Here is a 106,722-nt window from a genome sequence, read left to right on the forward strand (position 1 = left end):
TTATTGCAATCGTAACACTCGTTAAGGCTATATAAATGCTAAAAAGTAAAGACTTCCAAAATGGCTCTGTGGTAAAAATTGTTCTCCAAACTTCCGTAGAAAAACCATCATTTAAAATTCCTATAAGTCCTAAACTATAAAATATAGCATATAGCAAGCCTGAAAATACGGGCAGTAAAACAATACCTAAAAAAAATAGTTTGCTTATATGATTACTGGTTATCTTCAATAAATTACTTATTAATTATTTCTTTTCTAAAATCCTCTGCCAATCTAATCATATATTCGGGAGCAAGTTCCATATTCGCTCGATTTTGAATTTCACTTCTATCTGGAGCATGTTCTCTAGATGGAATATTCATAAATTTCTGTTTACTATCTTTCGGCAGCTTTTCTAAATCTAAAACAGTGCCATCTCCCCATACTGAAGGCTTCATTTTCTCTAACTGAGCCTCAGGAGAGCTTAAAAAATTTGCTGCTACTAATGCTGCTGCTTTATTTCCTGATAATTTTGGGATCCCCAGATAATGTGAATTTTGAATAGTCCCAAATGCAGGAACATAAGCTCTTGTTGTTTCAGGAAACAGTCCTTCCATTGTCTTACTATCTACCTCAGCATCATTATTACTCATTGTAAAAAGTAACTCTCCATTGGCAAAAAGTTGATGCATTTGTGCCACTCCCTCAGGAAAAACTTCTCCTTTACGCCATAAATAAGGCTTTAATTCATTTATATAACTCCAAAGTTGAGAACTATATTTTTTATACTTAACTTCATTAAATGCTCCAGATAAAGATTCGTCTCCACCAGCAATATCAATCAATAAAGATTTTAAAAAAGTAAGTCCTGTAAAATGGTTATCGAAAGTGAAAGTCCCTGGGTGTTCTTTTACAAAATTAAGTAAAGATGCTCGTGTCATCGGAGGATTCTCAACCTTAGCACTGTCATAAATCAATGTCATTTGTACATTTCCCCAAGGAAGTTCGAATCCTTCTATTGGTTGCTGAAAATCCATTCCTATAAAAGGATTTTCAAAATCTATATATTCAGCATTTGGAATTTTAGTAGTCCACGGTCCATATAAAGCTTTTATTTCTCGCAATTGAAAAAAGGTCTCTCCATTGATCCAAACTAAATCTACATCACTCCTATTCTTCGATGCTTGAATTTCTGTCATTAATAGCTGAACAATTTTTGCTCCTTGCCCGCTTACAATTTCAAAATCGATGTTATACTTTTCCTTTAAATTAGGCGCAACATAAGATTTCATATACCTATTTATCTTAGTATCGCCATTCCACATCATCATAGTAAGAGTAGTTCCATTCGCTTTGCTTAAAACTTCTTCCCAGGATGCATTAGTTATATCTTCTTCTGCCTCTTTCTTTGTTGTATTACAGGAAAGGAAACAAAAAAGTAATGTTATATATATTATATTTTTCATTGTCTATACTATTTATAGCTACTTAAGTGGTTACCCCCATTAATCAAAACAAATATCGTACTCCAAACTGGAACTGTCTAGGAGGCCCTGCATTTTTTTGCACAAATCTCCTTGAAGAAGCTGGCCCTACTTGAATCTGATTACTTTGTGTTGCATTATTACTATATCCGCTTAAGTTTTCCACATTAAAAACATTAAAAACATCTGCTCTTAATTCCAATTTATTACTTCCTAATTTAAATTGATGTTGCAATCCTAGATCGAAATTAAAAGACCAAGGCAATCTATCATCATTTCGAGCTTCCCCCGGTGAACGGTCGCTATTACCAACATAAGAATCACCAAAAGCAGAACCATCACCATTTAAATCTGTAGTCCCATAAATTAAAGCATCTGGAATTCTGTTTATTGGTTGTCCGCTTTGTAACAATGAAGCCAATGTAATTGTACTTCCTTTAAATGGATAGAAATTAAAAATTCCGTTGATATTATGACGTCTATCATTAATGGAAGGCCCCCATTCCGCTCCATAATTATTTGCATCTTGTGGACGGAAATTAATATCCTCAGTATTATTTTCTAGAGAAGATAGAGTGTAGTTAATACGGTAAGAATAATTATCTTCTCCTCTTACCTTTTGAAGGTTTAAACTCATCGCATAATAACGAGATTTCCCTTTGCTTTCTGTCATTACTACATTTCTTGCAACACCACTAACAGATTGTCCATTAATAATCCCTTCCCCATCAATAATTGGTACTGGTCTTGTAGCATCTGCCTCTGCAGGGGTTCTAACATCTTCTACTGTAAAATTTTCGTCTATTGGAAACTCTTCAGCAGCATTTAAATTTTTAATTCTGAATAGATCTACTCCTCGATTATGGAACAAATCAACAAAAAACAACTTATCATCGGCTACTTGTAATTGATATCCTAAAGAAATCTGGTGTGAATATGGGTTATCATATCCGTTAGGGTTTAAGATCCTACGCTCATTAGAAAACGCAGTTTCACGCTGCCCTTCCAGTTCTGAAGCTGGTGGTCCTTGCAAATAATCTACACCTGTAATATTAGCACTTAAATTTCCATCATATGTAACGGCATTAATATCTGTATCTGCTGGAAGAATCCCTTGATCTATAAAAGCTTGTATTTGCTGTTTATAAGCATCAGAAGTAGTGTTCTGTTGAAGCGCATCACTATAAATTGCATAATTTATCTTATCATAGGCAATAGCATATCCTCCACGGATGATACTATTTGATGTTAATTCATAATTAAAATTAAAACGAGGAGCTAGATTGTTATAATCCCCTTTATTACCACCCCCTTTAGAAAGGTTATCATAGTCGTAACGCAGTCCAAAAGTAAAGTTCAATTTTTCTGAAACCGACCATAAGTCTTCCATATAAAAACTTGTGATATTCTGAGTTTCTCCGAAAGAATTAGGGCGTAATTCAACACTGTAATTAACGACCTCAACATCATTCGGGATATCATTTATATCAAGACTTCCTCCAACTCCACTCGCTGCAAGATTATTAATTTGACTTTGGGTTAAATCTACCACGTAATTCCCAACAGGGTTTCCGCCACCAAACAATTTATGATCGCCACTAATAAAATTAACTCCAGCTTTTATGGTATGGTTGTCTATATAGTATTTAAACTTCTGTTGAAACTGAAATGTGTTCTCAATCTCATTAAACGTACCTCCTGGATTCCCTATAATACCAATAGTTTCATCGGAAGGATTTCTCAAAGTTACTTGTGATTGGTTTGGGTTTTTAGCATCCGAATAATCCCATCTAAAACGACTATATTGAAAATTGGTTTCTGCACTAATTCCTCCAAATTTATAGGCGTTCTTAAGTGCCAAATTCAAGCTGTTTCTTACCTGTTTGAATCCCGCTGACGGAAAAGTAACTCCTCCTTCTAATCCACCTCCTTGACTTTCTATGCCAACAACTCCTACATTCGCACGAAGAGAACTTCTAAAATTGCGACTCCATAATTGATCTAGTTTTACAGAGAAATAATCGAAGTTATTATTACCTCGAATAGTTTCATTTACTCCAAGATCATCTACATTTAATAAATTGTCTTTTATATCTGTGGTATGTTCAAAATTAAAATAATAGAACGTTTTGTCTTTTACAATAGCCCCACCTATTCCAACTCCCGTTTGATAACGAGCAAAACCATTTTTCACTTGATTCCCAGAAAGGTCTCTTTGCGCATATGGACTTTCACCATCAATAACAGGCCCTGGACGGGTTACAAAAAAAACTTCCCCTGCTAAATCATTGCTTCCAGATTTAGTAGTAATATCTATAACTCCATTTCCAGTAAGACCATATTCCGCAGAATAATTACTTGTAAAAACAGAAACATCTTTTACGAAACCCGCGGGAATATTAAAACGTTGACCTCCTAGAAAGCGCTCATTATTATCCATCCCATCTATAGTGTAAGAAGTAAATAAGGGATTTGCCCCATTAATACTAACATTAGGAGCTTCAGGATAGAAACCAGTTGCTTGTGTTACATTTGGTAATCGATATAAAACTCTAGTAATATCTCGCCCTTCGACAGGAATTTCTGTAATTTCTTCTGCTTTTAACTCAAAAGAAACTTCTGCATCTCTACGGTTAATTTTTGCAGACGTACTATTATAAAGCACTACCTCATCTAACTGCTGCTCATTTGCTATACTTGTATCTAACGGCAACAATAAATTTGCATTCTGGTTGGACCTAATATCTATATTATCTATGCTTGCACCTGCATAATCTCCATTCCCTGTAAAGTATACCTGATAATCGTTAAGCGATGGAATTCCTCTGAAAACTACTTTTCCTTGTGTGTTGCTTAGATCTTTTAATGTGATTCCTTGACTTTGATTACTTAAAACTACTTCTACCCCAGAAACTGGAATGTTACTTTGAATATCTATCACAGAGACTGTGATGTCTTGTTGAGAAAATGCTGATATAGTTATAAATAGCATTCCCCAGAACAATAAATTTTTCATATAAAATTTAAGTTGTTGGCTATAATATTTCTTAAGATTGATTTCTACTATGATTTTTAAATCACTAATTATAAAGTGATTAAATCATAATAATATATGTAAGTATTATGCCAACAAAGGAGATCCCTTATTAAAGTAGCGTTGTGATTTTCTGTTCTCGAAAAACTGAAGGGATTGATAAAAAACGATGGTGCTCTCTGAAAGAATAGCGAGAATAATAAGATGTAAAACTCTAGAAATTTTACGATGAAAACTGTGGATTCTCTTTATATCTAATTCCTTATCAATATCAATAAGAGTTTCTAGTTTAAATATACTCTCTTTGGATTTTTTTATAAGTGTTTCTACTTCTTTTAAAACCTTATTAGAGTTCCATGATATATTTAAAAACTCTTTTTTATTGAAAAGTTCCTTCTGAATTCCCATAAGGTAAAATCCACCGTCCGAAGAAGGACCTAAAACAGTTTCTCCTCTCTCTAACCTTTTTGCTGTAGCTAGAAGATGCTTCGTTTTTAACTGAGGGGAATCATTCCCAATAGTTATTACATTCTTATAATCATTATTAAAAACTGTTTGGATTGCATTTGTAAAGCGCTCTCCAAAAGAATTACCTACTTGTTCTTTATCAGTAATTAAAAAATAGGGAATGTTAGAGTTCTTAACTATTTTAAGAACATATTTATTGAGCTCGTTGAATAAAATTTCACTTTTACGTATCGACTTATTGGCTTTTTCAGCACTTCCAGAATTAGCAAAAATTAATATCGCAGTATCTTTGAACATTCGCTCGTAAAATGAATTTTTCTTGTAGTCTCAAAAATATCAAATTCATTACAGAGTTGTTAACTTTTTTGGGAAATAAAAAAGTTCTATATAATAATATCCTACTATGAATTGATTCTTAAAGCCTTATATGATGAGCGAGATGTAAATACATATTTTGAAAGTTTCCTAAATCTATCAAACCATGTATTTCTTCATGCTCTTCTACTGTATTATTTTTTAGTAGCATTACTGGGCCGTCATTTAAAGTATTTTGCAAATCAGCAAAAGAAATATTTTTAGCTTGAATTTTATAAGTAGGTTTAGAATTACAAGTATTTGGCACTATAAGAATAGGAAGCTTATTAATGTTTTTAATAATCGTTTTAGTATTTCGACCTAAAATTTTATTCTTTTTATTTGAATCCCCTTTAGCTGCAATTAAAATTTCATCTATATCTAATTGAGAAATTAGCTTTTGAGTTGCATTTAATAAGCTTCCTGATTTAGCTATCATAAAATACTCATGCGCTGCATCAGTATCAAAGAAAGCTAGCTTATTGAGTAATTGCTCTAACTTTTCGTTAGAATTATTTGCTGATGAATTATGGAATGCTTCATAAGGATCTAAATAGTTTAAAGAATCAAGACCATGCTTTTCTTCTGAAAAAGAGTTTAAAATATAAAATTTACATGGGATATTCTCATATAACGATATGGTATATTTTAAAGCGTTCCATGCATTTTCGGAAAAATCAGTTAAAAATAAAATATTTTTCATCGTTATATATTTTAGGTTTGTTTTAAATCACTTATAAGCTCTTTACATTATTATCAATTTATTACAGTCGTGTATAGATCAACATTTTTGAATAGAAAGTAAGCTTAAACGTCTTTACACGCTCTATAAAATCGAGATATACCTTTCTACATTTCTCATGATTCCCCAGATAAAATGTGTCACAATCTACCGTATCACACTCTATACTCATCCCTAAACTTACATCATATCGATACAAATCTTTAAGTACAATTGCGTTACTCCTTCTTAACTCCTTTAAAGCATTACTTATGTTTATATCTTTAATTAATTGCTCCTCTATTTTTATGAAATAGTTTAATTCTGAATTGATAAATTCTAAATGATCTGTCCAGTTCCCTACTTCTTCTTTATCCTTCTTCTTCATTATAAAGGAGTCGTCTTCGTGATTATAAAAAAGTTGTTCTCTCATTGTTAGCTATTAATGTTTGATAATTCTTGTTGCGCAACGTATGTTACTGTAATTTCTTTCTTTCCAGAAGGGAGTTCCCAATAAAAAACATCACCTAAAGCATGTCCCATTACAGCGGTTCCCATTGGAGATAAAACGGAAAGTTTATTGTTCTTTAAGTCGGCTTTATTAGCTACTACCAGTTGAAACTCTTTTGTCCATCCTCCTTCTAAAGAAACCCTTACTATAGAATTAAATCTAACTACATCATCAGGTAAATCCGTTTCATTACTAATTATGGCAGTCTCTAATTCATCCATTAATTGCTTAATAGATTTTTTAAATATTACATCTTGATAATAATTGGAAAGGCTAAGCATCTGCTTTAAAAGCACATATTCCTTTTTTTCTATGATTAACTGTTTATACTTCATTTTTATACGCTTTATAGGAAAAGCAAACTGCTAAAACACCATGAACGCTCGGTGTAATAGCAAATGCTTTTCTTCAGTCTAAAACTTTATATCTAAATCCTATGGGAAAATTCCTCTTTGAATATATGCCTGCTCCAATCTTTCTATTGCTATAATAAAAGCAGCTGTTCTTCTATCTACTCCTCTTTTTTCTGAAACATTTATTACTTTAGTAAAAGACTCCTTTAACTTTTTCTCAAGCTTTTCCATTACTTCCTCTAAAGACCAAATCTCTCCATTTCTATTCTGTAACCACTCAAAGTAGCTTCCTATAACTCCCCCTGAATTACATAAAATATCTGGAAGAATATCTACACCCCTAGCAAGCAACATCTGTTCTGCCTCTACATCTGTAGGTCCATTTGCTCCCTCTGCAATAACGGAAGCTTTAATACTTGATGCATTCTCTACCGTTATCTGATTTCCTAGTGCAGCAGGAATACATATATCACAATCCAATGCAAAGAAATCTTCTGATGGAAGGCTACTGCTATCTTTAAATCCTACAATGTTTCCTTGACTCTTATTATAAGCAAATAGAGACTCAACATCTATTCCTTCTGAATTTGAAATACTTCCAAAAGCATCTTGAACTCCTACCATTTTTGCTCCTTCATTCTCTAAAAAGTGAGCTGCCCAATAGCCTACATTCCCAAAACCTTGAACTATAAATTTCTTTCCGCTTAAATCCACTTTGTTGTGAGCCGCCCAGAATTTAATACATAAAAACACTCCATATCCTGTTGCACGATCCCTCCCTTCAGAACCACCAGCTCCAATAGGTTTTCCTGTAACAACATGCATATTTGTAGAACGTTCATTTGGAGATTTTGTAGACATAAACGTATCTAAAATCCATGCCATTGTCTGCGGATTCGTATTTACATCTGGCGCAGGAATATCTAATTCCGGACCAATATTATCTCCTAGCGCATAGGTAAATCTTCTTGTAATTCTCTCTAATTCTGATGTAGAATATTTAGAAGGGTCTAATTGTATCCCTCCTTTTGCTCCTCCATAAGGTAATCCTGCAAGCGATGTTTTCCAGGTCATCCACATTGCTAATGCTCTTGCGGCATCAATATCTACTGTTGGATGATATCTTAGTCCCCCTTTATAAGGCCCTAATGCGTTGTTGTGTTGCACACGATATCCTGTAAATACCTCTACATCTCCATTATCCATTTTTACTGGAAAATGAACAACCAACTCATTATTTGTAATACTTAATATCTTGCGGATATTTTTATTAAGATCAATAATATCTGACGCGTGGTTGAATTGTCGCATCACATTATTTAACATCCCTTGTTTCTGAGGTGCTTTCTTATTTATTTCTTTTGTAACCATTTTGTTGTATTTCTATTTTTAATAAAGGCTGTAAGCTTTCTTAATTAGTTTAAAAATTAACTTGCCAAGACTGTTCTATAATCGTTCTTGTTTTCATGTTCACTACATGTTATAACAAATTGCTTATTCAATGTAAGCACGCAATTGTTTAAAAATTTACATGTAGAGCATATACTTTTGCTATAGTTTTCCATTGTTATAAATATTTCTACAATACACTTGGCAACAGCTGTGCCAATAATAACAAAAGACTTTAACTTAAAAATTAAAGTATTGAAATACAAAACGTTATGTTGTTTTTATAAATGAATGTAAAAAAGTGTATTGGGGAAGGAATCCCCAAGTGGGAACGAATGCCCCAGGGTATTTTCTGACGTTAAATTGAAGAGGTACTATTGCACTTCTTATAAACTGAAAAATTAGAGATTATTAGTCTAATTTATTACGAAGTGTTTTTCGATCGATTCCTAGAATCTCTGCCGCCTTCGTTTTATTATTAGCAACAGAATCAAGTACTCTTTTAATGTACCTTTTTTCCATCTCTGCAAGGGTGACTAATTCTTCTTCAGGAAAATCTATTTTATACTTTAAAGTATCTGGCACATGTGATAATTCTATACTTTTATCACACATAATTACGGCTCTTTGGATACAGTTTTCTAGTTCACGTATATTCCCAGGCCAAGAATATCTTAAAAACAAATCTATTACATTCGGACTTATCGTAACATATCTGTCTTTATACTCCAAACCATATTTCCTAACAAATTTGTCTACCAATAATGGAATATCACTTTTACGATCTCGCAATGGTGGAGATTTTATATCGACAACTGCTAATCTATAATATAAGTCCTCACGGAACTTTTCTTGACGAACAAGCTCCATTAAATTACTATTTGTTGCTGCAATTACCCGCACATCTATCTCTTGAGGCTTTTGAGATCCTACTCTAATGATTTCCTTTTCTTGTAAAACTCTCAATAAACTATTTTGAACCTTTGGAGAAGCGTTTCCTATTTCATCTAAAAAAATAGTCCCACCATTTGCAGCTTGAAAAAAACCATTTCTCGATTCATTAGCGCCTGTAAAAGCTCCCTTTTCATAACCAAAAAGTTCTGCTTCCAAAAGATTCTCCGGGATTGCTCCACAGTTTACAGCTATAAAAGGAGCTCTTGCATACTTTCCATGATAATGAATCGCTCTAGCAATAACCTCTTTTCCTGTTCCACTTTCTCCCTGTACAAGTACTGTTGCCTTTATATCTTTTACACGCCCTATGATATCTTTTATTACATTAAAAGCTTCAGACTGCCCTATGAGTTCATCATACTTTGGAGCTGTTTTAGAATCAATTTTTTCTTTTCTAACAAGCTTGGTATTCACTAACGATTTATCGATAGCATTTTTAAGCTCCTCTTTTGTAAAAGGCTTCACTAAATAATCTACCACTCCAGATTTCCCCATTTCCAAAGAACCTTTAGCAGAAATATATCCTGAAACTACTAAAACAGGCATCTTAGGATAATGTTCAGACACATATTTTATAAGCTGAAAACCATCTACTTCTGGCATCTGTAAATCTGTTACCAATAAATCGATTGTATTTCCTTTTAGAATTGTTACAGCTTCCTTTACTGAAACTGCTTTGAAAATATAGAAATTTAAAGCGTTTAGTTGACGCTGAAGCAATTCTAAAATATGAATATCGTCATCTACGATTAATATGTTCTCTTTTTGGTATGACATGATTTAACTTTCAGGGAAATTTATAGTAAAAATAGTTCCTTTTGGAGTATTTGGAGAGTGTTTTATAGTTCCTTTATGACTATTTATTATTCCATGAACAACACTTAGCCCCAGTCCTGATCCATCTCCTGTAGGTTTAGTTGTAAAAAAAGGCTCATATACTTTGTCTTCAATCCCTTCAGGAATTCCAGACCCTTCATCGATAATCTCTATTTGAACTCCAGAATTAACCCTTTTAATAATAATATCGATTGTACTCTCTTCCGGAGAAGCATAAATAGCATTCATTATAAGATTAAATAATACCTGAGTGAGTTGAATCTCATCTGCACCAACTTCTATTTCTGAAGGTTCAATAACAAGTGTGCGTTGGATATTTTTATTTTTAAAAGATGGCTTTAATAAATTTAAAACATTCTCAACAATAGGTTTTAAAGCTACTTTCTCCATTTGCTGAGGAACTTCACAAGCAAAAAACATAAGCTTCTTTACTATTTCTCGAGAGAAAATAGCACTCTCTTTAATCCTTCCTAAATCCTGCAAATGCTGTTCATTCTTTATCTCATCTTCCAAAAGCTCCGTAAAACCTAATATATTAGTAAGCGGTGTATTTAATTCATGGGCTATTCCTGCTGTAATTTCACCCAAAATATTCAACCGATCGGTACGCTCCATCTGCTTTTTCATGAGGGTTTCACTATCCCTTATCTGTTTCCTTTCAAGGAGATTTCCTATTTCAAGACTTATATTATTAAGGAGTTGCTTCTCTTCTTCTAAAAAATCTTGCTCAGAAAATTTTTCAGAAGGATACCCTATTACAATTTCTCCTTCAACTTCATTAAAAACCTTTATTGTTGCTTTAAGATAAACAGCATTTTTAACGGAATCGCCTTCTTTCAAGAAATGATCGGCAGTTTTAATCCAAACAAAGCTATCATTTTCATATTGAACAGCACGCTTTAAACAATGCGTAATTGCCTGTAGAGAGATCTCTAACTGGCTATAATCACAATTTACTATAATGGAAGTTACCTCATATAAACATGTGAGTTCCTTTATCCTCTCCCGTAATTTATCTTCAACTGTATTCATAAGAATATATGGTAATTAGCATGTTTTAAAATTCATCATTTAACATTACAAACAATGAATCTATCCTAAATATAGTTATTGAATTATTCCTAAAAAATGTATTCCAATAATAAACAATTATTAATTTATCGCCTATAAAAAAACTACTTATAAAGTATTTTTATACTTTTGAAAGTACTAAATACTAACTATTTTACGCAATTATTATGAAATCAAACCTATTTATGGGTGCTTTCAAAGCATTCACAGTCGCTTCTGCGGCATTATTAATGTCCTGCCAAAGTGGTGGAGACAAATTTGGAGGATTAGCACTCTATACCCTTAGAGATGATATGGGAAAAAATACAGAAGCTACGTTAGATTCTGTTGCCAAAGCTGGTTATAAAAACATTGAAGCCGCTGGATATAGCGATGGAAAGTTTTATAACATGACTCCTGAAGACTTTAAAAACCTTTTAGATGAAAAAGGACTTAAAGGAATTAGTACACACCAAGGAAGTGCTACATTAGACAACATCGATGAAGAAATTGCTGCAGTAAAGGCTGCTGGCTTTACCTATTTCGTTATTCCAGTTCCTCCAATGGGACATTTTAAATATGATGAAAAAACGAAGACACTGGGAATGGATCCAGACTTAGATTTCATGATTAATTTCTTAAATACTGTTGGAAAAAAATGTGCTGATGCAGGATTGCAACTCCTTTACCATAATCATGATTTCGAATTTAAGAAGGATGTAAATGGAATCGTTCCTATTGAATATTTCTTAGAAAAAACGGATCCTAAATACGTTAATTTCCAAATGGATTTATATTGGGTTACCAAAGCGGGAGCAGATCCTCTTTCTTATTTCGAAAAGTATCCTGGGCGTTTTAAATTATGGCATGTAAAAGACATGAGTAAAGACGGTAAATTTGCTCCTGTAGGTGAAGGAACAATTGATTTTCAAAGAATTTGGGAGAAAAGAGACCTTTCTGGGATGAAATATTATATGGTAGAACAAGACCAGACTTTTCATCACACACCACTTGAAGCTATTAAAGTAAGCCATGAAGGACTTAAAACATTTGGTTTTAAATAGTCCTTTTTAATGTCTTTTAATTAACAATCGGCTATCTAAAAGATTTTCTAATCTGTATTTTTATTCAAGATTAGTCTCTATAAACTTTTAGATAGCCGATCATTAATTTTTTATTTTTTACAAACCCAAGAACTTACTCTGAATAACTATAGAAACTACTAATAAAAAAAACTCTCCGTTTGCTACGCTTACTCTCATTTATACAGCATTAATATTTGGACAAATAGTCTTCCTCGGAATTGCCTTCTATAATATTCAAAGTATAAAAATTGATATTTCAGATACTAGCGATCCCTTTTTATACATAGTTCCTAGTGTAGGAATACTTGCTATTTTCTTATCTAACTTAACATATAATAGGTTAATTCTCAGGATAGACAACAAAGATCTTCCCTTTCAGCAAAAGTTTGGAAATTATCAATCTGCTTGTATAGCGAGGTATGCTTGGGTTGAAGCAGCTACTTTATTTGCCATCGTTAGCTATTTTATATCACTAAACTTTGTTTTTCTAATCTTTGCTACCATTCTAATTTTATATTTTATAACACTAAAACCTAATAAAAATAAAATAATAGCAGCATTAAAATTAAATCCCACAGACCAATCACTACTATAATCATACTATTTGACTCAATCAGATCCGATTATATTATAACATATACTCTAGTTGACTAACATTAAGAGCCAAAAAATGAGCCAAAAAAAATTTTATTTCTTATCTCTCTATTTACAATTTCATACGTCCTATTTTTACAATCTACGGAAGTTGCTTTAATAATTTAAGTTATATTTATAGAAAATAACTCATACATTATGGCGTATATAATAAATATTCTTATTGCAATCATTGCATTACTACACTGCTATATCATGTGGTTTGAAATGTTTGCTTGGGAAACTAAAGGAAGAAAAGTATTTAAAAGCTTTCCCAATGATTTATTCCCAAGAACAAAAGCTATGGCTGCTAACCAAGGACTTTATAATGGTTTTTTAGCTGCAGGACTTATTTGGACATTCTTTATTAATAATGCTGAATGGAGAGTTAATATTGCTTTGTTTTTTTTAGCTTGTGTTGCTATTGCTGGGATCTACGGTGCTCTTACTGCGAGTAAAAAAATATTATTCGTACAAACAGTGCCAGCAGTAATTAATATTATTCTATTACTAGCTAAATCCTATTTTTAAATAGGAAGAATATAAATCCACACTGAATTAAAAAGGCTAAAAAGGATATCCAAAAGCAAAATTCAAGATAGGGTCTTTTAAATCAAAATTGTAGCGATCTTCATAAGGTTTATGAATTGGAGCTGCAAAATCAAAACGAATTACAAAGCTCTGAATATCAACACGCAGTCCTGCTCCCACACCCACTCCAAGCTCTTTCATAAAACCAGATGAGAATTCTCCTCCTGGAATTGCATCATTTGTATTAAGTAACCACACATTTCCTGCATCTGCAAACAATGCTCCCTTTAAAAAAGAAACAATAGGAAAGCGATATTCCAAATTTGCTTCCAGTCGGATATCTCCAGTTTGATCTAAATAAGAACTACTTTCTTCATCTGTTAATTGGTAAGTACCAGGCCCCAAAGATCTAATTCTAAAAGCCCTTACACTAAAAGGACCCCCAGAATAATACTGCTTAGAATAAGGCAAACTAACAGAGTTACCGTATGCATAACCAATCCCCCCGAATAAACGAGCCACCAAAGCTTGCTCATTTCCTAAGGAATATCGATATCTAAAATCTACATCTGTTTTTGCAAATTGAGCATATTCTAACCCTAATACCTTTTTTACGCCATCTTCATTTGGTTCTCCACTAATTAAATCTAAAATATTACCTGCTATCTCAAAATTAGCAGCAAAGTAAATAGGGTTCTTCTTTTCAGTATCTGAAGTCTCATTATAAATAAAACTATAGGTAAGTCCTGCAATAAATTTTTGCTCAAAGCTATTCGCCAAGAACTCGTTATCAGCTAAAAGTTCATCAAACTCTTCAGAAGTATTAGACAAGCTACTGTAATTAAAACTTATTGGAGACAATTCATGATAAACATATTTATTGGCATTCCATGTATACCCAAAAGATGTTAGCAGTGATGTAGAAGTATATAAATCTTGTCTATCAAGGTATTCTATCCCCGCACTAATTTTTGTTTTTGGAACTTCATATCTAAATCCTAAATCAATTTTAAATGGAAATAAAATCCTCGGAAAAATCAAATCGCCTTTTAATCCCAGCTGTGTACTTGTAGCTCCAGTATTATCATCTCCTCCCCCAATTTGTTTCTCATAACCTAACTTTGCAGAGACATTAAAGATTTCTCCTCCATTAAAAAAATTCCTGTTAGTATAGGTTAGTGCTAAAGCGGGACCAACGTAGTTATTAGACTTTGAATTGGCTTGTATTTCTGCCCTTACCGATTGCTTATTCATAGGAGATAGATAGATTTTTGCATCTAAAAGCCCTATAGAATCTCCCTCTTGAAAGGGTTTTGTTTTATCAAAACGTATCGTTGTATACTTATAGGTTCCTATTTTTGACAATCGGTTACTAGTAAACTTAGACCACTTAGGATTATAATATTGTCCTTTTTTAAATAAAATAAAAGGGGCTAAACGCTTTGCCTTAAAAAAATCGGTGCTTTGAATATAATCAATACCATTATAACTAATTGTATCTTTGGGAACACTATCGTTTTCTATTGAATAGTCTGAATACACAGAAATCGAATTCAATTTATAAGGAATCTTAGATTTTTCTGGAGTCTCTGTTTTTAATCGCAGGAAAAGATCATATTTTTTTTCTTCATATTGATTGGTATCCGCCTCAAAAATTAAAAAGTCTTCATTAAAATTATAATAACCACGTGCTTTTAAATAATCATCAATACGAGACCTTTCTTCTTTAAAACTCGCTAGATCGAAACGCGTATCATTATCTAAGAAAGTTTCTGATAATGACTTCTGAATAGAGTCGTATATTTTTAAACTGTCTTTATCAAGTTCATATGTTTCTAGTCGGTATGGCTCTCCTAAAGTAACCTCATAATGGGTATTAGCAGTTTTCTTTTTTTTATTTACTGAAGAAGTAATTGTATTTTTAAAAAACCCTCGATTCTCTAATCGGTTATTTATAAGATCTTCCGTTTTAGTAACATCTACATCAGATAAATATACAGGCTCCTCACCTATTTTCTTATTTAAGAATTTGTTTATAAAGCCTGGCTTTTCTCGTTGTGCTTTATAATGTGTTAATAGTCCCCATCGAACTCCAAATAATTTAGAATTTGGCTCAGGACGGAGTAAACCATCCAATTCGTCCTCAATAGTCCCAAGATCTTTAATTTTGTTTTCGGTAGTAACATCAATATCTCCACCCGTATATAAAACCTCATTCTCAGGAATAAACCGTTTTACATTACATGCAGTTAGGCATATAAAGGAAATCAATAAGAAAAGTATCTTTTTATATTTTACAAATGAATTCTTCAACTATTCTTCTTTTAGCTCTTGTTTTTTTAACTTCTTTTCTTTGGCTACTTCTTCTCGGACTTTACGCTCCCAAAGTTCTTTAAACTTATTGAATTCTTTATTAAAAATAATTGAAATCCCGGTAACTATAAGCTCCCCATCAATAATACTTTCAAATTTATTTTTTCGATATCCCCTTAAACGATAACGTCCATCTTCAGTTACCAAATACTCAATCCCCACATTCCCAATGGCAGGAGCATTTCCATCTGAAGTCTGACTACTTCCTTGAATATCTACCTCGCTACCAACCTGAACAATGACACGATCATCAAACAAACTTTTACTAGCATTTATATCTAATTCCGTTCTTTCCTGTGGAGAAGCCGATTGGTAGTCTGTATAACTATCCAATCCGAAATCTAACTGCACACCTGTATCTCCCAAAATCTTGTCTGAGAAAGTATTTAATTGATCTGAAAGTACATCGTTAACATTGTCCCTGGCTATAGAAGCAGGGCCTCCTGCACTACCATCACTTCCTGAGGTTGGAAAAAACCGATTCATTACTAATAAGGAGAAAACTTGCTTATTAAGCTCCTCTTCTTGCTCATTTAATTGCTGAACAGCGCTATATATATTTCCGCTAGCAGCGCTTTGCTCATCTTCTGGCATATCTAACTGAAAAGCTAACTCTGGTTCCAAAAGCTCTCCATCTATATTTAAATAAACCAAAAACGGATATTTCTGTCGGTATGTATTTATAATATCATTACTAGAATTAGAAGTCTGAGTTGCCATAAGCGCAGAAGCCGATGTTTCTACATTATATATCGCCTTTATATCTAATGATGCATCCAAGGGGTCTCCATTCCAAGTAATCTTGCTCCCTTTAGAGATATCGAACTTTCTTTTTACAATGTTGTATAAGCTAGCCTCATAATGTCCATTATCAACTTCATATTGACCAGAAAGAGTAGTCCTTCCGTTCGTTTCCATTTTGAAATTAAACTCTCCTGTACCAGAAACCTCTAAATTATCTCCAGAACGTTCATTGATAACAATTCGGAAAACAGAATTTTTATCTACTGAAATTAAAGCATCAATATCAAAATTTTCAAACATAGAAGGCGCCGTTGTTTGCTCTTCTCTTCGAGTTAAAATATCATTTTCATTTTTTCTATTCACAAATAAAACAACTCCTTCTCTTTCGTTTATATCTAACTCTGACTCAGGAACAATTACCGTAAATTTAGAATCTTCTTTGATTTTTAGTTTCCCATTTATTCGAGGCACTTCTAAATCTCCTTTTATGGTGATATCTGTGTTTAAACTTACATTCCCATAAAATAAATCGTTGTCTTCTCTTGTAGAGTTTAATACTTTAAAATTATCTGCTTTTAAAGTTAAATCGAAGGCAGGATTTGCAATATCTTCTGTTGAAATCTTTCCGTCTAAAACAAATACGTTTTTATCTTCATCTTGAATAGATAGCTTATTTAAAGTAAACCCATTATTATCAAAAGAGAGCTCTTCTTGATCGATACTAAAATTAGAGTTTAACTGATTTACTAGCATCTCTACACCGTCAAAATTTAATTTTCCACTATAAATAGGATTGGCTGTAGTTCCTGTTAGTTTAGCTTTTCCGCTGATACTTCCCTTTGTATTTGTAATTTCTTCACCTGAAAAACCTTCAATAGCTTTCATTTTTAATCCATTCAGAAGCAAGTCTAAATCTAATTTAGAATCTTCGCCCTCTGCAATATAACTCCCTGTTAAATCTAAATCTATATTTCCTTCTTTTAGAGCAAGTGCAAACTCATAATCACTATAATTTTGTGAAGAAGCATTGATTGATAAATTTCCTAAAGGCACTTTTAAAGCCTCTAAATTTGTAACCTTAAGATCTGCCTGTATTCCTGCATTATTAAAAGGATCTTCAATATTAAGAACTCCCTTTGCAACACCTTTTGCAATTGGCTCATCTGGATTTAAAAAACTTAAAATGGTATTGAGTTTGAAGTTATCAAACGAAACTCCCACTATATCTTTTTCTTCTGAAGTTGTAGATTTTATTAATGCTATTTCCTGACCGTTATTACTAAAAACGAAGTCTTTAATTGCAATAAAATTAGGAGCATATAAAATCTCATTACTATTAGGAATATCCCATTTTTTTCTATTTAAAATAAGCGTACTCGGATCGATATGATATTGAATTGTATCTCCTTTAAAAAGAACTTCAGAATTAACTTGTACTAAATCTTCTGTTTCAGCTTTACTATTAAAATCTAATAACAGTATCTTAGCTTTTAGAGTTCCTTTAAGCGTTGTTTTATCTATGGAAATTGAATTAGATTCAATTCCACTCCACCCTAAATTAAAAACTAAATCTTCCTCCTTACCATCTAAATATAGATGCAAGCTATCTATTACATTACTATTATAATTTACATATGGCGCATTGATATCTGCATTGATTGTTTTCTGAGCTTCATTAAAATCTACAACTATTGCTACAGAATCCATTTCTTCTAAACTAGGGAAATAAACCTCGCTTAAAGCTGGTGTTTGCCTTAATAACACTTTCATCTTCATAGTTGTATTCGTTGTCTTTTTAGATACAATGCTATCATTTAAAGTTACATTTGGATTCGCTTCCCAATAACTAGATAATTGTGTTTCTAACGCCTGAGCTAATACATTTGGAGTTGTATTCGCTTCTAAATCTGCTTCCAACATATTACTCTTAATCTTTAAGAGCGTGCTATTCCCTTTTAGTGCTGCATTAAAATTAAAAGCATCTATGTTATAAGATTTATTACGATAAATTGCTATTCCTTCTGTTATACTTCCGTCGAGAATAAAATTAGAAAAATCACCCTCGTAATCAGCTTTCAGCTTAAAGCCTGTACGAACATCGCTTTTTGTAATCCCCAGCTTATAAAGATCTGCTCCATTAAGATCAAGAAAAACACTAAACTTAGAGTTCAGCGAATCTAAAATCATATGGGTATCCATATTGAAGTCTAAATTATCATCTTTAAAAGCTATTGTTACATCTCCAGTTCCGTTCTTAATATTACCATTTAATTTAAGCTTTGAGAAATCATAATTAGCATACGCTAACGAATCAAATTCCGAAGTTAATTTGGCATTCAAAGTATTTATACTATTCCCACTTCCTGAAGTTTTCACCCTAAAAGAAAGGGCTCCAATTTCATCATTCTTAAGAATTTTTCCTAGATGTAGTTGATCGACATTCAAGTCTGCATCAAAAGCAATTTTCTGCTCATCGCTATATTTACCGTTCAGTTTTACAATACCATCGGAAGTTTTTAATACCGCCTTAGTATTTATATTATTGAGACCACCATTTAAACTTCCTACTAAATTCAGGGAATCTGGAATAGAAATACCCAAAGAATCTTCACTTATAAAGCTAGCCAAAGCCTGCTTTTGCATTTTTATATTAAAATCTGGTATGTATAGTTTAAGACTATCTGCATTAGTTGGAGATTTGATGCTTCCATTTAACTCTATTTTTGCTTGTTTCCCCCAATTTAAAGAAGTGTTTTTTAAATGTAAACTATCTAATGTCCCCGTAAGAGTTAAAGCTCCTTTTATATTATTTGATGTTAAAGAATCTATATATTTATTCTCCGCTAAGTCAGGCTGAAAATAATAAGCGTCTTTTATATTGATATTAAAATTAGGAAGTCTAATATCCATAACGGAAGCTTCAAAATTATTTATAAAATCTTCAACGGAAGAAAACTTCATCGCAGCAGATCCTGTGAGGTCACTATTCCCTGTAACAACATGGAGTGAGTTAATCCCTAGAGACTTATCATCAATACTCAATTCGAAATTCAAATCTTTAAGGTGAAATATTCCATGCTCTAAAAAAGACAATTCATTTAAAACAACAGCTGCTTTTCCTGGTTGATAAGTAATATTCTCCGAAGCAAAATTAAGTTGCTTTAACTCTAAATTACTAGCATTAAAACCATTGGGAACAATTGTATCTGTGGGTGTTATAAAAGTTAGCTCACTATCTTGAATTTCAATATTGTTGGTTGTTATTTTCCAATCTGGCCAATTAAATTCGGTTGGAGAAGAACTAGAAATAGTATCTGTTACACTGATAAATTTACTAGCATCATTATAGGTGAATTTTGTCTTCTCAAGAATAAATTCGTCCACAACAATTTCTTGAGAATTAAGATCTAACTTAGGAAGTTCTAAAGACAAAGCCTCTAAATTAACAGCCATCGTTGTATTATCTTCAATGACATTATAATACGCTTCTACGTTTTTAAAATCTACATTATCAAACCTAATAAAAGGCATTGTAGCTGTAGATGTGGTATCTGTATCTTCTTCAAAAGGTATTCCTTGTGTGTAATTTATAGTACCATCATTAAATTCAAAGTCAGAAACCTCAAATCTCATTTTGTCCAAATCAAAAACATCAACATCTAATAATAACTCTCCTAATTTAGTTTCTAAATCTATTCCCGTTAATTGGTCATTATAGCGAAGATTGATAGCTTCTAATTTAATTTTCCCCAAGCTAATCTTCATAGATCCTGAGGTTGTGTCTACTTGGGTAGTATCTGCGGAAGCAAAAGCATCTACAATATAATCGAAATTAAACCTCCCTAGAGTATCGCGCTCAATATTAGCTTTTAAACCTGACCAGTCTACTAAATTAAGATCTATTTCCGTTCCTTGAATTAATGGCAGTAAAGAGGTAGAAAGCTCTAGTTTTTCGGAGTATACCAAAGTATCTCCTTTTTCATCTTCTATATAAAAACCATTTAAAGATGCATTCCCCGAGAACGTTATAAAAAGCTTTTCTATTTTTACTTCTGTACCAATTTTGTTAGACAGAAAATTAACCGCCTTCCCTACAATTAAATTCTGTCCCCAAGGGCTTCTAATTACCAATACGAGCACAAAGAATAAAAGCAATAGAATTGCAACTATTCTCAGTGCAATTCTAAGGAAACGTGATTTTATAAATTTCTGTTTTTGCGGCATAGATATTCCTCATATAATTGAGGTTTAAAAACAAAGATACGTTGTAGTATGTAGAATAATTATAAAAGTATTTTAAAATAACATCTTTAAATTAGCGCTTATAATCTAAGAATGCCATCTAGTATTTTAAATTATTACTATAAATACAAGACGACATCCGCTTTTACTATTCTAAAATTAATATAATAGAGATCAACGCATATTTAAGATTATAAACTCAGATCTTCTATTTAAATCATGTTCTTCTTCTGTACATTGGACTCCATTACTACATCCATTTAACAACCTAGATTCACCGTAACCAATAGCACTTTCTATACGTGAAGCGTCTATTCCTTGAGAAACGATATAATCTCTAGTTGATTTTGCTCGTTTATCTGAAAGTTGCATATTGTAAGCGTCTCTACCTCTAGAATCTGTATGTGATTCTATTTTAATAACCATATTAGGATACTCATTCATAATATTAACAACCTTATCTAATTCTATTGTTGCTTTAGAAGTAATATCCCATTTATCAAAATCAAAATAAATAAGTCCAATCTTAATTTTTAAGTTCCCTCCTTCTTCTACAATCAAGTTATGCTTAATTTCTAAAGGTACTTCATTAACAAAGCTATTTTCTTTGGTCGTCAAAAATAATACTTCATCTCCTGTATAATCGTCTTTAGAAACGGTTACTTTATAATTCTCCTCACAAATAAGTGGTGTTTCAAAACTATATAAACCAGCTGCATCAGAAAGAGTACTATCTAATACCTTATCATTTAAATACAATTTGACAACAGCATTAGCTTCTGGCATGCCATCCTCTTTATTAGTAATAGTTCCTCTTACCAACTGATCACATTTCTGAATTCTTTGAAAAGAATAAATATCATCATCTCCAGCACCTCCAGGTCTATTTGAAGACACATAACCACGTTGTGTATTTTCGTCTACTATGTATGCAAAATCATCTAGATTACTGTTTAAAGGACGTCCTAAATTTGTAGGCTTAGAAAAATTATTTCCTTCAATTTTAGCTTCAAAAACATCAAGACCTCCGTATCCTAAAAGTCCATCCGTGGCAAAGTAAATTTTAGTATCGGTTACAAAAGGAAACATTTCTCTTCCGCTAGTATTAATCTGTGACCCGAGATTTCTAGGTGTTGAAAAGGTTCCATCAGAAAGAATATCTACGACAAAAATATCTGAACCTCCAAGAGTTCCAGGCATATCAGATGTGAAATATAATTTTTTACCATCTGGACTAATACAAGGATGCCCAACTGAATATTCATCACTACTAAAAGGCAACTCTTCTATTTCCTTCCAATTGTTATTTTTTGAAACTGCTCGGTAGATTTTTAAGTTATTTGTTCCTTGAGCATCTCTCTTAAGTCCATCTTTCAGGTAATTATTTCTGGTAAAATAAATCGTATCGAAGCCTCTAGTAAAAGCTGCACCAGCTTCATGATACTTACTATTTATAGATTTTGAAAACGATTTTACATTGGTTAAATCTGTTCCTCCAACCATGGTATCAGCAATAAAAAGGTTTAAAAACGGTTGATCATTCCAATGATATTTTCTTGTAGTAACAACACTAGAATCTCTTGTGGAAGCAAAAACCACATGATTACCATAAAATACAGCTCCAAAGTCTGACAAGGAAGAATTTGATGAAAGATGTGTTACATAAAATTCAGGTTGTAAATTTCTTAAAGCATCGATCCGTTTATCGTTATCTTCTAATTGCTCTACATCGAATGTAGAATCGTTAAGCTTCTCAGTATATATTTTCATAACTCCTTTTGCAAGCAGGTAATCTCCAGTTCCCTCGAGGGATTGGATGTATCTAAATGCATAAACTGGCTCTAGTTCATTTTCATATTTAGAAAATAACTCCCCATACCATTTAGCTGCATTTTCCATATCGGAATTAAAAAAATAAGAATCTCCTAAGCGCATTAAAGTCTCTTTAGAAGTGTCTCCATGCTTTACTGCACTTTCATATTGCAGCGCTGCTTTTTTGTACCACAATCGGTCAAAATTCTTATCAGAAGCTCTATTTTTGGTTTGTGCATATGAAACTACACTAACCAAAGTAAAAAACACTATATATATATTCTTCATGTACTTCATATCTAAAAGAATCTCGGTGATTTTAATTTTTCTTTATCTGATTTAAATTCAAAGCGAACAAAAACTTCATGAGTTCCAGAGCTATAGTTTTTTAAGTTTGTAGTTGTCATATCATACGAATATCCTAAACCAATAGCGTCTGTTATTTGAAGTCCTAGAAGTCCGCTAAACGAATCTCCCCAACGGTATGCAGCTCCTAAACTAAACCTTTCATAAAATAAGAAATTAGCTGAAAAATCTGCAATTACTGGAGCAGCAGGAACATATTTAACCATGAATGCAGGTTTGAATTTCACATTATGGCTAAGGTCGAAAATACGCCCTCCAATAAAATAATAATGCATTCTTTCTGCTCCAATCTCTTCTTCAACATCATCATAATGATCTTCAGAAAAGAAATTCGGAATTGATAATCCTAAATATCCTTTTGAAGTATGGTAATAGATTCCAGCTCCAATAGTTGGGTAAAACTTATTGATATCCCCTTGAAAAGCTATATCAGGATTTTGATAAATTCCTTTGCTAAAATCAGCATCAAAGAAACGTCCTCCCGCCTTTAATCCAAATGATAAACGTTCATCTTGGTTGTTTAAACGAACGGTATACGAAAAATTAGCATCGATATATAATTCGTTTGTTGGACCTAAGGCATCATTTACAATATTAAGTCCTAAACCAACATTTTTTCCAACAGGAGTATCTATTCCAAAAACCTGTGTTTCTGGAGAACCTTCTAACCCTACCCATTGCGATCTGTACAAACCAATAATAGACATATGTCCACGAGAACCTGTATAACCAGGGTTAACACTCATCGTATTATACATATATTGTGTGTATTGTGGATACTGTTGGGCAAAAGAAATCCCGCTACAGATAAAAGCGACCACAAATACTATATTTTTAAAATTACTTTTCATTCTAATGCTTCTTTTTATGTTTGGCATTGATACGTTCATTTTATCTGTTAAGGTATAACCATCCTGATTTAGGTTCAGATCCATCTTTAAGATCTAATACATAATAATAAGTTCCTATAGGCAATACTTTGTCGGTAGATTTACCGTCTGTTGTACCATCCCACTCATTATTATATCCATCTTCAGCATGAACTAAACTTCCCCAACGGTTGTAAACTTCCAGCCTATTATTTGGATACTGACTAATACAATCAATATAGAAGTAATCGTTTGTACCGTCTCCATTTGGAGAAAATTCATTGTAAATAGTTAAACAATTTGGTGTAACAGTTGCTTCTGCTGTATCGTTCCCTGGATTTATATCCAACTGATCTAAATAAGCTAAGGAAACCACATTTACATAATCGTTAACATCTAAAACAGTAGCTGTGATCTCTAATGTAGCATTTGCATTTCCTGCTAAAGAAGTTATTGTCCAAATTCCTGTACGCTCGTCATAAGTACCCGAAGAGGCTATTGCATTCACAAAATTATATCCGCTAGGTAATACATCTTCAATACCAATATTAGTAGCTTCAGTTGCACTTAAATTTGTTACTGTCATGGTAAATACAACATCGTTTCCTATAGTAGGTTGCGTATCATTTACAGTTTTTTCTAATCCTAGATCTACACTCAATGCACTTACAATTACACTTGCTTCGTCATCATCTTCAATCCCATCATTTAAATCATCTTCTGTTTCATCTGTGTTCGGATCACTATCAGGATCTTCAGTATCACTTGCTGTAATTAGCGCCCAATTTGTAAAATCTTCAATATTTCCTGTAGGCTCATTTACCGTTACATTTATACTTAACACTTCAGTATTTCCATCAATAAGCTTCGTATTCAATTTCCAAATACCTGTAGTTTCGTTATAAGTTCCCGCTGTTGCAAAAGAGCTTACATATGTAAATCCTGCAGGTAATACATCTGTTACTTCCACGCCACTAGCATCACTTTCTCCATTATTTGTCACCTGAATTACAAACTGTATTTGCTCTCCAACATTCGGCATAGCATTATCAACTTCTTTAGTTAATGATAAATCTGCTAATCCGATAGCGAATGGACTTACAGACGATTGATCATCTTCTGACTCAACTCCATTGTTTGGAGTAGAATCTGGATCGTAAGTATCTAATGCTATTAATTCCGCTGTATTTGTATAACGTCCACTTCCTAAAACTTGAGCCACGATGGTTAGCGTTTGAATATCTTTATTTGGCATCACTCCGATATCCCAACCTCCTGTAGCTTGATCATAAGTTCCAGTTGATGGCGTAGAACTAACATAGCTATATCCAGAAGGCAATAAATCTTTAACTACAACGCCCGTAGCGGTACTTGGACCATCATTAAGTACATTAATGGTAAAAGTAATCTCATCTCCAACAGATGGTTCTGTAGAGCTTACTTCTTTTAATACGCTAATGTCTGTAGTTACTCGTGCTAAAATTTGCGCTTGATCTTGGTCATTTTCATCAGGATCATTATTCCCAGGAGTAGAATTAATATCCTCTTCATTAGCTGCACTTACTTCTGCAATATTTAAGTATTCTCCTTCTAAAACCTCAACAGTAATAGTAAGAATTGTTTCACTACCGCTAGCAAGGTCTCCAACACTCCATATTCCTGTTGTATTATCATATAATCCATTGCTATTATCAGAAACGTATAAATATCCATCTGGAAGCAGATCTAACACTTCTATTCCGGTTGCATTGCTAGGCCCAGCATTTTCGAGTGTAATAGTAAACACTATTTCCTCTCCTGTACTTGGCACCAATTTACTTACCGTTTTAGTTAGAGCAAGATCTATTTGCGGTATTGGAGTAACTAATACCTCAGCATAATCATCTTCTGTAACAACTCCATTATTTGGAGTAGAATCTGGATCTTTATTTGCAGAAGCTGTAATTTCTGCAGTATTTAGATATTCGTCTGTTACTGCTGAAGAAGGATTTACACCTGCGATAATCGTCAAAGTTTCTGAATCTCCGCTAAGTAATAATCCGTTTAATGTCCATATTCCTGTTGATGAATCATAAGAACCATTACTTGAAGAACTTGTTTCATAAGTAAATCCAGCAGGTAAAATATCTGTCACTTCAATGCCTCTAGCAACCCCAGGACCATCATTTGATAGTGTAATTCCAAATTGAATCAACTCTCCGACTTTAGGGGTTGCATTCCCTACCGTTTTTGTAAGGGATAAATCTGCGGCTACAACAGGTGTAACATCCACAGTTGAAATATCATCTGGACCAATTCCATCGTTTGGAGTAGAATCTGGGTCATTTGTATCCGAAGCAATAAGTTCCGCTGTATTAGTATAATTTCCTGCTGCTCTAACTCTCGCTTCCATTGTCATTGTAGCAGTTGCCCCATTTGCAAGGTCTCCAATATTCCATACGCCCGTAGTCTCATCATAAGTACCGTTGGAAGTTGTTGCTTCCACATAACCTAATCCAGATGGTAATACATCTTCTACAATAATCCCAGTAGCATCACTAATATAAGTTCCGTTATTAGGATTGTTATAAACTGATACCGTAAAGGTTATTACCTCTCCAATACTAGGCGTTTCATTATCAACTATTTTTTCTACTTCTATATCTGAAGGAGTACGAGGTATAATTTGCTTTTCAGCATAATCATCTTCTGAATCGATTCCGTTATTTGGAGTAGAATCTATATCATTCTGATCGGCAGCTGTTACTTCAGTAGTATTTATATAAGTTCCTGAAGTATTTACCGTAACATTCAACTTTAAGAAAACAGTTTCATCTACGCCTAGGGCTGAAACATTCCATATTCCAGTTCCTTCATCATAGCTACCAGTTCCTGAATAAGAAACAAATGTAACTCCTGATGGAAGCATATCTGTTACTTCAATATTAGTAGCCTCATTTGGCCCATCATTGGTTAATATTAATGTATAATAAATTCTTTCTCCAACATTAGGAAGCAATTTACTCACCTGTTTATCTAAATTAAGGTCTATTAACAAGTTAGGGGTTACTATAGCTGTATCATAATCATCTCCCGCTCCATCATTTGGTGTAGAAGTAGGATCCACTTGATCGGAAGCTGTTACTTCTGCCTCATTTAAATAAGCGCCAGAAGAGTTTACACGAGCTACTAATTCTAATGTTTCTTGTGCTCCAACAGGTATTTCTGTGCTTAAACTCCACAATCCTGTAGTTTCATCATAACTTCCTTCTGAAGCTATCGCACCAACAAATGTATATCCATCAGGTAATAAATCTGTAACCGTTACTCCTGTAGCGCTTGATGGTCCGTTATTGGTTAATACAAGTTCAAAATTCACTAATTTTCCAACATCCTGAGTTGGGTTATTCACTGATTTATTCAATGTTAGATCAGCTTCGAAAACTGGAGTAACTATTACTGTATCGTAATCGTCTTCTGCTGGATCGTTATTTGAAGGTGTAGAATCAAAATCCAACTGATCTTGTCCTGTTACCTGTGCTGTATTTACATAAGACCCTGTTTGTTCTACAGTAGCAGTAATCGTTAAAGTCTCTGTAGTTCCCATTGGTAAATCCCCAACACTCCATGCTCCAGAATTAGGCACATAATTACCAACAGTTACAGTATGACTAATATATGCAAAGCCTGGCTGATTTAATTTATCGGTTACAATTACTCCTGTTGCATCTTGAGGTCCATCGTTTGTAACATCAATAGTAAAAGTTATATTATCTCCAACAGAAGGAGTTAAATTATCTACTGTTTTTTCTACTGAAAGATCTACTTGCGTAGGATTAGGAGTTACTTGCAATTCATCATAATCATCTTCAGAATCATCACCGTTATTTGGTGTAGAATCAACATCATCTTCATTTACACTAAACACTTCTGCACTATTGAAATAGTCTTCTAATGGAATTGGTTGTGTATCATCATACAATAAAACTTTTGCTGTAATTTCTATCGCTGATGTAGCTCCAGCTGCTGCTAAAGAGCCTACTGTCCAAATTCCAGTAGCTTCATCATAATTACCTCCACTATTATCTGATACATATTCTAATCCATCTGCTAATAAATCTTTAACAGTTACATCTGTAGCCTCACTTAAACCATCATTGGTAACCGTTACAGTAAATATTACTTCATCTCCAATATTTGGAGTCGAATTATTAACTGTTTTAGTCAATGAAAGGTCTATGGAAGGAATTGGTGTTACTTCTACTTCTGCTTCATCATCATCTGCAATACCATCTCCTAAATCATCAACATCAAAACTAACAGAAACATCAGAATCAGAATCTGGATTAGCCGACGCTATAATCTCTGCTCGATTTAAATAATCTCCAGTTGATAAAACAGTTGCTCTAATTTGTAAATTATCTACTTCTCCAACACCTAACGGACTCGCTAAAGCCCAATCTCCTGTATTTTGATCATAAGTTCCTTCCGTAGCAGTAAAACTAACAAACGCATATCCAGTAGGCAATAAGTCATTTATAACAACCCCTGATGTGCTATTTGGGCCTTCATTGGTTACCGTAATTGAGAAAGTTACATCTTCACCAACAACTTGCTCCGATAAATCTACTGTTTTTGTAAGGTTTAAATCTGAAACCAATGTAGCACTTAAATCAACTTCATCTTGATCATCTTCACTCGGAATATTATTATCTGGAGAAGAATCTACATCAGTCTCATTAACTTCTAAGAGTTCTGCTATATTGGTATAATCTCCTGCAACATTATTGTTCACTGTAGTTGTGATTGTTAATGTTTCTGATGCACCTGCTGCAAGATTTCCAACATCCCAATCACCTGGAGGGCCAACGGTATAAGTCCCTACTGATTCTGTATGAGAAACATATGTTAGATTAGTTCCCATACGATCTTCAACTTTAACTCCCGTAGCATTTCCTGGTCCATTATTTGCAACAGTAATTGTAAATACAACGGTACTACCATTTACCACCGTTTGAACATCTGACACTTTAGTTACTTCAATATCAACTAAATTTTGTGGAACTGTATTCGCTATGGCCTGATCATCTTCATTTACTATATTATTATTTGGTGTAGAATCTGGATCATACTGATCGCTTGCAGTAACTTGAGCTGTATTTGTATAGGCTAGTATGGATCCATCACCTTCTATAACCGTTGCTGTATAAGTTAATGAAACAGTATTTCCATTAGCAATGGATAAATTATTCCATGTTGCAGTATTCCCACTAGCAAAACCACCATTATTTACAGTTTGTAATGTATATCCAGATGGAAGAATGTCTACTACATTAACGCCTGTAGCATCATTAGGACCATCATTTGTTACCTCTACAGTAAATGTTACTACATCACTTAATACTGGAGTTAGATCATTCACCACTTTTGTAAGACTTAAATCTGCAACTTCTGGAGTAACTACTGCATTATCTTCATCATCTTCACTCTGGTCACCATCATCATTATCAGGAGTACTATCACTATCCGCTTGATCCATTTCTGTAATCTGCGCGATATTTAAATACTCATCTGTTGTTCCTTCTGGCGCTTGAACTTCAGCGGTAAAAGAAGATGTTAAAGATGCTCCAGCAGGAATGCTAAAGCCTGTCCATCTAATTGTATTTCCTATTTTTAATCCGCTATTATTTATGGTTATAATTTTATATCCACTTGGAACATAATCTTCTACTGTAATATTTGTAGCATCTGTAGTTGTACTTTCATTTGTTACCGTTAAAGTAAAGACAACTATCTCTCCTACATTTGGAGTAGTGTTATCTACTGTTTTTGATAATGAAAGGTCTGTATAAGAGATTGGAACTGTAAGTGATGCTTCATCATCATCTGCAATTCCATCATTTAAATCATCCTCATCAAATCCTGTCTCTGGATCACTATCTGGATCCTCATTACTTGAAGCAGTAATTTGAGCTATATTTGTATAATCTGTTCCTGTACTATTTGGAATTGCTTTATAAAGTAAGCTGCTTGTAAAACCACTATTTAAAGAGATATCATCCCAAACAATAGTATTATCTCCAGCATTATAAACTCCATTATTGGAAGCACTTCCGCTAACAAAAGTATATCCGCTAGGAATTGAATCTAGCACAGAGATATTAGAAGCACTTCCTGGTCCGTTATTCACTAAATTTAAACGAAAAGTTACTTCTTCACCTACATTAGCTTCTGTTTTATTTGCTGATTTTGTAAGTTCCAAATCCGCAGGTTCTACTACAACTAATGCAGTTGCTTCATCATCATCTGCAACTCCATCATTTAAGTCATCTACTGAAAAACCTGTGTCTGGATCACTATCTGGATCTTTTTGATCTGAAGCAGAAATTAAAACCTTATTTTCATAATCTCCAGTTTTATTAACTGTAGCTTCAAATGTTAAGTCCATTGTTTCTCCTAAACCAATAGAAAGACCTTCCCATCTTACTACCGAGTTTCCTGAGTAATAGATTCCTCCATCAGAAATAGAATTATTTACAATAGTATATCCATCAGGAAGAAGATCACTAACAGCTACATTTGTAGCATCTGATGTTCCTGTAACATCATTATTAAATACCTCTATCGTGAAAGTAATTACATCTCCTGGCGATACAATTTCTGGAGTTACACTTTTAGAACTCGCTGTTTTTGATATTTCTAAATCTGCACTTCCAATAACTTCTATCTTAACGAAATCTGTAGCGTCTTCACAAGAACCATTAGTAATAGTCCAAACAAAAACATACGTACCTTTCGATATATCATTAACAGAAGTAGATGGATTATTAGCATTTGTAAAGATTGCATCCGTAGGCCCGCTAATTTGCGTCCATGTACCTTCTCCTACGGTTGGTGTATTTCCTGCTAAAACTAAAGGTGTAAACTCTGCTATTGTTTGATTAGGACCAGCTTCTGCTTCTGTAGGGCTTCCGTAAACAGTAACTAAAACTGTATCACTATCTGTACAGCCTCCTTTTTCTGTAGTCCACATAAATTCATAATCCCCACTTACAAGTCCTAAAACATTTGTGTTCGGATTATTAACATCAGCAATATTCGGTGTATTTGGACCACTAACTAACGACCATGTACCTACAGTTAAATCTCCATCTGGAAAATCTTCTGCATCTAAAGTAACTGGTGTTGTTGTAGCTGGAGCTATTAAACATATTTCTTGATCTACTCCTGCATCTGCCACATATGGTGGTTCATCTGTAAAAGTAATAGCTACAGTATCTTCTGTTGGTGCACAACTTGTATCTGTTCCGAAAGGACCTGTAGAAACTGTCCATTTTAATGTATAAGTCCCTAAAGCAGTAATATTAGATATTGTTGTAGTTGGTGAATTTGGACTATCAATAATAGCATCTCCATTGGAAGGATCTACATCAAATGTCCATTCTCCCACTCCTGCTGTTGGAGCTGTTGCAGCCATTTGCGCTGATAAAACACATGCATTATCTTGGTTAGGACCTGCTTCCGCTTGAGATGGTGGCTGAAGAACAGTTAATCGAAGAACATCCGATTCTGTTGTACAATTCCCAACACTAAAATTCCATTCTAAAATATAAAACCCAGGAACATCTAATCCTGTAATTGTTGTAGTTGCTGAACTAGGATCTGTAATTGTTGCACTTCCGCCATCAGGCTGATCTGCAATTCTCCATTCGGGAGTTACTCCAGATGGTGGTGTATTTCCACTTAAAGAATATGTATTTGTTGGCACTAAATCCGCTTGACAAACAACGGCATCATCGCCCGCTATTGGTTGATATTCTGGAAGTCCGCTATTAGTAATTGTCACCTGATCTGTAGTAATACATCCTGGTGTGTCTGTAGTAAATTCAAATACATAATCTACTCCAGGAACGATTTCTACGTTTGCTATATTGCTATTATTTGGAATTTGAGAAATAACAGCATCTGCCCCTGTTGAAGATATTTGAGACCATGTTCCAGTAGAACCTTCTTCCGCCTCTAGTAATACACTAGTTGCATTACATAAGCTTTGATCGGATCCTGCATTTGCTGGAGTTCCTATACGAACTTCAACATCATCCGTACTTGCATCACAATTAGGGTCTCCTTTTATAGACCAAGTAAATGTATAAATACCTGTAAGAAGTCCAGTTACTGTTGTATTAGGGTCATTAGGATCTGTAATTGTTGGAGTTACTCCAGAAGATGAAGTACTTGTCCAAGTTCCCGTTTCTGTATCTGCATCGAAATCATTAGCAGCTAATGTGATTGAATTACCTCCATTACAAACTGTTTGATCAGGACCAGCAACGGCTGTTGTAGGTGGTAATCCTACATTTATAGTTACTTGATCTGAAGCTGTCGAACATTCCCCAGCGGATACCGTCCATTCAAAAACATAAGATCCTGAATATGTAAAATTAATATCTGTTGTTGGACTCGTTTCATCAACAATGGTAAATCCTCCAGGTCCAATAACTTGTGTCCACATTCCAGTGGCACTTGTTGCTTGAGCAGCCATAGTAAAAGTATCTGAACACCCTGTCTGATCTGGCCCAGCATCTGCCTCCGATTCTGTATCAACTACAATTAAAACATCGTCTGAAGTTATTTCGCAAGAATTTGGAGAATCAATGGACCACGTGAATGTATAAGAACCATCTCCTGGAACAGTTACAGATGTTGTAGGATCATTTACGTCCGAAATAACAGGACCTGCGGGAGTAACCGTCCAAGTTCCTGTTTCTAATAATTTTGGTGAATTCCCTTCTAAAGAAAATTCCGTTGTGCCTTCTGCATAACATCTATCCTCTCCAGCTTCTGCTGGTGTAGGAGCTTCAGAATCAGAAGTTATTATTGCAACTTGGTCTACACTGGTTGTTGTACAGCTTCCACTTTCGCTAGTTATTAACCACTGAATAGTATAGGTTTGATTTTTTTCATCAAAACCAGTTGCCTTTGTATTTGGATCATTTTCATCTTCGAAAGCTACTGTCATCGGAGCTCCATCATTTACTTGTGACCATGTTCCTTTTTGACCATCTTTCGGCTCATTACCTGCTAAAAACACACTTCCATCTGCACATATTCCAGATTGATCTGGACCAGCATCAGAATCATCTGTTAGGACATCATCAGAAACTACCACTAACACATCTGATTGTGTATTTTCTTCTGAAACACAAGCACCTCCTATTGCAGTAACCATATATCTAAATACATAATTACCAGGAACCAATCCTGATACTCCTGTTACCCTTGCATATGGGTTGTCTATACTTGCTTGATTAGGTCCCGTAATTTGTGTCCACAAAGATTTTCCAGATTCTATTTCGTTTCCTGTAAGCTCTGTGGTTGTATTTCCACATTCTAAGACTTGATTCGTTCCCCCATTCGCTGGAGTCGGAGATTTAGAAATCGTTATATTAATACTAGTACTAGAAATATCACATTCTGATAAAATATCTCCCGTAATCTTTCTTCTTAAAACTACATTATAAGTTCCAGATCTGTCAAAAGTTAGTGTTAATGGAGATTCATCTGAAAAAGTTTGATAATCTGTAGGATAAGTAAAAGCTCCAATTGGTCCGCTTACAATACTATATTCATTAACACCACTTCCTGTTACTACAAATGGAATATCTATACTCTCTTCTCCACATGCACCAATAATATCTGCTCCTCCATTTGCTTCAATTGATAAATTATTATCATTATAACTTACTGTAACAGTTCTTGATGTTGAACACCCAGTATCTTCATTAATAATTGAATATCTAAACTTATAAGTATTATCGTAAGACAAACCACTAACAATGGTAGTCGGACTATATGGATCAGATATTGCAGCAGATGGACCACTTGTTTGTGTCCACTCTACTGTTTCTCCCGCAAATTCTGGCTGATTCCCAACCAAAGTCGTTTGTGTAACTCCTTGATCACAAAACACTTGATCTCCATTGGTTACAGAAGCTTTCGTAACGTCTTGAGTCGCTTTTTGCACTGTTATCTCTACTGTATCTGAACCCGTTACACAAGGACCACTTACTGTCCACCTAAAAACATAAGTCCCTTCATATAAACCATTAACTTCAGTGTCATTATCATTAGGACTAACAATATTAGGTTGTCTGGGACCACTTACAAAGCTCCATGTTCCTTGCTGGCCTCCTAGCCCATTTCCAGCAAAACTACCATCCAAATTAGTAGATTGCGAGACTGTATAGCAGCTATTAAGATTTTGATCCTCACCAGCATCAACAGGATCAACACCGCCATAATTGGTAATCGTTATTTCATCATAAGTTTCACAATATAATCCAGGGGCATACTCTGGACCAGTTATTGTCCATCTTAGCGTGGTAGTTCCCGCATTCCCCTCAGATAAATCAATCGTAGAATTACTAGAACTAGGTGTATTAATTGTAACTCCAGCACTATTACTACCTACAATGCTCCATGTACCAACTTCTCCTGTATAAGAAGGTGTGTTACCAGATATTAAAACACTCCCAGAGCTATCTGGACAAGTTTCAATATCGCTACCAGCATCTGCTATCGTAATATTTTCTACAGTTATAGTAACATCTTGAGATACAGTAACCCCATCGCTACATTGTCCTGTATATTGAAATGTATACTCATTTCCTCCAACAAGTCCAGTAATCTCGGTTTCTGCATTTTCACTATCAACAATTGTTACTGATGGCCCTCCTGTTTGTGTCCAAACTGCTTGAGGACTACCTGGAAAATTTCCGGCAAAAGAACCAGAAAGATTATAGGTAGTAACATCACCACAAATGGTTTCATCGATTCCTGCATTAACACTACAATCCTGAGCACTTGCAGTAAATACACACAAAACAATGAAAAATAAAACACATAATTCGTTTTTAAATTTAAAACGATTACTATACGGTTTATTGAGCTTAAAAAATAAGAGCAAAAAAGAAGAGTAATATTTAACCATGTAAATAATATTGATCTGTTAGTTTGAACACTGAAAATTAAATAGATAGCTATTAAAATAAAAAAAAATAACTTTTAAAAACAAAAGAAATTATTTTAAAACACTACTATCTAGAAAATTATCGTTGATAAATTAGTTTCTATTTATTAAAAAATATGTTCAGGGGAAGGGGAACACTAACGTAGTATAAAATTATATAATTTTAACATGTTATTATAATTTAAATCCACTTTTTATTTGTTTCTCATACCTATATTTGGAAAAAATCAACGATTAACAAATATTACGAATGAAAAAAATAATATATGCAGGGCTTTTCTTTGCGTTTGCTTGTAACAGTGCACAACAAAATGGCAGCACTACTTCAAAAGATACAACCGAAGAAAAATCTGATCGAGTTTCTTATGCCAATACCATAACGGAAGGTGAGTTAAAAGAACATCTATATACCTATGCTTCAGATGAGTTTGAAGGAAGAAACACGGGAGATAAAGGACAAAAGAAAGCTGTAGAATATTTAAAAAACGAGTATCTAAAATTAGGAATTCCTGCTGCAAAAGGTGGCGATGATTATTTCCAAAATGTCCCTTTAGAAATTAGTGGAACTCCAGAAGGAACAATTTCTTACGGAGGTGAAGATTTTGAGCTAGGAAATGGAATTATTACTTTTTCTTCTGTTGCAAATAAATCTTATGAATTGGTATATGCTGGTTTTGGTATTGATACTGACAAATATTCGGATTATAAAAATATTGATGTAAAAGGTAAATATGTCCTTATAAAAATTGGAGAGCCAGTAACCGATTATGGTTCTTACATTCTTACAGGAACTAAAGACCCTAGTGTTTGGTCTAATTGGAGAGAGACACTTTCTAAAAGAATAAAAATTGCGAAAGAAAAAGGTGCTGAAGGTGTTATTTATTATGATGATGCATACTACAATCGCTCTTTAAGAAGATACAATCATTATCTAGAATCTGCTGACGGTGGAAGTATGAGTCTTAAAAGTGACGATGATAAACTAGCTACTTTCTTTGTTGACAAAAAAGCCGCTAAAAAATTATATGCTGATATCGATTCTAAAAATGACGCTAAAGTTTTAGATTCAAAAATATCTTTAAATATTGAAAATAAAACTGTAGATAAAAATTCTGAAAATGTAGTAGCTATTATAGAAGGAAAAAGTAAACCTGAAGAATATCTTGTTATTTCTGCTCATTTAGATCATGTAGGTGTAGATGCAGATGGAAATGTTTTTAATGGTGCTGATGATGATGGAAGTGGTACAGTTGCTATTTTAGAAATTGCTGAAGCCTTTAAAAAAGCCGCTGACGAAGGAAATGGTCCAGAAAGATCAATCGTGTTTTTACATGTAACAGGAGAAGAGAAAGGACTTCTTGGTTCTGAGTATTACTCTGAACACCCTATCTTTCCGTTAGAAAAAACTGTTGCCGATTTAAATATAGACATGATTGGTAGAATTGATCCAAAAAGAGATGGAGACAGAAACTACATCTACTTAATTGGTTCTGATAAATTAAGTACGGAGTTACATGAAATTTCTGAAGAAGTGAATAAAAAGTACGCTAATATCGAATTAGATTATACTTATAATGATGACAATGATCCAAATCGTTTTTACTATAGAAGTGATCATTACAACTTTGCAAAGCATAATGTTCCTATTATATTTTACTTCAACGGGACACATGCAGATTACCATAAAATATCTGATACTCCAGACAAAATAAATTACGATTTACTAACAAACAGAGCTAAGCTTGTATTCCAAACAGCATGGGAGGTTGCAAATAGACCTGAAAGAATTAAAGTAGACAAAGCGATGCCTACTAAATAATAATAGATAAACACATAAAAAAATCCCGTTGATTTGATAACCAACGGGATTTTTTATGCTCTAAACTTAAATTATATTTTAAATTCCCAACGTAGGTAAATGTTTTACCTTATGGTACGTTAATGCAGCTTTTATACAGCACTTTAATTCTTCTTCTGGTATCTTATCTTCCAATTTAAAAATAATTGCTCTATTGCCTTCAAATGTAAGCGTGTTTCCAAAAAGTAACCTAAAAGTAGATACTAAACTACTACTACATTGGAAGTACATAGCATATTGGTCTGGAGATTTAGATTTCCAATCCATCCTAAGTGTGCTTCCTATCTTGGTAACATAACTAGGCTCTCCCCATTTTAAAGTCTCCTCTAACTTATCTATTGCTTCAACGCTATTTGCTGTATCCAATACTAGCTCACGAAGCGCTAGCATCTTATTTTTAACGGAAGCGGGATATTTATTAAAAACATTTTTAACTGCTGGATCAACGATAACTTCTAAATTCTCCATTTATTTATATTGAAAGAAACTATAAAAAACTATTCTCTTAAACTGAAGATTTAAATATACGGAAGCTTTTAAAATAAAGGCACAAAAAAAGGCCTCCTTTTAAGGAAGCCTTTTTGCTTTTGGGTGGAAGACCGGGTTCGAACCGGCGACCCTCGGTACCACAAACCGATGCTCTAACCAGCTGAGCTACAACCACCGTTTATTTCGGATGCAAATGTAAATCATTTTATCCCTTTTGCAAAGAAAAAATTATCTTTTTTACAACAAATTCCCTAACTCATTCACTCCCAGTAATCTTTCTGCTGTAAAACCTTCTGCATGCTCTACCCCTATTAACCTTCCTAAGTCTCTAGCACGATAATCTACACTATCAAAAAAGTTTTTACTGGTAATTGGTGTTTCTGGCTCTTTACTATTAGGATCAAAAAACTGAGAACTATATGCTTTAATGGCTTCTATTTTAATATCAATAAATCCATCTACATTCACTACAAAATCAGGGGTTATATTTTTCCATTGTATATAATGGTAAACAACTTTAGGTCTCCACGCTTGTTGAGTCTTTCCATCGATTGCTGTTTCTATCCTTTTTAAACCGCTTAAAAAGCATGCATCACTTACTAACTTGCTTCCTTTACCATGATCAATATGTCTATCGTCTACCGCATTACACAACACCATTTCTGGCTTGTACTTTCTAATCATTTTAATAACTTCCAACTGATGGGCTTTATCATTTACAAAAAAACCATCTGCAAAACATAAATTCTCACGAACTTCAATCCCAAGAATTTTAGCGGCATTAGCAGCCTCTTTATCTCTAATTTCCGCTGTACCTCTAGTTCCTAGTTCTCCCCTAGTTAAATCTACAACTCCTACGGTTTTCCCTAGTTTTATTTCTTTTGCAATTGTGGCCCCACATCCTAATTCTACATCATCAGGGTGAGCGCCAAATGCGAGTATATCTAATTTCATCTGTAATTCTTTTTCAATAAATTATAATTCAAAAATACATCAATCAATTCAAAGTGTAAGTTTTTATGGCTTAATTTAGTAACGGGTATAATAGAAAAGAGAAACCGCTTAAAGATGAAATGTGATTTTTCATCTTTAAGCGGTTCTTTATATTGATTTTAATAATTCTTTTTACAACACGAACTTAACAAGCTTTGTCTTTCTCTTAAAAGGCTTAAGTTTCTTCTTCATTGACTTCTTGTAAGACTTAAAATTATCTTCTCCAAGAATATCAATTCCTTTCTTTTTGGTATCACTTTTAATATTCTTCAATTCAGAAATCTTACTTTCCTTATCCTTATCACTATTTAGAACACTAAAGACTTTATCTACCATTCCAGAATTTAAATCTTTAAGTTCACTTGATTGGTCTGATGATAAGTTCAGCCCAATATCATCGAAACTATTCATAGTATTTAAAAAATCGGCTTTAGGGAAATCTGACTGAGCCTCGCTAGTGTTTACAAATAAAATACTGGCGACAAAAGCTAAAATAAGTGCTAAATTTTTCATTTTAAAAGTTTTATGTCCAACATTAATGTCAAATAAATATACAACATTATAGAATTATTTTCACCATAAGAGTAAAAATAATCATCAGATAAAACTTACAAATAATATAAATTATTTAAAGACCTTTTTATATCTCCAATAACTTACGCCACCTAAAACAAATACAAAGAATACTGCATAATAAACAAACATTGGCGTAATAACTTTATCTCCACTTGCATATGAATGTAATCCTGAAAGGTAAAAGTTAACACCAAAATATGTCATCATGATACTCGCAAATGCCAAAATACTAGCAAAGTTGTAAGCCCAACGACCACGTAAACCTGGTACAAGCCTCATATGAATTACAAAAGCATAAACCATAATACTTATAAGCGCCCATGTTTCTTTTGGATCCCAGCCCCAATATCTACCCCAACTCTCGTTAGCCCATTGTCCTCCTAGAAAGTTTCCAATAGTTAACATAACAAGACCTACAGTAAGCGCCAGTTCATTAATAATAGTAAGCTCTTGAATACTGAGCTCCATTTTAGATTTATTCTTCTTTGTAGTAAAAGTTATTAATAATAACGTTACAACACCTAAGATCATTCCTAATGTAAACGGTCCGTAGCTTCCTACAATTACTGCTACGTGAATCATTAACCAATAACTATCTAAAACAGGTTGTAGATTTGCTATGGCAGGATCTATCCAATTCATGTGTGCTCCAAACAGTATAATTGCTGTTACAAAAGCTGTTGATGCAAGTGTAAGGTTACTTTTTCTTGCGAATAACAACCCTAATCCCATTGTACTCCAAGCCACATACAACACACTCTCATAAGCATCACTCCACGGCGCATGTCCACTAATATACCATCTTGCTGCTAATCCTAAAGTTTGTAGAGCAAACATGATAAAGATAGCTACTTTACATACGTTAATAATAATTCTGAGTGCTTTAGAATCTCTAAAAATCTGAATAATAATAGCGGTGAACATCACTAAACCTATAACCATATACCAGATTAAAAGCTCTTCGAAAATATTTAACTTATTATAAATAATCTCCGTTTGTATTTTTGTTTCTGAAGGCAATACCTCAGAACCATAGTTTTTTTGATTCTGTTTGAAAGCTTCTATAATTTTATCTGCTTGGGTATAATCTCCTGTGCTTTTAGCTTGTTGTAAAGCCATCACATAGAAAGATAAAGACTTGTTTATAAAATTAGCATAAAGTGAATCGTTAACTTTATAAGATTCATTTTTAAATGCTGTTGCAGAAATCCATTTATTATTCTCATTATCTGGCAACGGATAGATTCTAAGAATCTCCCCTCCTAGCGCTTGATTAACCAATCCTAGCTTTAAATCAAACTCTCTAAAACCTTTTTGAAATTGATTAGGTGTATTTGTAGCATATGCATCTTGAAGGTATGGAGACAATTTATATTCTACTCCATCGAAAAAGTCGACCGCTTTTACATACTCTTGATCTTTAGGAACGTCAATAACAGTTCTAATACTATCATTCTTACTAGTTATATATAGTAAGTCTACATTATACCATAATGCAGGATTCTGTATCATAGATACCAATACTTGATTAGCATCTAAATCTTCAAACGTATCAGACTTTCTTAGTTTTCTAAGCAACTCAGAAGCAAATGTATTCACAGGCTTCATCCTTCCTTTACTATCTTGAATAATTAACTCTCCAAACTTAGCTGCATGTTCTTTTGGAACTATGGTAGTTTGTAAAATAGAATCTATTTGGTGTTTCGTTGGCGGAGTAACATGTATGTGTTCTTCTTCTTTTACTTGTTGATCTTCTGGGTGGTCTATCGTTCCATGCATTGGAATGTTTTGAGCAAACCCACTAAAAACTGTAAAAAGGATTACAATAGCAGATAAAGTAGCTTTCTTTGCCTTTACTTTTTCTAACATCTCTCCTAATTTTATAAATCGCGTTTTTCCGAAGAACATAATTCCCATAAGTCCCGTGTATAATAAGAAATACCCTAAATAGGTAATCCAAGTTCCCCAATAATCATGATTTACAGAAAGTATTGTTCCCTTTTCATCTGGATCAAATCCTGACTGAAAGAAGCGATACCCGCCATGATCCAACACATGATTCATATAAATATCATAATCAAAAGTACGCTCGTCATTTACGGTAACTTTACTCATAAATGAAGAATACCCCTTCTCTGTACCTGGGTATTTTTCAGCAATAAAATCATTTAAAGTAATACTAAAAGGAAGGTCTTTTTTAATAGAACCAAAAGAAAGATGAAAGTCAAAATCACCAACGGTAACTGTCTTAGGGTTTGTAAGATGTCCTGATCCTCCTAAAACTTTAACTTGTTTCGTTTCTCCACCAGTAGTAATATCTAATATAATTGCGTCTTGCTGATTTTCATTTTTCTCTTTCGTTTCTACAACACCATATTCACCCTTTATCATTTGATCAGGAAAAACAAATTGCATTCCCGCTGTATTATAAAGAGAACGATACATTAATTCTTGCACGCTGTCTTGAACTACAGTTCCTTGAAACTGATCTGCCATTCTCATAAAAGTACCTTCAAAAGGTGATTTTATAGTACTCGCAGAATCGTTAACCGTAATATTTACAGCTCCTGGAGTTTCTTTATTTAAGGCGAATAATATATTATGAATATTGGCTACCTCTCCATCTTTCAAATAATGATCATGTCTGTTACCTCCACCTGCTTCTACGATCTTAAGATAGTTATCACCATTCTCGGTTTCAATAAGTCCTTCTTCTGCTCCTTCAATAAAACCTGCATAAGAAATTTTAAAAGGTTCCCCTTTAAAATCTGATTTCCATGGAAGCGAAGATTTTATAGCCTCACTAGTTACCATTATTTCATCTTGAAGAGGTTTTCTTAGTGGCTCGCCATCTACATCTCCATCTACAAAAACACTAAGGTATTTTTGTTGCGTAAGAATATAATCCACTGTAGAACCCTCTCTAATAGGCATTGCTCCTTCGTAACCAATGTAACGGGTAACAAAAGCTCCCATTATGATCACTATAAAAGATAAGTGTAGTAAAAGTACTGCCCACTGTTCTTTCTGAAATAAACGATAACGCTTAATGTTACCAAGGAAATTTATAACAAAAAATAACATGATGAGTTCAAACCACCAAGTGTTATAAATCCAAATTTTAGAAGTTTCTGTACTGTACCAGTTTTCAATAAAAGTTCCTAGCGCCATTGATACTGCAAATGCAACAAAAAGGATAGCCATTAAACGAGTAGAAAATATAATTTTTTTAAGAGAATCTAACATCAGTATTATAGAGTTTTACCAATTGAATTTCAGTTCGCAAAAATAAGTCCTTTTTGTGATTTAAAACGTTAATTTAGAAGAATTATTAAGAACTTATAATCTACACTTAGTAATATTATAGCTTTATTTCTTTACAAAGACGATAACCGTCTATACAAATAAGCTTAAGAGACCTATTACCACTCATAGACTGCATAATAAACGTTTTGATAGTATGTTTAATACAGCTCACATTTCTTACATATAAATCTATCTTTAGAAAACGACATAGTGCTAATAATCGGCATTAAAAACTTCAAAATATTGGTGATAACTTTTATAATGACTAACTTTTTCTCCTTTTTAATCTCCAAAATGGTCACCATTACGTAATTTAGCAACATGTTAAAAATTGTGCTCCTAGGAGGAGGAAATATAGCGCATCATTTGTTTAGAGTTTTTAATGAAAATAACTCTATAAACGTAGTACAATGCTACAATCGATCGCTTTCTGCTATCAAAGTTTTCGAGGATAAAACACGTGTAACTAATAAGCTAGCAGACATTATTGAAGCAGATATTTATGTGATCGCTGTAAGTGACAATGCTATTGCTGATATTTCTAACGAGCTTCCTTTCTCAAACAAACTGGTTGTACATACTTCTGGCAATGTTTCTATGCTAGATTTAAATGAAAAGAATAAACGAGGTGTTTTTTATCCGTTGCAGTCTTTTTCTATTGATAAAGAGGTGAATTTTGAAGAAATCCCTATTTGTATTGAAGCTGAAAATGATACAGACCTAAAAGTACTACAAACATTAGCAGCATCTATTTCTAATAAAGTTTATAAAATTGATTCTAAACAACGAAAAGCTATTCATCTTTCCGCTGTATTTGTAAATAATTTTGTGAATCATATGTACCAAATAGGAAATGAAATCTGTAAGCAGAATGATATCCCTTTTGATATTCTACAGCCTCTTATTGAAGAAACTTCAGAAAAAATAAAAACACTTACTCCTGAAGAATCTCAAACAGGACCCGCAAAAAGAAACGATACAAAAACCATAAATTCGCATCTCGAATTACTAGAAAAAGATTCGCATAAAGAAATATACAAACTACTAACAACATCTATAATTAATAGCTATGGAAGAAAAGAGTTATAAAGAATATCTAGAACACATTACTACTTTTGTTTTTGATGTAGACGGCGTTTTAACAGACGGAATTATATCAATCACTTCAGACGGGCAATTACTAAGAACCATGAATGTAAAAGATGGTTATGCTATGAAAACTGCCTTAGATAAGGGTTATAATATTTGTATTATTTCTGGTGGAAGTAACGAAGGTGTTCGCTCAAGATTACGAGGATTAGGGATTACTGATATTCATTTAGGTGTGAGCAATAAAATAGATACACTTGATGAATATTTTGATGTCTATAATATTAAATCTGAAAATGTTCTTTATATGGGAGATGACATTCCAGATTATCATGTTATGAAAATGGTAGGAATGCCTTGTTGCCCAAATGATGCAGTTGCTGAAATTAAAGAGATTTCAAAATATATTTCTCATAAACAAGGTGGAAAAGGATGCGTTCGTGATGTGATTGAACAAGTCTTGAAAGTACAGGGTAAATGGAAAGATAGTTTTGATGCAAAAACCGACTAAAAAATTGTAATCGATAGGTTTCTATTTTGTAAAGCTTCAAACATTCTACTTTATGCACTTTAATTAAATAATTAAAAATGATTTTAAACGACAGACTTAAAGATTATAACATTATCCTGGCTTCTGGCTCTCCTAGAAGGCAACAATTTATAAAAGACCTAGGTATTGAATTTGAGATCCGCTTAAAAGAAGTTGAAGAAGTATACCCTAAGCGATTATATAAATACGAAATTTCTGATTATCTAGCTCAGCTAAAATCGTTACCACATAAGGAGACACTCAAAGAGAATGATATTCTAATAACTTCGGATACTATTGTTTGGCACAACGAAGAAGCCCTTGGAAAGCCAAGAAGTAAAGAGGAAGCCATGGCTATGTTGAGATCGCTTTCTGGAAATATGCATGAAGTAATTACCTCTGTCTGTTTTACTACTAAAAAAATAGAAAAAACTATCAATCATATTACTAAAGTATATTTTAAAGAGCTTACAGAGGATGAAATTGAGTATTATGTAACCAATTACAAACCTTATGACAAAGCTGGTGGTTACGGAATTCAAGAATGGATTGGTCAAATAGGAATTATTAAAATTGAAGGTTCTTATGCAAATGTTGTTGGCTTGCCTGTTTATGAAGTTTATAAAGCTTTAAACTCCCTAGTAATAGAATAGTTTTTTGTAATTTTAAATTAAAGTAGGTTCAGATGAAAACAACAAAGTACTTATCTTTATTTTTAATTATAATTCTTGCTATCTCTGCCATTTATTGGGGATTTACAAGTACAGATACTAAAAAAGTTTCTCGAGAATTAACTGACGATTTTCGAAAATATTGGTTTTCTGGAGAGGCAGAAATCACCTCTTACGAATTATCTCAAGCACGCTACGGAGAAGTTAGAGACGGAAAATCTGTGCTTATTTTTGTGTCGGAGCCCTTTTTAAAAAATAAGCAAGTAAAAGCTGATAATCCCTCTGACGATGATGTTACCGTTTTAAAGCTTAACAGTACTAAAAATTATATAACAGGCATTTATCCGTACTCAATAATGACGAGTACTTTTTTTCCTATTAGCTATCAAGATCATGCCATTAAAGTAACCAATACCGTTACAGAATGGTGCGGACAAGCCTATACACAAATTAACAGTAGAGATAGATTTGAAGTTACTTCTCATTCTTATTTTGAAAATGAAGCTGACCAAAACTATAAAATAGAAGAAGGTCTTTTGGAAGATGAAATTTGGACACAAATAAGGATCAATCCTCAAGATTTACCAATAGGAAATATAGATCTTATCCCTTCATTAGAATACACCCGACTAAAACATATTCCTGTTAAGAAGTTCAAAGCAGAAGCTTCTCTCGACAAAAAGGGCGCTTTATCTTCTTATAAAATCCATTATCCTAATTTAGAGAGAACACTTGTTATCAACTTCAAAACAAAATTCCCACACACTATTGATAATTGGCAAGAAACTTACAAAAGTGGCTTTGGAAAAGATGCTAAAAAACTGACATCCACAGCTAAAAAAATCAGAACAATTAAATCTGCTTATTGGTCAAAAAAATCTATAACTGATGTATCTTTGCGGGACTCATTAGGTTTATAATTTTATGACAGAATACTTAGTAATATACAAAGACGAAATAATAAGAACACTTGTCGTTATTCTTATTCTATTTTTAGTTCGATTCTTACTTTTTAAAGCCATAAAAAAAGTAGGAAAAATTGGTGATATAGACAGAAATAGAACCTTACTTATCTTAAAGTATTTTAATACATTTATATTCATTGTTGGTGCCATTGTAATTAGTTTTATTTGGGGCTTAGACTTTAAAGATTTGGGTCTATTTTTCTCTTCTGCTTTTGCGGTAATTGGTGTTGCTTTTTTTGCTTCATGGTCTATATTAAGTAATGTTACAGCCGGAATTATTTTATTCTTCTCATTCCCTTTTAAAATTGGAGATCGTATTAGAATTCAAGATAAAGACTTCCCTTCAGAAGCTATTATTGAGGATATAAAAGCATTCCATTTACATTTACGCACAGATGACGGAGAACTTATTACCTACCCCAATAGTTTAATGCTACAAAAGGGAATTGTTGTAATTAACAAACCAGATCGTGAAGATGATGGTGCCAGTACGCTATAATAATTTGCTTATTAACTTTCAACAACAGTTTAAAAATTTATAACTGCTAGTTCTGTTCTTCCTATTATAACAAATGATTATATTTGGTTTTTTCAATAATCATAACATTTATAATGAAAAGAACTACACTTCTAAGCTTATTTCTATTAACAAGTTTTTGCTTCACGCAAGCACAAAAAAATAACAATTCCAAATTATCTATCAAGCAGATTATGCAAGGGGACAATTTTGTTGGTCATTTACCTTCAAATGCCCATTGGTCTGCTGACGGAAAAAACATTCTCTTTAATTGGAATCCAGAAAATGCATTCAGCGATTCGCTATATACATATAATACAGCTTCAGAAACAACAAAAAAAGTAGGTTTTGAGGCTTCTTATAATCTTCCTTCTCCATACGGGATTTATAGCAACGATAAATCAAAAAAAATATACAGTAAGAATGGTGATGTTTATATGATGACAATCGCCTCTGGAGAAATCATTCAAATTACCAATACTCAAGATTACGAAGGGAATGTTCATTTTACTAACAATGAACAGCAAATAGCATATGTCAGTAATAAAAATATTTATACTTGGGATATAAAAACTGGAGTGACAAAACAAATTACCGATTTCAATAACGGAAAAGAGAAAGACGGGAATAAAAGAGATGAAAAAGATGAATGGCTATACCAAGACCAATTAGCTCTTTTCGATGTTTTAAGTGAACGCAAAGCTAAAAAAGATAGACAGGATTATTTTGATAAAAAGGAAGCTCTAAAAGCTCCTCTTCCAATTTACTCTGAAGGTAAATCTATTCAAAACCAACATATAAGTCCAGATGGGAAGTATGTAAGCTATTTATTGGTAGAAAGGGAAGACAATAAAGGGACTATTACCCCACATTACGTTACAGAATCTGGCTATACTGAAGATCAACACACACGATCTAAAGTAGGAAATGAGCCCGATACATATGAGCTTTTTATATATGATATTGAAAACAGAAAAACATATCCTGTTGCATTAGACAATCTTGAAGGATTGGATTATATTCCTGAATACACTAAAGATTATCCTGATAAAACATATAAAAATGATAATAGAATAGGATATATAAGTGGCCCTATTTGGAATAAAGACGGGAGTAAAGCTGTTTTAGATATCAATACGAACGACTATAAAGACCGATGGATTGTTTTATTAAACACGGAAGATGGTACCGTAACTAATTTGGATCATCAGCATGATATCGCTTGGATTGCAGGACCTGGAATTGGCGGTTATCGAGGTGGTGAATTAGGATGGATGCCAGATGATAAAAGTATATGGTTTCAATCGGAAAAAACTGGATATTCACATCTTTACACTTTAAATACAACTAATAAAAAATCAAAAGCAGTAACTTCTGGGGATTTTGAAATTTATAACCCTAAAATTGCTAACGATAAGAAGCATTGGTATTTTACAGCAAACAAAACGCATCCTGGAGATCGTCAATTTTATAGAATGTCTTTAAATGGCGGAAAAATGGAGCAATTAACTTTCAAGACAGGAAGAAATGATGTCACGCTTTCTTCTGATGAAAAGCAAATGGCTATCCTCTACTCTTACGCCAATCAACCTAGGGAATTATATATAAAAGAAAATCCAATTTATAATAAAAATGCCGTTGCAAAACAAGTAACACATTCTACAACCAAAGATTTTGAAGCGTACGACTGGAGATCTCCAGAATTCATAACTTTTAAAGCAAATGATGGTGCTAACGTACACGCAAGAATCTACAAACCAGCTACAGAAGTAAAAAATAAAGGTGCAATAATCTTTGTTCACGGTGCTGGGTATTTACAGAATGCACATAAATGGTGGAGTTCTTACTTTCGTGAATATATGTTTCATAATATTTTAGTTGATAACGGATACACTGTTTTGGATATTGATTACCGTGGAAGCGCAGGATATGGTAGAGATTGGCGTACAGGCATCTACAGACATATGGGAGGAAAAGATTTAAGCGATCAGGTAGACGGTGCGGCTTATTTGGTAAATGAACATGGAATTGATAAAGATAAAATTGGAATTTATGGAGGTTCTTATGGTGGATTTATTACACTAATGGGAATGTTTAATGAAGCAGATACTTTTACGGCTGGTGCTGCAATAAGATCTGTAGGAGATTGGGCAGCTTACAATCATGGCTATACAGCTCGTATTTTAAATACTCCAACAACAGATAGCCTTGCATACAGAAAAAGCTCTCCTATATATTTTGCTGATGGTTTGGAAGGAGATTTACTTATTTTACACGGAATGGTAGATGATAATGTGCATTTCCAAGATATGGTACGCCTTTCTCAAAAACTTATCGAGCTAGGAAAAACCAATTGGGAAATGGCTGTTTATCCAGTAGAAAGGCATGGTTTTGTAGAGCCTAGTAGTTGGACAGATGAATATACTAGAATTTTCAACCTGTTTAATGAAAGTCTTTTAGGAAAGAAAAACTAAATTATTTCTGTCCTGAATAAAAAAAGGATTCGATTTCTCAGCTATTAGAGAGATCGGATCCTTTTTTATTGATACTAAAATTACTTAGCTGAATCTTGATTTGAAAAAATCAGAAAGCTTCTTTACTAATAGATTTTAAAATCTGCAATACGCACTGTATTACGTTGTTTTGATACTTTATTAATTTCAACTTTAATAGCTTTTGTTTCTACTGCGTTTTTAAAAGTCACCTTTCTTTCTATCGGATTGTTATCTATATTCCCAAACGAACCATTTGCAAGAGCCTTCCACTCTCCACTTTCATCGAGACCATAAATTACATACTCCTCTATTCTACCTCCAACTGATGGATCTTTAGAAGGAGGGACGTATCCAAAACCACTAACCGTTGTGCTTTGAGGAAAATTAATAACAAAAAAGGTATTCTCTTTTTTACTTTCAGGTAGTTCCGCAACAGTATCAGGGTTATCATCTAAACAATAATCCATATTTTTCCCTTTAGAAATATCCCATTCATCAGGTAAAATACTAAAGGCCTTTCTCGTCTCTTGAATAAAGTTATCTTTTTCAGAATTTACAGCTATTGCTCTTACTACTCCGCCATTTCGGAATTCGAACGGCGACTCATAAAGTACTCCACTCTCTTGGGGACTACTTCCATCTACGGTGTAAAGTACTTTCGTTGAAGCTCCATCTATTGAAACTCTCCCTTTTTTATCTCTATCCACAGAAACCAACGGAGACAATGGTGGAGCTACGTATAATCGTACAGTTGATAAACTAGGACTATTTCTGCTATCTGTTATTCTAATTCGTAAGCTATCTGTTTGGGTATTTGGAACTTTTAAGAAACGACGAATCCCAATAGTAGTTCCATTACCAATAGTCTCCCATTTATCATTTATATAAGCGTCAATCTCAAATTTTTCTACACGTTGTCCAAAATCTACAATATTCTCCTGTAGTTCTACAACATTAAAATTTTGACTACCATAAAGTTTTAATATAATTGTTCCTGTATTTTTACCTTCTGGTGCAACCCAGGATGTTCTTATATCATCATCAAAAAGATAATTTCCAGCATATCCTCCTTCTCTAGTTTCTGTTGCAGACGCCACTGCTCCATTAGCATAGTTATGCTTTTTCATCTCTTTAATATATTCTCCAAACTTCTTAAGCAAAAGAGCATCTTCATCTGGAATCAGACCTCTATTATCTGGAGATAAATTAACTAAAAGATTACTATTCTGACCAACAGTTTCAAAATAGGAATTAATCATATAATCCAACCCTCTATTGTGTTGGCCTGGTTTCCAAAACCACTGTACCCTAACAGGCAACCCTCCCCTTGCAGGATACCATGCCAATTGCTCATAATTTTTAATTTCTTCTACACTTCCTAAAGTTGGTTTTGTTAATGGTACGCCACTGTCGTATCCCGAAAAATCGGCTTCCATACTCTCTATTCCTTGAACGCTCCATTCGGTAAAGCGTCCTTTTCCTGCCTCATTACCAACCCATCTAATATCTGGGGCAGCACCAGATATTAATGCTTGCGGTTGTATATCTCGAATAAGCTTATAAACTCTAGGCCAATCAATTTTCATTTTTACTCCACTTGTCTTTTCATCGAGTCCAGCACCATCAAACCATACCAAGTCTATATTTCCATAATTGGTTAATAATTCTGTTAATTCATTAACCATAAGATCATTATAAGAGTCTTCACCATAAGGTGCTTGCTTATCCCAAGGTGAATAATAAATACTTGTTTTAATTCCCTGTTTTCTACAAGCGTCCATAAATTCTTTTACTACATCTCCTTTTCCGTCTTTCCATGGAGTTTTCGCTATGGTACGTTCTCTAAATTTACTTGGCCATAAAGTAAAACCATCATGGTGTTTACAAACCAAAATAACAGAGGTGATTCCAGCACTTTTAAAAGTACTTACCCATTGGTCTGTATCGAGTTCTTTAGGATTAAATATATTTAAATCCTCTTTTCCTGAACCCCATTGCATTCCTGTAAACGTATTTAAGTTGAAATGTACAAAACCTAACATTTCATAATTTTGCCATCTCAATTGACGAGCAGAAGGTCTCACCATAGAAGACAATTTAGATGCTTCTGCTTCCGATACATTCTTTGGAACAGCAACAGAGACTCCATCGTAATATGAATTCTTTATTAGGTTTATAGTCTCATTTTCAACTGTAGATTGTGATAATCCTCCAAAAAAAGACAGGAAGATTAATAATGTAGAAATAGATTTAAACATGTATAGTAATTGGTTGATTTATATTTGGAGCAATTTATAAAATTAAAGTGACAATCACTTTTATAAAGTCTGTAATACTAAACTCATTTATATAAACTATTTAACGACGATGCTAAAAACTATAAATCTTAAAATAGTAATTTCCTACCGTAATAAATGGTTATTCTCTAACGAAAACAGTAATTTTATACCCTAAACCTGAACAGATGTCAGTAGCAAAAAAAGAATACAAAAGAATTACAGTAAAGTCGTTAGTTGAAATGAAGCAAAACGGCGAGAAAATTTCTATGCTAACGGCCTACGATTATTCGATGGCAAAAATTGTAGACGGCGCTGGTATCGATGTGATTTTAGTTGGAGATTCTGCTAGTAATGTTATGGCTGGCCACGAAACTACACTTCCTATCACATTGGATCAAATGATATATCATGCATCTTCTGTTATTAGAGCTGTAAATAGAGCTTTGGTTGTTGTAGATCTCCCTTTTGGAAGTTACCAATCGGATCCTAAAGAAGCATTACGTTCTGCTATTAGAATAATGAAAGAAAGTGGTGCTCATGCTGTAAAGCTAGAAGGTGGTAAAGAAATTAAAGAATCTACAAAGCGAATTTTAAATGCTGGAATCCCTATCATGGGCCATTTAGGACTCACTCCACAATCAATATATAAATTTGGAACATATACCGTTCGAGCAAAAGAGGAAGAAGAAGCCAAAAAACTAAAAGAAGATGCTAAAATGCTTGAGAAAGCTGGTTGCTTCGCTATTGTTTTAGAGAAAATCCCAGCAAAGCTTGCAAAAGAAGTGGCAGCATCTGTTTCTATTCCTATTATTGGAATTGGAGCTGGTAATGGTGTTGATGGACAAGTATTAGTATTGCATGATCTTTTAGGGATGACACACGAATTCCATCCACGTTTTTTAAGACGTTATTTAAATCTATATGATGATATGACAAATGCTATATCTCAATATGTTGACGACGTGAAAAGTAAGGATTTCCCTAACGACGAAGAACAATATTAAACTTGAAGTGATAGGCCGTTATATTTAAAAATAACTTCACAATCATCTCAACAAACCTAATCTTCATCATTTAAAAGCTAATACGAAGCGAATGAGTAAGCATTCAACCAAAGAAAATCTCCAAGTTCTTTACGAAGACAACCATGTTATTATTATTAATAAGCGTGCAGGAGACATTGTTCAAGGTGATAAAACTGGCGACAAACCACTTTCTGAAGTTGTAAAAGAATATATAAAAGATAAATACAATAAACCTGGAAACGTGTATTTAGGTGTGGTACACCGCTTGGATAGACCGACCAGTGGTATTGTTTTATTTTCAAAAACGTCCAAGGCATTACCAAGACTAAATAAGCTTTTTAAGGAGAAAGATGCTAAAAAAACATATTGGGCGATTGTAAAAAATAAACCTGAAAAAGAATCTGATAAGCTGATACATTGGATGAAACGAAATCCAAAGCAGAATAAGTCTTACGCTCATAAAAATGAGGTTCCCGACAGCAAGAAAGCAATTTTAGATTATACCATCATAAAAAGCCTTAACAATTATTATTTATTGGAAATTAACCTAGAAACGGGACGTCATCATCAGATAAGATCTCAACTTTCTTCTATTGGCTGCCCTATAAAAGGCGATTTAAAATACAATTTCGACCGAAGTAATAAAGATGGGAGTATAAGTTTACACGCTAGTAAATTAGAGTTTGAACACCCTGTTAAAAAAGAACTTATAAGTGTTACCGCTCCCCTACCCAAAGATCCATTATGGGATGCATGCACATAGATTTTTTTACTATCTTTAAGAAAATATCTTATCATGATTAGAAAAATTCTATTTGCTGGACTCGTTTTTTTATTAACTTCTTGCGGAAGTTCTGTAGAAAGTTTTTATGATGCTCATAAAAATGACACGAACGTAACTGCGGTACAAGTGCCTAAATTTATGTATTCTCTAATTGGGAATCTTTCTCCTGAAGTAGATGCTCTTATAAATAATGTATCTGATATTAGATATATGAATATCCCTGGAAATACTGCACTAAGAAATCAGCAGATAAACTCAGAAATTGACAAAATTACTAAGAGTGGTTATTCTGATATTTTTAGAAAAAATACTAGCGACACTCAAAGCCTTTTAACCGTAAAAGAAAAAGGAAATACCATTAAAGAAATTATTCTCCACAACAATAAAGGTGCTAATAATTCTTTACTTTATCTGAAAGGAAACTTTGATGCCGATAAAATTAAAAAAATGGCAGAAAATGATGACTTTTCAAATTTCAATAACCTCCTCGATCAAAAATATTAAATTATTCAACTATTACTCAGCGTAAAAAAGCTGAGAAAATAAGCTAAACTCAATATAACTAGAGAGTTAAAGAAATTTTAGCTTTAACTTTTTTTGCTCCCTATACAAACTAGCTAAACTACTATAAATAAAACAGCTATCCCTTCTAATTTTAGAACAACACTTTATATCAATTTATCTTTCTTTATAAAAAGTTAAACATTTGGTATTGTAATATAATTTTAATCTTTTTGATACGTTTTATCCATATCGGGTATAACAATATAAAAACGCAATGCTATAAACAAAATAGTATTTGCTTGAACTTATTTAAAATAAAAATGAAGCACATGAAATTAATTAAAACAATATTTAGTGTATTATGTCTTGTAAGTCTATTTTATGCTTGCGGATCTTCTGATGACGATTTCTCATCAGGATCTGGTGTAGATGACTGCCTCGGTTTGGGAGAAGAGCAATTATCTCTAACCATACAAGAAACATTTACCACATTACCAGGAAAAGTTTCTGTTTTCTTTAAGGTGAATACTAAAGATGGAGAGCCTGTTTCTAATTTAGAATCTAGCAATTTTAATATTTTTGAAAAAGGAAGAAATGACAATTGCTACAAACCAATTTCACCATCTGAGTCTAATGGAAGAATTTCTCCCGATACTCAGATATTCAATACAAATACATTACTTGTTTTAGACTTAAGTAATAGTGTATTAAGTTCAAGTTTAGAAGAATTAAAAGCAGCTTCTGTTAGTTTTATAGATGAAGTAATGCCTGCAGATGCAGACGAGCAATACAAAATGGCAATTTACTGGTTTGACGGAGAAGATGTTTTACACGAGTTAAATCCTCTTACTTCTAGCAGAGCAGAACTTACAGCAGCTATTGAAGGAATTACTGATGATATTAGCAACGACCCTTCTACAGATTTATATGGTGCTGTAATTAAGTCTACAGAAATTGCAACAGGAATTCTAAATGAGAATCAAGAGAACGACATTCTTGCTGCTTCTTCAGTAGTTATATTTACTGATGGAACCGATCAAGCTGCACGTTACAAAGAAAGTGATGCTACTAATGCAGTTAAAAACGCAAACGAAAATATATCTTTCTTTACCATCGGTTTAGGTGATGAAATAGACAAAAATGTTTTAGAGGAAATAGGAAAAACAGGATATGCTTTTGCTAATGACAAAGATGATCTAGAAGATACCTTTGAAGAAATTTCAGATAATGTAGCTGGACAAGCAAGTAGTTATTACTTATTTGAATACTGTAGTCCTAAAAGAGATGGAAGTGGGGTTAATCTATTGGTTATCCAAGCAGTACAAGGAGAAAACCAAGGAGCTGTACAAACAGAGTTTAACGCTGAAGGATTTACTGGAGGTTGTGAATAAACATTCCTTAATCAATATTAAAAAAATAGGCTGCCCAAAAAGGCAGCCTATTTTTTTTTTGAGTCCTACACACTTATAAGTAAGAACTCATACATAAACTTTCACTGATAACTCTAAAACCATGTAATTAGTAATTACCTATAGCATCTTACCCATACAACTCACTAATAGTTTTAATAATAATACTTAAAGTGATTACATATTTCTCATTACAGAAAGCTCCGTATTTAATTATAAAATTTATCCTAATAACTCATACAACTAAAAGCAAAAAATGCATTAAAAGCTGTCCTAATTAGCTCAAATCAACACCAAGAACATTCTTATGCAACATAGAAATATAGAACAGACCAAGTAGCTGTTTTCGTTCAAACGTCACAGAAAATTATACGCCACCAATAAATAAGAATTACTAGCTATAAAGTCTATTCAAAAAAAAATCGCCTAAAAAATTAATTTTAGACGATTCTCTTATTATTTCTTGAAAAATTTTACTGCTCTAAAGCTGCAAGTTTTTCTTTCATTTCAGTAAATTTTGCCTGCTCACCAATTGTACCATAGATATTCATAAGTGTTCTTATTGCATCTACGTTATTAGGATTAACAGTTAATAGCTTCTCTAAATAAGGAACAGCAGATTTGTAAATAGCTTCACGCTCAGCTTTTAACTCATCATAACGTTTGTTATCAGCGGCACTGTTACCTAAACCATTCATTTCTTCTACCATTTCTCTCTCTCCAGAAAGAATTAATGAAGACATATTTAAATATACATTTTCATTTTCTGGATCTAATTCTAAAGCTTTCTCATAGTATTCTTTAGCCTTTTCTTTATTACCTTGCTCCGCAAGAATAACTCCTAAGTTGTAATAAAGTGTAGGATTTTTTGGATCTTTCTGAATAGCCTCTTCCATTAAAGATTGGAATTTAGCCTTATCTCCCATTTTGATATACATATTAGCTTCCGTAAGCAATAAGTTTATATCATCAGGATTAGCAGCACGTGCATCTTTAATAGCTGCAGCAGCTTTTTCAGTCTCACCCTTTTCATTATAAATTAAAGCGATGTTTTTAACGATCTCTGGCATTCTAGATTCTGTTTTCTCCTCAGTAGGATCAGAATACTCTCCAGTTTTAACCATTAAATCACGATTTTGCTCAGAACCTAGATTTTCAACTTCTCCAGTTTCTTTGTTAACCGCCATGTAAGCTGTACTTTCTCCTGTATAACCAAGCTCTTTAAGTTTCTCGTAATAACTTAAAGCAGTGTCATACTCACCACCATTTACAGCACTAGATGCAGCGAAGTATAAATAATCTTCATTATCTGTCATCTCATAAGCCATATGAAGCTTATTTGCAGCACCAGCAAAATTTTCATTCTTATTATCTTCAACAGCAGCATTTACAATGTCACCAGAAAGATTATTAAGAATCTCTTTAGCATCATCAGTATATTTAGTTTTGTATTCTTTTTCAAACGCTATCAATTCGTTTAAAGAAGCAACTGCTTTCTCATAATCTGCATCAGCTCCACCTTTCTTTGCAAGATCTGCATAGGTTTTACCAGTTAAAAAGTAATACTCCGCTTTATATTTATCATCTGCAGATTCAATTGTAGATGATAAACTTTGTAACGTAGTTTTTGCTTCAGCAGCACTTCCATTATCTAAGGCTTTTTCAGCATCTCTAAGTTCGCTTTTCTGCGCAACAGCAAAAGATGATGCTAATATTGCAGATGCTAATAGAACTTGTTTTTTCATTGTTTAAAAAATTTGTGTTAAATATTATTCTTTCTCATTATCAGATTCGGTATCGACATTAGGGGTATCGATATCGCTTTTGTTAGAATCAACATCTGTGCCATCCTCTACAACTTCGATGTCATCTATGTCTTCTATATCATCCTCTTCTTTCATAACTTTAGCTACAGCGGCAATAGAATCGTTCTTCAGATTGATTAGTTTTACCCCTTGCGTAGCACGCCCCATAACTCTTAAATCTTCAATTGCCATACGAATAGCAACTCCAGATTTTGTGATAATCATAAGATCATCCTCGTCGGATACGTTTTTAATAGCTACAATAGCTCCAGTTTTTTCTGTAATAGACATTGTTTTAACCCCTTTACCTCCTCTATTTGTAATTCGGTAAACTGGTTCTCCATCTTCAGGATCGTCTAAATAAGTACGTTTTCCATAACCATTTTCAGAAACAACAAGTATGTTTTCTTCTAGGTTATGTACAGATACCATTCCTACAACCTCATCATTATCATCTGCAAGAGTAATACCACGAACTCCAGAGGCATTTCTACCCATCGGACGTGTTTTACCTTCTTCAAAACGAATCGCTTTACCAGATCTAACAGCTAATAATATCTGACTGTTACCTGTTGTTAGTTTAGCTTCAAGCAATTCATCGCCTTCACGAACTGTAATTGCATTAATTCCGTTTTGTCTTGGACGAGAATACTGTTCTAAAGAAGTTTTCTTAACAACACCTTTTTTAGTTGCCATAATGACAAAATGGCTGTTTATATACTCTTCATCTTTTAAGTCTTGAGTACAAATAAAGGCTTTCACCTTATCATCTTGCTCAATATTTATTAAATTCTGAATAGCACGCCCTTTAGAAGTTTTACTTCCTTCAGGAATTTCGAAAACACGCATCCAGAAACATTTTCCTTTTTGCGTAAAGAATAACATATACTGGTGGTTTGTACCAACAAATAAATGCTCTAAGAAGTCTTCGTTTCGTGTAGAGCTTCCTTTTTGTCCTACTCCACCTCTATTCTGAGTTTTATATTCTGTTAAAGGCGTTCTTTTAATATAACCCGCATGAGAAATAGTAATTACCACTTGCTCATCTGGAATCATATCTTCCATACTAAGGTCTCCCCCAGCATATTCAATTACAGAACGTCTATCATCTCCATACTTTTCTTTAACCTCGAGAAGTTCTGTTTTAATGATTTCCATTCTACGCTCTTTATTAGCAAGAATATCTTTACATTCTTGAATAAACTTCATGATTTCATCGTACTCTGTACGTAGCTTATCCTGCTCAAGACCTGTAAGTTGTCTTAATCGCATTTCTACGATTGCTTTCGCTTGGATTTCACTAAGTTCAAAACGCTCAATCAAACGCGTACGCGCTTCATCTGCATTACCAGAACCACGGATAATTGCAATAACCTCATCAATATTATCAGAAGCAATAATTAATCCTTCTAATATATGAGCACGCTCTTCTGCTTTACGCAGTTCATATTCTGTTCTTCTAACTACTACCTCATGGCGATGCTCCACAAAATAATGGATCATTTCCTTTAAGTTAAGTAATTTTGGTCTTCCGTTAACCAATGCAATGTTATTAACACTGAAAGAAGATTGTAGCGCTGTATACTTATATAATGTATTAAGAACAATGTTAGGAATAGCGTCACGTTTAAGAATATAAACGATTCTCATTCCATTTCTATCCGACTCATCACGAATATTAGAAATCCCTTCAATTTTCTTATCATTAACAAGATCGGCAGTCTTTTTAATCATGTCTGCCTTGTTAACTTGATATGGAATTTCTGTAACTACGATAGATTCACGTCCGTTAACCTCTTCTGTAGTAGCTTTTGCACGAATAACAACACGCCCTCTACCAGTTTTAAAAGCCTCACGAACACCATCATAACCATATATAGTACCTCCTGTTGGAAAATCTGGAGCTTTTATATGTTCAATTAATTCATCTACCTCAATATCGTTATTCTCAATATAAGCTACAGTACCATCTACAACCTCAGAAAGGTTATGAGGAGGCATATTTGTAGCCATACCTACTGCAATTCCTGAAGCTCCATTAATCAATAAATTAGGAACTCTTGTAGGAAGTACTTTCGGCTCTTTTAATGTATCGTCAAAGTTTAACTGATGGTCTACAGTATCCTTATCAATATCAGCAAGCATGTCTTCAGATATCTTACGCATACGTGCCTCGGTATAACGCATCGCTGCAGGGCTATCGCCATCCACAGAACCAAAGTTACCTTGCCCATCTACCATCATATATCGCAGACTCCAATGCTGAGCCATACGCACCATTGCGTCATAAACAGAAGTATCTCCATGTGGGTGATACTTACCTAATACCTCTCCTACAATTCTTGCAGACTTCTTATAAGAACTGTTAGATCTAACTCCCAATTCATGCATTCCGAATAAAACGCGGCGGTGAACTGGTTTTAATCCGTCCCTAACATCTGGAAGAGCACGTGACACAATGACCGACATTGAATAATCAATGTAAGCCGATTTCATCTCGTCCTCAATATTAATAGGGATCAGCTTTTCTCCTTCTGCCATATTAAATATAAATTATGTTTTAATTATAAATCGAGCCAATATACACATTTTAAAGACGATTTCACCTTACTCTAAAAGGTTTTTTAATGTTTTTATCAACAAAAAAAGCCCCTTGAAAGGTTAATAAAATCAATGTTAATTTTTTTGTTTTTGATACTTTTTTTTGTCTATTAGCTGAAAGTAGCCTCAAAGAAGAAGAATTAAGGTACAGTTTTTGTCTACTTATAGTTGTTTTACTATTTTTAACTGAAGAAAGGAAAAAAGTATGGATGATAATTTTTCACCAAGAGTAAAAGATGTAATTGCTTACAGTAAAGAAGAAGCCTTAAGATTAGGGCACGATTTTATTGGAACGGAACATCTTATGCTCGGACTTTTGCGTGATGGAAACGGAAAAGCTATAGACATATTAACAGCATTAAGTATAGACCTTGAACATTTAAGAAGAAAAGTAGAGATATTAAGTCCGTCGAACCCTGCTAGTGGTATAAATGCAAACGATAAACGCAATTTACACCTTACCAGACAAGCCGAACGCGCTTTAAAAACTACTTTTTTAGAAGCTAAGTTGTTTCAAAGTTCTTCTATAAACACAGCTCATTTGTTGCTTTGTATATTAAGGAATGAGAACGACCCAACAACAAAACTTCTTAACAAGCTTAAGATTGATTACGATAATGTTAAAGAACAATTTAAGCTTATGATAACTAGCGATGACGATTATATAGACGCACCTTCAGCTGAATCTTTTTCAGATGAAACTGGCGCTGGAGAAGAGCCTCGAGACAATCCTTTTGGAACTACAGGAGGCGCTCCTAAGTCTAATAAAAAATCTAAAACTCCTGTTTTAGATAACTTCGGACGTGATCTTACACAGATGGCTGAAGAAGATAAATTGGATCCTGTAGTAGGAAGAGAGAAAGAAATTGAAAGAGTTTCTCAAATCCTAAGTCGTAGAAAGAAAAACAATCCGCTATTAATTGGAGAGCCTGGAGTTGGTAAAAGTGCCATCGCAGAAGGACTTGCATTGCGTATTGTTAAAAAGAAAGTTTCAAGAATTCTTTATAATAAAAGAGTCGTTACACTAGACCTTGCCTCTCTTGTTGCCGGTACAAAATACCGAGGACAGTTTGAAGAGCGTATGAAAGCTGTAATGAACGAACTTGAAAAGAATGATGATATTATTCTTTTCATTGATGAAATTCACACTATTGTTGGCGCTGGTGGAGCTACTGGAAGTTTAGATGCTTCTAATATGTTCAAACCTGCATTAGCACGTGGAGAGATTCAATGTATAGGAGCCACTACTTTAGATGAATACAGACAGTATATCGAAAAAGATGGCGCCCTAGAAAGAAGATTTCAAAAAGTAATTGTTGAGCCTACAAGTGTTGAAGAAACTATTGAGATTCTTAACAACATTAAAGATAAGTATGAGGAGCACCATAATGTAACTTATACTGATGAAGCAATTAAAGCTTGTGTTAAGCTTACCAACAGATATTTAACAGATCGTTTCCTTCCAGACAAAGCTATTGATGCCTTGGATGAAGCTGGATCGAGAGTTCATATCACAAATATGGAGGTTCCTAAGCAAATTCTAACGCTAGAAAAGCAATTAGAAGAAGTTAAAGAACTGAAGAATTCTGTTGTTAAAAAGCAAAAATACGAAGAGGCTGCTAAACTTAGAGACGATGAAAAACGTATCGAAAAAGATTTAGCTATCGCTCAAGAAAACTGGGAAGAGGAAAGTAAATTACATCGTGAGATTGTTACAGATGAAAGTGTTGCAGATGTAGTTTCCATGATGAGTGGCGTTCCTGTAACAAGAATTGCACAAGCAGAAAGCTCTAAATTAGCAAAACTCCCTGAACTTATTAAAGGGAAGGTAATTGGACAAGATAACGCTGTTGCCAAAGTGGTAAAAGCAATCCAAAGAAATAGAGCCGGATTGAAAGATCCAGATAAACCAATTGGTTCTTTTATATTCTTAGGGCAAACTGGTGTTGGTAAAACGCAATTAGCAAAAGTTCTTGCTAACATGATGTTCGACTCTGAAGATGCGCTTATTCGTATCGACATGAGTGAATACATGGAGAAATTTGCTATCTCTAGATTGATTGGAGCACCTCCAGGATATGTAGGATACGAAGAAGGTGGTCAACTTACCGAAAAAGTAAGAAGAAAACCATATTCTGTAATTCTTTTAGATGAGGTAGAAAAAGCACATCCAGATGTATTTAATATGCTTTTACAGGTATTAGATGATGGATATATTACCGATAGCTTAGGAAGAAAAATTGATTTTAGAAATACTATCATCATCATGACTTCCAATATTGGAGCTCGCCAATTAAAAGACTTCGGTCAAGGAGTTGGTTTTGGAACATCGGCCAAAAAAGCGCAAGCAGATGAACACTCAAAAAGTGTAATCGAAAATGCGTTGAAGAAAGCATTTGCTCCAGAGTTCTTAAACAGAATTGATGATGTTGTTGTGTTCAACTCTTTAGAGAGAGAAGACATTCACAAAATTATCGATATCGAATTAGAGAAGTTATATAAACGTATTGAAAGCCTAGGCTTCAATTTAAAATTAGCCGAAAAAGCAAAAGATTATATTGCTGATAAAGGTTTTGATAAACAATACGGAGCTAGACCTCTAAAAAGAGCTATTCAGAAATATATTGAAGACGCTTTAGCTGAAGAGATTATCACTTCAAAACTATCTGAAGGGGATAGTATTTTTATGGATCTAGACAAAGAAAAAGATGAACTTACTATAACTATCAGTAAAGCTGAAAAGTCAACTGAATCATAAGTTTATATTAATTTTACAATAATTAAAACGTGCGGTATAACTATCGCACGTTTTTTTATTTAATTTTACTGGCTCTAAAATTCTTCTTAACTTAGAAGAATTGGGAACTCTCTTTTTGCTTTTGCTTAAGTTTGTTCTGTAAATAACCTATCCTTAGCCTTATAGCTTCGGAAGATCACTTAGAGGAAACTCTAAGCTTAAAAATAACTCTATTCGACACTTTCTTTTAAAACACATAGGAAGTCGAACAAATAAACCCTAGGATTAGAACCTAAAAACATTTAAATGAGTAACAAAACGATTATTGGTAGCCAAGAATGGGTATCATTACCAGATTTAGATATATCAACCATCAAAGTACGTGTAGATAGCGGTGCTAAAACGTCTGCGTTACATGCTGTAAATATTCAGCCATTTCAGCGAAATAACGATACATGGGTAACTTTTGATGTGTACCCTATTCAACATAACGGCAAAAAAGTAATTCATTGCGAAGCTGTTGTTGTTGATAAAAGAGTTATTAAAAGCTCTACAGGTAACCGTGAAAATAGATATATCATAAAAACTACGCTTAATCTCAACGATACTTCTTGGGATATAGAAGTTTCTCTTACCAATAGAGATAGCATGGGATACCGTATGCTTTTAGGAAGAGAAGCTATGATGGGAAGACTTATTGTTGATCCAGAAAGTAGCTTTATGCTTGGCGACCTCAGCGATGAAGATGTTAATAAAAGATATAAAGCTAACGTTCAAATTCAAGGTGGCTTAAAGATTGGACTTCTTGCTAGCAATCCAAATTTATACAGTAACCGAAGAATTATAGAAGCAGGAGAACGCATGGGACACGAAGTTGAATTTTTCAACATCCGCCAATGCTACATGAAATTAGATGCCGAAACTCCTGAGATACATTATCGTGGAGGTAGAATTCTAAACGACTTAGATGCTATAATTCCTAGAATTCGTCCGAGTATGACTTATTACGGATGTTCTCTAGCAAGACATTTTGAATCTATAAATATTGCCTGTTTAAATAAAGCGGAATCAATTCGTCAGTCTAGAGACAAACTATTTTCATTACAATTATTACTGAAAAATGGAGTGAGTATTCCTACAACTGGTTTTGCGAACTCTCCTTTAGATACTAACGACCTTATAAAAATGGTTGGAGGCTCTCCTCTTATCATAAAACTTCTTGAAGGAACTCAAGGAAAAGGTGTTGTTTTAGCTGAAACAAAAAAGGCAGCAGAGAGTGTTATTAATGCATTTAAAAGCCTAAATGCATATATATTAGTACAAGAATTCATTAAAGAAGCTGACGGAAAAGACCTTCGTATTTTTGTAATTGACGGAAAAGTTGTTGCAGCTATGCAAAGAGAAGCTCCTCCAGGAGAATTTAGAGCAAATATGCACTTAGGAGGAACGGCATCATTGGTAAAACTTACGGCAGCAGAAAAGAAGATAGCTATTAAAGCTACAAAAGCAATGGGGCTCGATGTAGCTGGAGTAGATATAATAAGATCCGCAAAAGGTCCTTTATTACTTGAAGTAAACTCTTCTCCTGGATTAGAAGGTATTGAAACTGCTACAAATATTGATATTGCAGGACTCATGATAAAATCCATCGAAAAGAAACTAAACTGGAAACCATAAGGAATCTATTTTATAAAATTATTAAACCCGAAATACCTTACGTTAAACTAAAGGTATTTCGGGTTCTTTTTTAATCTTATATTTTCCTAATTCTTCAATATTACAGTCTCTTTTTGAATATTTTTCATTTCTATCCTTCAATAAATATTCAATTCGGCTAACAATTAATGTACTTAATCTAATATTCTTTCATAAAATAAATTAAGAATGTGATTAGATTTATTTTTGCTGCATGACAACGCTCGTTAGTAAACATAAACTAATTAAATCTTATAAATTAGATTTTGGATATATAGAAATATACCCAAAGTTTGTCATAGGTATAATTAATGATGGAATCGATTTGTCATTAGAGAATTTATCCGACTTAATAGCTATTGCAGACATTCATTATCGCAACAAAAACTATAGCTATATTTCTTACAGGAAAAATGCATACGCCATTAACCCTACACTCTACGAATACATAAAAGATATTGATAATTTAAAATTATTAGCTATTGTATCTAGTAAAGAACTTTATAGGCATAATTTTAAGATTGAGAAGTATTTTTATGGTAAAGAAATGAAACTCTTCAAAAATTTAGAAGACTCCGTAAAGTGGGTGCTAAAGAAAATGGATTAAATCACTTTCTCCACCTTAATTTTAAAACTTTTTAAATACTTAGGTTCTTATCAAACCTATATCAGCTCCTTTTAATCTTTAAACATTTCAGGAGATACTTTTGTCGTTCCCATAAATTCAATAGTTTTCTTAATATCGTCATGGAAAACTCTATCCTTATCAACAAAAGGAACTACTTTAGTATAAGCCTCAAAATAGTCTTCTATTATTTCCGACGATTTTGCTGGATGTCTAAAGGCCAATGCTTGAGAAGCATTTAAAAGTTCGATTGCCAGAATTGATTTCAGATTTTCTAAGATTCTAAAACACTTCGTTGCTGCATTTGCTCCCATACTTACATGATCTTCTTGACCGTTAGAAGAAACAATAGTATCTACACTTGCAGGAGTTGCTAATTGCTTATTCTGACTCACAATACTAGCGGCGGTATACTGCGGAATCATCAATCCAGAATTCAATCCAGGATCATTCACCAAAAATGATGGCAATCCTCGTTGTCCAGAAATTAACTGATAGGTTCTTCTTTCAGAAATACTTCCCCACTCTGCCAATGCGATTCCTAAATAATCTAAAGCCATCGCTAGCGGCTGACCATGAAAATTACCTCCCGATAAAATCTCATCTTGATCAATAAATATATTTGGATTATCGGTAACCGAATTAATTTCAGTCTTAAAAACTTTTCTTACATGTGCCAAAACATCCTTTGAAGCACCATGAACTTGCGGCATACATCTAAAAGAATACGGATCTTGAACCTGCGTTTTAGGAAGTTCAGAAATCTCACTTCCTTCAATAAAACTTAAAATTCTAGCAGCAGTTTTTATTTGTCCTCTATGCGGACGCACTAAGTGTATTAATTTATTAAATGGCTCTGTAAGTCCGCCAAAAGCATCTAAGGACATCGTTCCTACTAAATCCGCTAAATACGAAAGTCTATACCCATTTATAATACACCACACCCCATATGCACTCATAAATTGAGTTCCATTTAAAAGCGCTAGTCCTTCTTTTGACTGCAAAGCTATCGGCTCCCAATTTTTATCTTTTAATACAGTTGCCGTTTTTACTGTTTCTCCATTATAATAAACTTCTCCCATTCCTAATAAAGGAAGAGAAAGATGTGCAAGCGGAGCTAAATCCCCTGATGCACCTAAGGAACCTTGGGTATATACAACAGGGATTATATCTTCATTATACAAGTCTATCAATCTACAAACTGTAGCGAGTTGCGCCCCACTATGTCCGTAACTTAAAGATTGTATTTTAAGTAACAACATTAGTTTTACAATCTCCTTTGGCACCGCTTCACCCGTACCACAGGCATGAGACATCACTAAGTTTTCTTGAAGCTGACTCAAATGATCGTCAGCAATTTTTACATTACATAAAGATCCAAATCCAGTATTAATTCCATAAACTGGTTTTTTATCCGCAGCTATCTTTTTATCTAAGTACTTTCTGCAATTATCTATATTAACTTTAGCCTCATCAGATAGTTTAAGCTTTAACTTATTATCTATTACATTAGAAATCGTTTCAATATCTAATACTTCTGAGCTTATATAGTAAAAATCGTTCATTCTCTTTATGTAGTTAAAAGTCCAAAAATCTGTATTACCGACTAATTTTACAAGGAAATACAAACAATTAACCTAATCCTTATTTTATATTAAGCATTATCTTGATTTTCTTGATAATCTTTCGTGTTTTTCTTCAGCAAATCAATAAAGGCATCTCCTGTAAAATCAATAATATCTGTTGCTGTTAGCGCTTCTACGCCAGAACGCAACACAGCTAGATCTCCAGCTCTTCCATGGATGTACACTCCCATTATCGCAGCTTCAAACAAACTATATCCCTGCGCTAAGAGTCCACAAATAACCCCTGTTAGCACATCTCCGCTTCCCCCTGTTGCCATTCCTGGATTTCCTGTGGAATTAAAATACAATTCTTCTTTATTTATAGTAACCGTATATGCGCCCTTTATCAAAAGTACCAATTCATTTTCTTTTGAAAACTGCTTCGCTTTTTCTAATTTATCAAAGTCGTCTTTCCAGCTTCCTATTAGCCGCTCCAATTCCTTTGGATGTGGCGTCAAAATAGCATTTCCTTTTATCGACTTTAAAAGATGTTTATTTTCAGAAATAATATTTAGAGCATCAGCATCTATCACTAAAGGTTTTTTATTCTGAATAATAAAATCGGAAAAAGCTTTTACAGTAGCTGCGTGCTTCCCTAATCCTGGTCCGATTGCAATAGCGGTAGGCGTGATATCAAATTTTATATCAGAAATATGTGTTTCCTCGGAATCTGTTAAAACCATCGCCTCAGGAAAAGAAGCTTGTATTGTTTGATACCCACATTTAGGAATGTAAGAAGTAACCAATCCAGCTCCAGAATGTAATGCAGCTTCGCTACACATAAGAGCAGCGCCAATTTTACCATAGCTACCTCCAATTATCAAAGCATGACCAAATGTGCCTTTATGAGAGAATCTTCCACGTGGTTTATAAACCCCAAGAACATCATACTTTTCTACATAAAACATATCTGTAGGCTCTTTATACAAGTGTTCTGCATCCTGACCAATATCTAGAGCCTCCCAATATTCGGTATAAATCCCAGACTGCGGTAATAAGAAAATTAATTTAGGTAATTGAAATGTTAGCGTATAATTTGCTCTTATAACTGTATCTTTTTCTGTAATAGCCTTCTCCATATAAAGGCCCGAAGGAATATCTACAGAAAGAACAAAAGCACCACTTTTATTTATATGATTTATAATAGCAGCTACCCAACTAGCAGCTGGTCTATTCAAGCCGATTCCAAAAATAGCATCTATTACTATATCATTAGCACCAATTCTGGGAAGGTCATTATCTTCTGTAAGTAACTCCGGCCAATATTTTAGGTTTTTAATCCTATCAAAATTCAGCAAAAAATCTTTAGAACGTTTATCACTATAATTCACAACATAAGCAGAAATATCATACCCTTGTTTCAATAATAGTCGAGCTACAACCAAACCATCTCCTCCATTATTTCCTATTCCACAGAAAATATGAATCTTAACTTTTGTATTTACTAATTGTCTATTTATCCAATTAAAAACTGTTTTACCAGCCCTCTCCATCAATTCATCACTGGTAATATTTTGCCTCTCAATTGTTAATTTATCAGCAAGGCGTATTTGTTTAGTAGAAAAAATCTTCATTTTACAACAATTCTTTAGTTAAATTATTAAATTCTTAATAATAACTTTTATGTTTTTTTAATACTATAAAAGTACTACATTTGAATACTATTACGAATAAACACATGCAAAGTTTTAATAACATACATACTACTTCTATATTCTCCACGGAGAATACATGTATTGTTTCTATTATTCGTAACACTACTATTATTACCCCTTTTGGGGTATAAATTTTCACATATCGTCCGTATATTATATTTGTTTAAATCCAAACAAAGGAGATTCCTTTTATAGATTATAAAAATGCAACAATACAAGCAGTACTATATAAAATTAGCCCATTGTAGTATTATATGCAAAAATATAAAAGCGATTACTCGAGGTTTTAGCAAACATAATTTTCACATAAACAACACCCAACTAACTTTAAAAGAACTATTAAACATTATTATGGATCTCAATTCACACAAACACTCCATAATAGAAAAAACTAACAAATGAAAGTATTAAAATTTGGCGGCACTTCGGTTGCTAATGCAGAGAATATAGAAAAAGTAAAAGATATAGTCGTCAATAACTCAAAAGAGGAAAAAACTACCATTATAGTTTCTGCCTTTGGAGGTGTTACAGATATGCTTGTAAAAGCCTCTCTCCTCGCCTCTTCACTAGATGAAGACTACAAAAATGTATTAGAGGAAATAGAAGAAAGACATATTAAAACCGCCCAAGAACTTATCTCTATAAACAACCAAAGTAAAGTTATAAGTAATATAAAAAGAGAGCTAAATGTTCTTGAAACTTTACTAGAAGGTGCTTTTTTAATCGGAGAAATCACTCCAAAATTACTAGATAAAATTGTTGGCTACGGAGAACTTCTATCTTCATTTATTATCAACGAATATTTTGTAAAAGAAGGCTTGGAGAGTGTACATAAAGACAGTAGACTTCTTATAAAGACAGACGATTCTTTCGGGAAAGCTATCGTTGATTTTAAGACGACTAATGAGCTTTGCGAAAATTATTTTGGTACTGTTAGTTATCAGGTAATTGTAGTTCCTGGTTTTGTAGCTTCTTCTGCAAAAGGAGAATCTACAACATTAGGACGTGGAGGTTCCGATTATACTGCAGCCATAATTGCAGCAGCTATAAATAGTGATGCCTTAGAAATATGGACAGACGTTAGCGGAATGTACACTGCCAATCCAAAACTTGTAAAACAAGCGTTTGCAATTCCACATATCTCGTATCAAGAAGCAATGGAACTGTCTCATTTTGGGGCTAAAGTTTTATATCCGCCAACAATACAACCTGTTTTATCAAAAGGAATTCCTATTCATATAAAAAACACCTTCGCTCCTAATGAAGAAGGAACACTAATCACAAAAAACAACAACGGAAAAGCTCGCGCTGTTAGAGGAATAAGTCATGTAGAAAGCATTTCTCTGATTTCTTTAGAAGGAAGTGGAATGGTAGGTATTCCTGGAATTTCAAAACGCTTTTTTGAAGTTCTTTCTGAAGCAAAAGTGAGTGTTGTTTTTATTACTCAAGCCTCTTCAGAGCATTCTATCTGTATTGGAGTTGCTTCTGCTGATGCTGAAAAAGCTAGAACTGCACTTAATAAAGGGTTTGAGTATGAAATGACACTCAAAAAAATAAACCCTGTTATTGTTGAAGATGATTTGGCAATTGTAGCTTTAGTTGGAGACAATATGAAAAGTCACCAAGGACTTAGCGGGCGTATGTTTAGTGCATTAGGAAAAAACAATGTCAATATCCGTGCTATTGCTCAAGGTGCTTCTGAAAGAAATATCTCTGCTGTGATCAATAAAAACGATGTTAAAAAAGCTCTTAACACACTACATGAGCAGTTTTTTGAAGATAACATAAAGCAACTCAACTTATTTGTAATGGGAGTTGGAAATGTAGGAGAGAAATTCCTAGCTCAGATAGAAAAGCAACGCAAGTTCCTTAAGAAGCAATTAAAATTAAATATCCGTGTTGTCGCTCTTTCTAATTCTAGAAAAATGATCTTTAATGAAAACGGAATCGATCTTAAGAATTGGAAAACGCTTTTAGATGAAGGTGAAAAAACAGGATTAGAAGCATTTTATGATAAAGTAAAAGAGTTGAATCTTAGAAACAGCATTTTTGTTGATAATACTGCAAATGAAGTAGTTGCAAACACTTACGAGAACTATTTAAACGACAGTATTTCTGTTGTTACTTGTAACAAAATCGCTGCTTCTTCTCCGTATAAAAATTACATCCACCTAAAAGAGCTTTCAAGACAATACAACGCTCCATTCTTATTCGAAACGAATGTAGGTGCAGGGTTGCCTATTATAGATACCCTGAAAAATTTAATTGCCTCTGGTGATAAGATTACAAAAATACAAGCGGTACTTTCCGGAAGTTTAAATTTCGTCTTCAATAATTTTAACGACAAAACAGATTTCCATGAAGTTGTAAAAGAAGCTCAAGACGAAGGATACACAGAACCAGATCCTAAAATTGACTTAAGTGGAATTGATGTAATGCGTAAAATATTAATTCTTGCTCGTGAAAGCGGTCATGAAATAGATATTGAAGAGATAGAGAATGAAGCTTTTCTTCCTCAAGAGAGTTTAGACACAAATAGCGTAGAAGATTTCTACAAATCTCTTGTAAAAAATAAAGCTCATTTTGATAAAATCTATAATGATGCTGCTAGCAAAGACTGTAGACTTAAATATGTTGCGCAATTTGAAGATGGAAAGGCTAAAGTAGGGCTGCAACACATTCCTAAAGACCACCCTTTCTATAACCTAGAAGGAAAAGATAATATCGTTCTTTTCTTTACAGAGAGATATACTGAGCAACCGTTAATTATAAAAGGTGCTGGTGCTGGTGCAGATGTAACAGCTTCAGGAATTTTTGCAGACATCATAAGAATTGGTAATTTTTAGACCATGAACGAGATAAAATTATTCTGTCCAGCAACAATAGCAAATATCTCTTGTGGATTTGATGTTCTAGGATTATGTTTAGATAATACTGGAGATGAAATGCTGGTTCGAAAAACAAAGAAAAAAGGTGTTCGAATCACTAAAATCATTGGTCAAGAGTTGCCGCTAGAAACAGAGAAGAATGTTGCGGGAGTAGCTGTATTAGCTATGCTTAAAGAAACGGAAACCGATTATGGTTTTGAGATAGAGATCACTAAAAAAATAAAGCCTGGAAGTGGAATTGGCAGCAGTGCTGCTAGTTCTGCTGGGGCAGTATTTGGTGTAAATAAATTACTTGGAGAGCCTTTTTCTTTAAATGAATTGGTAAAATTCGCTATGAAAGGTGAAGAGCTAGCTAGCGGAGCTCCGCACGCAGACAATGTGGCTCCTGCCCTACTTGGCGGTTTCACTTTAGTAAAAGGCTACGATCCTTTAGAAGTTATAAAGCTACATTCACCAAAAGAAATCTATGCTACAGTTATTCATCCGCAAATAGAGGTGAAAACTGCTGATGCTCGCTCGGTAATTAAGCAAACTATCCCTCTTAAAAAAGCTATTATCCAATGGGGTAATCTAGCAGGATTGGTAAGTGCGCTCTATACCGAAGATTACGAATTAATAGGACGCTGCTTACACGATGAAATAGTAGAACCTATGAGGAGTCCGCTGATACCAGGCTTCCATAAAGTTAAAGAGGCCGCCATAGCAGCAGGTGCACTTGGTGGCGGAATTTCAGGTTCAGGGCCGTCAATATTTGCTTTATCTAAAGGCAAAGAGACTGCAGAAAAAGCAGCAAAAGCAATGGCAGAAATTTATAAAGATTTTGGTGTAGATTATGATATTCATGTATCCAAAATCAATACTGAAGGAGTAAAAGTACTTTAAAAAATAGTTATAACGTTATGGAGTTACCTAGACATACATTAATTGAAAGCTTCGTAACAGCATAATAGCTTAACGGCATTAACAATCAAGAGAATGAAATATTATAGTCTTAACGACAACAAAAGCAACGCCAATACTAGCTTTGAAGAAGCAGTAGTAAGAGGTATTGCTCCAGATAGAGGTCTTTATTTTCCAAATGAAATAAAAGCATTAGATAAGGATTTTATAGAAAACATTGAAAACTATAGCAATGAAGAAATTGCATATAAGGTCATCAAGCAATTTGTAAACAACGAAATTCCAGAAGATATTCTAAAGGGAATTATCAAGGAAACATTATGTTTTGATTTTCCTACCGTAAAAGTAGAAGACGATGTTTATTCTTTAGAGCTTTTTCACGGTCCTACAATGGCATTTAAAGATGTTGGAGCTCGATTTATGGCGCGTTGCTTAGGATACTTTAACCGAGATAAGGCTGATGAAACAGTAACAGTATTAGTAGCCACTTCTGGAGATACAGGCGGCGCTGTAGCTAGTGGTTTTTTAGGCGTAAAGGGAGTTGAGGTTGTTATTCTTTATCCTAGCGGAAAAGTAAGTGATATTCAAGAGAAACAACTCACAACACTTGGTCAAAACATTACTGCTCTTGAAGTAGACGGTGTTTTTGATGATTGCCAAGAAATGGTAAAAACTGCGTTTTTAGACTCAGAACTCACCGAAGAAAACTTAACTTCTGCTAACTCCATAAATGTTGCTAGATGGCTACCACAGATGTTTTATTTCTTTTTTGCTTACAAACAGCTAAAGTCACAGAACAAAGAATTAGTTTTCTCTGTTCCAAGTGGTAATTTTGGAAACATTTGTGCTGGTATGATGGCTCATAAACTAGGACTTCCGGTAAAACAATTTGTTGCCTCCACTAATATAAACGACACGGTTCCACAATATATGGCTACAAAACAATACTCTCCAAAGCCTTCGAAGCAGACAATTTCTAATGCCATGGACGTAGGAAACCCAAGTAACTTTATCCGTATCCAAACAATATTTAATAATGATTTTGAGGCGCTAAATGAGTTATTCTCATCTTTCAGCTATACTGATGAGGAAACTAAAAAAACAATGCTTTCTATCCACAATAACACTAAATACGTTGCAGATCCACATGGCGCAGTAGGCTATTTAGGTTTAAAAAAATACCAAGAAACACATCCAAATACATTAGGGGTTTTCTTAGAAACAGCACATCCTGTAAAATTCTTAGATGTTGTGGAGAGTACTTTAGGAGTTACAGTTCCTATTCCGGAGCAAATAAAAGCCGTAATGAACAATAAAAAAGAAAGTCTTTTAGTAAGCAATTATGAAGGTTTAAAATCCTATTTAAAGAGCAGATAACTTCCTTTTTACATAAAATGAAAACTGCTGATGACATTTAAAAGCAGAATTACAGGGATAAAAATGAGTCGGAAATTGTGAATTTAAATGCAACTTTCCGACTCATTTTTATCCTTTTTTTGGTTCATTATGAAAAATAAAATGATGTGTTTTTATAATTTTAAATCAAGAAAGCGTGTTTATTTTTAGTCAGAAATCATCATTAAAAAGGTCTCATTTTTCAGAAATAAAAGAGCTTTTTTTTAACCATAAAAAACTATAATTTTTAAGTTAATTTCAACAGAGGAAAACCTTGTATTTGCTCTCAAAAAAAGAACTAAAAATTTAGCTTCAAAATAGCATCATGAAATTAAAAATAAGCGCTATTTTTACTTGCGTTATATTCCTTATAATTCAATTTCCGAACAAGAAATCATACTTTTTAGTAGTAATTATCAGTGATTTCTAACTTAAAAAAACACATTAAACTAAAAGTTTATATAAACAATCATAAAATACTGATTAACATAATTTAATACAAATAAATTGACAAGATGTCATGCTTGTGAAATCTATCAAAAAGAAGATGTTTCAATGTAAGAAGAAAAGTTAATTTCGGTCTTTATTATTTTTTCTCCCTTCTTCAATATCGGATAAATGCACTCCCTTTTCCTTATCATAAAAAGCATTCTTAGGACTGCCAATAATCTGCGAAGAATAAACACCAGAATGACCCGAAAATAAGTAAGCGGTACTACATGCTAAAGCTATAAAAACTCCAGCTTCAATTCCAAATAATTCTATCCCCATAACAGTACATGCAATTGGTGTATTTGTAGCTCCAGCAAAAACAGCAACAAATCCCATTCCTGCCAATAATCCCATCGGTAACGGAATGAACCAAATCAATACATTTCCTAAAGCGGCTCCGATATAAAATAAAGGTGTTACCTCCCCTCCTTTAAATCCAGCTCCCAAAGTAAATGAGGTAAACAATATCTTCAATAAGAAATCATAAGAGTTTAAATTCACATTAAAAGCATCCACAATAGTTGGGATTCCTAATCCGATATATTTTGTAGTTCCAATAGCATAAATCGAAACTGCTAAAATCGCACCTCCTATAAATGGTCTTAAAGGCGGAAACTTTACATGCTTTTTAAATAAGTTGCTCCAGAAGTGAGTAGATTTAGAAAACAACATCGCCACCAAACCAAATATAATTCCAGCTAAAAGCGTCCATAATAAATTAACAGGTGTCATTTCTGCAACAGTATCTATGTGATAATGTGTGTGATTAACGTTCCAAATTTCACAAAAGTAATCTGCAAACACTGCCGCCATAAAACTAGGAACAATAGCACCCAAACGGATCCGCCCTAAAACGAGAACTTCTAATGCAAAGATCCCTCCCGCCAATGGAGTTCCAAAAACAGAAGCAAAACCAGCGCTTATACCTGCAATGAGAACAATCCTTCTATCGCTATCCGATAATTTAAAAAGCTTTGTGAATCTATCTGCAACGGCTCCACCAACTTGCACCGCTGTTCCCTCTCGACCAGCAGAACCTCCAAAAAGATGTGTTACGATCGTTCCAAATAGCACTAAAGGAGCCATTCTAAAAGGAATTATTTTTTTTGGTGAATGGAACTCTTCAAGCAGTAAATTATTCCCTTTTACAACGCTATCGCCATAAAGGTAATACGAATAACCAATAATGAGTCCACCAATTGGCAGCAGCCAAATAATCCATAAATGAGCCTCTCTCCAGTTTGTAGCCCAATCTAGGCTCAAAAGAAAGAAAGCAGAAATACTCCCTACTATGCTTCCTATGAGGAGACAAATAAAGATCCATTTAAAGAGATAAAGTAATGTTGGAATTTGCTCTAATGAGAGCAGGAATTGCTTGATTTTTTTATTATTCATTTTGACATATATAAATGATTCTACTGTGGCATAAGCCATTAAAAGTAGAAGTCATCAGCTCAAAACGGAGCGGTTAAAGGCAGACCTCATTGCCAAATGTGAAGCAAATATAGTAAAAAAGATAAATCTAGAATTGAGAATTCCAAAGTATACTAAATTTCTCTCACACAACTGTATTTTTAATCGCTCTTTTTCGTACTTTGGTAGCAAATAGTCTATATAAAACTTTTTAAATGACAATGACAAAAAATCGCTTAGAAGCGTTCAGCGATGGTGTTTTAGCTATTATTATTACAATAATGGTGTTAGAATTAAAAGCACCCGAGGGAACTGATCTAAATTCTCTACTCTCTAAAACCCCAGTATTTTTAAGCTATATAGCTAGTTTTATCTATGTAGGTATTTATTGGAATAATCACCACCACCTCTTTCAGATAACAGAAAAAGTAAACGGAAAAATCCTATGGGCAAACCTACACCTCTTATTTTGGCTCTCGCTTATTCCATTCACGACATCATGGATTGGAGAACATTACGATGCTATAATGCCAGTAATTGCATACGGAGCTGTTCTGCTCTTATCGGCAATAGCGTATTATATATTACAAAATGAAATTTTGAAAGCACATGACGAGAATTTTGCTCTTAAAAAGGCTGTTGGGAAAGACGGAAAAGGGAAACTCTCTATTGTTTTCTACCTTATCGGAATAGCATTATCCTTTATCTCTCCGTGGATTGCAATTGCTTGTTATATTCTCGTAGCAATTATGTGGCTTATTCCTGATAAAAGGATTGAAAAAAGTATGTAATTACTTTAACCCTTTAAGCATTCTATAGTTTCCAAAAAGATCTTTTCTGAGCTCATTATTACGAAAATTATGTTTATCCATCAATTGAAGCATTTCTTCCCCCAAATATTGATTGATTTCAAAATACAGTTCACCATTTTCTACCAAAGAATCTGATGCTAATGCTGCAATCTTATTATAAAAAATAAGGGCATTATCATCAGCAACAAATAAAGCAGTTTCAGGCTCATATTGCAAAACATTGTTCTTGATTTCTACTTTTTCAAGATTCCGAACATACGGCGGATTAGAAATAATCACATCATACTCATCAACCTTTGGAAATATATCAGCCAAATTAGACGCTTTAAGAATATCAACTTCAGAAAAAGATACATTTACGTTATTATTTACAGCGTTCAATTTTGCCACTTCCAACGCTTCCTTAGAGATATCTATAGCATAAACATTAGCTTTAGAGAAGTTTTTAGCAATAGCGATCGGAATACAACCAGATCCTGTCCCTATATCAAGAATATTAATCTCTTTATCTGTTTTTACATTTTCTAGCACCCACGAGACTAACTCTTCTGTTTCTGGGCGCGGAATTAGCGTATGTTTATTAACTGCAAACTCTAATCCGTAAAAATGAGCATTCCCAAGAATATACTGAATTGGCTTTTCTGCTTTTAAATCTGCTAATGCAGCTTTAAAACTAGATACAGACTCTCCCGATATAACTGTTGTATATTCTTGCTGAATTTGATACGGCTTTAATTGTAAATATGATTCGCAAAGCCAATTAAAAAAAGTCGTAATCTCTGCTAAAGGATATAGGTCTTTTAACTCGCTTTGGTACAATTCTTTTATTTCCTTTAACTTCATCATTAACAAGTCTAATTATTAAGTATGCATATTAATTACAGTTACTCAAATTCATTACAAATCCAACTTTATAAATCCTTCAGCATCCAAACTGGACAAGAATAATGCCCTGTATTTCCCATTGGAGCGTCTAAATAGCGAAATCCTGCCTTTTTATACAACTTCTGAGCATCCGTCATATATGGCATCGTTTCTATATAACACTGCTTATATCCAAACTTTTTAGCTGTTTTTAAACAGGTTTCCATCATCTTCATACCTAATCCCTTTCCGCGGGTAATCCCTAAAAAATACATCTTCTGAAGCTCACATACCGTTTCTGCCTCATTTGTTAAATGAGCAATTCCAGCACCTCCAACAACAACGCCATCTTCTTCTAATACAAAATAACTCGCCTTCTCTTTATTATAGGTTTCGTATAAATCTTCTAGAGCCACATCCTCATAGGCGGTGCCTACTTTTGGCGCTCCCATTTCTACAATCACTTCTCTAACAATTTCGGCCATCCTCTTATTATCAGTTGGCTTAATTTCTCTTATATTCATGAAATATTACGATGATTTAATAGTATTTTTGTTTTGATAATTTTGGGGATGAATATACACGAATTCTACATAAAAAGATGCATCAAACTAGCTAAAAATGGCTTAGGAAACACATACCCCAACCCGATGGTAGGTAGTGTTATTGTTGCTGACGGAAAAATAATAGGAGAAGGATACACCAGTCCAGCAGGACAAAATCATGCAGAAGTAAATGCTATCCAATCGGTTAAAGACACCTCTCTTTTAAAAAACGCTACAATATACGTTACTTTAGAGCCTTGCTCTCACTTCGGAAAAACACCTCCTTGCGCCGATTTAATTATCAAAAATAAAATTCCGAATGTCGTTATTGGAGCTTTGGACACAAATGAAAAAGTTTGCGGACGTGGAATTCAGAAACTGATGGAGGCTGGCTGTAATGTAACGATTGGAATCCTTGAAGACGAATGCAGGGAAGCCAACAAAAGGTTTTTTACATTTCAAGAAAAGAAAAGGCCTTACATAATTTTAAAATGGGCCGAAAGTGCAGATGGTTTTATTAGTCCGCAGCAACTAGCTGAAAAGCGTGAACCAGTTTGGATTACAGGCGAAACTTCCAGACAATTAGTCCATAAATGGCGCGCTGAAGAGCACGCTATCTTAGTTGGCACCACCACTGTTATAAAAGACAATCCGAAGTTAAACACAAGAGACTGGAAAGGGAATTCCCCTACACGATTTATAATCGACCGCAAATTAAAAACTCCTAAAGATTCTTTTGTTTTAGACGATACACAACACACTGTTTTTATTGTTGATAAAAATACAAACACCCCTTCTACGCTCTTTAAAAACACCTCTTTTGAAAAAATAGATTTTGAGGAAGATGTAACTAAGCAGATTATAAACGTGCTACACAAAAACAACATCCAAAGTATTATTATTGAAGGAGGTTCTAAAACACTTCAATCGTTTATAAATGTAGATTTATGGGACGAAGCTCGCGTTTTTAAAGGTAAAGTAATCTTTAATAAAGGCACCGAAGCTCCTGACATTAATGTTTCTAAACTTTTTTCAGAAGAAAAAATTGCTAGCGATATTTTGAAAATATATAAAAATACTGAAGATGAAAAAGAATAAAGAGGAGCAAAATACTATAAAGAATATCGTATTCGATTTTGGAGATATTTTTGTCGATCTAGACAAACCTGCTTCCATGAGGTTGATTTTAGAAAAGCAGCCCGATTTTATACTCACTGAAGAGATTATAAAAATAAATAACGATTATGAAAAGGGATTAATTACCACAGAAGCATTTACAAATTCTTACCAAAAGCTTATTCCAAATATAGACAGTAATACGCTTCAAGAAATATGGAATGCCATAATTCTAAAAATTCCACCACACCGATTGGATTTTATAGAAGATTTATCAAGCAAAAAAAAGTATCGTTTATTGTTACTTAGCAACACCAATGAGCTACATATTCAGCAGGTAATTAAAAATAATAGTTTAGAAAACTACAATCGATTTAAAAAGTGCTTTGACAAGTTTTATCTTTCCCATGAAATAAACTTAAGAAAACCAAACAGCAATATCTTTGAGTTTGTTTTGAATGACAACAATATTATTGCTGAAGAAACGCTTTTTATTGATGATACTTTAGAACATATTGAAACCGCAAAACAACTTGGTTTCCATACATGGAATTTGATTCCGGGGAAGGAAGATATTACAGAATTATTTGAAAAAGAGTTTCCTTTTCCGCAGTAATAAATGCTAGTAACTATTATATAGACTATCAACAATTACTATGTTTGCAACTACATAAGAAGTCAGAAATATTTTGGAAGACATATATAAAACAATAGCAGCGCCCACCAATGAAGTACTCTTTAAAGACAAAGGGAGTAAGTTTTTTGGTTATGGATTTCCTATTGAAAGCGAAGAAGACATTAAAGAAGCATTAGAGGAGGTCAAAACAAAACACAGTAGCGCCCGCCACCACTGTTATGCATGGCAAATTGGAATTGACCAAGATAAATTGCAATACAGAGCTAATGATGATGGAGAGCCCTCAAATACAGCGGGAATGCCTATTTACGGACAAATACAATCGTATGATGTTACTGATGTACTGATTATTGTTGTTCGCTATTTTGGAGGCGTTAAACTTGGTGTTGGCGGACTCATCAACGCATACAGAACTACTGCTCAATTGTGTTTAGACGAAGCTTACATCATTGAAAAAACAATCGATACTCATTTTTTAATTTCCTTTGAATACAAACACATGAATAATGTTATGCGTATTATAAAAGAAAAGAACTTATCCATAGAAAGTCAAAAAATGGAACTCTCTTGCGAAATTATCGTAAGCATTAGAAAAAGTAAATCCGAAGAAATCGAAAAAGCATTTGAGCAGTATTACGAAATAGAATTATCAACACTGTAGTATTTATCATAATTTATTGAGGATATAATCAGGGCATCGCATAGGCCTAAAAGTTTCACTATTTATGAAAGCCAAAGTTGTATTCGCTTCAGCTATTATATCGCCCTTTTCATCGAAAATTGTGTAATCAAATTCTATCCTTACGGTAGGCGTCTTTTTGAGCCTCGCTTCAATTGTTAATAAGTCGTCGTACCTCGCTGATTTCTTATAATTTATCTGCAAAGACACTACTGGAAGCATCACGCCGTTGTCTTCCATCCAACGATAAGACACTCCTAAATCACGAAGCCACTCAACTCTCGCAATTTCAAGATATTGAGCATAATTTCCATGATAAACCACTCCCATTTTGTCTGTTTCACTATATCGAACTCTTATGTTAATTTTATTTGTTTTCTCCATTAAAAAATGTATTTTACGTGTGTTATTAAATTATGAACAAAATGTTACCAAGCATGCGAAAAAAAAACAATAAATTCAACCTCCATTCATTTTTTTTTTCAATTTTTTGTTCACATATTTGCTTAATCTTAAATGATAGTTGATTTCTAAAATTCTATTCACTATCAAACCTGACTAACGAAAAAAATTATATCAAAGAATGAACGTAACTGCGGAATCCGTATGGGAAAATTGTCTACACTTTATAAAAGACAACATACAACCTCAAGCATATAAAACTTGGTTTGAACCCATAAAGTCTGTAAAGTTAACGGATAATGCTTTGAGTATTCAGGTTCCTAGCAAATTTTTTTATGAGTGGTTGGAAGAACACTATGTTAAACTTCTAAAAGTTGCCTTAACTAAAGAGTTAGGTGAAAATGCTAAATTGGTATATGTAATAAGAATGGAGAATACCTATGGCAACAAACAACCATTTACAGAAAGCATTCCTAGTTCGAATAGAGCTACTATGCAGCCTCAAGAATTAGACGTACCGGTTAAACATAAGAATCCAGAATTAAAGAATCCTTTTGTAATTCCTGGAATCCGTAATATTAAAATCGAATCTCAACTAAACCCTAATTACAGCTTTGATAATTTCCTAGAAGGAGACTCTAACAGATTGGCGCGTTCTGCTGGTTTAGCAGTAGCGAATAAACCTGGAGGAACTTCTTTTAATCCATTACTTGTGTTTGGTGGTGTTGGTTTAGGTAAGACGCATTTAGCACATGCTATTGGTGTTGAGATTAAAGATAAATATCCTGAAAAAACAGTTCTTTATATTTCAGCTGAAAAATTTACACAGCAATATATTGAATCCGTTAAGAAGAATACAAGAAATGATTTTATCCATTTCTATCAACTTATAGATGTTCTTATTATTGATGATGTTCAGTTTTTCTCAGGAAAATCTGGAACTCAAGATGTATTTTTCCATATATTCAACCATTTACACCAAAATGGGAAGCAAGTAATTCTAACTTCTGATAAAGCTCCTGTAGATATGCAGGATATCGAACAACGCTTACTTTCTCGTTTTAAATGGGGATTATCTGCGGAATTGCAGAATCCTGATTTTGAAACACGAATTTCTATACTTAAAAATAGACTTTATCGTGATGGTGTTGAGATGCCAGACGAGATTATAGAATGTGTTGCAAGAAACATAAAAAGTAATGTTCGTGAGTTAGAAGGTGCCATTATATCTTTAATTGCTCAGTCTTCTTTCAATAAAAAGGAAGTTACTATTGAACTTGCAAATCAGATTGTAGAGAAATTTGTTAAGAATACAAAACGTGAAGTTTCTATCGATTACATTCAGAAAGTAATTTCAGATTATTTCCAAATGGATGTAGAAACACTTCAGTCTAAAACTAGAAAACGTCATATTGTTCAAGCTAGACAACTAGCTATGTTCTTTGCTAAAAAATACACTAAAGCATCTTTAGCGAGTATTGGTTCTCAAATTGGAAAGAGAGACCATGCAACGGTATTACACGCCTGTAAAACTGTTGATAACTTAGCAGAAACTGATAAACAATTTAGAAAGTACATTGACGATTTAAGTAAAAAATTCGCACAATAATGCAGGTTAAAGTTCTTATGGTTTGCTTAGGAAATATTTGTAGATCTCCACTTGCAGAAGGAATCCTAAAAGCAAAAGTAAACCCTAAAGATGTATTTGTAGATTCAGCAGGAACTTCAAATTACCATATTGGCGATAAACCAGATCCTAGATCTATTCAAATCGCTAATAAGTACAATATTGATATTACAGATCAGCGTGGCCGACAATTCACTGCAAAAGACTTTGATAACTTCGATTTAATTTTCGCTATGGATAATAGCAATTATAAAAACATTATCCAGCAAGCAAGAAATGAAGACGATAAACAAAAAGTACATCTTATTTTAAATAAATTAACTCCAGGTGAAAATCTTGATGTTCCAGATCCATATTATGGCGGAGCAATGGGCTTTGAAAACGTATACAAAATGCTCGATCAGGCTACAGATGTTATCGTAAAAGAAATCTCTAATTTATAGTTTCTTCGTATCTTAGCGCCATAAAATTCATACATGGCTACAGATAACAACACTGGAAAGTTATATTTAATCCCAACAACACTTGGTGAAGTAGAACCACTTGAAGTACTCCCTCTTTCTATAAAAAGAGCGATTGAAAATCTTGATTTTTATATTGTGGAGAACGAAAAGACCGTTCGTCGGTTTATTAAACGAATTAGCCCTAAAAAATCACAGCCCAGTTTAAAAATTCAAGTACTTAATAAATATACATTACCAGAGGAAATTCCTACTTTCATCACTCCGTGTTTAAACGGCCATGATGTAGGTATTATTTCTGAAGCTGGCTGTCCTGGTGTGGCAGATCCTGGAGCTGATGTTGTTGCTATAGCGCATGAAAAAGGCATTAAAGTAGTTCCTCTTGTTGGCCCCTCCTCTATTCTACTAGCTCTTATGGCAAGCGGAATGAATGGACAGAGTTTTGCTTTTAATGGTTACCTACCAATCGATAAAGCGGATAAAAAGAAAGAGTTGAAAAATCTCGAAAAGAGATCTAAGGAACTAGATCAATCGCAGATATTTATGGAAACTCCATACAGAAACGACAAACTGCTAGCAGACATCACTGCAATGCTTTCTCCTAACACATTACTTTGCGTAGCATGTGACATCACATTACCTACAGAAACCATTAAAACGCAAAGCATAGCGCAATGGAAAGGAGCAAAAATAGATTTACACAAAAGACCTACTATTTTTATTCTGCACGCTCAATAAAAATATACTAGAGTTATAAAATACAAAAACCCTCAAAACACAATCGTTTTGAGGCTTTCTTATAACATTATAAAACTACTAAATCTTAGCAGCTTTATTAGCTTTCACATGAGATACATCGTATCCAGAGAACTTACGCATATAATAACGGATAGAAGCTCCATTTGCATCTGCAAACCCGGAAGCTCCATGCGTACGTAAGTAGCGTTTTACATTACCAGGACCTGCCAAATGAGCGGCAGCTAAAACCCCTGATTCTGTAACTTTAACACCGTTAAATACTCTTCCTACATACCACTCCAAATCTCTTCTTAAAACCCATTTGTTTCTTTCAAGATTGGCTATAAAAGCACGTTCTTGCAATTCTGGGTCGTTAAGAAAATCTGCACTAGAATGTATTCCTATCGTCTTTAGAGTAGAATTACCAAATTGGTATTTCCCCATATATCCTAACGGATTTACAGTAAAATAATCTCCTCGAGACTCTTTAAAAGCTAATGCTTCTTTGAAACCATTAAAAGACTTTCCTAAAAAAGGAGTTCTAATAACTTCTTCCACTTCCACATCTTCTTCTAAAGGAACAGAATAAGCTAAAGGCTCTGTTACGCTATTAAAATTAAGAACATTTTCTTCGGTTTTTTTTGTAGCAGTAAAACCTAAACTTGCAACGATTACGAAAATCAAAACTCCTACTAAAACATATAATTTTAATACTTGTTTTTTCATACTTATCTATTTCTTTAAGCTTTACATCAAATGAATGATTACTTAAAATTTAGCGTGCAAATATACGACTTTTTTAATAACCACAAAATCAAATAGTTAAAGTAATCTTAAAGTCTAAACTAGCGCTTTATAGCCTGAGAATTAAGCCATCTTACGTACTCTTGCTTGTTTCTATTGTGCTGAGATAAGGTTTTAGCAAATTTATGATATCCGAAATCCTTCACGTTCGCAACAAAATAGAAGTAGTCATTTTTTTCATAATTTAACACTGCATCGATTGCAGAAATATCTGGCATCGCAATCGGACCTGGAGGCAAGCCAACATATTTATAAGTATTATATGGAGAGTCTAATTCCAAATCTTTATACAATACTCTTTTAATTACTTTATCAAAATCTCCAGCATGTTTCTTTACAGCATAGATAACTGTAGGATCTGCCTGTAATAACATCCCTTTATTAAGTCTATTCATATAAACTCCCGCTACTCTTGGGCGTTCATCTACCATAGCTGTTTCTTTATGCACAATGGAAGCAAGCGTTATCACTTCTAACGGAGTTAAACCAATCGCTTCAGCTCTTTTCATGCGTGTTTCATTCCAAAAGCGCTTATACTCTTTCAACATACGATCTCTAAAGCCTTCTCCTGAAGTATTCCAAAATAACTCATAACTATTAGGAATATACATAGCAAGCGCTGTGTCTTCATTAAAATTAGCTTCCTTCAGAAAAGCTTGATCATTAAAACTATTCAGCAATGAAACACTATCTGCTTCAATCTGCATAGCAATACGACCTGCAAGCTTACCCAATGTTTCTTGATTATTAAAAGAAATATCTACTGGTAAATTTCTGCTTCTTAAAGAATTAATAATCTCATTATTATTCATCCCTTTCTTTATGGCATATTTACCAGGCTTAATATTATTTACATATCCTTTACGCTCAGCAATTCTTGTAAAAGTAGTCATGTCTTCCAACAATGGCTCTAATTGATCTTGGACATCATTAAAAGTGCCATCTGACTCTACATAAACATATGCTTCTTCATTCTGAAAAGTTGTATTTGGAGAGAATACTGCATTATAGACATAATACATAAAACCAAAACCTACAACAGCGCCCATAAGAGCTATAATTACTAAAATCTTTCTTATATACATTATTTATTGATCTTTTGATAAAGGATTTCGTCATGGAATTCTCCAGAAGTATAATTCCAATCTTTTTTAACTCCGACTCTTTCAAAACCTAAATTCGAAAAAAGATGAATACTAGGTTTATTATTTTCTGATATGTTAGCGTACAACTGATGCAAGTCTAAATGCTTAAAGGCATAATCAATAAGTAAAGACAGCGCCTCGCGACCTACGCCTCTATTACGATTTCCTTCTTCTAAGACAACTATACCTACACCAGCTCTTTTATTTTTAGGATTAAAATCGAATAAATCGATCAAACCCAAGATGTTATTATTATAATCTGAAATTACTAATCGCAATTGTTTTACCTCAAAAATGTCTCTGTGGCTATTTGCTAAATATTCTTTAAGGATATACTTAGAATAAGGAGTAAGCGTTTCACTAACTTCCCATATTTTTTCATCATTTTCTAAGGCATATAGAAAATCTAAATCCTCAGCTTCTAACGCTCTTAAGTAAATAGTATTTCCAGATAGTGTTATCATTATATTTTTATTAATCCTGAAAATACTTGTGTAGCAGGTCCTACTAAATGAATGTTTTTATAACCCACACCATTTTTTTCAAAAGATACATTTAGAGTTCCTCCAGGTGTAGTTAATGCAACTTTGTTTTCTTTTGTTTGCCCATTTGCATGCATTGCTAAAGCCACAGCAGTAACACCAGTTCCACAAGAAAGTGTTTCATCTTCTACTCCCCTTTCATAGGTTCTAACAGCAAAAGCTGCATCACCTTCTTTAGACACAAAGTTAATGTTACTTCCTGTGCTACCGTATTTCCCATAACGTAATTTTGCTCCGTTACTTTTCACATCTAAAGCAGCAAGATTCTCCACCAATTGTACATGATGAGGCGAACCTGTATTTAAAAAAGTATAACCTTCAAAAGTAGCTATCTCTGCAACATCTTGCATTGCTAAACTTACAATTCCATCTTTAATGCTAGCACTGTGCAACCCATCAACTGCTATAAAAGTACACACTTCTTTTACCACATTTAAAAAATTAGCAAAGGCTACTAAACACCTTCCTCCATTTCCACACATGGAACTCTCATTCCCATCAGCGTTATAATAAACCATCTTAAAATCGGTAGCATCATCATCTTCTAAGAGAATAAGACCATCTGCACCAACACCAAATTTTCTATCACATAAAAAATTTACGAGTTTAGTATCATTCTTAGGAAAAATTCCTTGGCGATTATCAACCATAACGAAATCGTTCCCAGTACCTTGGTATTTATAAAAGTTAAGTTCCATCTGTTTTTTTGATTCAGTAAATTATAATTATAAATTTTATGTTAAAAATTAACATGCTTATAACTAATCCGCAAATATACAATAATAGAAGCGTTTAATCCATTGTTAAAGTGCGTTAAAGTTGATAAAAAACAGTTGATTATAAAGTAATTTTAAATGTTAATTAAAATAAATAAGTTTAAAAGTTATGAAAAAATTTATGAGTCTTTTACTAGTTTCAATACTAGGTGGGGCGATTACATTAGGGATCTATAAAGTAGCTTTTGAAAAGGAAGTTCCTTTTATAGAAACACAGGAAAGTCCTTCTAAATTCGTCACAGCAAATTACAATCCATCTTCATTAGCCGTTGCCGATAATATAAACTTTACGGATGCCGCAGAGAAAACTGTTCATGCCGTAGTACACGTTAAAAACATGACTATTAGTAGAGGACCATCCAACATTATGGAATATTTTTATGGTTCTGGTGGGCACTCCAAAGCACAAATTGGAACTGGATCTGGTGTTATAATTTCTCCTGATGGATACATAGTTACCAACAATCATGTGATTGAAAATTCTAGTGAACTTCAGGTAACATTAAATAATAATAAAACATACAGAGCAGAACTTATTGGAACGGATACAGAGACTGATATTGCTTTGCTAAAAATAGATGCTGAAAATGATTTACCGTACTTAGCTTTTGGAGATTCTGATTTCACTAAAACTGGGGAATGGGTGCTAGCTGTTGGAAATCCATTTAATTTAACATCAACAGTTACAGCAGGAATTATAAGTGCTAAAGCAAGAGACTTAAATGAAGATGACGGTAAATTTCAATCGTTTATTCAAACAGATGCTGCTGTAAACCCAGGAAACAGTGGAGGTGCATTGGTAAACATAAATGGAGAATTGATCGGTATTAATACTGCAATTACTTCTCAAACGGGGTCTTATATAGGTTATTCTTTTGCCGTACCAAGTAATATTGCCAAGAAAGTCGTTAATGACATCATGGAATTTGGAAACGTACAAATGGGAACCTTGGGTATTAAAGGCCAAGATTTAGCTGTTATAAATGGTAGAGTTGAAGGAATTAATGAATCTGAAGGAGTTTTAGTTGCTGAAGTATATAAAAAATCTGGAGCCTATAAAGCTGGATTGAAACCTGGAGACATTATTAAAAAGATTGATAATATTAAAATTTCTAAATTCTCTGATTTAACAGGTTACCTAAGAAGTAAAAGACCAGACGATCAAGTTAATCTTTCTGTTTTAAGAGATGAAAAAAACGTAGAACTCCCAGTTACATTAATAGACAACAGCACATACATATACACTATTGAAGAGGTAGGTATTTCTTTGCAAGCACAAACGGAATCAGACAAAAAAAGATTCAATAATCAAGACGGCGTTATTATCTACAGCTCTAACGAATATAATCGAAGATTAGGACTAAACGGAAAATTATTAATCGGTATTAATGACCAAAAAATAAAAACCGTTGAAGATGCTAAAAATGCAGTTGCTAAAGCCAAAGAATATGGTATGATGAGTATCGTTACTATTAACGAACGTGGAGAAAGAGAAAGACTTATTTTTAGAGAATAACAAAACACTTCCCCTAATATTAAAGAGCTTCTATACGGAGCTCTTTTTTTTTGATAAAATTCTTTACGAAAACGTTTGAAATATATACTTTTGCCGATAATTATAAAAAACTACAAACTAAACACAAACTAGAATGACTGTTACAAATGAAACTTACGAGAAAGAACTTGCCTTCCAGGCTGATCGTAGAAGAGCTACTGTAGAGTTTATTAAAATTGTAAGCGATCTTTGGTATGATAACGCGATTGAATTAGTATTCTTTCGAAACCAATTAATTGATAAAAGTGTAAGTGAAATTATGAACTTACATAAATATGCTGGAGAGTTTGTACAGAAACCAATCTCTATTTTTGATTCTGTAGATATTGCTAGAGCCATAAAAAATATGAGCCTCCCTCCTGCTAAAATCGATATCGGTAAATTGACGTACGAATTCCATTTAGAAGAATCTATCCACACAAGTACAACTTCTTTTGTAATAGATAAACTTAAAGACGCTCATAAATCGGATAATATTAAACCCAAAGATGTTGTTCTATATGGTTTCGGGAGAATTGGAAGACTTGTTGCTAGAGAATTAATGACCAAGACTGGAGTAGGATCTCAACTCCGATTAAGAGCCATTGTTACCCGAGGAGAGATTACTGCTGAAGTGCTTGAAAAAAGAGCTTCACTGTTAGAAAACGATTCTATCCATGGTTTTTTTCCTGGTACAGTAACAACAGATTTAGAAAAGAAAGCACTTATTATTAATGGTACAACAGTTTACCTAATCAATGCTGCGAAGCCAGAAGATATTGATTATACAAACTACGGAATTAAAAATGCGCTGGTTATAGACAATACAGGTGCGTTTAGAGATGACAAAGAATTGTCGAGACACTTAACTTCTATAGGTGTAGATAAAGTACTTTTAACAGCTCCAGGTAAAAATATCCCAAACATTGTTCATGGAGTTAATCATACTCATTATGACCCAGACAAAATAAATATTTTTTCTGCTGCCTCATGTACCACCAATGCTATTACTCCAATTTTAAAAGTTATAGAAGATTCTCAAGGAATAGTAAAAGGACATATTGAAACCATTCACGCATATACCAACGATCAAAATTTGGTAGACAATATGCACTCTAAATACAGAAGAGGAAGAGCAGCAGCATTGAATATGGTAATTACAGAAACTGGGGCTGGTAAAGCAGTAGAAAAAGCGCTTCCAAAATTAGCTGGAAAACTTACTTCTAATGCTATTAGAGTTCCTGTACCAAATGGATCGTTAGCTATTTTAAATCTAGAGTTAGAAAAAGAAACCTCTAAAGATGCACTAAATGCTATTGTAAAAAAATATGCTTTAGAAGGTGACCTTGTAGAGCAGATTAAATACTCTTTAAATAACGAATTGGTCTCTTCAGACATTGTTGGATCTTCTGCTCCTTCAATATATGATAGTAATGCTACTATTGTATCTGCAGACGGAAAAAATATTGTTATATACGCTTGGTATGATAATGAATACGGTTATAGTCACCAAGTTATGAGACTTGCTAAGTATATTTCTAAAGTAAGAAGATTCACCTATTATTAGAATTAAAACAAAACAACTCTCATTAAAAAAATATAATGAGAGTTGTTTTTAATAAATAGAAAATATTGGTTATTTTAGTACCAAATTTTCACAACATACATGAGATTTAGTACAAAAAGAAGTTTGATTCTGAAGCTTGCATTATTGCTTGCTTTTGTATGTTGTTTCAACACATCATCTTACGCTCAAACTACTGATACCGAAGAAAATGATTCCATCAGTAACAACGACATTACGCGTCAGCTTTGGGTTCATTTTAGTCCTTCATGGAAAATAAATGATAGAGTAAGGCTTAATGCTGATTTAAGCTACCGAACAATCTCTCCAAACGACTGGACGCGACTTACTTCTAGAGCTGAGATTTCTTATAGTTTAAATGATATAGAACTTAATAATTTTAATTTTAGTCACAGTTTAATTCAAGGTGTCGGTTATTTTTATATTCATAATTACGACATCGATGATGTTTTTGAGTACAGAATTTATCAAGGCTATAAAATAGGTTTTAATGTTACTAGTAGAGTTAATATCCAGCAATATCTGAGGCTTGAAGAGCGATTCACAAATCTTTTCAGAAAGGATACACGATCTTTCGGACTTCGCTTTCGCTATAAAATTTCTGCGGTTTTAGACCTACAGAGCCTATTCACTTCCAAGCATAGAGGATTTTATGTTCCTGCGGATATAGAATTTTTCTTGAATATTAAATCATCGAAGCAAATAAACGACATTATAAGAGTCTCTCCAGGATTAGGTTATGTTATAGATCCTAGCTTTAAAGTGCAATTCAACCTTTCTTATCACTACACAAAACAAGAGTTTGACGATAGTATAAAAACAAATGATATTGTGTTTAGGATAAAAGTTTATAAAACATTTCCTTTCAGAAAAGTAAAGAGCCCTAATGAACTCTAGAAGCTTTCATTGTCACCTCTAATTCTAATAGCTTTTAATATTCAGTCGAATAAAATTATAACCAACAACCATATATTTCTTTCTTTTAACAATAGAAAACAGGTTATTTAGAAACTAATTCCAGAAAATTTAGCTTTTAAGAAGTCTAAAAGCATCACTTATACCGTAAGTAAAACATATTTTATAGACATTGTAAAAAAATAATGGGTTCGGTTAATTTACAAAGTCGCATTTTTTCAGAGTAAACGTAACTATAAAAGAAGGCTTAATCCCTAATATAGGTTACGTAATCATATTGTATTTATTATAATTTTATGCGATTTACTTCTGAAAAAACAAGTAAATAGAGGCTTAATGAGTGATAATCTGTGTATAAATAAAAAGTGACATTTATTTCGCAATTAAAAACAATAACTTATTATTGTGCTCGTTAGCAGTAAAAACATAACTTTGCAACCCCAAATTAACATTTTTAACGAATGAAGATGACGATAAAGACATTTTTAACAGCAACAGCATTATTTATTTTTTCAATCTCAGTAGTTTTTGCTCAAGAAAAAGAAGATAAAGAACTATCCTTAACCGAAGGAAGTATAGATAATCAGTTTGAATACATTTTCGAGAAAGCAAATAATTACCAAGATTACAAAGTAGTTAAAATTAACTGGCTTCAGTTACTAAAGAAAAACACATTAGACTCCGTTGCAAGGTTAGAAAAAGAATTACACACTTCAGAAGAACTTACTTCCAATCAGAAATCTACTATAGATAATTTAAATAAAGAGCTTGCCTCTACTAATGAGCAACTCGCTACCGTTACCGAACAAAAGGACAGTATTTCTTTTTTTGGGGCACTTATCAATAAACCTGCTTATAAAGGTATCATGTGGGGTATTGTTGCACTATTAGCTCTTATTTTAGGATTCTTTATATACAAATATAAAAACGCAAATACTGTTACTCAAGAAGCTAGAAAATCTTTAGCAGAACTAGAAGAAGAGTATGAAGAGCACAGAAGAAAAGCTTTAGAAAGAGAACAAAAAGCTAGAAGACAACTTCAAGACGAAATTAATAAGCAGAAGCTTGCAAAATAAAATAGCATACGCCTTACTTTAAGAGGCTAGCTAAAAAGTAAATAAATCTGTTCTTAAACAATTAAGTACATTACAGAAGCAGATGTTTCAGTAATTTCTTACTAAAATTGTGATAGTATTCAGATTAAAAACTTACTTTTTAACTAGCCTCTTTGTATATTTAGTTTCAAAATAACACTATGTCTAAGCGAAAAAAAGCATCCTATACTCTTCTTATAATCGTAGTTGTATTAGTTATCATTAGATTACTACTTCCATCTATTGTAAAAAGATACGTAAACAATACATTACAAGACATTCCTGGCTATTATGGGCATGTTGAAGATATTGACCTGAATCTATTTCGCGGAGCTTATGTAATTCATCAGTTAAAACTAGATAAGATTAATGGAGATAATAATATCCCCTTCTTAAATTTTGAAAAGTCTGATATTTCTATTCAATGGAAATCACTTTTAGATGGAGAGATTGTAAGTGAAATAGCGCTCTACAGACCAAAAATCACCTATATTTTTGAAGAACAAGTAAACGATACTGTAAAAACAACAAATAACGATTGGAGTGAAGCCTTAACAGACCTTGTTCCTATCGACATCAACAGGCTTAGTATCACAGAAGGAAAAGTTGGATTTATTGAGTTTAATAAAAGTCCAGATGTAGATCTATATATTGACCAAATAAATCTTGAAGCCACTAACTTGAGGAATGTAGAAGATAAAGAGCAAAAATTACCTTCTAGCATACATATGGATGGAATTAGTATTGGTGGAGGAAAAGTAAATCTTGATGGTAGGATGGATCTAGTTCAACAAATTCCAGATGTAGACTTTGACTTCTCACTAGAGAAAGCAGATATAAAAGCATTAAACTCTTTTACATTAGCCTATGTAGGTATTGACTTTGAAGAAGGTAGTTTTGATTTATTTAGTGAGCTAGTCATCAATGACGGCTATTTGAAAGGTTACTTCAAACCAATTCTTACAGACACTAAAATTGTTGACTCCTTCGACAAAGAGAATAGCAGTATCTTTAAAAAAGCATGGGAAGGGTTTGTTGGATTCTTTAAATTTATCTTTAAAAATCAAAAACAAGGAACGCTCGCTACAAAAATACCCCTTGAAGGTGACCTTAATAACGTAGATTCAAACATTTTTAGTACTATTGCAGGTATCTTTAAAAATGCTTTTATAAAAGCCTATAAAGGAGAAATTGATAAATCCGTTAAATTTAAAGATGCTAAAGAAGAAGAATAATTCTTTAAACTCTATTTCTAAGATGCGTATAGATATAATAACCGTACTTCCAGAATTATTAAAAAGTCCTTTTGAAGCTTCTATTTTAAAGAGAGCAATAGACAAAGGAATTGTAGAAGTTCACACGCATAATCTAAGAGATTATGTTACTAACAATTACAAAACTGTAGACGATTACCAATTTGGAGGTGGCGCAGGAATGGTAATGATGATTGAGCCAATAGACAAATGTATTAGCAGTCTTAAAGCTGAAAGAGATTATGACGAAATTATTTATATGACTCCAGATGGCGCTACTTTAAATCAAAATATTGCGAATCAACTTTCTTTAAAAGGAAACCTAATCATATTATGTGGGCATTATAAAGGAGTAGATCAGCGGGTACGTGATATATTTGTTACAAAAGAAATTTCGATAGGAGACTATGTTCTTTCAGGTGGAGAATTAGGAGCTGCTGTTTTATGTGATTCCATCATCAGACTCATCCCAGGGGTTTTAAATGATGAAACCTCTGCCCTAACCGACTCTTTCCAAGACAATTTATTAGCACCTCCAGTTTACACAAGACCATCGGATTATAAAGGTCATAAAGTGCCTGAAATACTTCTAAATGGAAACTTTCCGAAGATTGAAAAATGGAGAGAAGATCAAGCTTATAAGAGAACAAAAGAGAGAAGACCTGATTTATTAGATGAATAATTCATTTTTTTAATTAAAAATAAGTTACAAAATATTGTGTATTAATTAATAATAATTAATTTTGCATCCAATTTCAGATTAACCTCTGACGATAATCGTGAATGTTAACTTGAATCAACACATTATATAAAAATATCGCAATGGAATCTTTAGTAAAATTTGTACAAGACCAATTTGTAGAAAAAAAAGACTTCCCTGAATTTTCAGCAGGAGATACAATTACTGTATACTACGAAATTAAAGAGGGAGAAAAAACACGTACTCAGTTCTTTAGAGGAGTAGTTATTCAAAGAAGAGGTACAGGAACTTCAGAAACATTTACTATCAGAAAAATGTCTGGAACTGTTGGTGTAGAAAGAATTTTCCCAATCAACATGCCTGCTTTACAGAAAATAGAAATCAATAAGAAAGGTAAAGTTCGTAGATCTCGTATCTATTACTTTAGAGGTCTTACTGGTAAGAAAGCAAGAATTAAAGAGGTTAGAGCATAACCAATTTATTATAGCAAATAGAAAAGCCTGCATATTGCAGGCTTTTTTTTATGAACAATTGTTAACAACTCATGTTTATAATGTGTTGATTACTAATTTGTTAAAAACTTGCAATTACAGAACATATAGTTTACTTTTATATAACAGATTTAAGACAGATAAGTTCTTAATTCTATGTTTTTAATAAGTCGCTACCATTTTGAATTAAAACTTAAAATGAATAGAGAAAGTTTGAACTCAGTATTACATACTAAGTCAGTGCCAAAAGGAATTAATTTTTATAATTAATCTTAGTAGGAATTAAAAACAAAAATCGAAATATTACAGTTAGGTCTTGATTACATTATTGAGAAAACTTAATGTTTCAAGAAATAGTGAATTAGTAAGTTTTTCTAAATGAAGAACATCTTTTTAAGAATTATTAATGCAGCTATTTCTAAGAAAGCCATATCAAAACATTTACTGTATTGATATGGCTTTTATTTTATCACTTTTTTTATAGAATTGGTTACCATTCTATTATAGAAAAACTGTTTTAAATTGTATATTTGTGAAGTTTAATTTAAAATTAGTTCTTCAAATAAATGTCACAAAAACCGAAAATTCTTTACACTAAAACAGACGAGGCTCCTGCATTAGCCACTTATTCTTGGCTTTCAATCGTAAAAGCATATACTTCAACATCAAATATCGATATTCAAACAAAAGACATCTCTCTAGCTGCTAGAATTTTGTCTGTGTTTCCAGATATGCTAACTAAAGAGCAACAAGTTCCTAATGATTTATTAGAATTAGGTGAAATAGCTAAAACTCCAGAAGCAAATATTATTAAGCTTCCTAATATTAGCGCATCTATTCCTCAGTTAGAAAACGCTATTGAAGAGTTGCAAGAAAAAGGATTTAATATTCCTAACTATCCTCACGAACCTAAAAACGATGAGGAAAAGGAGATTAAAGCTCGTTTTGATAGTATTAAAGGAAGTGCTGTAAACCCAGTACTTAGAGAAGGTAATTCTGATAGAAGAGCTCCAAAAGCGGTTAAAAATTACGCAAAAAAGAACCCACATTCAATGGGTGCATGGTCTGCAGATTCAAAGTCGCATGTTTCAACAATGAGTCATGGAGACTTTCGTTCAAATGAAAAATCAATTACCGTAACTAACGACCAAGAATTAAAAATTCAGTTTGTTGGTAATAACGGAGAAACTAAAGTTCTTAAAGATCACCTTAAAGTTTTAGACAAGGAAATAATTGATGCTACTGTATTAAGCAGAAAAGCTTTAGTTAACTTTCTTGAAGAACAAGTTACAGACGCAAAGAAACAAGGAGTTCTATTCTCTGTACATTTAAAAGCAACCATGATGAAAGTGTCCGATCCAATTATATTCGGACATACTGTGAAAGTATTCTTCAAAGAGCTTTTCGAAAAGCATGGCGCTATATTAGATAGAATAAATGCGGAAGAAAATAATGGTCTTGGAGATTTATTAGAAAAAATTGACGAGCTACCAGACGCAGAGAAAAAAGAATTACAAGCTACAATAGCAACTATATTAAAAGAGCAACCAGATCTAGCAATGGTAAATTCTGATAAAGGAATTACCAACTTACACGTGCCTAGCGACATCATTATTGATGCTTCTATGCCAGCTATGATCCGTAACTCTGGACAGATGTGGAATAAAGAAGGTAAAAGTCAAGACACTAAAGCCGTTATTCCAGATAGCAGTTACTCTAGCGTTTACCAAGCAACTATAGATTTCTGTAAAGAAAATGGCGCTTTCGATCCTACTACAATGGGAACAGTTCCTAATGTAGGTTTAATGGCTCAAAAAGCTGAGGAATATGGTTCTCATGACAAAACTTTTGAAATCTCTGGTAATGGTGTTGTTCAGGTTTTAAACGGAGCTGGAGACGTTATTATAGAACACAAGGTAGAAGAAGGAGATATCTGGAGAATGTGTCAGGCTAAAGATTTACCTATTCAAGACTGGGTAAAACTTGCCGTTAATAGAGCACGTGCAACGAACACTCCTACTATTTTTTGGTTGGATAAAGAAAGGGCTCATGATGCAGAATTGATTAAAAAGGTAAACCTTTATCTTAAAGATCATGATACTGCTGGCTTAGATATAAAAATTATGTCTCCAGAAGAGGCTACTCATTACACACTAGCAAGGTTAAAAGACGGAAAGGATACTATTTCTGTAACAGGAAATGTATTGAGAGATTACCTAACTGACCTCTTCCCTATTTTAGAAGTTGGTACAAGTGCAAAAATGCTTTCTATCGTTCCTTTAATGAATGGTGGTGGTTTATTTGAAACTGGTGCTGGAGGTTCTGCTCCAAAACACGTTCAACAATTTCTAGAAGAAGGACATTTACGTTGGGATTCTTTAGGAGAGTTCTTAGCGCTGGCAGTTTCTCTAGAGCATTATGGTAATGTTAATAATAATAGTAAAGCTATTGTTTTAGCAAATACGTTAGACGAAGCTACTGGTAAATTCTTAGAGTTAGATAAATCGCCTTCTAGAAAAGTTGGAGAAATAGATACAAGAGGAAGTCATTTTTACTTAGGAATGTATTGGGCAGAAGCATTAGCTAAACAAAGCCAAGATACAGAGCTGAAAGAAGTATTTACTCCTATAGCAACAGCGCTTACAGAAAAAGAAGCAGAGATTGTTAAAGAACTTAGCGATGCGCAAGGACAACCTGTAAATATAGGTGGTTACTATTTGCCAAATGTTGATAAAACAAAACAGGCAATGCAACCTAGTGAAACATTTAATAGCATTCTTGCAAAATTATAATGCTACTTAATATATATTATTATAAAGCCTCCTTTTTGGAGGCTTTATTTTTTAATCACTTTTTTATGTGATTCAACAGAATTCCTATTATTTTTATTAAAAAAAATAGAATGACCAACTTCTTAAAAATCTGCTTGTTTTTTTTCTGTGGGATTTCAATATCCTATGCACAAGATCAAGTAATCCTCAGCGGAACTATTTCAGAAGCTTCAAGTAATGAAACACTCATTGGAGTTAATATTATAATTCCAGAACTACAAACAGGAACTACAACTAACGAATACGGGTTTTACTCCATTTCTGTACCTGCAGGCACTTATAATGTTGAAGTAAGTTATATCGGCTTTCAAAATATTGTAGAAGAAGTTGACCTAAGTGAAAGCACCAAAAGAAATTTTAGCTTAATAGATGCTGCTGAAGAACTGGACGAAATTGTTTTAGAGCAAGACATTGAAAAGATAAATATTAAAAAACCAGAAATGAGCGTTAACAGCCTTAACGCTGCAACCATAAAAAAAATTCCTGCTGTACTCGGAGAAGCAGATGTTATAAAATCGATTTTACTCCTTCCTGGAGTTAGTAACGCTGGTGAAGCTTCTTCTGGTTTTAACGTCCGAGGAGGCGCTGCAGACCAGAATCTTATCCTATTAGATGAAGCCATAATTTTTAACTCATCACATTTATTTGGATTCTTTTCGGTTTTCAACCCTGATGCTATAAAAAATATAAAACTTTATAAAGGAGGAATTCCATCCAGATACGGAGGGAGAATATCTTCTGTACTAGATATTTATCAAAAAGACGGAAATAGTAAAAAATTCCATATGACAGGTGGAATTGGTGCCGTTTCCAGTAGAATTTTAGCGGAAGGGCCAATTGTAAAAGACAAAGGCTCTTTTCTTATTGGAGGAAGAAGTTCTTATGCTCACTTATTTTTAAAACTTACAGACAATGATAACTCTGCTTATTTCTACGATCTTAATACCAAATTATCATATAAATTGAATGATAATAATAGTATCTATATGTCTGGATATTTTGGTCGAGACATCTTTGATATTAGTGATAGCTTTAATAATGTTTATGGAAATTCGGTAATCAATTTACGATGGAATCATTTGTTTTCTGATAAGTTATTTTCAAATCTTTCAGTAATTTATAGTGACTATTACTACGGACTAACATTAGATTTTGTTGGATTTAATTGGAATAGCGGTATTAAAAACTTCAATGTAAAATACGATTTCAAACATTATCTGTCAGATAAATTAAAGCTTAACTACGGAATTAATAACGTTTATTATAAATTTAATCCTGGAGAAATAGAACCTGAAGGAGAAGATTCTGGTATTAATTATTTTAAACTTACCGATAAATATGCAAATGAAGCTGCAGCTTATATAGATGTAGAACAAGAAATTACAGAAAATCTTTCCGTTGAATATGGACTTAGATTAAGTCATTTTAATAGATATGGTCAAGATGAAATTAATGTCTACGAAGATGATAATCCTGTAGTTTACAATCAACAATTGGGAATTTATGAAAAAGCAACTCCAATAGACACTATTAGCGTTAGCAGAAGTAAATCTGTTAAAACTTACACTAATTTAGAACCAAGAATAGCTGTTTCTTACACCTTAGACGATACGCAATCTATCAAAGCGAGCTATAACAGAATGACACAGTATTTGCATTTAATTACGAATACGAGCTCTCCTACTCCCTTAGATATATGGTCTCCTAGTGGCTCTTTTATTAAGCCTCAAATTCTAGATCAATATGCAGTTGGGTATTTTAAAAACATTAATAACAACGCCTATTCAATAGAAACAGAACTTTTCTATAAAAAAATAGATAACAGAATCGATTATATAGATGGTGCAGATCTAATTGCTAACAATGCTATTGAGCAGGTTATATTAAATGGAGAAGCAAAAGCATACGGTATGGAAGTCCTTTTCAGAAAAAACATAGGGAGATTTCAAGGTTGGTTAGCGTATACTTTATCAGAATCTCACCAAAGAACTCCTGGAAGAACTAGTATTGAACCTGGAATAAATAACGGTAAATGGTATCATACTCCATATGATAAAACACACGATATCTCTCTTACCGCATCATACACGCTAACTCCAAAATGGAGCTTTGGAGGGAATTTTATATTCCAAACGGGAAGACCGGCTTCCTTTCCTTCTGGTCAGTATGAATATGAAGGGGTTACCGTTCCTAGCTACGGCGAAAGAAATAATAATAGACTTCCTTCTTACAACCGTTTAGATGTTTCCGCAACATACATTCCAAATCCTAAAAAGACTAAAGGCTGGCAGAGTGAATGGGTGTTTAGTATTTATAACATCTACAATCGAAAAAATGCAGCTTCTATCAGTTTTAGGGAAAACGTAGAAGAACAACGAAATGAAGCCGTTAAACTCTCTATTTTCGGGATTATTCCATCTGTAACCTACAATTTCAAATTTTAAGAACATGAAAAAAATACTTTTAATAATCATACTCACCAGTTTCATTTCATCTTGCGAAGAAGTAATAGATGTAGATTTAGAAACTGCTCCACCGAGATTAGTGGTAGAAGCTTCTATAAACTGGGTTAAAGGAACAGATGGTTCTTTACAAGAAATAAGACTCACAACAACAGCGCCGTATTTTGATACTGAAGTTCCTCCTGTTAATGATGCTCAAGTATATATCGTTGATGAAGAAGGCAATCAATATGACTTCATTGAAAATGGAGATTCTGGATTTTATCAAACAGATAATTTTAAACCTGAATTAAATAGAACCTATTACCTAACAATAATTTCTGAAGGAGAAACGTATACAGCTGAAGAAACACTACTACCCGTTTCTGAAATAGAATACATAGAACAAAGCACCACTACTTTTTTCTCTGATGAATACATAGAGCTTAAAGCTTACTTTCAAGACCCTATTGATGAAGAAAATTATTACCTATATAAGTTTGATGCTGAAAAAGACAATACTATAAGTGTAATTGAAGACAGATTACTAAACGGAAACGAAATATCAGCCTACTTTACAAGTGAAGATATCGAGCCTGGAGACGATGTAGAAATCAACTTATATGGTATTTCAAAAAGATATTTTACTTATATGCAAACCTTACTTTCTCAAACAGGAGAAAATGGAGGGCCTTTTGAAACGCAACCCGCTACAGTTAGAGGTAATATTGTAAACGAATCAGATTTAGATAATTTTGCCTTCGGATACTTTAGATTATCGGAAACTGATAATTATACATACACTATTGAGTAATAATTTTTACTTTTGACGAATGGATTTTAAAAGAACAACAGAGCAAGCATCAAAATACAATCATCTAGAAAAGATGACCGTAAAAGAGCTCCTTACAAATATCAACAAAGAAGACTTAACAGTACCTGAAGCAGTTTCAAAAGAATTATCTTCCATAGAAGCTTTAGTAAATGCTATTGTCCCTAAATTAGAAAATGGCGGACGCCTATTTTACATGGGAGCAGGAACAAGCGGTCGTTTAGGAGTTGTAGATGCTTCTGAGTGTCCTCCCACTTTTGGAGTTCCTTATGATTTGGTTATCGGAATTATAGCTGGTGGTGAAATTGCAATTAGAAAAGCAGTTGAATTTGCAGAAGATAGCGCTAATCAAGGTTGGGAAGATTTACAAGAATATAATGTTTCTGAAAAAGATGTAGTAATTGGTATTGCAGCCTCAGGAACTACTCCCTATGTTATTGGAGCTTTAGAAATGTGTAATAAAAACAATATTACCACAGGAAGTATTTCTTGTAATCGCAAAAGTCCCCTTTCTCAAGAAGCTCAATATCCTATCGATGTTGTTGTTGGTCCAGAATTTGTTACTGGAAGCTCAAGAATGAAAGCTGGTACAGCACAGAAATTAGTACTAAATATGATTTCAACGGCCGTTATGATTCGCTTAGGTAAAGTTATAGGTAATAAAATGGTAGACATGCAGCTAAGCAATCATAAGTTAGTTGATCGAGGAATAAGAATGATTATGGACGAGATTCCTGTAGATGAAGCTAAAGCGAAGGAACTTTTAGAAAAGAATGGAAGCGTACGTAATTCCATAAATGCATATAATAATGAGACACACGGATAGAGAGTTATTTTTTAAAAGCTTAAAATATTTCGCATACACCGTGATGCTAATGTTTCTAGCTCCTACAGTTATTTATCAGGCTTTTAAAAATCAAACTCACCCTTGGTATATGCCTGTATTGATTATAGGAATAGTATTAGCAATAGGAGCCATTGCAATGGGGTTTTACAGCTTAAGAGTGATTATGAGATCATTTTTTGGAGATAAATAAGTCGAATACTAAAATATCGACACTCCTTTATTACTACAATTTTATATAAACTAAAGAGCCGACCGTAAAAGTGTGGGCTTTTAGATCGACTCCGTCGCATTAATTAACAAATTGAATTATCAATCCATCTTCTAACTCTAGAAGATTTGGATTATATTTTAAAGCTCTTTTATATTAATATTTTTCCAATAAACTTTAATTCCACCACCATCGTGAATTTGCAAAGCAATTTTTCCAGTAGCTTCCCCTATTTTCTCATCTGTTAAACTAATCATCTCCTGACCGTTTAACCAAGTTGTTACATGGTTTCCTACAACTCGAACCTTCATTCTGTTCCACTCACCATACTTTAAGTAAGCATCTTTTGCAGCATCAGGTTTAATAAGCCATCCTCTACCATACGATTCGTATATACCACCCGTATCATGTCCAGGAGGAGCAACTTCTGCTTGCCAACCGCTTATTTTAGTTCCTTCAATATCAGATCTAAAAAAGATTCCACTATTTCCATCAGCATCTTGCTTAAACTCTGCTGTTAATTCAAAATCTTTAAATGTTTTCTCTGTTGCTAGGTATCCATATTGTTTATCAGGTCCACTTTCGGACACTAATAAGCCTTCCTCATTAACATACCATTTCTCTGTACCATAGATATCCCAACCATCTAAATTAGTTCCGTTATAAAGAGAGGTACTTGAACCACAACTCATACAAACCAAAAGAATTGTAAATATTCCTAAATAAAATGACTTCATAATTTTCTTACTTTAATATTTTTAAACCATATGTAACTTCCGTGATCTTGTAGTCCTATATAACCACTTTTTGCTTTACCGTAATCTGGAAAATCTTTCCATTTACCACTTTCCTTTCTTTCTTTCCAATCATCACTCCAAGGAACAAACGATACGGTCATTTTTCCATTTAACCAATATTCAACCTTTTCATTGGTAAAAACTATACGGGTAGTATTCCACTCTCCAGCCTTTTTAATGGCTCCTTCATAATCTGGATTATACATACCGTAATCTGCCCCTAAAGACTGCCAAGGCTCAAGTTTCAGAGGAAATCCAATTTGATCTATCATTTGATATTCTGGCGCATTGTAATATGGAGCATCATACTTCTCATCCTCGATAACGTGATAAAAAAGTCCACTATTTCCACCTTCAGAAATTTTCCACTCAATAGAAATTTCAAATTCTCCATATTGCTCTTTATCATATACAATATCTCCTCCTATATCACCCCCTTTTCCAAGAGATTTAAGCATGTCTTCCTCTATAACCCATCCATCAGGCAATGAGGTTCCGTTATAACTTCTCCATCCGTCTGTAGAGGTACCATCGAAAAGATATTCCCAGTCACTACTTTTCTCTACTGAAGCAGTTGTTTCCTTAGCATCTTTAGATTCTACGATTTCTGTTTTCTTAGTTTCTTTACAGCCTAATATAAAAGCTGATAAAGCCATAATTAAGTATACTTTTTTCATTTTATTAATTTTTAAACTAATTTCATTTTAATTGGATCCCAATCGATAAATTTATTCTGTCTGTAACTGTCATTACATAATAATGCAGGTGCTGCTGCTCTAAACGCAAATTCTGGATCTTCGACAACACTTCCATTAGTTCTAATTGCATTAAAGAAGTTAGCAAAATGATCATAATGGGCTCCCTTATAGCCTTTCTCAGCAGTATAAGTTGTTTCTAATGGAGCAACAAGTTTCTTTCTATCTGATCGTTGATTTTGTCCTTTCATTTTTTCAGCAAGAAATGGATCATCATCAAAAGTATTTGCATTTCTTTTTAAAACTACTTCTTCCCACTTAACATCCATAGACCCCTTGCTTCCGACTATTTTTAAATACGTACTTCCGCTAGTTCCATCAACAAAATTACAGCGTAGTGATAAATTAAATCCAGGGTGTTGAGCAGAATCAGGATAATCAAACATTCCTAATAATACATCAGGAACTTCACGCCCATCTTTCCAATATCTCAACCCACCAGTTGCAGATATTTTATTTGGCCCATAAGAATTAGTGATAAAATGAAGACTTGAGAATAAATGAACAAATAAATCTCCAGACATTCCTGTTCCGTAGTCTAAATAATTACGCCATCTAAAGAATCTAAGCGGATCAAATTCACGATCTTTAGTATTAGCAATATATCTATTCCAATCTACAGTACTTGTAGAGGCATCTCCCGGAATTGGATACTGCCATGCTCCTTGCGGAGAATTTCTAGCCCAAAAACCCTCTGCATAATTAAGCTCTCCAATAGCTCCAGCTGCTAAAAGTTCCTTTGCTTTTTCATTCCCTAAAGAAGACAACCCTTGACTCCCAACCATAAAAATCTTTCCAGATTTTTTCCAAGCTTTTATTAAATCCATTCCCTCATCAACAGAATGCACCATAGGTTTTTCACAATAAACATGCTTCCCTGCACTCAATGCATCTATACCTATTTGTTTATGCCAATGGTCTGGGGTACCAATTATCACAGCATCTACGTCCTTTCTCTCTAATATTTTTTTATAATCCTTTGTAGTAAACAGACTGTTTCCCCATTTGTTTTTTGCTTCTTCTATTCTTCCATCATATAAATCACAAACAGCAGTAATAGTAATATTTGGGTTTTGTAAAGCAGTTAAAGCATCGGCAGTTCCCATACCTCCTGCTCCAATTAAAGCAATACGAATTGTATCTGCATTAGGTGTTGCTATTGTTCTTTTTAGATATTCAAAAGGTTTTGTTTCTCCAGCAAATGCCATTGGCGCAACAGTTGCTGCAGCTCCAGCTACACCAAGTTTTTTTAAGAAATCACGTCTCTTGTTGTTTTCCATAGAAATGTAGTATTAGTTTATTAATTGCTCTAATCTAACAACATAGGATGTACTAAGAGGGGTAATAAAAGGGGTAATAAAGTCGAAAAATTATGATTGAAGTAGATTTATATCATAATTTTCCTTGTAGAATGCCTCATATAGCTTTTTATAATTTTCCATTATTTTTTGAGCTGTCATTAGCTTTCCCTCCTTCATGTAGAGTTGCACCTTCTTTTTTACAGCAGTTTCATACAAAGGATCTACTGCTAAAATAGCATTACAAACAGTCACCAAATTACAATCGCTATTATCTCTTTCAAGATACGGAGTAAGAATATCTAGCACAGCACTTTCATATTCAGCCTTAAAACTATCTATCCATTCTATATCTATCTGCGGAAGTAAAGCTCCCTTTGTTACTATGCTTGAAATTTCAAGATAAGAACAGTCATAATTAGTATTATAATTCCCAGAAAATAGTTCAGGAATATAATTCTTCAATAAAATAACATCTACTTTTATATCTTCAGGCACAATTACTTTCCACTTTTTCTCAATAAAAACAATTGTAATAGGAAGTTTACCTTCAAATGTTTTACGTAGCTCTTTAATCTGTGTACTACGATTATTTTTCACACGTTCCGACGAAAAATTAGGCCAAAGAATCTCTCCCATCTTTTTAGATGATATCCCACCGCTCTTAATTGTATAAAGTAATAAGAGCAAAAATAATTCTTTCCTTTTAGGAGAAAGTAAATGTGTTATTTCAACACCATCTTTATCAGTTAAAACAAAGCCACCTAAACAACGAATATTAAAAGCTGGCAGCACAAGTTCTTTTTTATTCCCTTCTTGCGTTAAAGGCAAACTCGCTCCTTTTTTTCTTGAAAGTAAAAAATACAATAAAATCCCTATTGGGATTATCAATAACAGCCACCACCATAACGAATATGATTTTGATTGCTCCTGTGAAACTGGAATCCCTTTTTCAAAGACTTCATGTACTTCATCATCACTTAAAGCTCGATTCCATAAAGCAAAGTCGCTCATATATCCTTCGTAATATTGCCCCCATAAATTACTTCCAATTAAAATAGAATGATCAGTATTTGCAATCGTAGAGGCCGTAATCTGATCTTTCAATTCACCATTTAAGTAAAAAAATAATTGATCGTTAGGCATGAATACGAATGCCAAATGCACCCACTTATTAGGTTCTATAGTAATTGCTTCACTCACATGATCTTTTATCCCAGGTGTTGTAAATTGCGGATGTCCATCAAATATTTTAGCTGAAAAAACTTCTCCTTTTCCAATAATACTATTACTCCCTGTTACTTTCTCAGGATTTATCCATACGGATAATGTTAATTCTTGAAAATCTGTATTATCAGAACCAAAATCAATATAACTAGTCGCACCATTAAAATAGGCAACATCATTTCTCTCACTATCTCTATACTGAATATCAATAAGCGTAACCCTTTCGTCATTATTTACATTCTGTAAAGCGTCTCTCTTAAAGGGAAGGTGTAGTTTTAATCTATCCGATATATTATATTTATAAGCTCTAAAGATTTTAGTTGAGGAAGTTTCAAAATCGTTAAAATTAAAAATATCAGGAGAAAATCGGTATCCCCTCTTTTGCGGAGACAATGTCTTAAGACTGGATATAAACGTACCAGTTGTTATCAATGCTGGATCTTCTTTCCATTTGACATCCTTCAAAGGAATCCCTTTAATCTCCACCGTTACAGAATGCTCTTCATTAACTATATCATAGCCTTGCGCCAATCCAGAGGCTGCATAAAATAGTATTAGAGTTACATTTAGGATAAATCCTTTAAAAAACATTCATGGTTGATTTAATACATCATCTAAAATAGAAAAAACATTTGATGATTCCACTATCATACAAACTAAGCTTACACTTAAAATCTAATTTATTCTACTGAAGAAGCCTTATAAAATACTTGCTGAAGTGAAGGCCTTATATTTAAACTATACAAATTTCTATTATCTCTTGTTGGATATACTCTATTTGATAGAAAAATAAACATCAGTTTATTTTCAGGATCTGCCCAAACATAGGTCCCAGTAAAACCTCCATGCCCAAAACTTTTTGGACTCACTTCCGGCGCAGGAGAAGCATGCGATATGTCTAGGCTTGCATTATTAAGCAAAGGCTTATCAAATCCTAAACCTCGTTTATTATCATTCTCAGGATATTGAACTTTAGAGAACTCTTTAAGTGTTTTTTCTGAAATATAACGTTTCCCTCCATAAGTCCCCATATTCTGGTACATCGCAATTAATTTAGCGAGATCATTAGCTGTTCCAAACAAACCTGCATTTCCAGAAACACCTCCCAATAAACTAGCATTTTCATCATGTACCCATCCTTTTACAAACTCTTTTCTATAAATCGTATCTAATTCCGTAGGAACTATTAGATCTTCAGAATATTTCCCTGATGGATTAAACATTAAATTTTCAGCTCCTAAAGGACTATAAATACTATCTGTTACGTATTTTTCATATGAAACTCCTGTAAGTTGTGATATTATCTCTGGATATAAGAGAAATGTAAGCCCTGAATACTTATATTTCTTAACAGCAGAAACTGGAGTTTTATTTATAATGCGATACATCTTTTTATGAAACCTATTATTCAAATATAAATTCTTATAAATCTGAATAGAGAACTTTTTACTAGGCTCATTTCTAACAAATCGCTTTACAAACTCCTTATCTTTTATTATTTCATTCAAAAAGATATAGTAAGGTTCTAAACCAGCTTGGTGAGCCAAAACCTCACGCACAGTAATATCCTTTTTGTTTTTAATTTTACGCCATGGTTTCCAATAATGACTAAACTTCTCATCTATATCAATAACTCCATTATCAACTAATTGCATTAAAACGGGAAGAGGACCAGTTATTTTAGTTACGGAAGCCAAGTCATATAAATCATTATTGGTAACTTTATACTTCTTATCATACGTATGATAACCAAACGCTTTATGATAAATAATTGTATTGTTTTTAGCAACTAGAAGTTGAGCCCCAGGAAAAGCATGTTTATCTATAGCTTTAGACATAATAGAGTCTACTTTTCTATCGATAAACTCACTATTTAAACCTTCTTCTTCTGGGTTTCCATATCCCATTCTTATCTTATTTTCTAAAGATATTCCAAAATTAGCTTCATATCTTCCTTCTATAGGATTAACTAATTTTCCATAACATGCTTTACCTCCAAAGATTATTTCGGAAGCATTACGCATTGAAACACTATTTAATTTATCAAACTGAATTAAAACATCACTCTCAAAGATATAGTCATTAAATTTTATGGATGACAAAGGGATAAAAGAAACTAGTATTATCTTCTTTTTAGGCGATAATTTTAATACCCTATACAATAATTCCCAATCTACATTCTTAGAAGTTATTGTACAGATAAGTAAATCTTGTTCAAAGGCATCCCCACTAGTCACGTTCTTTACTTCTGAATATTTATTAAGTTCATTTAATAATTCATCTGATGATTTGTTACTATTAGCATTTATGCTAAAATCTAATAACCCAATATTGTATTGCAATAAATCTTTTATAGGCAATAGCTGATTCTCATTTTTTAATACAACACAGGAGTCTTCTGAAGTAGACTGCGCTAATACAGGGTAAGAAATTGTAAGTAATAGGAATATGAATGATATATAAATTCGCATTATCTAAGTATAAAGTTGAAAATGCAATTTAGTAAAATAGTTTATTAGGGAAGGAAGTTAAAGTAGGTAAAAATTATAAATAGAAGAAAGTATTTTAAAGCAAAATATTAGTTAGAAAATCAATCTATTATTAAGCACAAAAACGATTAAATAATATAATCATTTAAGTATATAGCAA

Annotated in this window: 75 protein-coding genes, 1 tRNA gene and 1 riboswitch (1 of these 77 cut by a window edge); of the genes, 38 read left to right on the top strand and 38 right to left on the bottom strand. The window is 33.4% G+C overall.

The window, feature by feature from the left end:
* The 10 genes from JM658_RS12865 to JM658_RS12910 form a co-directional block, all read right to left on the bottom strand.
* Positions 1-229 carry the 5' portion of an ABC transporter permease gene (locus JM658_RS12865; RefSeq protein WP_236959682.1) on the bottom strand. Its footprint begins 638 nt before the window's first position, so 229 of the gene's 867 nt are visible here — the first part of the coding sequence; it begins with the start codon at positions 227-229; its stop codon lies off the left edge, out of view.
* Positions 230-233: 4 nt separating this feature from the next.
* A complete protein-coding gene (locus tag JM658_RS12870) occupies positions 234-1,445 on the bottom strand; it encodes an ABC transporter substrate-binding protein (RefSeq protein ID WP_236959683.1) in 1,212 nt (403 codons plus the stop codon).
* 43 nt (positions 1,446-1,488) lie between these two features.
* Positions 1,489-4,479 (bottom strand): TonB-dependent receptor, encoded by a 2,991-nt coding sequence (locus tag JM658_RS12875; RefSeq protein WP_236959684.1) that lies wholly within the window; start codon positions 4,477-4,479, stop codon positions 1,489-1,491.
* 105 nt (positions 4,480-4,584) lie between these two features.
* On the bottom strand, positions 4,585-5,262 hold the full coding sequence (locus JM658_RS12880) for a DUF2064 domain-containing protein (protein WP_236959685.1): 678 nt from the start codon (positions 5,260-5,262) through the stop codon (positions 4,585-4,587).
* A 118-nt stretch (positions 5,263-5,380) separates the two neighbouring features.
* Positions 5,381-6,022, bottom strand: coding sequence for a universal stress protein (locus JM658_RS12885; RefSeq protein ID WP_236959686.1), 642 nt, complete (start codon positions 6,020-6,022; stop codon positions 5,381-5,383).
* A 61-nt stretch (positions 6,023-6,083) separates the two neighbouring features.
* Entirely contained in the window at positions 6,084-6,473 is a 390-nt protein-coding gene (locus JM658_RS12890) for a hypothetical protein (protein ID WP_236959687.1), read from the bottom strand.
* Between the two features lie 2 nt (positions 6,474-6,475).
* Entirely contained in the window at positions 6,476-6,886 is a 411-nt protein-coding gene (locus JM658_RS12895) for a GreA/GreB family elongation factor (protein ID WP_236959688.1), read from the bottom strand.
* A gap of 99 nt (positions 6,887-6,985) precedes the next feature.
* The gene (locus tag JM658_RS12900; RefSeq protein WP_236959689.1) at positions 6,986-8,275 is read right to left on the bottom strand and encodes a Glu/Leu/Phe/Val family dehydrogenase; all 1,290 of its coding nucleotides are present in this window, start codon (positions 8,273-8,275) and stop codon (positions 6,986-6,988) included.
* Positions 8,276-8,704: 429 nt separating this feature from the next.
* A complete protein-coding gene (locus JM658_RS12905; RefSeq protein ID WP_236959690.1) occupies positions 8,705-10,024 on the bottom strand; it encodes a sigma-54-dependent transcriptional regulator in 1,320 nt (439 codons plus the stop codon).
* 3 nt (positions 10,025-10,027) lie between these two features.
* Positions 10,028-11,116, bottom strand: a complete 1,089-nt coding sequence (locus JM658_RS12910; protein ID WP_236959691.1) for a sensor histidine kinase — start codon at positions 11,114-11,116, stop codon at positions 10,028-10,030.
* 206 nt (positions 11,117-11,322) lie between these two features.
* Between JM658_RS12910 and JM658_RS12915 the strand changes: the two genes are divergently transcribed.
* Entirely contained in the window at positions 11,323-12,198 is an 876-nt protein-coding gene (locus JM658_RS12915) for a sugar phosphate isomerase/epimerase family protein (RefSeq protein ID WP_394800484.1), read from the top strand.
* A gap of 813 nt (positions 12,199-13,011) precedes the next feature.
* Positions 13,012-13,383: a DUF1304 domain-containing protein gene (locus tag JM658_RS12920; RefSeq protein WP_236959692.1), complete on the top strand. Its 372-nt coding sequence runs from the start codon at positions 13,012-13,014 to the stop codon at positions 13,381-13,383.
* Positions 13,384-13,419: 36 nt separating this feature from the next.
* Here JM658_RS12920 and tamL read toward each other — a convergent pair whose 3' ends face one another.
* The 5 genes from tamL to JM658_RS12945 all read right to left on the bottom strand — a co-directional run bounded on the left by tamL (position 13,420) and on the right by JM658_RS12945 (position 34,650).
* The gene (tamL, locus tag JM658_RS12925; protein ID WP_236959693.1) at positions 13,420-15,696 is read right to left on the bottom strand and encodes a translocation and assembly module lipoprotein TamL; all 2,277 of its coding nucleotides are present in this window, start codon (positions 15,694-15,696) and stop codon (positions 13,420-13,422) included.
* The gene (locus tag JM658_RS12930) at positions 15,697-20,724 is read right to left on the bottom strand and encodes a translocation/assembly module TamB domain-containing protein (RefSeq protein ID WP_236959694.1); all 5,028 of its coding nucleotides are present in this window, start codon (positions 20,722-20,724) and stop codon (positions 15,697-15,699) included.
* A 192-nt stretch (positions 20,725-20,916) separates the two neighbouring features.
* A complete protein-coding gene (locus tag JM658_RS12935) occupies positions 20,917-22,842 on the bottom strand; it encodes an OmpA family protein (RefSeq protein WP_236959695.1) in 1,926 nt (641 codons plus the stop codon).
* 11 nt (positions 22,843-22,853) lie between these two features.
* A complete protein-coding gene (locus JM658_RS12940) occupies positions 22,854-23,771 on the bottom strand; it encodes a PorP/SprF family type IX secretion system membrane protein (RefSeq protein ID WP_236959754.1) in 918 nt (305 codons plus the stop codon).
* 40 nt (positions 23,772-23,811) lie between these two features.
* The gene (locus tag JM658_RS12945) at positions 23,812-34,650 is read right to left on the bottom strand and encodes a PKD domain-containing protein (RefSeq protein ID WP_236959696.1); all 10,839 of its coding nucleotides are present in this window, start codon (positions 34,648-34,650) and stop codon (positions 23,812-23,814) included.
* A gap of 397 nt (positions 34,651-35,047) precedes the next feature.
* Here JM658_RS12945 and JM658_RS12950 point away from each other — a divergent pair, with 397 nt between their 5' ends.
* Positions 35,048-36,616, top strand: a complete 1,569-nt coding sequence (locus tag JM658_RS12950; RefSeq protein ID WP_236959697.1) for a M28 family peptidase — start codon at positions 35,048-35,050, stop codon at positions 36,614-36,616.
* A 78-nt stretch (positions 36,617-36,694) separates the two neighbouring features.
* Here the strand turns inward: JM658_RS12950 and JM658_RS12955 are convergent, their stop codons facing one another.
* From JM658_RS12955 to ccsA, 5 genes are all read right to left on the bottom strand, one after another.
* Positions 36,695-37,123 (bottom strand): DUF1801 domain-containing protein, encoded by a 429-nt coding sequence (locus tag JM658_RS12955; RefSeq protein WP_236959698.1) that lies wholly within the window; start codon positions 37,121-37,123, stop codon positions 36,695-36,697.
* A 121-nt stretch (positions 37,124-37,244) separates the two neighbouring features.
* Positions 37,245-37,320, bottom strand: a tRNA-His gene (locus tag JM658_RS12960).
* 61 nt (positions 37,321-37,381) lie between these two features.
* Entirely contained in the window at positions 37,382-38,098 is a 717-nt protein-coding gene (gene bshB1 / locus JM658_RS12965; RefSeq protein ID WP_236959699.1) for a bacillithiol biosynthesis deacetylase BshB1, read from the bottom strand.
* Between the two features lie 171 nt (positions 38,099-38,269).
* Complete coding sequence (locus JM658_RS12970; RefSeq protein ID WP_236959700.1) at positions 38,270-38,650, bottom strand: hypothetical protein; 381 nt, start codon at positions 38,648-38,650, stop codon at positions 38,270-38,272.
* A gap of 111 nt (positions 38,651-38,761) precedes the next feature.
* Positions 38,762-41,959 (bottom strand): cytochrome c biogenesis protein CcsA, encoded by a 3,198-nt coding sequence (gene ccsA, locus JM658_RS12975; protein ID WP_236959701.1) that lies wholly within the window; start codon positions 41,957-41,959, stop codon positions 38,762-38,764.
* A 381-nt stretch (positions 41,960-42,340) separates the two neighbouring features.
* On the opposite strand from ccsA, the gene JM658_RS12980 reads away from it, so the two are divergent.
* The 6 genes from JM658_RS12980 (at position 42,341) to JM658_RS13005 (ending at position 48,264) form a co-directional block, all read left to right on the top strand.
* Positions 42,341-43,108: a Rossmann-like and DUF2520 domain-containing protein gene (locus JM658_RS12980; RefSeq protein ID WP_236959702.1), complete on the top strand. Its 768-nt coding sequence runs from the start codon at positions 42,341-42,343 to the stop codon at positions 43,106-43,108.
* Entirely contained in the window at positions 43,089-43,619 is a 531-nt protein-coding gene (locus JM658_RS12985; RefSeq protein WP_236959703.1) for a KdsC family phosphatase, read from the top strand. The genes JM658_RS12980 and JM658_RS12985 overlap by 20 nt, the downstream gene beginning before the upstream one ends.
* 77 nt (positions 43,620-43,696) lie before the next feature.
* Entirely contained in the window at positions 43,697-44,290 is a 594-nt protein-coding gene (locus JM658_RS12990; RefSeq protein WP_236959704.1) for a Maf family nucleotide pyrophosphatase, read from the top strand.
* A 32-nt stretch (positions 44,291-44,322) separates the two neighbouring features.
* A complete protein-coding gene (locus tag JM658_RS12995; protein ID WP_236959705.1) occupies positions 44,323-45,228 on the top strand; it encodes a septum formation inhibitor Maf in 906 nt (301 codons plus the stop codon).
* A 4-nt stretch (positions 45,229-45,232) separates the two neighbouring features.
* Positions 45,233-45,772, top strand: coding sequence for a mechanosensitive ion channel domain-containing protein (locus JM658_RS13000; RefSeq protein WP_236959706.1), 540 nt, complete (start codon positions 45,233-45,235; stop codon positions 45,770-45,772).
* Between the two features lie 113 nt (positions 45,773-45,885).
* The gene (locus tag JM658_RS13005; protein WP_236959707.1) at positions 45,886-48,264 is read left to right on the top strand and encodes a S9 family peptidase; all 2,379 of its coding nucleotides are present in this window, start codon (positions 45,886-45,888) and stop codon (positions 48,262-48,264) included.
* Positions 48,265-48,389: 125 nt separating this feature from the next.
* Here the strand turns inward: JM658_RS13005 and JM658_RS13010 are convergent, their stop codons facing one another.
* Positions 48,390-50,543: an alpha-L-fucosidase gene (locus JM658_RS13010; RefSeq protein WP_236959708.1), complete on the bottom strand. Its 2,154-nt coding sequence runs from the start codon at positions 50,541-50,543 to the stop codon at positions 48,390-48,392.
* Positions 50,544-50,749: 206 nt separating this feature from the next.
* Here JM658_RS13010 and panB point away from each other — a divergent pair, with 206 nt between their 5' ends.
* The 4 genes from panB to JM658_RS13030 all read left to right on the top strand — a co-directional run bounded on the left by panB (position 50,750) and on the right by JM658_RS13030 (position 54,268).
* Positions 50,750-51,568, top strand: a complete 819-nt coding sequence (gene panB / locus JM658_RS13015; RefSeq protein ID WP_236959709.1) for a 3-methyl-2-oxobutanoate hydroxymethyltransferase — start codon at positions 50,750-50,752, stop codon at positions 51,566-51,568.
* Between the two features lie 91 nt (positions 51,569-51,659).
* Complete coding sequence (locus JM658_RS13020; RefSeq protein ID WP_236959710.1) at positions 51,660-52,352, top strand: RluA family pseudouridine synthase; 693 nt, start codon at positions 51,660-51,662, stop codon at positions 52,350-52,352.
* 33 nt (positions 52,353-52,385) lie between these two features.
* Positions 52,386-52,877, top strand: a complete 492-nt coding sequence (locus JM658_RS13025) for a DUF4252 domain-containing protein (protein ID WP_236959711.1) — start codon at positions 52,386-52,388, stop codon at positions 52,875-52,877.
* 329 nt (positions 52,878-53,206) lie between these two features.
* A complete protein-coding gene (locus JM658_RS13030; RefSeq protein WP_236959712.1) occupies positions 53,207-54,268 on the top strand; it encodes a VWA domain-containing protein in 1,062 nt (353 codons plus the stop codon).
* 491 nt (positions 54,269-54,759) lie between these two features.
* Here JM658_RS13030 and JM658_RS13035 read toward each other — a convergent pair whose 3' ends face one another.
* Together JM658_RS13035 and gyrA are read right to left on the bottom strand one after the other, a co-directional pair.
* Positions 54,760-56,031, bottom strand: coding sequence for a tetratricopeptide repeat protein (locus JM658_RS13035; protein ID WP_236959713.1), 1,272 nt, complete (start codon positions 56,029-56,031; stop codon positions 54,760-54,762).
* Between the two features lie 24 nt (positions 56,032-56,055).
* A complete protein-coding gene (gyrA, locus tag JM658_RS13040; protein WP_236959714.1) occupies positions 56,056-58,632 on the bottom strand; it encodes a DNA gyrase subunit A in 2,577 nt (858 codons plus the stop codon).
* Between the two features lie 265 nt (positions 58,633-58,897).
* Between gyrA and JM658_RS13045 the strand changes: the two genes are divergently transcribed.
* The 3 genes from JM658_RS13045 to JM658_RS13055 all read left to right on the top strand — a co-directional run bounded on the left by JM658_RS13045 (position 58,898) and on the right by JM658_RS13055 (position 63,731).
* Entirely contained in the window at positions 58,898-61,450 is a 2,553-nt protein-coding gene (locus JM658_RS13045; protein WP_236959715.1) for an ATP-dependent Clp protease ATP-binding subunit, read from the top strand.
* 285 nt (positions 61,451-61,735) lie between these two features.
* Complete coding sequence (gene rimK / locus JM658_RS13050) at positions 61,736-63,106, top strand: 30S ribosomal protein S6--L-glutamate ligase (RefSeq protein ID WP_236959716.1); 1,371 nt, start codon at positions 61,736-61,738, stop codon at positions 63,104-63,106.
* Between the two features lie 232 nt (positions 63,107-63,338).
* Positions 63,339-63,731, top strand: a complete 393-nt coding sequence (locus JM658_RS13055; protein ID WP_236959717.1) for an STAS/SEC14 domain-containing protein — start codon at positions 63,339-63,341, stop codon at positions 63,729-63,731.
* A 71-nt stretch (positions 63,732-63,802) separates the two neighbouring features.
* On the opposite strand, the gene hutH is transcribed toward JM658_RS13055, so the two are convergent.
* Together hutH and JM658_RS13065 are read right to left on the bottom strand one after the other, a co-directional pair.
* On the bottom strand, positions 63,803-65,314 hold the full coding sequence (hutH, locus tag JM658_RS13060; protein ID WP_236959718.1) for a histidine ammonia-lyase: 1,512 nt from the start codon (positions 65,312-65,314) through the stop codon (positions 63,803-63,805).
* Between the two features lie 89 nt (positions 65,315-65,403).
* A complete protein-coding gene (locus JM658_RS13065; protein WP_236959719.1) occupies positions 65,404-66,948 on the bottom strand; it encodes an NAD(P)H-hydrate dehydratase in 1,545 nt (514 codons plus the stop codon).
* Between the two features lie 479 nt (positions 66,949-67,427).
* Here JM658_RS13065 and thrA point away from each other — a divergent pair, with 479 nt between their 5' ends.
* From thrA to thrC, 3 genes are all read left to right on the top strand, one after another.
* The gene (thrA, locus tag JM658_RS13070) at positions 67,428-69,875 is read left to right on the top strand and encodes a bifunctional aspartate kinase/homoserine dehydrogenase I (protein WP_236959720.1); all 2,448 of its coding nucleotides are present in this window, start codon (positions 67,428-67,430) and stop codon (positions 69,873-69,875) included.
* A gap of 3 nt (positions 69,876-69,878) precedes the next feature.
* On the top strand, positions 69,879-70,799 hold the full coding sequence (locus tag JM658_RS13075) for a homoserine kinase (RefSeq protein ID WP_236959721.1): 921 nt from the start codon (positions 69,879-69,881) through the stop codon (positions 70,797-70,799).
* Positions 70,800-70,892: 93 nt separating this feature from the next.
* A complete protein-coding gene (thrC, locus tag JM658_RS13080) occupies positions 70,893-72,194 on the top strand; it encodes a threonine synthase (protein WP_236959722.1) in 1,302 nt (433 codons plus the stop codon).
* Between the two features lie 588 nt (positions 72,195-72,782).
* On the opposite strand, the gene JM658_RS13085 is transcribed toward thrC, so the two are convergent.
* Entirely contained in the window at positions 72,783-74,099 is a 1,317-nt protein-coding gene (locus JM658_RS13085) for a voltage-gated chloride channel family protein (protein WP_236959723.1), read from the bottom strand.
* A gap of 38 nt (positions 74,100-74,137) precedes the next feature.
* A riboswitch (Fluoride riboswitch) is annotated at positions 74,138-74,202 on the bottom strand.
* 136 nt (positions 74,203-74,338) lie between these two features.
* Between JM658_RS13085 and JM658_RS13090 the strand changes: the two genes are divergently transcribed.
* Positions 74,339-74,908: a TMEM175 family protein gene (locus JM658_RS13090; protein ID WP_236959755.1), complete on the top strand. Its 570-nt coding sequence runs from the start codon at positions 74,339-74,341 to the stop codon at positions 74,906-74,908.
* Here JM658_RS13090 and prmC read toward each other — a convergent pair whose 3' ends face one another.
* Together prmC and JM658_RS13100 are read right to left on the bottom strand one after the other, a co-directional pair.
* Positions 74,909-75,775, bottom strand: coding sequence for a peptide chain release factor N(5)-glutamine methyltransferase (gene prmC, locus JM658_RS13095; protein WP_317207878.1), 867 nt, complete (start codon positions 75,773-75,775; stop codon positions 74,909-74,911).
* Between the two features lie 65 nt (positions 75,776-75,840).
* Entirely contained in the window at positions 75,841-76,317 is a 477-nt protein-coding gene (locus JM658_RS13100; RefSeq protein ID WP_236959724.1) for a GNAT family N-acetyltransferase, read from the bottom strand.
* Between the two features lie 48 nt (positions 76,318-76,365).
* Here JM658_RS13100 and ribD point away from each other — a divergent pair, with 48 nt between their 5' ends.
* From ribD to JM658_RS13115, 3 genes are all read left to right on the top strand, one after another.
* Positions 76,366-77,436, top strand: a complete 1,071-nt coding sequence (ribD, locus tag JM658_RS13105) for a bifunctional diaminohydroxyphosphoribosylaminopyrimidine deaminase/5-amino-6-(5-phosphoribosylamino)uracil reductase RibD (protein WP_236959725.1) — start codon at positions 76,366-76,368, stop codon at positions 77,434-77,436.
* Positions 77,423-78,070, top strand: a complete 648-nt coding sequence (locus tag JM658_RS13110) for an HAD family hydrolase (RefSeq protein WP_236959726.1) — start codon at positions 77,423-77,425, stop codon at positions 78,068-78,070. Before ribD ends, JM658_RS13110 begins: the two co-directional genes overlap by 14 nt.
* Before the next feature lie 73 nt (positions 78,071-78,143).
* The gene (locus JM658_RS13115; protein WP_236959727.1) at positions 78,144-78,752 is read left to right on the top strand and encodes an IMPACT family protein; all 609 of its coding nucleotides are present in this window, start codon (positions 78,144-78,146) and stop codon (positions 78,750-78,752) included.
* A 6-nt stretch (positions 78,753-78,758) separates the two neighbouring features.
* On the opposite strand, the gene JM658_RS13120 is transcribed toward JM658_RS13115, so the two are convergent.
* Positions 78,759-79,154 carry an acyl-CoA thioesterase gene (locus tag JM658_RS13120; protein WP_236959728.1) on the bottom strand — a complete coding sequence of 132 codons (396 nt, stop codon included), beginning with the start codon at positions 79,152-79,154 and terminating at the stop codon, positions 78,759-78,761.
* A 199-nt stretch (positions 79,155-79,353) separates the two neighbouring features.
* Between JM658_RS13120 and dnaA the strand changes: the two genes are divergently transcribed.
* From dnaA to JM658_RS13135, 3 genes are read left to right on the top strand one after another with little or no spacing between them, the layout of a single operon-like run.
* Positions 79,354-80,781, top strand: a complete 1,428-nt coding sequence (gene dnaA / locus JM658_RS13125; protein ID WP_236959729.1) for a chromosomal replication initiator protein DnaA — start codon at positions 79,354-79,356, stop codon at positions 80,779-80,781.
* The gene (locus JM658_RS13130) at positions 80,781-81,242 is read left to right on the top strand and encodes a low molecular weight protein-tyrosine-phosphatase (RefSeq protein ID WP_236959730.1); all 462 of its coding nucleotides are present in this window, start codon (positions 80,781-80,783) and stop codon (positions 81,240-81,242) included. Before dnaA ends, JM658_RS13130 begins: the two co-directional genes overlap by 1 nt.
* Positions 81,243-81,275: 33 nt before the next feature.
* Positions 81,276-81,998: an SAM-dependent methyltransferase gene (locus tag JM658_RS13135; RefSeq protein WP_236959731.1), complete on the top strand. Its 723-nt coding sequence runs from the start codon at positions 81,276-81,278 to the stop codon at positions 81,996-81,998.
* A 78-nt stretch (positions 81,999-82,076) separates the two neighbouring features.
* Here the strand turns inward: JM658_RS13135 and JM658_RS13140 are convergent, their stop codons facing one another.
* From JM658_RS13140 to dapF, 4 genes are all read right to left on the bottom strand, one after another.
* The gene (locus tag JM658_RS13140; RefSeq protein WP_236959732.1) at positions 82,077-82,724 is read right to left on the bottom strand and encodes a lysozyme family protein; all 648 of its coding nucleotides are present in this window, start codon (positions 82,722-82,724) and stop codon (positions 82,077-82,079) included.
* Positions 82,725-82,843: 119 nt separating this feature from the next.
* Positions 82,844-83,887, bottom strand: coding sequence for an endolytic transglycosylase MltG (gene mltG / locus JM658_RS13145; protein ID WP_236959733.1), 1,044 nt, complete (start codon positions 83,885-83,887; stop codon positions 82,844-82,846).
* The gene (locus JM658_RS13150; RefSeq protein WP_236959734.1) at positions 83,887-84,411 is read right to left on the bottom strand and encodes a GNAT family N-acetyltransferase; all 525 of its coding nucleotides are present in this window, start codon (positions 84,409-84,411) and stop codon (positions 83,887-83,889) included. Before JM658_RS13150 ends, mltG begins: the two co-directional genes overlap by 1 nt.
* Positions 84,411-85,187 (bottom strand): diaminopimelate epimerase, encoded by a 777-nt coding sequence (dapF, locus tag JM658_RS13155; protein WP_236959735.1) that lies wholly within the window; start codon positions 85,185-85,187, stop codon positions 84,411-84,413. Before dapF ends, JM658_RS13150 begins: the two co-directional genes overlap by 1 nt.
* 187 nt (positions 85,188-85,374) lie before the next feature.
* Here dapF and JM658_RS13160 point away from each other — a divergent pair, with 187 nt between their 5' ends.
* The 12 genes from JM658_RS13160 (at position 85,375) to JM658_RS13215 (ending at position 99,978) form a co-directional block, all read left to right on the top strand.
* Positions 85,375-86,781 carry a S1C family serine protease gene (locus tag JM658_RS13160; protein ID WP_236959736.1) on the top strand — a complete coding sequence of 469 codons (1,407 nt, stop codon included), beginning with the start codon at positions 85,375-85,377 and terminating at the stop codon, positions 86,779-86,781.
* Positions 86,782-86,914: 133 nt separating this feature from the next.
* Positions 86,915-88,366, top strand: a complete 1,452-nt coding sequence (locus tag JM658_RS13165; RefSeq protein ID WP_236959737.1) for a glyceraldehyde-3-phosphate dehydrogenase — start codon at positions 86,915-86,917, stop codon at positions 88,364-88,366.
* Positions 88,367-88,465: 99 nt separating this feature from the next.
* Positions 88,466-89,281 carry a DUF2490 domain-containing protein gene (locus tag JM658_RS13170; protein WP_236959738.1) on the top strand — a complete coding sequence of 272 codons (816 nt, stop codon included), beginning with the start codon at positions 88,466-88,468 and terminating at the stop codon, positions 89,279-89,281.
* 485 nt (positions 89,282-89,766) lie between these two features.
* A complete protein-coding gene (locus JM658_RS13175) occupies positions 89,767-90,375 on the top strand; it encodes a tRNA (guanine-N1)-methyltransferase (RefSeq protein ID WP_236959739.1) in 609 nt (202 codons plus the stop codon).
* Between the two features lie 179 nt (positions 90,376-90,554).
* Positions 90,555-91,628 (top strand): DUF748 domain-containing protein, encoded by a 1,074-nt coding sequence (locus JM658_RS13180; RefSeq protein WP_236959740.1) that lies wholly within the window; start codon positions 90,555-90,557, stop codon positions 91,626-91,628.
* Between the two features lie 22 nt (positions 91,629-91,650).
* Entirely contained in the window at positions 91,651-92,328 is a 678-nt protein-coding gene (gene trmD / locus JM658_RS13185; RefSeq protein ID WP_236959757.1) for a tRNA (guanosine(37)-N1)-methyltransferase TrmD, read from the top strand.
* A 140-nt stretch (positions 92,329-92,468) separates the two neighbouring features.
* Complete coding sequence (gene rplS, locus JM658_RS13190; protein WP_236959741.1) at positions 92,469-92,819, top strand: 50S ribosomal protein L19; 351 nt, start codon at positions 92,469-92,471, stop codon at positions 92,817-92,819.
* Between the two features lie 584 nt (positions 92,820-93,403).
* Positions 93,404-95,629: an NADP-dependent isocitrate dehydrogenase gene (locus tag JM658_RS13195; protein ID WP_236959742.1), complete on the top strand. Its 2,226-nt coding sequence runs from the start codon at positions 93,404-93,406 to the stop codon at positions 95,627-95,629.
* Positions 95,630-95,739: 110 nt separating this feature from the next.
* Positions 95,740-98,112 (top strand): TonB-dependent receptor, encoded by a 2,373-nt coding sequence (locus tag JM658_RS13200; protein ID WP_236959743.1) that lies wholly within the window; start codon positions 95,740-95,742, stop codon positions 98,110-98,112.
* A gap of 4 nt (positions 98,113-98,116) precedes the next feature.
* Positions 98,117-98,923: a DUF4249 domain-containing protein gene (locus JM658_RS13205; protein ID WP_236959744.1), complete on the top strand. Its 807-nt coding sequence runs from the start codon at positions 98,117-98,119 to the stop codon at positions 98,921-98,923.
* A gap of 19 nt (positions 98,924-98,942) precedes the next feature.
* Positions 98,943-99,767, top strand: a complete 825-nt coding sequence (gene murQ / locus JM658_RS13210; protein WP_236959745.1) for an N-acetylmuramic acid 6-phosphate etherase — start codon at positions 98,943-98,945, stop codon at positions 99,765-99,767.
* On the top strand, positions 99,751-99,978 hold the full coding sequence (locus JM658_RS13215; RefSeq protein ID WP_236959746.1) for a DUF6095 family protein: 228 nt from the start codon (positions 99,751-99,753) through the stop codon (positions 99,976-99,978). The genes murQ and JM658_RS13215 overlap by 17 nt, the downstream gene beginning before the upstream one ends.
* 158 nt (positions 99,979-100,136) lie before the next feature.
* Here JM658_RS13215 and JM658_RS13220 read toward each other — a convergent pair whose 3' ends face one another.
* From JM658_RS13220 to JM658_RS13240, 5 genes are all read right to left on the bottom strand, one after another.
* Positions 100,137-100,733 (bottom strand): 3-keto-disaccharide hydrolase, encoded by a 597-nt coding sequence (locus JM658_RS13220; RefSeq protein WP_236959747.1) that lies wholly within the window; start codon positions 100,731-100,733, stop codon positions 100,137-100,139.
* Positions 100,730-101,470 carry a 3-keto-disaccharide hydrolase gene (locus JM658_RS13225; RefSeq protein ID WP_236959748.1) on the bottom strand — a complete coding sequence of 247 codons (741 nt, stop codon included), beginning with the start codon at positions 101,468-101,470 and terminating at the stop codon, positions 100,730-100,732. Before JM658_RS13225 ends, JM658_RS13220 begins: the two co-directional genes overlap by 4 nt.
* An 11-nt stretch (positions 101,471-101,481) precedes the next feature.
* A complete protein-coding gene (locus JM658_RS13230) occupies positions 101,482-102,828 on the bottom strand; it encodes a Gfo/Idh/MocA family protein (RefSeq protein WP_236959749.1) in 1,347 nt (448 codons plus the stop codon).
* Positions 102,829-102,918: 90 nt separating this feature from the next.
* Positions 102,919-104,664, bottom strand: a complete 1,746-nt coding sequence (locus tag JM658_RS13235) for a LamG domain-containing protein (RefSeq protein ID WP_236959750.1) — start codon at positions 104,662-104,664, stop codon at positions 102,919-102,921.
* Positions 104,665-104,753: 89 nt separating this feature from the next.
* A complete protein-coding gene (locus JM658_RS13240; protein WP_236959751.1) occupies positions 104,754-106,544 on the bottom strand; it encodes a serine hydrolase domain-containing protein in 1,791 nt (596 codons plus the stop codon).
* Between the last annotated feature and the right edge of the window lie 178 nt (positions 106,545-106,722).

The sequence above is a fragment of the Joostella atrarenae genome, assembly GCF_021764745.1.
In the GTDB taxonomy this organism is placed as follows: Bacteria; Bacteroidota; Bacteroidia; order Flavobacteriales; family Flavobacteriaceae; genus Galbibacter; species Galbibacter atrarenae.

Coding starts and splice junctions, on each gene's coding strand:
- JM658_RS12940 (WP_236959754.1), bottom strand. CDS start 23,771: ATGAAAAGTAATTTTAAAAATATAGTATTTGTGGTCGCTTTTATCTGT.
- dnaA (WP_236959729.1), top strand. CDS start 79,354: ATGAACGTAACTGCGGAATCCGTATGGGAAAATTGTCTACACTTTATA.
- JM658_RS13135 (WP_236959731.1), top strand. CDS start 81,276: ATGGCTACAGATAACAACACTGGAAAGTTATATTTAATCCCAACAACA.
- JM658_RS13120 (WP_236959728.1), bottom strand. CDS start 79,154: ATGGAGAAAACAAATAAAATTAACATAAGAGTTCGATATAGTGAAACA.
- JM658_RS13035 (WP_236959713.1), bottom strand. CDS start 56,031: ATGAAAAAACAAGTTCTATTAGCATCTGCAATATTAGCATCATCTTTT.
- murQ (WP_236959745.1), top strand. CDS start 98,943: ATGGATTTTAAAAGAACAACAGAGCAAGCATCAAAATACAATCATCTA.
- gyrA (WP_236959714.1), bottom strand. CDS start 58,632: ATGGCAGAAGGAGAAAAGCTGATCCCTATTAATATTGAGGACGAGATG.
- prmC (WP_317207878.1), bottom strand. CDS start 75,775: ATGATGAAGTTAAAGGAAATAAAAGAATTGTACCAAAGCGAGTTAAAA.
- JM658_RS13205 (WP_236959744.1), top strand. CDS start 98,117: ATGAAAAAAATACTTTTAATAATCATACTCACCAGTTTCATTTCATCT.
- JM658_RS12890 (WP_236959687.1), bottom strand. CDS start 6,473: ATGAGAGAACAACTTTTTTATAATCACGAAGACGACTCCTTTATAATG.
- JM658_RS12870 (WP_236959683.1), bottom strand. CDS start 1,445: ATGAAAAATATAATATATATAACATTACTTTTTTGTTTCCTTTCCTGT.
- thrC (WP_236959722.1), top strand. CDS start 70,893: ATGAAATATTATAGTCTTAACGACAACAAAAGCAACGCCAATACTAGC.
- JM658_RS13150 (WP_236959734.1), bottom strand. CDS start 84,411: ATGATAACACTATCTGGAAATACTATTTACTTAAGAGCGTTAGAAGCT.
- JM658_RS12935 (WP_236959695.1), bottom strand. CDS start 22,842: ATGAAGAATATATATATAGTGTTTTTTACTTTGGTTAGTGTAGTTTCA.
- JM658_RS12980 (WP_236959702.1), top strand. CDS start 42,341: ATGTTAAAAATTGTGCTCCTAGGAGGAGGAAATATAGCGCATCATTTG.
- JM658_RS13110 (WP_236959726.1), top strand. CDS start 77,423: ATGAAAAAGAATAAAGAGGAGCAAAATACTATAAAGAATATCGTATTC.
- JM658_RS13170 (WP_236959738.1), top strand. CDS start 88,466: ATGAGATTTAGTACAAAAAGAAGTTTGATTCTGAAGCTTGCATTATTG.
- JM658_RS13235 (WP_236959750.1), bottom strand. CDS start 104,664: ATGTTTTTTAAAGGATTTATCCTAAATGTAACTCTAATACTATTTTAT.
- JM658_RS12875 (WP_236959684.1), bottom strand. CDS start 4,479: ATGAAAAATTTATTGTTCTGGGGAATGCTATTTATAACTATATCAGCA.
- JM658_RS13175 (WP_236959739.1), top strand. CDS start 89,767: ATGACGATAAAGACATTTTTAACAGCAACAGCATTATTTATTTTTTCA.
- JM658_RS13025 (WP_236959711.1), top strand. CDS start 52,386: ATGATTAGAAAAATTCTATTTGCTGGACTCGTTTTTTTATTAACTTCT.
- JM658_RS12995 (WP_236959705.1), top strand. CDS start 44,323: ATGAAAACAACAAAGTACTTATCTTTATTTTTAATTATAATTCTTGCT.
- JM658_RS13055 (WP_236959717.1), top strand. CDS start 63,339: ATGACAACGCTCGTTAGTAAACATAAACTAATTAAATCTTATAAATTA.
- JM658_RS12930 (WP_236959694.1), bottom strand. CDS start 20,724: ATGCCGCAAAAACAGAAATTTATAAAATCACGTTTCCTTAGAATTGCA.
- JM658_RS12895 (WP_236959688.1), bottom strand. CDS start 6,886: ATGAAGTATAAACAGTTAATCATAGAAAAAAAGGAATATGTGCTTTTA.
- JM658_RS13090 (WP_236959755.1), top strand. CDS start 74,339: ATGACAAAAAATCGCTTAGAAGCGTTCAGCGATGGTGTTTTAGCTATT.
- JM658_RS13010 (WP_236959708.1), bottom strand. CDS start 50,543: ATGTTTAAATCTATTTCTACATTATTAATCTTCCTGTCTTTTTTTGGA.
- JM658_RS13165 (WP_236959737.1), top strand. CDS start 86,915: ATGACTGTTACAAATGAAACTTACGAGAAAGAACTTGCCTTCCAGGCT.
- JM658_RS12985 (WP_236959703.1), top strand. CDS start 43,089: ATGGAAGAAAAGAGTTATAAAGAATATCTAGAACACATTACTACTTTT.
- JM658_RS13085 (WP_236959723.1), bottom strand. CDS start 74,099: ATGAATAATAAAAAAATCAAGCAATTCCTGCTCTCATTAGAGCAAATT.
- JM658_RS13130 (WP_236959730.1), top strand. CDS start 80,781: ATGCAGGTTAAAGTTCTTATGGTTTGCTTAGGAAATATTTGTAGATCT.
- JM658_RS13230 (WP_236959749.1), bottom strand. CDS start 102,828: ATGGAAAACAACAAGAGACGTGATTTCTTAAAAAAACTTGGTGTAGCT.
- JM658_RS12970 (WP_236959700.1), bottom strand. CDS start 38,650: ATGAAAAATTTAGCACTTATTTTAGCTTTTGTCGCCAGTATTTTATTT.
- panB (WP_236959709.1), top strand. CDS start 50,750: ATGTCAGTAGCAAAAAAAGAATACAAAAGAATTACAGTAAAGTCGTTA.
- JM658_RS13180 (WP_236959740.1), top strand. CDS start 90,555: ATGTCTAAGCGAAAAAAAGCATCCTATACTCTTCTTATAATCGTAGTT.
- bshB1 (WP_236959699.1), bottom strand. CDS start 38,098: ATGAAATTAGATATACTCGCATTTGGCGCTCACCCTGATGATGTAGAA.
- ribD (WP_236959725.1), top strand. CDS start 76,366: ATGAATATACACGAATTCTACATAAAAAGATGCATCAAACTAGCTAAA.
- JM658_RS12910 (WP_236959691.1), bottom strand. CDS start 11,116: ATGAATACAGTTGAAGATAAATTACGGGAGAGGATAAAGGAACTCACA.
- rimK (WP_236959716.1), top strand. CDS start 61,736: ATGAGTAACAAAACGATTATTGGTAGCCAAGAATGGGTATCATTACCA.
- JM658_RS13000 (WP_236959706.1), top strand. CDS start 45,233: ATGACAGAATACTTAGTAATATACAAAGACGAAATAATAAGAACACTT.
- JM658_RS12955 (WP_236959698.1), bottom strand. CDS start 37,123: ATGGAGAATTTAGAAGTTATCGTTGATCCAGCAGTTAAAAATGTTTTT.
- dapF (WP_236959735.1), bottom strand. CDS start 85,187: ATGGAACTTAACTTTTATAAATACCAAGGTACTGGGAACGATTTCGTT.
- JM658_RS13220 (WP_236959747.1), bottom strand. CDS start 100,733: ATGAAGTCATTTTATTTAGGAATATTTACAATTCTTTTGGTTTGTATG.
- mltG (WP_236959733.1), bottom strand. CDS start 83,887: ATGTATATAAGAAAGATTTTAGTAATTATAGCTCTTATGGGCGCTGTT.
- JM658_RS13195 (WP_236959742.1), top strand. CDS start 93,404: ATGTCACAAAAACCGAAAATTCTTTACACTAAAACAGACGAGGCTCCT.
- JM658_RS13030 (WP_236959712.1), top strand. CDS start 53,207: ATGAAATTAATTAAAACAATATTTAGTGTATTATGTCTTGTAAGTCTA.
- JM658_RS13005 (WP_236959707.1), top strand. CDS start 45,886: ATGAAAAGAACTACACTTCTAAGCTTATTTCTATTAACAAGTTTTTGC.
- JM658_RS12905 (WP_236959690.1), bottom strand. CDS start 10,024: ATGTCATACCAAAAAGAGAACATATTAATCGTAGATGACGATATTCAT.
- trmD (WP_236959757.1), top strand. CDS start 91,651: ATGCGTATAGATATAATAACCGTACTTCCAGAATTATTAAAAAGTCCT.
- JM658_RS13065 (WP_236959719.1), bottom strand. CDS start 66,948: ATGAAGATTTTTTCTACTAAACAAATACGCCTTGCTGATAAATTAACA.
- ccsA (WP_236959701.1), bottom strand. CDS start 41,959: ATGTTAGATTCTCTTAAAAAAATTATATTTTCTACTCGTTTAATGGCT.
- JM658_RS13200 (WP_236959743.1), top strand. CDS start 95,740: ATGACCAACTTCTTAAAAATCTGCTTGTTTTTTTTCTGTGGGATTTCA.
- JM658_RS13075 (WP_236959721.1), top strand. CDS start 69,879: ATGAACGAGATAAAATTATTCTGTCCAGCAACAATAGCAAATATCTCT.
- JM658_RS12885 (WP_236959686.1), bottom strand. CDS start 6,022: ATGAAAAATATTTTATTTTTAACTGATTTTTCCGAAAATGCATGGAAC.
- JM658_RS13100 (WP_236959724.1), bottom strand. CDS start 76,317: ATGAATATAAGAGAAATTAAGCCAACTGATAATAAGAGGATGGCCGAA.
- JM658_RS13140 (WP_236959732.1), bottom strand. CDS start 82,724: ATGAAAAAACAAGTATTAAAATTATATGTTTTAGTAGGAGTTTTGATT.
- JM658_RS12990 (WP_236959704.1), top strand. CDS start 43,697: ATGATTTTAAACGACAGACTTAAAGATTATAACATTATCCTGGCTTCT.
- JM658_RS13215 (WP_236959746.1), top strand. CDS start 99,751: ATGAGACACACGGATAGAGAGTTATTTTTTAAAAGCTTAAAATATTTC.
- JM658_RS13160 (WP_236959736.1), top strand. CDS start 85,375: ATGAAAAAATTTATGAGTCTTTTACTAGTTTCAATACTAGGTGGGGCG.
- JM658_RS13045 (WP_236959715.1), top strand. CDS start 58,898: ATGGATGATAATTTTTCACCAAGAGTAAAAGATGTAATTGCTTACAGT.
- JM658_RS13240 (WP_236959751.1), bottom strand. CDS start 106,544: ATGCGAATTTATATATCATTCATATTCCTATTACTTACAATTTCTTAC.
- JM658_RS12920 (WP_236959692.1), top strand. CDS start 13,012: ATGGCGTATATAATAAATATTCTTATTGCAATCATTGCATTACTACAC.
- JM658_RS12880 (WP_236959685.1), bottom strand. CDS start 5,262: ATGTTCAAAGATACTGCGATATTAATTTTTGCTAATTCTGGAAGTGCT.
- JM658_RS13020 (WP_236959710.1), top strand. CDS start 51,660: ATGAGTAAGCATTCAACCAAAGAAAATCTCCAAGTTCTTTACGAAGAC.
- JM658_RS12915 (WP_394800484.1), top strand. CDS start 11,323: ATGAAATCAAACCTATTTATGGGTGCTTTCAAAGCATTCACAGTCGCT.
- JM658_RS12900 (WP_236959689.1), bottom strand. CDS start 8,275: ATGGTTACAAAAGAAATAAATAAGAAAGCACCTCAGAAACAAGGGATG.
- rplS (WP_236959741.1), top strand. CDS start 92,469: ATGGAATCTTTAGTAAAATTTGTACAAGACCAATTTGTAGAAAAAAAA.
- JM658_RS12950 (WP_236959697.1), top strand. CDS start 35,048: ATGAAAAAAATAATATATGCAGGGCTTTTCTTTGCGTTTGCTTGTAAC.
- JM658_RS13225 (WP_236959748.1), bottom strand. CDS start 101,470: ATGAAAAAAGTATACTTAATTATGGCTTTATCAGCTTTTATATTAGGC.
- thrA (WP_236959720.1), top strand. CDS start 67,428: ATGAAAGTATTAAAATTTGGCGGCACTTCGGTTGCTAATGCAGAGAAT.
- hutH (WP_236959718.1), bottom strand. CDS start 65,314: ATGAACGATTTTTACTATATAAGCTCAGAAGTATTAGATATTGAAACG.